Annotated in this window: 106 protein-coding genes and 1 tRNA gene (2 of these 107 cut by a window edge); 59 read left to right on the forward strand and 48 right to left on the reverse strand. The window is 64.3% G+C overall.

Features of this window, described 5'->3' with window-relative positions; translation table 11 throughout:
* On the forward strand, positions 1–31 hold the 3' end of the coding sequence (locus tag JF290_RS01625; protein ID WP_199022979.1) for an HP1242/YdcH family protein. 209 nt of this gene lie to the left of the window's left edge; the window shows 31 of its 240 coding nt (coding positions 210–240); the start codon falls outside the window, past its left edge; it ends in the stop codon at positions 29–31.
* Between the two features lie 37 nt (positions 32–68).
* Here JF290_RS01625 and JF290_RS01630 read toward each other — a convergent pair whose 3' ends face one another.
* Positions 69–1,469 (reverse strand): helix-turn-helix domain-containing protein, encoded by a 1,401-nt coding sequence (locus JF290_RS01630; RefSeq protein ID WP_199022980.1) that lies wholly within the window; start codon positions 1,467–1,469, stop codon positions 69–71.
* Positions 1,470–1,532: 63 nt separating this feature from the next.
* Positions 1,533–2,747: a multidrug effflux MFS transporter gene (locus tag JF290_RS01635; protein ID WP_199022981.1), complete on the reverse strand. Its 1,215-nt coding sequence runs from the start codon at positions 2,745–2,747 to the stop codon at positions 1,533–1,535.
* 175 nt (positions 2,748–2,922) lie between these two features.
* Here JF290_RS01635 and JF290_RS01640 point away from each other — a divergent pair, with 175 nt between their 5' ends.
* From JF290_RS01640 to JF290_RS01670, 7 genes are all read left to right on the forward strand, one after another.
* Positions 2,923–4,455 carry an acyl-CoA carboxylase subunit beta gene (locus JF290_RS01640; RefSeq protein ID WP_199022982.1) on the forward strand — a complete coding sequence of 511 codons (1,533 nt, stop codon included), beginning with the start codon at positions 2,923–2,925 and terminating at the stop codon, positions 4,453–4,455.
* Between the two features lie 53 nt (positions 4,456–4,508).
* Complete coding sequence (locus tag JF290_RS01645; RefSeq protein ID WP_199022983.1) at positions 4,509–4,769, forward strand: DUF7218 family protein; 261 nt, start codon at positions 4,509–4,511, stop codon at positions 4,767–4,769.
* 19 nt (positions 4,770–4,788) lie between these two features.
* The gene (locus tag JF290_RS01650) at positions 4,789–5,187 is read left to right on the forward strand and encodes a cupin domain-containing protein (RefSeq protein ID WP_199022984.1); all 399 of its coding nucleotides are present in this window, start codon (positions 4,789–4,791) and stop codon (positions 5,185–5,187) included.
* Complete coding sequence (locus JF290_RS01655) at positions 5,184–5,603, forward strand: DUF6497 family protein (protein ID WP_227362753.1); 420 nt, start codon at positions 5,184–5,186, stop codon at positions 5,601–5,603. The genes JF290_RS01650 and JF290_RS01655 overlap by 4 nt, the downstream gene beginning before the upstream one ends.
* A gap of 412 nt (positions 5,604–6,015) precedes the next feature.
* Positions 6,016–6,363 (forward strand): hypothetical protein, encoded by a 348-nt coding sequence (locus tag JF290_RS01660; RefSeq protein ID WP_199022985.1) that lies wholly within the window; start codon positions 6,016–6,018, stop codon positions 6,361–6,363.
* A gap of 328 nt (positions 6,364–6,691) precedes the next feature.
* Positions 6,692–6,901 carry a hypothetical protein gene (locus tag JF290_RS01665; protein ID WP_199022986.1) on the forward strand — a complete coding sequence of 70 codons (210 nt, stop codon included), beginning with the start codon at positions 6,692–6,694 and terminating at the stop codon, positions 6,899–6,901.
* 168 nt (positions 6,902–7,069) lie between these two features.
* Entirely contained in the window at positions 7,070–9,070 is a 2,001-nt protein-coding gene (locus tag JF290_RS01670) for an acetyl-CoA carboxylase biotin carboxylase subunit (RefSeq protein WP_199022987.1), read from the forward strand.
* A 51-nt stretch (positions 9,071–9,121) separates the two neighbouring features.
* Here JF290_RS01670 and JF290_RS01675 read toward each other — a convergent pair whose 3' ends face one another.
* Positions 9,122–9,565, reverse strand: a complete 444-nt coding sequence (locus tag JF290_RS01675) for a DUF4174 domain-containing protein (protein WP_199022988.1) — start codon at positions 9,563–9,565, stop codon at positions 9,122–9,124.
* Between the two features lie 177 nt (positions 9,566–9,742).
* On the opposite strand from JF290_RS01675, the gene JF290_RS01680 reads away from it, so the two are divergent.
* The 3 genes from JF290_RS01680 to JF290_RS01690 are packed head-to-tail and all read left to right on the forward strand — an operon-like array spanning position 9,743 to position 13,252.
* On the forward strand, positions 9,743–10,675 hold the full coding sequence (locus JF290_RS01680) for a hypothetical protein (protein ID WP_199022989.1): 933 nt from the start codon (positions 9,743–9,745) through the stop codon (positions 10,673–10,675).
* Positions 10,638–12,767: a methylmalonyl-CoA mutase gene (gene scpA / locus JF290_RS01685; protein ID WP_199022990.1), complete on the forward strand. Its 2,130-nt coding sequence runs from the start codon at positions 10,638–10,640 to the stop codon at positions 12,765–12,767. The genes JF290_RS01680 and scpA overlap by 38 nt, the downstream gene beginning before the upstream one ends.
* Positions 12,767–13,252 (forward strand): MAPEG family protein, encoded by a 486-nt coding sequence (locus JF290_RS01690; RefSeq protein WP_233155080.1) that lies wholly within the window; start codon positions 12,767–12,769, stop codon positions 13,250–13,252. The genes scpA and JF290_RS01690 overlap by 1 nt, the downstream gene beginning before the upstream one ends.
* Positions 13,253–13,296: 44 nt before the next feature.
* Here the strand turns inward: JF290_RS01690 and nhaA are convergent, their stop codons facing one another.
* Complete coding sequence (gene nhaA, locus JF290_RS01695) at positions 13,297–14,481, reverse strand: Na+/H+ antiporter NhaA (RefSeq protein ID WP_199022991.1); 1,185 nt, start codon at positions 14,479–14,481, stop codon at positions 13,297–13,299.
* A 138-nt stretch (positions 14,482–14,619) separates the two neighbouring features.
* Here nhaA and JF290_RS01700 point away from each other — a divergent pair, with 138 nt between their 5' ends.
* The 5 genes from JF290_RS01700 to JF290_RS01720 are packed head-to-tail and all read left to right on the forward strand — an operon-like array spanning position 14,620 to position 17,853.
* Positions 14,620–15,231 carry a VOC family protein gene (locus JF290_RS01700; protein ID WP_199022992.1) on the forward strand — a complete coding sequence of 204 codons (612 nt, stop codon included), beginning with the start codon at positions 14,620–14,622 and terminating at the stop codon, positions 15,229–15,231.
* Positions 15,228–15,752, forward strand: coding sequence for a GNAT family N-acetyltransferase (locus JF290_RS01705; protein WP_199022993.1), 525 nt, complete (start codon positions 15,228–15,230; stop codon positions 15,750–15,752). The genes JF290_RS01700 and JF290_RS01705 overlap by 4 nt, the downstream gene beginning before the upstream one ends.
* A gap of 9 nt (positions 15,753–15,761) precedes the next feature.
* Positions 15,762–16,442: a TerB family tellurite resistance protein gene (locus JF290_RS01710; protein WP_199022994.1), complete on the forward strand. Its 681-nt coding sequence runs from the start codon at positions 15,762–15,764 to the stop codon at positions 16,440–16,442.
* Entirely contained in the window at positions 16,442–17,443 is a 1,002-nt protein-coding gene (locus JF290_RS01715; protein ID WP_199022995.1) for an endonuclease/exonuclease/phosphatase family protein, read from the forward strand. Before JF290_RS01710 ends, JF290_RS01715 begins: the two co-directional genes overlap by 1 nt.
* Before the next feature lie 38 nt (positions 17,444–17,481).
* Positions 17,482–17,853 (forward strand): hypothetical protein, encoded by a 372-nt coding sequence (locus tag JF290_RS01720; RefSeq protein ID WP_199022996.1) that lies wholly within the window; start codon positions 17,482–17,484, stop codon positions 17,851–17,853.
* A gap of 26 nt (positions 17,854–17,879) precedes the next feature.
* On the opposite strand, the gene JF290_RS01725 is transcribed toward JF290_RS01720, so the two are convergent.
* From JF290_RS01725 to JF290_RS01740, 4 genes are read right to left on the reverse strand one after another with little or no spacing between them, the layout of a single operon-like run.
* A complete protein-coding gene (locus tag JF290_RS01725; protein ID WP_199022997.1) occupies positions 17,880–19,424 on the reverse strand; it encodes a Ppx/GppA family phosphatase in 1,545 nt (514 codons plus the stop codon).
* A gap of 49 nt (positions 19,425–19,473) precedes the next feature.
* A complete protein-coding gene (locus JF290_RS01730; RefSeq protein WP_199022998.1) occupies positions 19,474–21,660 on the reverse strand; it encodes an RNA degradosome polyphosphate kinase in 2,187 nt (728 codons plus the stop codon).
* Between the two features lie 43 nt (positions 21,661–21,703).
* Positions 21,704–22,384, reverse strand: coding sequence for a P-loop NTPase family protein (locus tag JF290_RS01735; RefSeq protein WP_199022999.1), 681 nt, complete (start codon positions 22,382–22,384; stop codon positions 21,704–21,706).
* A 1-nt stretch (position 22,385) separates the two neighbouring features.
* On the reverse strand, positions 22,386–23,459 hold the full coding sequence (locus tag JF290_RS01740; RefSeq protein WP_199023000.1) for an AI-2E family transporter: 1,074 nt from the start codon (positions 23,457–23,459) through the stop codon (positions 22,386–22,388).
* A 167-nt stretch (positions 23,460–23,626) separates the two neighbouring features.
* Here JF290_RS01740 and proS point away from each other — a divergent pair, with 167 nt between their 5' ends.
* From proS to JF290_RS01780, 8 genes are all read left to right on the forward strand, one after another.
* Positions 23,627–24,967, forward strand: a complete 1,341-nt coding sequence (gene proS / locus JF290_RS01745; RefSeq protein WP_199023001.1) for a proline--tRNA ligase — start codon at positions 23,627–23,629, stop codon at positions 24,965–24,967.
* Positions 24,968–24,971: 4 nt separating this feature from the next.
* Positions 24,972–25,847, forward strand: coding sequence for a glycosyltransferase family 2 protein (locus tag JF290_RS01750; protein ID WP_199023002.1), 876 nt, complete (start codon positions 24,972–24,974; stop codon positions 25,845–25,847).
* Positions 25,848–25,857: 10 nt separating this feature from the next.
* Complete coding sequence (locus JF290_RS01755; protein ID WP_199023003.1) at positions 25,858–26,703, forward strand: glycosyltransferase family 25 protein; 846 nt, start codon at positions 25,858–25,860, stop codon at positions 26,701–26,703.
* Complete coding sequence (locus tag JF290_RS01760; RefSeq protein WP_199023004.1) at positions 26,700–27,716, forward strand: DUF6492 family protein; 1,017 nt, start codon at positions 26,700–26,702, stop codon at positions 27,714–27,716. The genes JF290_RS01755 and JF290_RS01760 overlap by 4 nt, the downstream gene beginning before the upstream one ends.
* 38 nt (positions 27,717–27,754) lie before the next feature.
* Complete coding sequence (locus tag JF290_RS01765; protein ID WP_199023005.1) at positions 27,755–29,041, forward strand: lipoprotein-releasing ABC transporter permease subunit; 1,287 nt, start codon at positions 27,755–27,757, stop codon at positions 29,039–29,041.
* Positions 29,034–29,738 (forward strand): ABC transporter ATP-binding protein, encoded by a 705-nt coding sequence (locus JF290_RS01770; RefSeq protein ID WP_199023006.1) that lies wholly within the window; start codon positions 29,034–29,036, stop codon positions 29,736–29,738. Before JF290_RS01765 ends, JF290_RS01770 begins: the two co-directional genes overlap by 8 nt.
* A gap of 135 nt (positions 29,739–29,873) precedes the next feature.
* Positions 29,874–30,278, forward strand: a complete 405-nt coding sequence (locus JF290_RS01775) for a c-type cytochrome (protein WP_199023007.1) — start codon at positions 29,874–29,876, stop codon at positions 30,276–30,278.
* Positions 30,279–30,292: 14 nt separating this feature from the next.
* Positions 30,293–30,694: a c-type cytochrome gene (locus JF290_RS01780; protein ID WP_199023008.1), complete on the forward strand. Its 402-nt coding sequence runs from the start codon at positions 30,293–30,295 to the stop codon at positions 30,692–30,694.
* 9 nt (positions 30,695–30,703) lie between these two features.
* On the opposite strand, the gene JF290_RS01785 is transcribed toward JF290_RS01780, so the two are convergent.
* From JF290_RS01785 to katG, 3 genes are all read right to left on the reverse strand, one after another.
* Positions 30,704–31,387: a hypothetical protein gene (locus JF290_RS01785; RefSeq protein WP_199023009.1), complete on the reverse strand. Its 684-nt coding sequence runs from the start codon at positions 31,385–31,387 to the stop codon at positions 30,704–30,706.
* Positions 31,388–31,479: 92 nt separating this feature from the next.
* Positions 31,480–31,908 carry a PaaI family thioesterase gene (locus tag JF290_RS01790; protein ID WP_199023010.1) on the reverse strand — a complete coding sequence of 143 codons (429 nt, stop codon included), beginning with the start codon at positions 31,906–31,908 and terminating at the stop codon, positions 31,480–31,482.
* Positions 31,909–32,027: 119 nt separating this feature from the next.
* Entirely contained in the window at positions 32,028–34,205 is a 2,178-nt protein-coding gene (katG, locus tag JF290_RS01795; RefSeq protein WP_199023011.1) for a catalase/peroxidase HPI, read from the reverse strand.
* 179 nt (positions 34,206–34,384) lie between these two features.
* Here katG and JF290_RS01800 point away from each other — a divergent pair, with 179 nt between their 5' ends.
* Both JF290_RS01800 and uvrA read left to right on the forward strand, forming a co-directional pair.
* Positions 34,385–35,329 carry a hydrogen peroxide-inducible genes activator gene (locus JF290_RS01800; RefSeq protein WP_199023012.1) on the forward strand — a complete coding sequence of 315 codons (945 nt, stop codon included), beginning with the start codon at positions 34,385–34,387 and terminating at the stop codon, positions 35,327–35,329.
* A gap of 113 nt (positions 35,330–35,442) precedes the next feature.
* Complete coding sequence (gene uvrA, locus JF290_RS01805) at positions 35,443–38,295, forward strand: excinuclease ABC subunit UvrA (RefSeq protein WP_199023013.1); 2,853 nt, start codon at positions 35,443–35,445, stop codon at positions 38,293–38,295.
* Positions 38,296–38,300: 5 nt separating this feature from the next.
* Here the strand turns inward: uvrA and JF290_RS01810 are convergent, their stop codons facing one another.
* The 6 genes from JF290_RS01810 to JF290_RS01835 form a co-directional block, all read right to left on the reverse strand.
* The gene (locus JF290_RS01810; protein ID WP_199023014.1) at positions 38,301–39,401 is read right to left on the reverse strand and encodes an AI-2E family transporter; all 1,101 of its coding nucleotides are present in this window, start codon (positions 39,399–39,401) and stop codon (positions 38,301–38,303) included.
* Positions 39,402–39,470: 69 nt separating this feature from the next.
* Positions 39,471–39,833, reverse strand: a complete 363-nt coding sequence (locus tag JF290_RS01815; RefSeq protein WP_199023015.1) for an excinuclease ABC subunit A — start codon at positions 39,831–39,833, stop codon at positions 39,471–39,473.
* 87 nt (positions 39,834–39,920) lie between these two features.
* Entirely contained in the window at positions 39,921–40,799 is an 879-nt protein-coding gene (mmsB, locus tag JF290_RS01820; RefSeq protein WP_199023016.1) for a 3-hydroxyisobutyrate dehydrogenase, read from the reverse strand.
* A gap of 10 nt (positions 40,800–40,809) precedes the next feature.
* Positions 40,810–41,853 (reverse strand): enoyl-CoA hydratase/isomerase family protein, encoded by a 1,044-nt coding sequence (locus JF290_RS01825; RefSeq protein ID WP_199023017.1) that lies wholly within the window; start codon positions 41,851–41,853, stop codon positions 40,810–40,812.
* Positions 41,854–42,996 carry an acyl-CoA dehydrogenase family protein gene (locus JF290_RS01830; protein WP_199023018.1) on the reverse strand — a complete coding sequence of 381 codons (1,143 nt, stop codon included), beginning with the start codon at positions 42,994–42,996 and terminating at the stop codon, positions 41,854–41,856. It abuts the gene before it with no gap.
* 92 nt (positions 42,997–43,088) lie between these two features.
* Complete coding sequence (locus tag JF290_RS01835; protein ID WP_199023019.1) at positions 43,089–44,204, reverse strand: carboxylate-amine ligase; 1,116 nt, start codon at positions 44,202–44,204, stop codon at positions 43,089–43,091.
* A gap of 229 nt (positions 44,205–44,433) precedes the next feature.
* Between JF290_RS01835 and JF290_RS01840 the strand changes: the two genes are divergently transcribed.
* Together JF290_RS01840 and JF290_RS01845 are read left to right on the forward strand one after the other, a co-directional pair.
* On the forward strand, positions 44,434–45,219 hold the full coding sequence (locus JF290_RS01840) for a class I SAM-dependent methyltransferase (protein ID WP_227362784.1): 786 nt from the start codon (positions 44,434–44,436) through the stop codon (positions 45,217–45,219).
* 104 nt (positions 45,220–45,323) lie between these two features.
* Positions 45,324–45,782 (forward strand): DsrE family protein, encoded by a 459-nt coding sequence (locus JF290_RS01845; RefSeq protein WP_227362785.1) that lies wholly within the window; start codon positions 45,324–45,326, stop codon positions 45,780–45,782.
* 58 nt (positions 45,783–45,840) lie between these two features.
* On the opposite strand, the gene JF290_RS01850 is transcribed toward JF290_RS01845, so the two are convergent.
* From JF290_RS01850 to JF290_RS01860, 3 genes are all read right to left on the reverse strand, one after another.
* Entirely contained in the window at positions 45,841–46,440 is a 600-nt protein-coding gene (locus JF290_RS01850; protein ID WP_199023021.1) for a L,D-transpeptidase, read from the reverse strand.
* Positions 46,441–46,588: 148 nt separating this feature from the next.
* Positions 46,589–47,017, reverse strand: a complete 429-nt coding sequence (locus tag JF290_RS01855) for a hypothetical protein (RefSeq protein WP_199023022.1) — start codon at positions 47,015–47,017, stop codon at positions 46,589–46,591.
* 167 nt (positions 47,018–47,184) lie between these two features.
* Positions 47,185–48,684, reverse strand: a complete 1,500-nt coding sequence (locus tag JF290_RS01860; RefSeq protein ID WP_199023023.1) for a CoA-acylating methylmalonate-semialdehyde dehydrogenase — start codon at positions 48,682–48,684, stop codon at positions 47,185–47,187.
* Between the two features lie 104 nt (positions 48,685–48,788).
* Between JF290_RS01860 and JF290_RS01865 the strand changes: the two genes are divergently transcribed.
* The 3 genes from JF290_RS01865 to coaD all read left to right on the forward strand — a co-directional run bounded on the left by JF290_RS01865 (position 48,789) and on the right by coaD (position 50,781).
* The gene (locus tag JF290_RS01865) at positions 48,789–49,685 is read left to right on the forward strand and encodes a LysR family transcriptional regulator (RefSeq protein ID WP_199023024.1); all 897 of its coding nucleotides are present in this window, start codon (positions 48,789–48,791) and stop codon (positions 49,683–49,685) included.
* 60 nt (positions 49,686–49,745) lie between these two features.
* Positions 49,746–50,183, forward strand: coding sequence for a CBS domain-containing protein (locus JF290_RS01870; RefSeq protein ID WP_199023025.1), 438 nt, complete (start codon positions 49,746–49,748; stop codon positions 50,181–50,183).
* 88 nt (positions 50,184–50,271) lie between these two features.
* Entirely contained in the window at positions 50,272–50,781 is a 510-nt protein-coding gene (gene coaD, locus JF290_RS01875) for a pantetheine-phosphate adenylyltransferase (protein ID WP_199023026.1), read from the forward strand.
* A gap of 78 nt (positions 50,782–50,859) precedes the next feature.
* Here the strand turns inward: coaD and JF290_RS01880 are convergent, their stop codons facing one another.
* Both JF290_RS01880 and gap read right to left on the reverse strand, forming a co-directional pair.
* A complete protein-coding gene (locus tag JF290_RS01880) occupies positions 50,860–51,003 on the reverse strand; it encodes a hypothetical protein (RefSeq protein ID WP_199023027.1) in 144 nt (47 codons plus the stop codon).
* Between the two features lie 73 nt (positions 51,004–51,076).
* The gene (gene gap, locus JF290_RS01885; protein ID WP_199023028.1) at positions 51,077–52,081 is read right to left on the reverse strand and encodes a type I glyceraldehyde-3-phosphate dehydrogenase; all 1,005 of its coding nucleotides are present in this window, start codon (positions 52,079–52,081) and stop codon (positions 51,077–51,079) included.
* Between the two features lie 193 nt (positions 52,082–52,274).
* On the opposite strand from gap, the gene JF290_RS01890 reads away from it, so the two are divergent.
* On the forward strand, positions 52,275–53,252 hold the full coding sequence (locus JF290_RS01890; RefSeq protein WP_199023029.1) for a DUF808 domain-containing protein: 978 nt from the start codon (positions 52,275–52,277) through the stop codon (positions 53,250–53,252).
* Between the two features lie 106 nt (positions 53,253–53,358).
* Here the strand turns inward: JF290_RS01890 and tkt are convergent, their stop codons facing one another.
* Positions 53,359–55,377, reverse strand: coding sequence for a transketolase (gene tkt, locus JF290_RS01895; RefSeq protein ID WP_199023030.1), 2,019 nt, complete (start codon positions 55,375–55,377; stop codon positions 53,359–53,361).
* A 271-nt stretch (positions 55,378–55,648) separates the two neighbouring features.
* On the opposite strand from tkt, the gene JF290_RS01900 reads away from it, so the two are divergent.
* The 3 genes from JF290_RS01900 to JF290_RS01910 all read left to right on the forward strand — a co-directional run bounded on the left by JF290_RS01900 (position 55,649) and on the right by JF290_RS01910 (position 58,025).
* On the forward strand, positions 55,649–56,182 hold the full coding sequence (locus tag JF290_RS01900) for a hypothetical protein (protein ID WP_199023031.1): 534 nt from the start codon (positions 55,649–55,651) through the stop codon (positions 56,180–56,182).
* The gene (locus JF290_RS01905) at positions 56,182–56,577 is read left to right on the forward strand and encodes a cell division protein ZapA (RefSeq protein ID WP_199023032.1); all 396 of its coding nucleotides are present in this window, start codon (positions 56,182–56,184) and stop codon (positions 56,575–56,577) included. Before JF290_RS01900 ends, JF290_RS01905 begins: the two co-directional genes overlap by 1 nt.
* 269 nt (positions 56,578–56,846) lie before the next feature.
* Positions 56,847–58,025: a hypothetical protein gene (locus JF290_RS01910; protein ID WP_199023033.1), complete on the forward strand. Its 1,179-nt coding sequence runs from the start codon at positions 56,847–56,849 to the stop codon at positions 58,023–58,025.
* 42 nt (positions 58,026–58,067) lie between these two features.
* On the opposite strand, the gene grxD is transcribed toward JF290_RS01910, so the two are convergent.
* The 3 genes from grxD to purL form a co-directional block, all read right to left on the reverse strand.
* Positions 58,068–58,430, reverse strand: coding sequence for a Grx4 family monothiol glutaredoxin (gene grxD / locus JF290_RS01915; RefSeq protein ID WP_199023034.1), 363 nt, complete (start codon positions 58,428–58,430; stop codon positions 58,068–58,070).
* A gap of 68 nt (positions 58,431–58,498) precedes the next feature.
* Positions 58,499–58,741 carry a BolA/IbaG family iron-sulfur metabolism protein gene (locus tag JF290_RS01920; protein ID WP_199023035.1) on the reverse strand — a complete coding sequence of 81 codons (243 nt, stop codon included), beginning with the start codon at positions 58,739–58,741 and terminating at the stop codon, positions 58,499–58,501.
* A gap of 170 nt (positions 58,742–58,911) precedes the next feature.
* Complete coding sequence (purL, locus tag JF290_RS01925; RefSeq protein ID WP_199023036.1) at positions 58,912–61,071, reverse strand: phosphoribosylformylglycinamidine synthase subunit PurL; 2,160 nt, start codon at positions 61,069–61,071, stop codon at positions 58,912–58,914.
* Positions 61,072–61,221: 150 nt separating this feature from the next.
* Between purL and JF290_RS01930 the strand changes: the two genes are divergently transcribed.
* On the forward strand, positions 61,222–62,397 hold the full coding sequence (locus JF290_RS01930) for a BamA/TamA family outer membrane protein (protein WP_199023037.1): 1,176 nt from the start codon (positions 61,222–61,224) through the stop codon (positions 62,395–62,397).
* Positions 62,398–62,521: 124 nt separating this feature from the next.
* Here JF290_RS01930 and JF290_RS01935 read toward each other — a convergent pair whose 3' ends face one another.
* The 3 genes from JF290_RS01935 to JF290_RS01945 form a co-directional block, all read right to left on the reverse strand.
* Positions 62,522–62,926 (reverse strand): hypothetical protein, encoded by a 405-nt coding sequence (locus tag JF290_RS01935; RefSeq protein ID WP_199023038.1) that lies wholly within the window; start codon positions 62,924–62,926, stop codon positions 62,522–62,524.
* 129 nt (positions 62,927–63,055) lie between these two features.
* Positions 63,056–65,350, reverse strand: a complete 2,295-nt coding sequence (locus JF290_RS01940) for a mechanosensitive ion channel family protein (protein ID WP_199023039.1) — start codon at positions 65,348–65,350, stop codon at positions 63,056–63,058.
* A gap of 318 nt (positions 65,351–65,668) precedes the next feature.
* Positions 65,669–66,574: a LysR family transcriptional regulator gene (locus JF290_RS01945; RefSeq protein WP_199023232.1), complete on the reverse strand. Its 906-nt coding sequence runs from the start codon at positions 66,572–66,574 to the stop codon at positions 65,669–65,671.
* A gap of 159 nt (positions 66,575–66,733) precedes the next feature.
* Here JF290_RS01945 and JF290_RS01950 point away from each other — a divergent pair, with 159 nt between their 5' ends.
* The 9 genes from JF290_RS01950 (at position 66,734) to JF290_RS01990 (ending at position 77,431) form a co-directional block, all read left to right on the forward strand.
* Complete coding sequence (locus JF290_RS01950) at positions 66,734–70,156, forward strand: indolepyruvate ferredoxin oxidoreductase family protein (RefSeq protein WP_199023040.1); 3,423 nt, start codon at positions 66,734–66,736, stop codon at positions 70,154–70,156.
* A gap of 232 nt (positions 70,157–70,388) precedes the next feature.
* Positions 70,389–71,198, forward strand: a complete 810-nt coding sequence (locus JF290_RS01955; RefSeq protein WP_199023041.1) for a glutamate racemase — start codon at positions 70,389–70,391, stop codon at positions 71,196–71,198.
* Between the two features lie 92 nt (positions 71,199–71,290).
* On the forward strand, positions 71,291–72,319 hold the full coding sequence (gene argC / locus JF290_RS01960; RefSeq protein WP_199023042.1) for an N-acetyl-gamma-glutamyl-phosphate reductase: 1,029 nt from the start codon (positions 71,291–71,293) through the stop codon (positions 72,317–72,319).
* An 8-nt stretch (positions 72,320–72,327) separates the two neighbouring features.
* Positions 72,328–72,774 (forward strand): cytochrome c maturation protein CcmE, encoded by a 447-nt coding sequence (gene ccmE / locus JF290_RS01965; protein ID WP_199023043.1) that lies wholly within the window; start codon positions 72,328–72,330, stop codon positions 72,772–72,774.
* 110 nt (positions 72,775–72,884) lie between these two features.
* Positions 72,885–73,496 carry a holin-associated N-acetylmuramidase gene (locus JF290_RS01970; RefSeq protein ID WP_199023044.1) on the forward strand — a complete coding sequence of 204 codons (612 nt, stop codon included), beginning with the start codon at positions 72,885–72,887 and terminating at the stop codon, positions 73,494–73,496.
* Positions 73,487–74,065 (forward strand): holin family protein, encoded by a 579-nt coding sequence (locus tag JF290_RS01975; RefSeq protein WP_199023045.1) that lies wholly within the window; start codon positions 73,487–73,489, stop codon positions 74,063–74,065. The genes JF290_RS01970 and JF290_RS01975 overlap by 10 nt, the downstream gene beginning before the upstream one ends.
* A gap of 76 nt (positions 74,066–74,141) precedes the next feature.
* On the forward strand, positions 74,142–76,112 hold the full coding sequence (locus tag JF290_RS01980) for a heme lyase CcmF/NrfE family subunit (RefSeq protein WP_199023046.1): 1,971 nt from the start codon (positions 74,142–74,144) through the stop codon (positions 76,110–76,112).
* Positions 76,109–76,585, forward strand: a complete 477-nt coding sequence (locus JF290_RS01985; RefSeq protein ID WP_199023047.1) for a cytochrome c-type biogenesis protein — start codon at positions 76,109–76,111, stop codon at positions 76,583–76,585. The genes JF290_RS01980 and JF290_RS01985 overlap by 4 nt, the downstream gene beginning before the upstream one ends.
* A gap of 69 nt (positions 76,586–76,654) precedes the next feature.
* Entirely contained in the window at positions 76,655–77,431 is a 777-nt protein-coding gene (locus JF290_RS01990) for an enoyl-CoA hydratase-related protein (RefSeq protein WP_199023048.1), read from the forward strand.
* Positions 77,432–77,515: 84 nt separating this feature from the next.
* Here the strand turns inward: JF290_RS01990 and gltA are convergent, their stop codons facing one another.
* Both gltA and gltX read right to left on the reverse strand, forming a co-directional pair.
* Positions 77,516–78,811 carry a citrate synthase gene (gene gltA, locus JF290_RS01995; RefSeq protein WP_199023049.1) on the reverse strand — a complete coding sequence of 432 codons (1,296 nt, stop codon included), beginning with the start codon at positions 78,809–78,811 and terminating at the stop codon, positions 77,516–77,518.
* A 120-nt stretch (positions 78,812–78,931) separates the two neighbouring features.
* Positions 78,932–80,332 carry a glutamate--tRNA ligase gene (gltX, locus tag JF290_RS02000; protein WP_199023050.1) on the reverse strand — a complete coding sequence of 467 codons (1,401 nt, stop codon included), beginning with the start codon at positions 80,330–80,332 and terminating at the stop codon, positions 78,932–78,934.
* Between the two features lie 80 nt (positions 80,333–80,412).
* Between gltX and JF290_RS02005 the strand changes: the two genes are divergently transcribed.
* On the forward strand, positions 80,413–82,479 hold the full coding sequence (locus JF290_RS02005; protein WP_199023051.1) for a ComEC/Rec2 family competence protein: 2,067 nt from the start codon (positions 80,413–80,415) through the stop codon (positions 82,477–82,479).
* Here the strand turns inward: JF290_RS02005 and lexA are convergent.
* From lexA to JF290_RS02035, 6 genes are all read right to left on the reverse strand, one after another.
* A complete protein-coding gene (lexA, locus tag JF290_RS02010) occupies positions 82,473–83,171 on the reverse strand; it encodes a transcriptional repressor LexA (RefSeq protein ID WP_199023052.1) in 699 nt (232 codons plus the stop codon). The two genes, JF290_RS02005 and lexA, sit on opposite strands and share 7 nt — an antisense overlap.
* A gap of 81 nt (positions 83,172–83,252) precedes the next feature.
* Positions 83,253–84,425, reverse strand: coding sequence for a molybdopterin molybdotransferase MoeA (locus tag JF290_RS02015; RefSeq protein ID WP_199023053.1), 1,173 nt, complete (start codon positions 84,423–84,425; stop codon positions 83,253–83,255).
* Entirely contained in the window at positions 84,422–84,895 is a 474-nt protein-coding gene (gene moaC / locus JF290_RS02020; RefSeq protein WP_199023054.1) for a cyclic pyranopterin monophosphate synthase MoaC, read from the reverse strand. Before moaC ends, JF290_RS02015 begins: the two co-directional genes overlap by 4 nt.
* Positions 84,895–85,707, reverse strand: coding sequence for an indole-3-glycerol phosphate synthase TrpC (gene trpC, locus JF290_RS02025; RefSeq protein ID WP_199023055.1), 813 nt, complete (start codon positions 85,705–85,707; stop codon positions 84,895–84,897). The genes moaC and trpC overlap by 1 nt, the downstream gene beginning before the upstream one ends.
* Positions 85,704–86,723, reverse strand: a complete 1,020-nt coding sequence (gene trpD / locus JF290_RS02030; protein ID WP_199023056.1) for an anthranilate phosphoribosyltransferase — start codon at positions 86,721–86,723, stop codon at positions 85,704–85,706. Before trpD ends, trpC begins: the two co-directional genes overlap by 4 nt.
* Positions 86,720–87,301: an anthranilate synthase component II gene (locus JF290_RS02035; RefSeq protein WP_199023057.1), complete on the reverse strand. Its 582-nt coding sequence runs from the start codon at positions 87,299–87,301 to the stop codon at positions 86,720–86,722. The genes trpD and JF290_RS02035 overlap by 4 nt, the downstream gene beginning before the upstream one ends.
* Positions 87,302–87,476: 175 nt before the next feature.
* On the opposite strand from JF290_RS02035, the gene JF290_RS02040 reads away from it, so the two are divergent.
* Both JF290_RS02040 and JF290_RS02045 read left to right on the forward strand, forming a co-directional pair.
* Positions 87,477–88,931: a divergent polysaccharide deacetylase family protein gene (locus JF290_RS02040; protein ID WP_199023058.1), complete on the forward strand. Its 1,455-nt coding sequence runs from the start codon at positions 87,477–87,479 to the stop codon at positions 88,929–88,931.
* A 179-nt stretch (positions 88,932–89,110) separates the two neighbouring features.
* Complete coding sequence (locus JF290_RS02045; RefSeq protein ID WP_199023059.1) at positions 89,111–89,815, forward strand: NYN domain-containing protein; 705 nt, start codon at positions 89,111–89,113, stop codon at positions 89,813–89,815.
* Here JF290_RS02045 and trpE read toward each other — a convergent pair whose 3' ends face one another.
* The 6 genes from trpE to fabI all read right to left on the reverse strand — a co-directional run bounded on the left by trpE (position 89,816) and on the right by fabI (position 96,429).
* Entirely contained in the window at positions 89,816–91,327 is a 1,512-nt protein-coding gene (gene trpE, locus JF290_RS02050) for an anthranilate synthase component I (protein ID WP_199023060.1), read from the reverse strand.
* 9 nt (positions 91,328–91,336) lie between these two features.
* Positions 91,337–93,181, reverse strand: a complete 1,845-nt coding sequence (locus JF290_RS02055) for a peptidyl-prolyl cis-trans isomerase (RefSeq protein ID WP_199023061.1) — start codon at positions 93,179–93,181, stop codon at positions 91,337–91,339.
* Positions 93,182–93,253: 72 nt separating this feature from the next.
* Positions 93,254–94,423, reverse strand: a complete 1,170-nt coding sequence (locus JF290_RS02060; RefSeq protein WP_199023062.1) for an aminotransferase — start codon at positions 94,421–94,423, stop codon at positions 93,254–93,256.
* Between the two features lie 65 nt (positions 94,424–94,488).
* Positions 94,489–94,992, reverse strand: coding sequence for a xanthine phosphoribosyltransferase (gpt, locus tag JF290_RS02065; protein WP_199023063.1), 504 nt, complete (start codon positions 94,990–94,992; stop codon positions 94,489–94,491).
* A gap of 17 nt (positions 94,993–95,009) precedes the next feature.
* Complete coding sequence (locus JF290_RS02070; RefSeq protein ID WP_199023064.1) at positions 95,010–95,615, reverse strand: LysE family translocator; 606 nt, start codon at positions 95,613–95,615, stop codon at positions 95,010–95,012.
* A 7-nt stretch (positions 95,616–95,622) separates the two neighbouring features.
* Positions 95,623–96,429, reverse strand: a complete 807-nt coding sequence (gene fabI / locus JF290_RS02075; protein WP_199023065.1) for an enoyl-ACP reductase FabI — start codon at positions 96,427–96,429, stop codon at positions 95,623–95,625.
* A gap of 136 nt (positions 96,430–96,565) precedes the next feature.
* Here fabI and pdxH point away from each other — a divergent pair, with 136 nt between their 5' ends.
* The 4 genes from pdxH to JF290_RS02095 all read left to right on the forward strand — a co-directional run bounded on the left by pdxH (position 96,566) and on the right by JF290_RS02095 (position 98,496).
* Entirely contained in the window at positions 96,566–97,171 is a 606-nt protein-coding gene (pdxH, locus tag JF290_RS02080) for a pyridoxamine 5'-phosphate oxidase (protein ID WP_199023066.1), read from the forward strand.
* 123 nt (positions 97,172–97,294) lie between these two features.
* A complete protein-coding gene (locus JF290_RS02085; RefSeq protein ID WP_199023067.1) occupies positions 97,295–97,834 on the forward strand; it encodes a cold-shock protein in 540 nt (179 codons plus the stop codon).
* Entirely contained in the window at positions 97,831–98,298 is a 468-nt protein-coding gene (locus JF290_RS02090; RefSeq protein ID WP_199023068.1) for a DUF192 domain-containing protein, read from the forward strand. The genes JF290_RS02085 and JF290_RS02090 overlap by 4 nt, the downstream gene beginning before the upstream one ends.
* A 121-nt stretch (positions 98,299–98,419) precedes the next feature.
* Positions 98,420–98,496: transfer RNA gene (locus JF290_RS02095), tRNA-Pro, on the forward strand.
* Between the two features lie 35 nt (positions 98,497–98,531).
* Here the strand turns inward: JF290_RS02095 and JF290_RS02100 are convergent.
* Positions 98,532–98,906 (reverse strand): hypothetical protein, encoded by a 375-nt coding sequence (locus tag JF290_RS02100; RefSeq protein ID WP_199023069.1) that lies wholly within the window; start codon positions 98,904–98,906, stop codon positions 98,532–98,534.
* 627 nt (positions 98,907–99,533) lie between these two features.
* On the opposite strand from JF290_RS02100, the gene JF290_RS02105 reads away from it, so the two are divergent.
* The 3 genes from JF290_RS02105 to JF290_RS02115 all read left to right on the forward strand — a co-directional run bounded on the left by JF290_RS02105 (position 99,534) and on the right by JF290_RS02115 (position 104,791).
* On the forward strand, positions 99,534–103,202 hold the full coding sequence (locus tag JF290_RS02105) for a vitamin B12-dependent ribonucleotide reductase (RefSeq protein ID WP_199023070.1): 3,669 nt from the start codon (positions 99,534–99,536) through the stop codon (positions 103,200–103,202).
* A gap of 12 nt (positions 103,203–103,214) precedes the next feature.
* The gene (locus tag JF290_RS02110; protein ID WP_199023071.1) at positions 103,215–103,478 is read left to right on the forward strand and encodes a hypothetical protein; all 264 of its coding nucleotides are present in this window, start codon (positions 103,215–103,217) and stop codon (positions 103,476–103,478) included.
* 404 nt (positions 103,479–103,882) lie between these two features.
* On the forward strand, positions 103,883–104,791 hold the full coding sequence (locus tag JF290_RS02115; RefSeq protein WP_199023072.1) for a calcium-binding protein: 909 nt from the start codon (positions 103,883–103,885) through the stop codon (positions 104,789–104,791).
* A gap of 9 nt (positions 104,792–104,800) precedes the next feature.
* Here the strand turns inward: JF290_RS02115 and JF290_RS02120 are convergent, their stop codons facing one another.
* Complete coding sequence (locus JF290_RS02120; RefSeq protein ID WP_199023073.1) at positions 104,801–105,298, reverse strand: RNA polymerase sigma factor; 498 nt, start codon at positions 105,296–105,298, stop codon at positions 104,801–104,803.
* Positions 105,299–105,549: 251 nt separating this feature from the next.
* On the opposite strand from JF290_RS02120, the gene JF290_RS02125 reads away from it, so the two are divergent.
* Entirely contained in the window at positions 105,550–105,783 is a 234-nt protein-coding gene (locus JF290_RS02125; protein WP_199023074.1) for an EF-hand domain-containing protein, read from the forward strand.
* A gap of 57 nt (positions 105,784–105,840) precedes the next feature.
* On the opposite strand, the gene JF290_RS02130 is transcribed toward JF290_RS02125, so the two are convergent.
* Positions 105,841–107,391, reverse strand: a complete 1,551-nt coding sequence (locus JF290_RS02130) for a trimethylamine methyltransferase family protein (RefSeq protein ID WP_199023075.1) — start codon at positions 107,389–107,391, stop codon at positions 105,841–105,843.
* Between the two features lie 367 nt (positions 107,392–107,758).
* On the opposite strand from JF290_RS02130, the gene JF290_RS02135 reads away from it, so the two are divergent.
* Positions 107,759–108,277 carry an outer membrane protein gene (locus JF290_RS02135; RefSeq protein WP_199023076.1) on the forward strand — a complete coding sequence of 173 codons (519 nt, stop codon included), beginning with the start codon at positions 107,759–107,761 and terminating at the stop codon, positions 108,275–108,277.
* 37 nt (positions 108,278–108,314) lie between these two features.
* Here JF290_RS02135 and JF290_RS02140 read toward each other — a convergent pair whose 3' ends face one another.
* The gene (locus tag JF290_RS02140) at positions 108,315–109,496 is read right to left on the reverse strand and encodes a pyridoxal phosphate-dependent aminotransferase (RefSeq protein WP_199023077.1); all 1,182 of its coding nucleotides are present in this window, start codon (positions 109,494–109,496) and stop codon (positions 108,315–108,317) included.
* A 57-nt stretch (positions 109,497–109,553) separates the two neighbouring features.
* Entirely contained in the window at positions 109,554–109,901 is a 348-nt protein-coding gene (locus tag JF290_RS02145; RefSeq protein ID WP_199023078.1) for an MmcQ/YjbR family DNA-binding protein, read from the reverse strand.
* Positions 109,902–110,096: 195 nt separating this feature from the next.
* Here JF290_RS02145 and cysS point away from each other — a divergent pair, with 195 nt between their 5' ends.
* Positions 110,097–111,497 (forward strand): cysteine--tRNA ligase, encoded by a 1,401-nt coding sequence (cysS, locus tag JF290_RS02150; protein WP_199023079.1) that lies wholly within the window; start codon positions 110,097–110,099, stop codon positions 111,495–111,497.
* Between the two features lie 148 nt (positions 111,498–111,645).
* Positions 111,646–112,994: the 5' portion of a citramalate synthase gene (cimA, locus tag JF290_RS02155; RefSeq protein WP_199023080.1), read on the forward strand. The gene runs 268 nt beyond the window's last position; the window shows 1,349 of its 1,617 coding nt (coding positions 1–1,349); its start codon is at positions 111,646–111,648; the stop codon falls past the right edge of the window.

Here is a 112,994-nt window from a genome sequence, read left to right on the forward strand (position 1 = left end):
CCAGATCTGGAACATCCTGTCGACCGCCTGATCTCCTGGCCCGGCGCGAGCGTTCCTCGGGCCGGGCTTCAGCCCACCTGGTAGGGCAGAACTCCCCTTTCGTTTTCGTCGATCGTCAAGCGCCGTTCGAGCGGTGGCACGGATCGTTGATGGCAGTTGGTGCGCTCGCAGATCCGGCAGGAAATCCCGATCGGCTCAAAGCCACCCGTCTTGGACACGTCCAGATCGTCCGCGTAGACGAGTGACCCCGCATGGGCGACCTCACACCCCAGCGCGATGGCATAGCGCCGAACCGGTGCGCCGAACGAGCCACCTGGTTTCGAGACATCCCGCGCCAGCGAGATGTAGCGTACCCCGTCCGGGGTTTCCGCCAGTTGCCGCAGGAAGCGGCCCGGCGTTTCGAACGCCCGGTGCACGTTCCAGAGCGGGCAGGCGCCACCGAAGCGGGCGAACTGGAGCCGTGTGGCACTGTGCCGTTTCGTGATCGTGCCGGCCTGATCGACGCGCACAAAGAAGAAGGGAATGCCTTTGGCGCCGGGACGCTGGAGCGTCGACAGGCGGTGCGCCACCTGTTCGATCGAAGCCCCGAAGCGCAGGCTCAGCTGTTCCAGATCGTGGCGGCACTCCTGCGCCGCCGCGAGAAACGCGCGGTAGGGCATCAGGGCCGCGCCCGCGAAATAGTTCGCCAGCCCGATCTTGGCGATACTGCGGGCCGCGTCGGAATGGAACCTCGCCAGGTCGAGTGTCGCTTCGATCAACTGTCCCTGCACGATCAGCGCCAATTGCAGCAGAAGCTGAAACACCTGCGTCTGGGGCGTCGCGCGCGAGGACAGACGCAGGATCTTGCGTTCGGCATCGAATTGGCGCAGCGAGTCCATGTCGACCAGCGCCACGACGATCCCGCGCGCCGACATCTGCGCCATGGCGACCGAGCGGATATCCTGCGACGGGCCGACCTGGCTGGCGAAATTCTCCGCTGCCCTGTCCACCGCGTCGATGTAGTTGTCGCAATAGTGGAAGAAATCGCGCACCTCGTCCCATGGGCTGGCCTGGGTGCGCGCATCCTCGCGCCCCAGCGCCTCATCGAGCGAGGCGAGGCGTTCATGGGTCTGGCGATAGCTGCGGTGCAGTTCGATGAAGGCCCGCGCCAACGCCGGCGCGTTGGACGCCGTAAGGCGCAGATCGGCCAGCGGTGGCATCGTGTCGGCAAAGACCGGATCGGCCAACGCCTCTCGCATATCGCTGACCAGCCGCTCGCTGTCGCCGGTGCTGAGTTCGGTAACGTCGAGACCGAATTCCTGTGCCAGCGCCAGCACGACGGTGGTGCTGACCGGGCGATTGTTGTTCTCCATCTGGTTCAGATAGGGAAGGGATACGCCCAGTTTTGCAGCGAATTCCTTTTGCGTCAGGCCAAGGCGGGTGCGCATTTCGCGCAGTTTGGCCCCGGCATAGAGTTTCTGGGTGGGCATGGAGTGCCTTTGCAAAGCGACGTCAAGGGCACGCTAACTTTGCAAAGCCGCGCGCACAAGCGGCTAGAGGCCCAGCTGCTTCTGACGCCGAATCACCAGCAGGATCGCAGCCAGGCCGAGACTCGACGTGATGAACATCATCGCCATCAGGGTGAGCGCGCCGGTTTCTTCGGTCAGCAGGAAGCCCGCGAGCGCGCTGAGCGCGGCTCCGCCCGCAAGCATGATCGCGCCGCCGAAGCCCGACGCCGTGCCGGCGAGATGTGGGCGCACCGAGAGCATCCCGGCGGTCGCGTTGGGAATGGACATCCCGTTGCCGAGGCCGACGAAGGTCATGAAGCCGAAGAATGTGAGCGGTGTCGCGGTGCCGGCGAGTATGAACGTCAATGACAGCAGGATGCCGAGGCAGTTCATCAGGCAGCCCCAGAGGATCATCGAGTTGATGCCGAAGCGCGTGGCGAAGCGCCCGGTGACGAAATTGCCGAGAAAATAGCCGATGGCCGGTGCGCCAAAGAACAGGCCCAGCACCGCCGGATCCATGCCGAAGATCACCGTACCCACGAAGGGCGCGCCGCCCAGATAGGAAAAGAATGCTCCCGACGACAGCGCCGAGGCCATCGAGTAGCCCCAGAAGCGCGGACTTCGCAGAAGCTCGGGGTACTCGGCGAACTGGGCGGTCAGGGTCAGCCCGCTTTTGCTGCCGGTCTCGCCCAGATCGGCCCAGATCAGCGCCAGCATGGCGCCGCCCAGGAGGAACAGCAGCCAGAAATTCGCCTGCCAGCCGAAGACCTGGTCCAGCGCTCCGCCGACCGCGGGGCCGACCATCGGCACCACCGCCATGCCCATGGTGACATAGCCGATCATGCTGGCCGCCTTGTCCTGCGGATACATGTCGCGCACGACGGCGCGGCCCAGAACCATGCAGACCGCGATGATGGCCTGGCACATCCGGAAGAACAGGAACATCGTGGCATTCGGAGCGAAGATGCAGCCGAGCGTTGCCAGCATGAACAGAACCGTTCCCCAAAGCGTGACGGGGCGTCGTCCGAACTTGTCCGCGATGGGGCCGATCAGCGTCTGCAGCACCGCGCTGGTGCCCAGATAGAGCGCGACCGACAGTTGCATCACCTGGTAGTCGGTCTGGAAATGCACCGCCATGTTGGGAAGGCTGGGCAGGAAGATGTTCATCGTCAGCGCCGATAATCCCGTCATCAGGATCAGCGTCGCGATATGGGGTGGCGTGCGGCGGTCCAGGAACCGCATTTGCTTGAAGTCGGCCATGGTAAATGTTCCCTACCGCCGGAAGCGGGAGCGGTCTATGGGTTGATCTGTTAATTAGCATTTTTGCAATTAGCAAAACACTGGTTCTCTAAAATATGCAAATATTCCGAAATCCACTTTGGTCCGCTCCGCAGGTTCTGTAGGGTCCGGCAAAATCTGCAAGGGAACCCGAACCATGAAAGATATCCTGACCGTGCTGAACGATCGCCGCGCCGCTGCCCGCCTCGGCGGAGGTCAGAAACGGATCGACGCCCAGCATGCGCGCGGCAAACTGACAGCGCGCGAGCGGATCGATCTGCTGCTGGACGAGGACAGCTTCGAGGAATTTGACATGTTCGTCGGCCACCGCTGCACCGATTTCGGGATGGAGCAACAGCGCCCCTATGGCGATGGTGTGGTGACCGGTTGGGGCACGATAAATGGTCGCATGGTCTATGTCTTCAGTCAGGATTTCACCGTTCTGGGCGGCTCGGTCAGCGAAACGCATGCGCGCAAGATCTGCAAGATCATGGACATGGCGGTCGAGAATGGCGCGCCAATCATCGGCATCAACGACTCGGGCGGTGCGCGGATCCAGGAAGGTGTGGACAGTCTCGCGGGCTATGGGGAAGTCTTCCAGCGCAACATCATGGCCTCGGGCGTGGTGCCGCAGATCAGCGTCATCATGGGGCCCTGCGCGGGCGGCGCGGTCTACTCGCCGGCGATGACCGACTTCATCTTCATGGTCAAGGACACTTCCTACATGTTCGTGACCGGCCCCGACGTGGTCAAGACCGTGACCAACGAGGTTGTGACCGCCGAGGAACTGGGCGGGGCCAGCACCCACACGCGCAAGTCCTCCGTCGCGGATGCGGCCTTCGAGAACGACGTCGAGGCCTTGGCAGAAGTGCGTCGCCTCGTCGACTTCCTGCCCCTGAACAACCAGGCGAAACCGCCCGTGCGCCCGTTCTTCGACGAGCCGGGCCGGGTCGAGACGTCGCTCGACACCTTGGTGCCGGAAAACGCCAACAGCCCCTATGATATGAAGGAACTGATCCTCAAGATCGCGGACGAGGCGGATTTCTACGAGATCCAGGAAGATTTTGCCAAGAACATCATCACCGGCTTCATTCGCCTCGAGGGCCGCACCGTGGGGGTTGTCGCGAACCAGCCGATGGTGCTGGCCGGGTGTCTGGACATCGACAGTTCGCGCAAGGCTGCGCGGTTCGTCCGGTTCTGCGATGCGTTCGAGATTCCGATCCTGACGCTGGTCGACGTGCCGGGCTTCCTGCCGGGGACGGGCCAGGAGTATGGCGGCGTCATCAAGCACGGGGCCAAGCTGCTCTATGCCTATGGCGAAGCGACAGTGCCGAAGGTCACGGTGATCACGCGCAAGGCCTATGGCGGAGCGTACGTGGTGATGGCGTCCAAGCATCTGCGCAGCGATTTCAACTACGCCTGGCCGACGTCCGAGATCGCGGTGATGGGCGCCAAGGGCGCGACCGAGATCATCCACCGCGCAGACCTCGGTGACCCGGAAAAGATCGCCAAGCACACGGCGGATTACGAGGCGCGCTTCGCCAACCCGTTCGTGGCCGCCGAGCGTGGCTTCATCGACGAGGTGATCCAGCCGCGCAGCACAAGGATGCGCGTCAGCCGCGCCTTTGCGTCGCTGCGCAACAAATCGGTCAAGATGCCCTGGAAGAAGCACGACAACATTCCGCTCTGAGGCGAAAGGAACCGTCATGGCCCGCCCTGCGTTCACTCCGAAAGGAGATTGTTATGCCAAACAAGGACATGTCCAGCATCAAGGACGAAGACACCTACGAAGCCCTGCGCGACAAGGGGTATTCCAAGGAAAAATCCGCTCGAATTGCGAATGCGCAGGCGTCATCCGACCAATCCCCTTCGGAAAAGGGGGGCAAGGCGCCGCCCTACGAGGACTGGACGAAGGACGAACTCTACGATCGAGCTCAAGAGGTCGGCATCGACGGCCGTTCGGACATGACCAAGGACGAGTTGATCGAAGCGTTGCGCGGCTGACCGAAGCGGGGTCGTCGTGATGTCTGGTTTGTGGAACAATCAGGCATTCGCGATCACCCATGCCGACGATGGCAAGTTCGTAGGCCAGGGTCTCAGAGCCTTTTTCGAGTACCGCGATCTCGGAATCCGTGATGCATCAGGCGGTAAATTCGGTGCGCATGTCATAAGAGCCGTCCCGGGAATGGAAAGCCCCGGCGCGTGGCACAGCCACGATCTGGATTTCCAGATGGTCTACGTCACCAAGGGCTGGGTGGTGTTCGAATACGAAGGGCAGGGCGAGCATATTCTCCGCGAGGGGTCGTGCGTGCTGCAGCCCCCCGGCATCAAGCACCGCGAATGCCGTCATTCCGACGATATGGAGCTGATCGAGATCGTTTCGCCTGCCGAGTTCGCCACGCGTGATGAGGATGCGCCGTGAAAATCGGACGTGGCACCAAGGCGGCGCGGGCGTTTCCGGTATTGCTTCTCCTCGGCTGGCCGTCATGGACTGCGGCTCAGCAGGTGGTGCCGGTGCCGTCCGGCCAGCACGTTGAACTGACCGAAGTGCTTCTGGATGACACGCCCGGAGAGACGTGGGCGCGGTTCCGATTCGTGGCGCCGCAGATCGCGCGCGACGGTGGCGACATCTCGTATGAGACCGCTATCGCGGACATGGATGCGCTGTGTCGAGGCCTGATTCTGCCTTATCTGGAAGAGTATGATCTTGACCCGCGCCGCATCGTGATCTCGCTATCCGATCGCGATGTGCCGTTCGGGGCAGCAGATCCCGATGCGACACAGTTCTTCGAGGCGTACCGGCCGAATGCGGCCGACTGCATTTGGGAGGAATTTTGATGTTTCCACAACATGTTGCGGTCGACGCTTCCCATCATCTTTCACCTGAGGTTTCGCTGCCACGCTGCCCCGGCGATCCGCAAAATTCGTATCAATCTGGCGTTGAATATCGTATGAATTTACCGAGCCGTGCAAACGCGGCCGGGGTCCGACAGAACGGGCCGGCCGGAGCGGGCGCTCCGGTTTCATTCGGCAGAGCAGTCAGGAGACATCGATGGGTCACTGCATCAGACTGTGCGCGGCAGCCTTCTTGGTTGCCACAACTGCTGCGTGCGAATTGCAGCCTCAGGAAGAGTTCGTCATCCGCGAGCCGGAGCCGATTTCCGTCGCCCGGACGGCCACCGGAAAGTACTAGCCGCAGACAGCATCCGAAGACACCGCGGCGGCTGACATTGGCTGGCGGGAGGCCACCATGCTGAAGCATCGCGGCTTTCCCGGGCGTTTGCCGGGTACGGATTTCCAGTTCACGATCAGGCGGCCCAATCCAAAGGGGGCGACGCCGCTTGTGCGGCGCGAGCGCTATGCCGATCGCAGGCCCGCCGACCGGCGCGCAGACGCCGCGTTCATGGCGGCGCTCTGGACGCAATTCGGCGATCAACCATTCGAGCGTGGCAACCTGGATGCCGGGCGTCTCAGTTGGTTGTTCGAGCGCGAAGTGGTGCCCGCCGAAGATCCGTTTGACCCCACCAGCTACGACGCGCTTCTGGTGATCGACGGCGCGGCGGCGCGCGCGGCCTTTCCCGAGGTGTTCACAGCGTGATCGGCAGGTTTCGGCATAACCCCTCGTCATTTCGGCAGAAAACGGCTCATTCGATGACAATCGAAAAAATGGGGTTGGATTCTTGCGCGAAATCTACAATCGTTATGGTTGTAGGCGGTGTTTCTATTCCCGCACCGTTTGCAGACTATCTATTCCGTACCCCTTCCCTGAGCGGGCAGGCATCCGTCGTTGACGAGTGCCTGCCCGTTTCACGTTTTGGGCGGGAAAGCGCCGAACCCAAGGGGTGTGACACAATCTTCTTGAGGAACTTTATGGATGAGGCATGGGTTTTCTCATCGAGCGTTAAGAATCCAAAAGGATGTGTCCCATGCAAACTCTTCTCAAGACAGCGACCCTTGTCGGTCTTCTCGGCGGCCTCGCGGCTTGCGGTGAAACCACGACAGAGCAGGCGCTCTACGGCGGCGGTGCCGGTTTCCTCGGCGCAGCGGCGCTTGACACCAACGTGGTCGCGGGCGCGGCTGCCGGCGCTGCGGCCAACGTGCTGTACTGCGACCAGAACCCGGGCAAGTGCAACTGACCGCTCCGGTCTCTCCGGTCAATCGTCGCGCACTGTACTGATCCGCGCCGTCCCGCCGCGGCGTGATGGCGACACGTTCCTAACCACCATTCCGCATTTCACCGCCCTGGCCGCCCGCGCCAGCGGCGGTGTTCTGCGTTCCGCAACAACACACGTGAAGGACCCCACATGTTCAACAAGATCCTGATTGCCAATCGGGGCGAAATTGCCTGCCGAGTCATCAAGTCTGCCCGCAAGATGGGAATTTCGACCGTCGCGATCTATTCGGATGCCGATCGTCAGGCGCTGCATGTGCAGATGGCAGACGAGGCGATCCATATCGGGCCTTCGCCCGCGAACCAGTCCTATATCGTGATCGACAAGGTGATGGATGCGATTCGCCAATCCGGTGCGCAGGCGGTGCATCCGGGGTATGGCTTCCTGTCGGAGAACAGCAAGTTCGCCGAGGCGTTGGAAGCCGAAGGCATCGCCTTTGTCGGCCCGCCCAAGGGCGCGATCGAGGCGATGGGCGACAAGATCACCTCCAAGAAGATCGCGCAGGAAGCCGGCGTGTCGACGGTGCCGGGCTACATGGGCCTGATCGCCGATGCGGACGAGGCGGTGAAGATTTCCGGAGAAATCGGCTATCCGGTGATGATCAAGGCCAGCGCCGGGGGCGGCGGCAAAGGCATGCGCATCGCCTGGACCGACGAGGAAGCGCGCGAAGGTTTCCAGAGTTCCAAGAACGAGGCGGCCAGCAGCTTTGGGGATGACCGCATCTTCATCGAGAAGTTCGTAACCCAGCCGCGCCATATCGAGATTCAGGTGCTCTGCGACAGCCATGGCAACGGTGTGTACCTGGGGGAGCGGGAATGCTCGATCCAGCGCCGCAACCAGAAAGTCGTGGAAGAGGCACCAAGCCCGTTCCTCGACGAAACCACCCGCCGCGCGATGGGGGAGCAGGCCGTCGCGCTGGCGCAGGCTGTCGGATATACCAGCGCGGGCACAGTCGAATTCATCGTCGATGGCGACAAGAATTTCTATTTCCTCGAAATGAACACCCGCCTGCAGGTGGAGCATCCCGTTACGGAACTGATCACCGGAATCGACCTTGTCGAACAGATGATCCGGGTCGCCAACGGCGAAAAGCTCCCTTTCAAGCAGGACGATATCAAGCTGAACGGCTGGGCCATCGAGAACCGGCTCTATGCCGAAGATCCTTACCGCGGGTTCCTGCCCTCGATCGGGCGCCTGACCCGTTATCGCCCGCCGGCCGAAGTGGCCGAGGACAGCCATGTGGTCCGCAACGACACCGGCGTCTACGAGGGCGGCGAGATCAGCATGTACTACGACCCGATGATCGCCAAGCTCTGCACTTGGGCGCCCACCCGCGCCGAGGCCATCGAACGGATGCGTGTGGCGCTCGACAGTTTCGAGGTCGAGGGAATTGGTCACAATCTGCCGTTCCTGTCGGCGGTCATGGATCATCCGATCTTCGTCGCCGGTGACATGACCACCGCCTTCATCGAGGAGCAGTATCCCGAGGGCTTCGACGGGGTTGAGCTGCCCGAGCCCGAACTCCGCCGGATCGCCGCGGCCTGTGCCGCGATGCACCGGGTGGCCGAAATCCGGCGGACCCGCGTGTCCGGCCGGATGGACAACCACGAACGCAAGGTCGGAATTGACTGGATCGTCAGCTTGCAGGGTCAACGCTACGAGACGGCGATCGCCGCAGATCATGACGGCTCGACCGTCACCTTTGGCGATGGGCACGAGATGCGCGTTTCCAGCGATTGGACGCCCGGTGACCAGTTGGCCACGCTGACCGTCGAGGGCAGCCCCCTGGTTCTGAAGGTCGGCAAGATCAGCGGCGGCTTCCGAATCCGGTCGCGCGGTGCCGACATCAAGGTGCATGTTCGAACGCCGCGGCAGGCCGAACTGGCCGATCTGATGCCCGAGAAGGTCGCCCCTGACACGTCCAAGATGCTGCTCTGCCCGATGCCGGGGCTGATCGTGAAGGTTGATGTGGCGGTCGGCGACGAGGTTCAGGAAGGGCAGGCGCTGTGCACTGTCGAGGCGATGAAGATGGAGAACATCCTGCGCGCCGAACGCAAGGGCATGGTTTCCAGGATCAATGCCGCCGCCGGAGACAGCCTGGCCGTCGACGACGTCATCATGGAGTTCGAGTGACCCCGTGAGCCAACGCCCGGCAAATAACGCGAGAGTGCAGCCAGACCGGGGTCAGAAGCCTCGGCGCTGGTTCACCTCGCGCTCGCGTTCGGGCATCTTGTCGATCGAGCGGGTGATCTCGCGCACGGTCCAGGGCAGGGGCTTGCGCAGCTTGACCCCGCCATCCTTGCCGATGATGACAAGCATGAAGCCCCGCGGGCGAAGCTTGGTGCGCAAGGGCGAGTTGGCGCTGGGATCGGTGTCGGTGAGCACCACCACGTCGCGCTCGAGCAGCATGTCCATGCCGTCGGTCAAACGCTCGACCTGTTCGGAAAAGCGCGGATCGGCAGGAGAGTCCGCGAAGACGACAACCGGGCGATTGACCCAGAGAAATTCGCTCAGGTCGCTTTCGCCCGCCGGCCGGATCAGCTCTTGCGGATCGGGGGGTGAACTGTCCTGTGCACCTGCCGGAACGGCGAATAGTGCAGCGAAAACAAGACTTAGTATTCGGTTCATTCTGACTCCTGTGGTTTTGAATATAATGGCGATGCGTGCGAATGCGACTGCTGATTTGACCGAGGGGGCCAAAAACATCGACGTTAATCGCATGGTGAGGGGTTCCGGAGAATGATGGCGGCAATTCCTGCAACCTGGCCGGGTGGGACGGCCCTGTCCCGAAGGATCGCCAAAGCGATGGATGTCATTCTGCATGTCGGCGCGCATCGCTGCGCCACGACCACATTTCAGCACTACCTGCGCCGCAACTCCGAGCGGCTGAACACGGACGGCATCGGCGTCTGGGAACCACGCCGAACCCGCAACGGGTTGTTTCACGGCATTCTTCCGGGTCCGCAGGCAGACGTTCGCGGCAGCCTTTATCGCCGAGGTGTCGGGCGGGTGCGTGTCAATCTCGCTCTGGCGGCCGAGCGGTTCCGCAACCTGATCGTTTCAGACGAGAACATGCTCGGTACGATGGGGCAGAACCAACGCAGCGCATCGCTCTATGGCGCGGCGGGGGATCGCATGGCGCGCTTCTTTCCGGCCTTCGAGGGCCATGTGAGCGACGTAATCCTGAACATCCGCTCGCAGGAAACCTATTGGGCCTCTGTCTTCGGATACGGTTTGATGCGCGGGCGCCCCATGCCCGAGCCCGAGATGCTGGAGCGGCTGTCGCACGACCAGCGAAGCTGGCGCGACGTGATCACCGACCTGGCCTGCGCCTTGCCCGGTGTGCGGCTTTGGGTCCTGCCTTTCGAGACGTTCGCCGGGCGCCCGGATGCGCAACTGGCGACACTGGTGCCGGGCAAGGCGCCAAGGCAGCATGCCCGCATCCGGGTCAACGCGACTGCGCGGCTGCAAGAGCTGCGTGCCGACATAGCGCCGCGCGAGGCGGCGCGATTGCCTGAGGGCGAGGGCCGCTTTCAGCCGTTCACACGAAGTCAGATCGTGCGGTTGCGCGAACGCTATGCCGACGACGTGATGTGGCTGATGTCCGGCGCGGACGGGCTGGCCTGGATGATGGACGATCCTGAAAAGAGATGGACGGGGCTCAACCCGTCTTCGACCGACATGACAAGAGGAAGATCACATGACGAGCGACAAGGACGAATGGAAGGCACTGGCTGAGGCGGAGCTGCGCGGCCGGTCCCTGGATGATCTCACCTGGACGACGCTGGAGGGGATCGAGGTGCAGCCGCTCTACACGGCTGACGATCTCGCCGGGGTCAACCATCTGGGGTCGATCCCCGGTGCCGCGCCCTTCACCCGCGGGGTCAAGGCGACGATGTATGCCGGGCGTCCCTGGACGATCCGGCAATATGCGGGCTTCTCGACCGCCGAGGAATCCAACGCCTTCTATCGCCGTGGCCTCGCCGCCGGGCAGCAGGGGGTCAGCGTCGCTTTCGATTTGGCCACGCATCGGGGCTATGACAGCGACCATCCGCGCGTTGTCGGCGATGTGGGCAAGGCGGGCGTTGCGATCGATTCCGTCGAGGACATGAAAATCCTGTTCGATGGCATTCCGCTCGACAAGGTCAGCGTCAGCATGACGATGAACGGCGCGGTGATCCCGATCCTCGCGAACTTCATCGTGACGGGCGAGGAGCAGGGCCATGACAGGTCAGTCCTGTCGGGCACCATCCAGAACGATATCCTCAAGGAGTTCATGGTCCGCAACACCTATGTCTATCCGCCGGAACCGAGCATGCGGATCGTGGCCGACATCATCGAATACACCGCGAACGAGATGCCCAGGTTCAACAGCATCTCGATCTCGGGCTACCATATGCAGGAAGCGGGCGCGAACCTCGTGCAGGAACTGGCCTATACGCTGGCGGATGGGCGAGAATACGTGCGCACGGCGATCGCGCGCGGCATGGATGTCGACCGCTTCGCCGGGCGCTTGTCGTTCTTCTTCGCCATCGGCATGAATTTCTTCATGGAGGCGGCCAAGCTGCGCGCCGCGCGGTTGCTCTGGCACCGCATCATGAGCGAGTTCGAACCCAAGAACCCCAAGTCGATGATGCTGCGCACCCATTGCCAGACCAGCGGTGTCAGCCTGCAGGAACAGGATCCCTACAACAACGTGGTGCGCACCGCCTACGAGGCGATGGCGGCAGCCTTGGGCGGCACCCAATCGCTGCACACCAACGCGCTGGACGAGGCGATTGCCCTGCCGACGGACTTCAGCGCCCGCATCGCGCGCAACACACAGCTGATCCTGCAGGAGGAAACCGGCATCACCAACGTGGTCGATCCGCTGGCCGGCTCCTACTACGTCGAGAAGCTGACCCATGACCTGGCCACCGAAGCGTGGAAGCTGATCGAGGAAGTGGAGGAGATGGGCGGGATGACCAAGGCGGTCGCCAGCGGCCTGCCGAAGCTGCGGATCGAGGAAAGTGCCGCGCGGCGCCAGGCGATGATCGACCGGGGCGAGGAAGTGATCGTCGGCGTGAACAAGTATCGCCTGCAGAAAGAGGACGAACTCGACATCCTCGACATCGACAACGCCAAGGTCCGCGAATCCCAGGTCGCGCGGCTCGAGCGGATCCGGTCCGAACGGGACCAGGCCGCCTGCGACGCGGCGCTCACCGAAATCACTCGCCGCGCAACCGAGGGCGGCAATCTTCTCGAAGCGGCCGTCGAGGCCGCGCGCGCTCGGGCCTCTGTCGGAGAAATCAGCATGGCAATGGAAAAGGCATTCGGACGTCACCGCGCGGAAGTAAAGACGCTCGCGGGCGTCTATGGCGCGGCCTACGAGGGCGACGAAGGCTTCGCCGCGATCCAGAAATCGGTCGAAGAGTTCGCCGAGGCGGAGGGCCGCCGGCCGCGGATGCTCGTGGTCAAGATGGGCCAGGACGGACATGACCGGGGCGCCAAGGTGATCGCGACGGCCTTCGCGGATATCGGGTTCGATGTCGACGTGGGCCCGCTGTTCCAGACCCCGCAGGAGGCGGCGCAGGATGCGGTCGACAACGACGTGCACGTGATCGGGATCTCCTCGCAGGCGGCCGGTCACAAGACGCTGGCCCCGCAGCTGGTGGCCGCGCTCAAGGAGGCCGGGGCCGAGGACATCATCGTGATCTGCGGCGGTGTCATCCCGCAGCAGGACTACAAGTTCCTGCGGGACAACGGGGTCAAGGCGATCTTCGGGCCGGGCACCAACATTCCCGAGGCGGCACAGGATATCCTCAGGCTGATCCGCGACGCGCGGGCCTGATGCGAAAGCGCGCCCGCATCCTTGCGGGCATGGCGGCGGGTGCCCTGTGGGCGCTCGCCGTTGTCGGCGGGCCGCAACTGGCGGGTCTGCCCTACTTGCCGGCGCCCCTGTCCGTGCCCGGAGCCCTCGTTCCGCCGGGGATCGTTATGGCGGCGATGATCGGTCGCCTGGCGCAGCGACGCTTTTGGGATGATGCGCTCATCGACGGGCAGGACTTTCCATCCGGCAGCCCCGGCTGGGTCGATCAGCGCGTGCTGCACAACACGATCGAACAGGTGGTCCTGGCGCTCGTCACCTGGCCCTTCGTGGCACTGACCCTTGGTGGCGGCGTCGTCCTCGTGATGGGCGTGGCGTTCGCCCTCTCACGGCTTGCCTTCTGGATCGGGTATCACGCGGCTCCGCCACTGCGCGCCTTCGGCTTCGCCGCGACCTTCTACACAACGGTGTTGGCGGCATTCTGGGCGGTATTTGCCTGGGCGATCTGATGGCGACCAAACCCGGGCAACCGTGATCGGTTACCCGGGTTGATTTACTGCGCCGGTGCCATGGCGTTCCGGGGCTCGAGGCGCGCGGCCAGCATGAGCGCGGAATAGCCCAGAAGCCCCGACACGATGGATCCCGACAGAACCCCGGCGCGGACCTGGTTCATCATGGCCGCGTCGGAGAAGCTCAGCCCGCCAATGAAAAGCGACATGGTGAAACCCACGCCGGCGAGACAGGCGATCCCGTAGATGTGAAGGTAGTTGGCCCCAGCGGGAAGCCGCGCGAGACCGGTCTTGACCATCAACACGGTCAGGCCGAACACACCCACCTGCTTGCCGATCAGCAGACCGAGCGCGATGCCCAGAGGCAGCGGCTGCATCAGCGAGTCGAGCGTCATTCCCTGCAGTACGACACCCGCGTTGGCGAAGGCGAAAATCGGAATGATCAGGTAGAGCACATAAGGCGCGAGGGCATGTTCCAGCGAATGCAGCGGTGACTTGCCCCACTTGTCCTTCAGCGGGATGCAGAACGCGGTGACCACACCGGCAAGCGTCGCGTGCACGCCGGATTTCAGCACGAAATACCACATGATCGTGCCCAGAAGGATGGCCGGGGCGATGCGGTGTGCGCCTTTGAGATTGAGCCAGATCAGGCCGGCAAGCGGCAGCAGCGCCAGCAGCAGGTAATCGACTTTCAGATTTGCGGTGTAGAACAGCGCGATGATGATGATCGCGCCGAGGTCGTCGAGAATCGCGAGGGTCAGAAGAAAGACCTTGAGCGAGACCGGTGCCCGGTTCCCGACCAGCGCCAGTATGCCGAGCGCAAAGGCGATATCCGTCGCTGCCGGAATCGCCCAGCCATCGATGCTGGGCAGGCCCCAGTTGAAATAGGCGAAGACCAGCGCCGGCAGGGCCATACCGCCGATGGCGGCGACGCCGGGCAGCACGACGTCACGCGGGTTCTTCAGCTTGCCTTCCATCAGCTCGCGTTTCAGTTCGAGTCCGATCAGAAAGAAGAAGATCGCCATCAACCCGTCGTTGATCCAGAGGATCAGCGGTTTTTCGAGCCCCTCGCCGTTCACCTGCACCGAAACGATGCTGCCGAGAACGTCCTGGTAGTAGACGGCAAGAGAGGAATTCGCGACGATCATCGCGGCCACGGCGGCGGCCATCAACAGGATGCCCCCGGAGGCTTCGTGGCTGAAAAACTTGTCAATCGCGCGAAGTAGCATCCTATCCCTCTGATTTTGTCAGGTATTCGGGCAAAGATGGGTCGGTCCGCCGTGAAAACAATAGTCTTGCGTGGGTTTCGGGTCGATTTGCGTGTTTTTTGCCTTTCGTCGGCGGCGCTCGCACGTCACTGTCCGGTCATGATCCGTCTTGACCATATCGCGGTGGCCGGCACCACTCTGGAGGACGCGGCCGCGGCCGTGGAGGTCGCGCTTGGCGTGCGGTTGCATCCGGGTGGCACGCACGATCTCTTCGGAACTCACAACCGCTTGCTCGGGCTCGCCGATGGGCTCTATGTCGAAGCCATCGCCCAAGACCCTGATGCGGCGGCGCCGGCGATCCCGCGCTGGTTCGATCTTGATCGGTTCTCGGGGCCAGCGCGTCTGTCCAACTGGATCTGCGCCACCGACTGCTTGAGTGACGCGTTGGAACACCTTCCCGAGGCGGGACGCGCGGTGGCCCTGCGCCGCGGAGACCTGCGCTGGCAGATGGCGGTGCCCGATGACGGACGGCTGAGCTTTGACAACCTGCACCCGGCGCTGATCTGCTGGCAGAGTCCCGTCCACCCGAGCGCCCTGCTGCCCGCCTCGGGCTGCTCTCTGCGCCGTCTGGTCGTGTCTCACCCGGAGGCCAGGGCGTTGCAGGATCTCGTCGCGTCTGTTTTGCAGGATGAACGCGTCGTCTTCGATCCGGGCCCGGCGGGGTTGATCGCCGAAATCCAAACACCGCACGGGATGAGGACGCTGGCATGATCCTGCGCCCCGCGCGGCCGGAGGACGCCACCGCGATCTGTGCCATCCTCAATCCGATCATCCGCGATACGCTCGTGACCTTTGCACAGGAATCGCGCAGCGCCGCATCGGTCGCGGAGGATATCGCGCGTCGCGCGCCGGCCTATATCGTCGCAGAACGCGCTGACCGCATTGTGGGCTTTTCGACCTATGGCCCGTTCCGCTCTGGGGTGGGCTATGCGCGGACATGCGAGCACACCACCTATCTTGCGCCGGATGCGCGCGGGCAGGGGATCGGACGGAAACTCCTGCACCACCTTGAAACGGTTGCGCACGCGCAGTCGGTTCATGTTCTGGTCGCCGCGATCAGCGCCGCCAATCCCGGCGCGATCGCGTTCCATGAGCGGCTCGGCTTTGCCCATGTCGGGCGTATGCCCGAAGTCGGCTTCAAGCAGGGGCGGTGGCTGGATCTCGTCCTGATGCAGAAGGGTCTGGACCAGGGACAAGATGGCGCGCCTGACTCCGGCGCGGCGGCGCTATAGACTGCCCTCATGTCGCTCTGGACCCGCATATCGGACGCGCTCGCCGCGCTGGCGCAAGGTGAAAGCCTTGCCGAAGTGTTCGAGCGCCTGCGCACGCCGCCCGAACGCCGCGTCGCCTTTGCCATCGCAGTCATTGCGTTGGGGGCGAAGATGGCCAAGGCCGATGGCCACGTCACTCGCGACGAGGTCGCGGCCTTTCGCGAGGTGTTCCAGATCGCCCGTGCCGACGAGGCAGGCGCGGCGAAGGTCTTCAACCTGGCGCGCACCGACATCGCCGGATACCAGGAATATGCGCAGCGCATCCGCGCGATGTTCAGCGAAGACCCCAAGACGCTCTGCGATCTCATGGAAGGCCTGTTTCACATCGCCATGGCGGATGGGTTCTATCATCCGGGAGAAAACAGGTTTCTCGAGGATGTGGCCGAGATTTTCGGTGTACCCGAACCCGATTTCCGCGCCCTGCGTGCCCGGTTCGTGCCCGATGCAAAGCCTGATCCCTACACGGTCCTCGGAGTGACGCCGCAGACCCCGATGCCGGAGATCCGGAGAGCCTGGCGCAGGTTGGTTCAGGAAACCCATCCGGACAGCATGATGGCGCGGGGTGTGCCACCCGAGGCGATCAAGCTGGCGGAAAAACGGATGGTGGACATCAATCGCGCCTGGGAAGACATCAACGACGCGGCCGCCTGATGCGCCTTGCCACCTATAACGTCGAATGGTTCGCCAACCTCTTTGACGATCAGGACAAGCTGATACTCGATGACGGATGGTCCGGCCGTCGTGACGTGACCCGTGCCCAGCAGATCGAGGCGTTGGCGATGGTCTTCACGGCATTGGACGCCGACGCGGTGATGATCATCGAAGCGCCCAACACGGGGCGACGGCAGAACACCGTGCGCGCGCTCGAACATTTCGCCGAGGCGTTCGACCTCAGATCCAACCGCGCTGTGATCGGCTTCGCCAACGCCACCCATCAGGAAATCGCGTTGCTCTATGATCCGGCCGCTCTCGATGCGCGTCACGATCCGCGCGGGCAGAAGGAGGCGCAGCACGCCCCGCGGTTCGATACCGTTTTCCGCATCGATCTCGACATCGATGCCACCGAAGACAAGGTCGAGTTCTCCAAGCCGCCGCTGGAACTGGAGGTGACGACCCGCCGAGGCACGGTTCTGCGCCTGATCGGGGCGCATCTGAAGTCCAAGGCGCCGCACAGTGCGACCACCCGCGATGCCGTGATGCGCCTGTCGATCGCCAACCGGCGCAAACAGCTGGCGCAGGCGGTCTGGCTGAGGCGGCGGATCGACCGACATCTCAAAGAGGGCACCCCGGTGATCCTGATGGGCGATCTGAACGACGGCCCCGGGCTCGACGAATTCGAGCACCTGTTCGGGCGGTCCTCGGTCGAGATCCTGTTGGGAGAGGACCTGCACGATCCGAACGCCCGCGAGGCATTGTCGCCGAGGCACGGCCTCGCCCCGACCAGCGCGCGCTTCCACCTGCCGGATCAGGGCCGCTATCTGAGCGCGCTGCTGGACTATGTGATGATCTCGAGCGACCTGATGAGCCGCACGCCGGTTTGGCGCATCTGGCATCCGCTGGAGGATGCGAAATGCTGGGCCAACGTGGACCTGCGCGAGGCGTTGTTGACCGCGTCCGATCATTTTCCGGTATCGCTGGACCTCGCAATCTGAGCTTTGAAAATTCGTGTCGCGGGACATATGATGAGTTCATGAAACGCTCTCTCATCCTCGCCGTCATCCTGTCCGTCCACCTCACGCCGGTCGCGGCGCAGGAGAAGAGTGAGGGTGAAACCCTGATGGAACGTGGCCTCGAGCTGTTCTTCGAAGGGCTGCGCGACCAGATGTCCCCGGCGCTCGAGAGCATGCGCGAGCTGGCCGAGGAATACGGTCCGGCACTGTCGAGCTTCTTGGAAGAAATGGGACCGGCCTTCGGTCGGATGCTCGACCAGGTGCAGGATTGGTCGGCCTACGAACCGCCGGAAATCCTGCCCAACGGCGACATCATCATTCGCAAGAAACCGCAACCCGAGACGCCTGTCGAGCCTGAAGACCCTCCGCCTGCCGGGCAGACCGATATCTGACAAGAGCCTGTCAAGGTCCGAGGCGCTCAGCGCGCTTGTGTGACGGTGAGTTCAGCCTGAAGCGCGGATGCGAGAGACTGCAATCGTGCCTCTGCGACTTCGCCGAAAAGTGGTTCGGCCTCTGGTGACAGGCGGAACTGCAAATGGCGTTTCTTGGGCTGCCAGACCAACGTGCTGCGGTTCGTGTCCTTGCGCATCAGGAGCATCGCGCCGAAGCGCATTGCCTTGCCCAGAACCTCCGCCTCCTGCTGCCGTTTTTCGTCGAGGAGGGTGAACATGTCATCGAACCGCGTGCCTTCGCGTTTGTTGCGGTATCGGTGCATCAGGGCGAGGCCCAGAAATACCCGCTCGGAATGCTTCAGCCCGCCGAGATTGGCGCGGGTCGCGTTGTCGAAACAGATTTCAGCACGATAGTCCGGATGGGCACGCCAACTGACGTCGTGCAAAAGGCAGGCCGCCTTGACCAGCCGCTTCTGGGCGGCGGGGGCCGATTTGAACAACGGCATCACGAAATCGAACAGGGTTTTGCCGAAGCCCGGAAACCGCGCGTCCTTGGACTCGGCAAAGCGGCAAGCCTCGATCAGAGGATCGCGATCGCGCAAGCGTTGGGGCATCTGTTCATACAGCAGGCCCTCGCGGATGCCATAGCTCGACACCGCGATATCCTTGGGTTTGAAGGTGCGCACGAGGCGGGCGAGCACGTCGCAGGCCATCGGCACCAGCGCCATCCGCGCGGCGGATACGCCGGCATCGTTTCGGATCTGCTCGAAATCACTCTTCTCGATGAACTTGATGGTCGCACGCACGTCGCTCGGCGTCATGCGATATTCATGCAGCACGTGCAGCGGATAGGCGCGTCGCAGCATGTCGATCCGGGCGATCGCCCGCCAACTGCCGCCGACAAGGAACAGGCGGTCACGTTGCGCGCCCATCGTTTCGCTCAGGCGTGCCATCGTGTCTTGGATATGCGCCTTGCGCGCCTTGCGCCCGCCCGTGATCCCCGCCAGCTTGAGCGGACCGAGAGCCGATGTCACGCGCTTGCCGACCCGTCCGTCCTTGATTTCCGCCAGTTCCATGCTGGAGCCGCCGATGTCGCAGACCAGGCCGTACGAGCCCGGCCAGCCCAGCAGAACCCCTTGAGCCGACAGGCGGGCCTCTTCCTCGCCGTCGATCACCCAGAGCCTGAGACCGGTTTCGCGCAGCACCTCCTCGCGGAAGGCCGGTCCGTCCTTGGCGTCGCGCACGGCGGCGGTGGCGACCACCGACAGCGGTGGAAGCTCCATCCCCTCGGCGAGGTGCTGGAAGCGGCGCAACGCCGCCAGCGCGCGCACGCGGCCCTCGGGGTTCAGCTGTCCCGTTTCGGACAGACCAGCGCCCAAGCCGCACATGATCTTTTCGTTGTAGAAATAGGCCGGGCTGCGCGCCGCACCGTCAAACACCACCAGACGGACGGAGTTCGATCCAACGTCCACGACGCCGACGCGCGACAGGGCGCGGGCACTCGGGCTGTCAAACAGGGCGCGGCCGAACGGGCCCCAGTCCGGATTGGCAGAGTCAGTTTGCAGGTTCATGTCGCCCCCGGATCGTTCCGGCCCAAAATGCGCCAAGCGGCGGCACGGGTCAATTGCTGCCCAAGTCATCCGTATGGGTCAGTTTCGGCACATCCGACGCCCCGGCAGAGCCGCGCCCGGACAGCGACGGGTTCTCCATGAAGAACCGGTGGCAGTTGAAGGCGAACTCGCCCTCGGGCAGGGGCGCGCGGATGAAGGCTCCGTCCGGGCCCATCACCCAGCTTTGCGCGACATCGGCGAGGTTGGCGGCCATGACCTGGCTGACGATCTGGGCTTTCACGGTGGCGTTGTTGATCTCGACCAGGGTTTCCACGCGCCGGTTCAGGTTGCGCCCCATCCAGTCGGCCGAGGAGATGAAGACCCGCGCCTTCTTGCCCGGCAGTCCGACGCCATTGCCGAAACAGACGATGCGGGAGTGCTCAAGGAACCGTCCGACGATCGACTTGACGCGGATGTTCTCGCTCAGCCCCTTGATACCGGGGCGTAGGCCGCAGATGCCACGGATCACCAGGCTGATCTTCACGCCGCCCTGGCTTGCCGCATAGAGCGCGTCGATCACCTCGCTGTCGATCAGCGAGTTCATCTTGGCCCAGATCTCGGCAGGTCGCCCGGCCTTGGCATGGTCGATCTCGGCCTCGATCATCTCGAGCAGGCGTTGTTTCAGGCTGATCGGCGAGATCGCGAGGTTTTCGAGCGCATCGGGCTGCGCGTAGCCCGACAGGAAATTGAACACCTTGGTCGCGTCGCGCCCCAGTGCGGTGTCACAGGTGAACAGCGACAGGTCGGTGTAGATGCGCGCCGTGATCGGGTGATAGTTGCCGGTCCCGTAGTGCGTATAGGTCACGAGGTTGTCGCCTTCGCGGCGCACCACGGTGCTGATCTTGGCGTGCGTCTTGAGGTCGAGAAAGCCATAGACCACATGCGCGCCCGCCCGTTCCAGCCGCCGCGACTGGCGGATATTGGCAGCCTCGTCGAACCGCGCCTTCAGTTCGACCAATGCCGTGACCGACTTGCCGTCCTCCGCCGCTTCGCAGAGTGCTTCGACAATGGGCGAGTTCTTGGACGTGCGATACAGCGTCTGCTTGATCGCAACCACGTCCGGATCACGCGCCGCCTGAGTCAGGAAGCGCACCACCATGTCGAAGGTCTCGTAGGGGTGGTGCAGCAGCATGTCCTTTTGCCGGATCGCGGCGAACATGTCGCCTTCGTGGTCGGTGACCCGTTCCGGTATCCGCGGCGTGAAGGACGGCCAGAGCAGGTCGGGTCGGGTGTCGAGCACCAGTTCGCTGACATCGGCCACACCGATCATGCCATCGATTTCCACCACCTCGGCGGTTTCGACGTTCAATTCCTGCATGATCGTCGCCATCAGCTTGGCGGGCGCTCCGGCCGAATGGGTCAGGCGGACGACCTCGCCTCGGCGGCGGCGTTTCAGCGCGACTTCGAATTCGCGCACCAGGTCTTCGGCTTCTTCTTCGACTTCCAGATCGCTGTCGCGCAGCACGCGGAACTCGAAATGCGCCTTGAGCTTGTAGCCGGGGAACAGGCTGCCGATCTGCTCGAGCAGCAGTTCCTCGAGCGGCAGGAACCGATGCGTTCCCGGTTCGGATGGCAGCGCGGCGAAGCGGTCGATCTGGTGCGGGATCGGCAGCAGCGCCTGCAGGGTGCTCTTGTCGCGGCTACGCTCGAGCTGAAGTGCGAGAGAGAAGCCGGTATTGGGGATGAACGGAAAGGGATGCGCCGGGTCGATCGCCAGGGGCGAGAGGACCGGAAACACCTTGTTCAGGAACACGTCGTCCAGGTGCTTCTTGTCGTCGGCCGTCAATTCGTCCCGCGTCAGGACCGATATCCCGGCCTCTTCCATCTCGTCCTGCAAGGAGGTCAGAACTTCCTGTTGGGACTGCATCAGCCTGCGGGCATTCTCGTTGATCAGCACGAGTTGCTCCGCCGGTGTCAGCCCGTCGTCTGCGGGTGTCACGTTGCCCGCATGGGCCAGTTCGCGCAGCCCTGCAACGCGCACAGTGTAGAACTCGTCCAGATTGGCCGCCGAGATGGACAGGAACCGCAGCCGCTCCAACAGTGGAACGCGGGGATTCTCGGCCTCTTCCAGCACCCGCCAGTTGAACCCCAGCCAGCTCAGTTCTCGGTTGTAGAACCGTCCCGGCCCGGTGATGTCGAGCTCGGGCATGTCGACCGGGGCGGCGAAGGGCGAGGCGAGGAAATCTGCGTGTGTCATCTTGCTGCCCATAATGTGGATATGTAACGCGTTAGTGTCGAGTCTAGGGGGTCTTGTCCCGCCCGCCAAGCAGATCGACCGCAAGCCGTCGCGACAGTTTGCGCCCCTGGTCCAGCGCGGCGCGGTCCAGTTGATCGACCACGCGGGCCGCGGCCTGGAAGGAACGGTCGATATGCGTCACGAGAAACGGGATCACGTCGGGCTTCGGCGTAATCTGTCGATCCGCGAACAGCTTGGCCAGAACCGCCGACAACAGCGCATCGTCCGGTGGTTGCAAGGCGACGTGGGTGGCCCCCTGCACGCGGCTCTGCAGATCGGGAAGCGACAGGTTCCAGAGATTGGGAGATGCCTCGCCGGTCAGGAGCAGACGGTGGCCTTGTGCCAGCGCAAGGTTGTGCAGGTGAAACAGAGCTTTCTGGGCGTCGGCATTCTCGGCGATGTCAGGCACGTCTTCCACAGCCACGCAGCCGCCGGCATGGTCGGGGATGGCGATTTCGGTCAGGTCGCGTGCGGACACGATGCGCGCGCCGGTCCGATCGGCCCAGACATGGGTCAGGTGGGTCTTGCCCGATCCGCGCGGCCCTGTAAGCACCAGCTTGCCACCGGGCCAGGTGTCGGGATGGTCGATCATCGCCACGGCCAGTGCATTGCCGGGCGAGACGAAGAAATCCTCGCGGCCCAGGACCGGCCGGGCGGGCAGGTCGAAACTCAACTGACGCGCCATGTCAGGAGGCGTCCTGATCCCGGTTTTCCGTGCCACGATAGAGCCGACTGTCCAGGTACTGGTTGACTGCAAAGCGCGCGATCACTCCGAGTGCGGCGGCCACCGGCACGGCCACCAGCATCCCGACGAAACCGAACAACGCCCCAAAAACGGACAGCGCCAGAAGCAGCCAGACCGGGTGCAGTCCGACCGAGTCGCCGACGAGCTTCGGGGTCAGAAAGTTGCCTTCGACGATCTGGCCGATCACGAATATCAGGGCCACCAGACCGATCGATGCCCATTCTCCCCAGAATTGGAACAGGGCCAGCCCGATGGCGAGCGATCCCCCGATCATCGCGCCCAGATAGGGAATGAAGGTCACAAGCCCGGCGATGAAGCCGACGACCAGGCCGAACTGCAGACCCACCAGCATCAGCGCGACGGCGTAATATGTCCCCAGGATCAGGCTGACGGTGCCCATTCCACGAATGAAGCTGGCCAGCGTCTTGTCGATGTCACCGGCGAGGCGACGGATCACCGGCGCATGTTCGCGCGGCAGAAGCTCGTCGATGCGGGCGACCATGCGGTCCCAATCAAGCAGCATGTAGACCGAGACGACCGGCACGATCACCAGCAGGACCACGATGTTCACGAATGATCCCAGAGACCCCAGCACGCCTTCGATGACCTGCGGGCCGCGCTCCTTGATCGCGGCGCCGATGGTGCTCAGCGTTTCTCGGGCGGTCGATCCTTCGACCAGGATCGAGGGGAACTGCTTGGTGATGAAGGCCTGCAGGTCGCGCATCAGTTGCGGCGCGATGTTCACGAGGTCGATCAACTGCGAAATCAGGGTCGGAATGACCAGCAGCAGCATGATGACCGAGGCCAGAATCGCGATGATCGTGATCACGGCTGTGGCCGCGACGCGCGACAGGCCGGCCTGCTCCAGCCGATCCGCGACCGGATCGATGAAATAGGCGATCGCGCTTCCCAGCACGAACGGCAGCAGCACGTCGCCGAGGAACCATAGAACCACGGCAAAGGCGATCGCGGCGACGCCCCAGTATCTGAGCTGATCCTTGACGGGAAGTGACATGTCGGGTCCGGTCCGGTTTGCCTGTCCGACATCGCCCATAGGGCCCCGAGTTTCAAGGGCGATCGACAAGCCATGCTCTTCGCACCCGCGGGGACCATTGCCCGATTGCCTGCGGCTTCGGTTTCGCATAGACCGCGACGGACCACCTTTCACCAAAGAGTCCCGCCATGCGCCTGTCCCGCTATTTCCTGCCTGTTCTGAAAGAAAATCCCGCAGAGGCACAGATCGTCAGCCATCGGCTGATGCTGCGCGCCGGGATGATCAAGCAGGCGCAGGCCGGTATCTATTCCTGGCTGCCGCTGGGCTACAAGGTGCTCAGGAATATCGAGACCATCGTTCACGAGGAGCAGGTCAGGGCAGGGCATATCCCGATGCTGATGCCGACGCTGCAATCGGCGGACCTGTGGCGCGAAAGCGGGCGCTATGACGATTACGGCGAAGAAATGCTGCGGATCACCGACCGGCACGGCCGCGACATGCTCTATGGTCCCACGAACGAGGAACTGATCACCGACATTTTCCGCAGCCATGTCAGCAGCTACCGGGACCTGCCGCTGACTCTCTATCATATCCAGTGGAAATTCCGCGACGAGATCCGCCCCCGGTTCGGCGTGATGCGCGGTCGCGAGTTCCTGATGAAGGACGGCTACAACTTCGACGTCGACAAGGACTCGGCGCTGCACGCCTACAACCGTCACATGGTCAGTTACTTGCGCACCTACGAGCGGATGGGTCTGCAGGCGATCCCGATGCGCGCGGATTCAGGCCCGATCGGCGGCGACAACACGCACGAGTTCCTCGTGCTCGCCGAGACCGGCGAAAGCGAAGTGTTCTATGACAGCGCCATTCTCGATCTGAAATTCGGCGACCGGGTCGTCGCCTACGACAGCCGAGAGGAATGCGCCGAAATCGTGCGGGAATGGACCACACCCTATGCCCGCACCGACGAGACCCACGACCCGGCGCTGTTTGACGCGATCCCCGAGGAGCGGCGCAAGACCAGCCGCGGCATCGAGGTGGGGCAGATCTTCTACTTCGGCACCAAGTATTCCGAGCCCCTTGGCGCGACCGTGCAGAATGCCGAGGGCAAGGCCGTGCCGGTCCACATGGGCAGCCACGGTATCGGTGTCTCGCGTCTACTTGGTGCGATCATCGAGGCCAGCCATGACGACAAGGGGATCATCTGGCCCGAAGGCGTGACACCGTTCCATTGCGGCATCGTCAACCTGAAACAGGGCGACGCCGAGGCCGACACCGCCTGCGAAACGCTCTATGCGGCGCTGACCGCCATCGGGCTCGAACCGCTCTATGACGACCGGAATGAACGCGCCGGCGGCAAGTTCGCGACGATGGACCTGATCGGCCTGCCTTGGCGCATCACCGTCGGGCCGCGCGGACTGAAGAACGGTGTCGTCGAACTTACCAGCCGCCGCACCGGCGAGAGTGAGGAACTGACGTCCGAACTCGCGGTTCGCAAGGTGGCCGAGATCTACGGCAAGACCGGGTGAACAAATGCAGTCCCCGCCGGCGATCTCTGTCATCACCGTCACGTACAACCTGATTGATGCGGGCCGGCGCGATAGTTTCGAGCGTGTGGTGGATTGTGTTCGAAAACAGACCTGTCCCAACCTCGAACATGTGATCCAGGACGGCGGATCGACGGACGGAACACAGGCTTTCATCGAAGAGGTCGTCACGGGCGATCCAGCGATCCGGTTTGAAAGCGAGCCCGATTCAGGCCTCTATGATGGGATGAACAGGGCGGTCGAGCGGGCCACCGGCGATTACGTCCTGTTTCTCAATTCCGATGATTCCCTGGCGTCAGACGACATCCTGTCCCACGTTCAGGCGCAGCTTGAAAAGCACAGGCCCGATTTCGCTTATGGCGCCACGGCCTCGCAGGATGCCGATGGGCGTGCACAGGTCTCGCGGCGCATGTCGCTCAAGGCGGTGCTGCAACGGATGCCGTTCTGTCACAACTCGGTCCTGATCCGGCGCGATGTGTTTCGCGCACTCGGCGGGCACGACACTTCTTATCGTGTTGCGGCCGACTACGATCTTGTGCTGCGCATGGTGGCGGCAGGATATCGTGGTCTGCGCATAGAGCAGCCGATCTCGTTGTTCTGGACACGTGGCGTATCGGCGGATGACGACAAGGTCGCGACGGATTATGCCCGCGTCTGGCAACACTTCTTTCGCGATCATGCTGCGGCGCAAACGCTTGTGCTGGAGGATTTCAAGCAATTCTATCACCAGGGACATATGCCGCTTGGGCTGCTGCTCGAAACCTTGCGCCGCCGCGACGTGCCTGCGCCGATCCGAAGGGCCGCGCGACATGGGGCTGCGAAATCGTTCCGACGCAAACTGCAACCCTGGCGCAGGTATTGAGGATCAACACATGGTCCCGATCCATGTCATAAACCTCGACCGCGTGCCAAGGCGCTGGACATTCGTGCACGACCAGTTCGTGGCGGCAGGGCTCGGCCAGGCGGTGCATCGGTTCTCGGCGGTCGACGCGCGCGCGCCGGACTTCGTCGCACCTGGTTATGCCCCGCACAGCTGGGGCGACCGGTGGGAGCTGGAACTGGGTGAACAGGCGATCTTCGAAAGCCACAGGGCCGCCTGGCACCTCGTGCGTGACCAAGCCCCGCACGGTGCCGTGATCTGCGAGGATGATATCCTCGTGTCGGGCGAGTTCGCCAAGGTGCTGGAGGCGTTGCCGGATGCAGACCTTGGCCTTGTCAAGCTCGATGGATTCAACTCGGTGCGCCGCTATGGTCCTCTGGAGAAAATTGGATCGCTCTGCGTCCGTCAAATCCTCGAACCGGTGCCAAGCGCTGCCTGTTATTTCGTCAACCGCAGCTCCGCCGACAGGCTGATCGAGGAGTCCCGCGCCTATTGCGCGACTCTCGACGACTATCTTTTTGCGCCGCGCGCAGGGCTGCCTCCGGTGCAGCTGTTTCCCGCCGTTGCGGTGCAGGGTATGTGCTGTGCCTCGCTTGAGGGCGCTGGCCTGCCCGACTGGATCGGGCAGAGCGAGCGTGCCGATGCGCACAGCGCGCGTCGTGCGGGGAAGGGGCCAACTGCCTATCGCGCCGGCAAGGAACTGTCTCGACTTGCCCGTCGCATGGGCCGCGCGGCGGGGGCTGACCGCCGCTTGCTGGATCGCGGAGGACTGATCGATTGCCCTCATCTTGCGCCCGATCTGCCGCCTTACCGCGTCGGCGAGGGCGCGCCTGAATGAACGCGCCTGATCGCTATCCTGATACCAAGGACGAGCCGGTCACCTTTGTCACGATCGCATTTTCAGGTGACCTGGCGCTGATCCGGTTGCAAGCGCGGTCCATGGCGCGGTTTCTCAGGCCTGAGGAGGTCGGGGAGATTCTTCTGGTCATGAACGAGGCGGACGAAACCGCATTGCGCCGTGCTCTCACGTCGCTTGCGGCCGACTACGGTCCGCATCGCGAAAAGCTGCGCATCTTGACCGGCGACGAGGTTCTGATGGGTCGGGAGCGCACGCGCCAACCCACTTTGTTCGAGCGGGTTTATGTCGAAAACCGGTTCCGCCTTCCTTTCCTGCGACGCGGCGGGTGGCGGGGGGGCAACGGATACCGGATGCAGCAGGCGCTGAAGCTTGCGTCGGCCCGGGCCGCACGTTTTCGGCGCATGGTGATACTCGATGGCAAGAACATCTTCCTGCGTGCGCCCCGTCCGAATGAATGGTTCGCCGCGGACGGTCGGGCGCGTCTCGCCTATGAAACGGTCGGCCCCGCCTTTCATCGAAACTGGCTGCGCGAGAGCCTTGATATGTTGGACGTGCGCGTTCCGCCCGAGAAGGTGCAAGAAACCTCTGGATATACCACGCCCTATCCGGTCAGCCGTAGGCTTGTTCTGGACGTTTTGGACGCTCTTGAGTCGCGCCACGGTTCGGTTCAGTCGGTATTCGCAGGAAAACGCCGACCGTCCGAGTTCATGCTGATATTTGCGTTTTGCCTCAAGCATTTCGGCGGACCGCACGCGGTCTTCGAGAATGTGGAGAAGGAGCAGGTCGGCCTGTGGGACAGCTTCGATGCGCAGGCGCGGGACAAGGCTCTGACCGCGGCTGAAACCGACACTCCGCTCACCTTCGGTTTGCATCGCAACACGGTTTCGCAGCTTGACGCGGTGGGCCGCCGCCGTATCGTCACGCTCTTCGCGGAGCGGGGAATCGACATTTCCACAGTGGTGCCGGATGCTTCGCCCGCGCAGGACGACTGACACACACCCGCGCGCAATCACAGAACCCAGGAGACCGCATGGTCAGGAGCCCAGCCCCCTTCGCCGCCTTCGAATGGACCATCGCATGGCGTTACTTGCGGGCCCGCCGGGCCGAAGGCGGTGTCAGCGTGATGACCTGGATCAGCCTGATCGGGATTACGCTGGCTGTCTTCGCCTTGATCGCGACCCTCGCGGTGCGCTCGGGGTTCCGGACCGAATTCGTCGGCACCATCCTCGGGGCGAACGCCCATGTGACCGTGTACAACGCGGCGGAGGTCGATGCACAAGGCCGCCTGAGTCGCACCATTGCGGACTACGAGGCCATGGCCGAGCGAGTCGCGCAAGTGCCCGGCGTCATTCGGGTGGCACCGCTGGTCAAGGGACAGGTGATGGCCAGCCTGCAAGGCAGCAATGCCGGGGTCGAGGTCTTTGGGATCGCGCCGGTCGATCTGCAGGGTCTGCCTGGTATCGCCGAGGCCGAGCAGGCGTTCGGGGATCTGTCGCGCTTTCCTGAAGGCGTCGCCATCGGCGCGGGCGTCGCGCGGGCTTTGGGCGCGGGCGTCGGCGACCGAATCAAGCTGATTTCTCCCGACGGGGTGCGCACTGCCTTCGGCACCAGCCCGCGCGTGAATGCCTATGAGATCGTCTATGTCTTTTCGGCCGGGCGCTACGACATCGACCGCACCCGGCTCTATATGCCGTTCGCCGAGGCACAGAGCTATTTCAACCGCGAGGGGGTGGCGGACGAGCTCGAGGTGATGGTGAGCGACCCGGAAGACGTCAATCCGATCGCCTTGAACATCCTGCGCGCGGCGGGCGAGCGGGCGCAGGTCTGGACCTGGCGCGACGCGTCGGGTGGGTTCCTGCGGGCGCTTGAAGTCGAGGACAACGTCATGTTCATCATCCTGTCTATCCTCGTGCTGATTGCCACGATGAACATCGTCTCGGGCCTGATCATGCTGGTCAAGAACAAGGGGCGTGATATCGGCATCCTGCGCACCATCGGATTGAGCGAAGGCTCGGTCATGCGCATCTTCTTCATCTGCGGCGCGTTTACGGGAGTGCTTGGGACCATGTTCGGGGTTATCCTTGGATGTCTCTTCGCGCTCTACATCGATCCGATCTTCTCGTTGGTGAATTACGTGATGGGCGGTGGAGTCTGGGATCCGTCGATCCGGGGGATCTATGCCCTGCCGGCGGAGTTGCGTCTGACCGATGTGCTGTCGGCGGTCTCCTTGTCGCTCGGCCTCTCGTTTCTGGTCACTCTGTTCCCGGCCCGGCGCGCGGCGCGGATGAACCCGGTGGAGGCGTTGCGCTATGAATGAACCGGTCTTGTCGCTGTCCGGAATCTCGAAATCCTACAATCGCGGAACGCCCGGCGAGGTCGAGGTGCTGCGCGGGCTCGATCTGGACCTGCACGCCGGCGAAATCGTGGCGCTGGTCGCGCCCTCGGGCGCCGGCAAGTCGACCCTTCTGCATATCGCCGGGCTACTCGATACGCCGGACACGGGACAGGTCAGGATCTGCGGTGAGGATGCCGGCACGCGCAGCGACCGGGGTCGCACCGCCGTGCGCCGGCGCGACGTGGGCTTCGTCTACCAGTTCCACCACCTTCTGCCGGAATTCTCTGCGCGCGAGAACATCATGCTGCCGCAACGGGCCAACGGCACCTCTGCCGATGCGGCCCGGGCCCGGGCTGATCTCCTGCTCGACCGTGTCGGCATCGCCGCGCGCGCGGATCATCGCCCGGCGGCCCTGTCCGGCGGTGAACAGCAGCGCGTGGCGTTCTGCCGGGCGTTGGCGAATGAACCCCGTTTGCTACTGGCGGACGAACCGACAGGCAATCTCGACCCGGCGACATCGGGCCAGGTTTTCGATGTGCTGATGGAGCTTGTCGCGCAGACCGGTCTTGCGGCCCTGATCGCGACCCACAACATCGAACTGGCCGCGCGCATGGATCGGGTTCTGCGCTTGGACAACGGACGGCTGGTCGACGTTGCCGGGCCTGTGCACTTGGCCTGAGCCGAAGGCCCGCCCGCAGGCGTCACTTGTCCTGTTGATCTGAATCATGGCCGCGCTGGCCGCGATGACCCACCGTGAGACCGACGCGGATCGTAGCGTGCACGACCCGCGCAGAACAATCGAGGAGACCGAGAGATGCGTATCCCTTGCATGTCATTTGTCGCCATCCTGACCCTGTCGGCGCTGCCGGTGGCGGCGCAGGACGCCGAGGCGGGCCAGGATCACTACCGCACCCATTGCGCCACATGCCACGGGATCGAGGCGCGCGGGCAGGGGCCGATGGCGGGTGTGCTGCTGATCAAGCCCAGCGACCTGACCGCCCTTGCGCGTGACAATGGCGGCGTGTTTCCGACCGAGCGCGTGGTGATGCGGATCGACGGGCGCGACCCGCTGGTCAGTCATGGCAGCCCGATGCCGGTTTACGGGGACTTCTTCGAAGGCGAGGACACGGCGGTCAAGGCGCCGAACGGGCAGCCGATCCTGACCAGCAAACCGATTGTGGACCTCCTGGGATATTTGCAGTCTATTCAGAACGAATGACAAAGGACCACGACATGACCCGATTGCAGCTCTCCGCACTGACACTCCTGATCGGCCTTGCGGGCTGCACCCAGTCCGAAATGCCCGGCCCCGGCGAGGGTGAGACCTTGTTCGTGGAGAATTGCGCCGCCTGTCACGGGCTGCGGGGCGAGGGCGGCGACAGCCTCGTCGGGGGGCAGGTTGCGCCCGACCTGACGATGATCGCCGCGCGCAATGGAGGGACCTTCCCGCGCGCCGAGGTCCTGTCGCAGATCGATGGCTACGCGCGCGGCAGCCTGCCTGCGGACGTCATGCCGGAATTCGGTGATCTGCTGAAGGGCGAAACGGTCCCTGTCGAAATCGATGGCACCATGACGCCCACGCCACGCCCGCTGGCGGCGCTCCTGGCCTATCTGGAAAGCATCCAGGCGCCCTGACCGGAAAACCTAGTTGCAGATCCCGTCGAGTTCCGCGCCGCGCCACGGCAGGTAAACATCGCTTTCCCGCCTGGCTCCGGGCAGGTCGGTGACCGGGAAGGCATCCTTGAGCATCCTGTGCAGGCGCTTCGTGCGGGCAGCATCGGGCGCGAGTGCGCGGCAGCAGACATATTCCTCGACGATCGCGCCCTGTTGCTCGAAGCCGTAGTTCAGGAAATCGGGCGAACTGTCGAGGTCAAACAGGTAGGGATCGTCGATCCGCCCGTGCTCCGCCGCCGCGCGCCATGGGCTGTATCCGGTCCGTGCACGGTTCTGCCACTGCCAGACATGGGTCAGCTCATGCGCCAGCAGCATCGATTGCACGAGGTTCAGTCGTTCGGGATAGTCCTGCAGATAGTCGTCCAGATACCATTTGCGCGCGAAATAGACCCGGTTGAACAGGGTCACGGCGGCGGGGGTGCTGGTGACGATCTCTTCCTTGACCGGCGGCAGGATGCGTTCGCGGCAGGCCAGGCGCGGCCGGGCCTTGCGCTGAAACGTCACTGCGGAAACGGGTGCGCCTTCGACCAGCCGCACTCTTGAAGTGTTCAGCTGCTCACCCTTCAGCGTGCGGGCGAACGTCGCCTCCGACTCGGTCAAAGGCCGGCCGCAACCGGACAGCAGGACGAGGATGAGGAACAGCCGCAACATCATGGGCGGGAAACTAGCCCGACGGGACACGTGCGGATAGGTTGAAATCCGCTTCTGAGAGGTTTTTCAGAAAGCTGGCGCGTGAGCTTGACAGATCAGGGCGCGAAGAAGGTGGCGGTGGCTGTCGCGACGATCTTGCCACTGTCCTCCTCGGTCATTTCGGCACGGGCAAAGACAAGCGCGCGCCCGGCGCGCACGACGTGGGCCCGGCACAGGATCGCCGTTCCGACACCAGGGCGCAGGAATTGCGTGTGCAGGTCCGTGGTGGCGAAGGGGACGAACGCGCCCTTGTGGGCGATGGCGGCAAGGACCATCGACGTGTCGGCCAGCGCGGCCAGCGCCTGGCCCGAGACGATTCCGCCGACCCGTGCCAGATGCGAACCCAAGGGCATCCGGATCAGAGCATGGTCGCGATCGATATGAGACACTTCTAGGTCGAGCGCCTGAACCCAGCTGGCGAAATTGTCCCGCAGGATCTCTTGCGCCAAGTCGGGCGTGACGGGTATCGCAGTGCCTGTTTCCATGCACCCAGCCTATGAGCGCAGCGCGAGCGTGTCGAGCGTCGCATGACCATGAAAAAGGGCGCGGTGGCTATTGCCGCCGCGCCCCGTGGCAATGGGCCTCAAGGCCCGCAGCGCGCTGTTCAGGCCGCCAGGTCGAACCGGTCGGCGTTCATCACCTTGGTCCACGCAGCGACGAAGTCATGCACGAATTTCTCGGCATTGTCGTCCTGGGCATAGACCTCGGCATAGGAGCGCAGGATCGAATTCGACCCGAACACCAGGTCGACCCGGGTCGCGGTCCACTTGGTCGCGCCGGACTTGCGGTCGCGGATCTCGTAGAGACCGTCATCGACCGGCGCCCATTGATAGCCCATGTCGGTCAGGTTGACGAAGAAGTCAGTGGTGAGCGCACCGGTGCGGTCGGTGAAGACGCCATGCGCCGTGCCGCCATGGTTGGTGCCGATGGCCCGCATCCCGCCGACCAGAGCGGTCATCTCGTTGGCGGTCAGACCCATCAGTTGCGCACGGTCGAGCATCATCTCTTCCGGGCTGACGATATAGTCTTCCTTCTGCCAGTTGCGGAACGCATCGGCGAGCGGTTCGAGCACGTCGAAGCTTTCGGCATCGGTCATCTCGTCCGTGGCGTCGCCCCGGCCGGGGGAGAACGGCACGCTCACCTCGACGCCCGCCGCCTTGGCGGCCTTCTCGACGCCGACATTGCCAGCGAGAACGATCACATCCGCGATCGAGGCCCCGGTTTCGGCGGCGATCGGTTCCAGGACGGACAGCACGCGCGCCAGACGCTCCGGCTCGTTGCCTTGCCAGTCCTTTTGCGGGGCCAGGCGGATTCGCGCGCCATTGGCGCCGCCGCGCATGTCCGAACCGCGATAGGTGCGGGCGCTGTCCCATGCGGTCGAGACCATGTCCGAGACCGACAGGTCGGTTGCCGCGATGCGTGCCTTGACGGCCTCGACGTCATAGCCGGTCGGCCCGGCGGGAATCGGATCCATCCAGACCGGCTCTTCCTGCGGTACGTCCGGGCCGAGGTAGCGCACCTTGGGGCCCATGTCGCGGTGGGTCAGCTTGAACCAGGCGCGGGCAAAGGTGTCCTTGAAGTACTCGGGATCGGCCATGAACTTCTCGCAGATCGCGCGATAGGCTGGATCCATCTTCATCGCCATGTCGGCATCGGTCATCATCGGCATGCGGCGCTTGCTCGGGTCGGAGGCGTCGACCGGCATGTCCTCTTCCTTGATGTCGACCGGCTTCCACTGCTTGGCGCCTGCCGGGCTCTGGGTGAGTTCCCATTCGTGGCCGAACAGCATCTCGAAATAGCCCATGTCGAAAGTCGTCGGATTGGTCGTCCATGCGCCTTCCGGCCCGCCGGTGATCGCGTTTGCGGCCTGACCTTTCAGTTCCGGGTTGAACCAGCCCAGACCCTGCTGCTCGATCTCGGCGGCTTCGGGTTCACGGCCCAGAAGCTCAGCGTTGCCGTTGCCGTGGCATTTGCCGACCGTGTGGCCACCTGCGGTGAGAGCCGCGGTCTCTTCATCGTTCATCGCCATGCGCTTGAAGGTCTCGCGCACCTGCTCGGCGGTCTTCAGCGGGTCGGGGTTGCCGTTCACGCCCTCGGGGTTGACGTAGATCAGGCCCATCTGCACGGCGGCGAGGGGGTTTTCCATGGTGGCAGGGTTGTCGACATCGTCATAGCGGTTGTCGCTGGGGGCCAGCCATTCCTTTTCGGCACCCCAGTAGGTGTCGATCTCCGGGTGCCAGATATCCTCGCGCCCGAAGCCAAAGCCAAAGGTCTTGAGGCCGAAGGACTCATAGGCGACGTTTCCGGCCAGGATGATCAGGTCGGCCCAGCTGATCTTGTTGCCGTATTTCTTCTTCAGCGGCCACAGCAGGCGGCGCGCCTTGTCCAGGCTGGCGTTGTCCGGCCAGGAGTTCAGCGGTGCAAAACGGATGTTGCCGGTCCCGGCACCACCACGGCCATCGGCCAGACGATAGGTGCCCGCAGCGTGCCAGGCCAGGCGGATCATCAGGCCACCATAATGCCCGTAGTCGGCCGGCCACCATTCCTGGCTCTCGGTCATCAGCGCGTGCAGGTCTTTCTTGAGCGCCTCGACGTCCAGCGACTTGACCGCTTCGCGATAGTCGAAGTCAGCGCCCATCGGGTTGGTCTTGGTGTCGTGCTGGTGCAGGATGTCGAAGTTCAGCCCGTTGGGCCACCAACGCGTGACGGTCGATCCCTGCTCGGTATTCGCGCCATGCATCACCGGGCATTTGCCGCTGCGGTCGATATCGTTTCCATCCATGAGAAGTCTCCCTTTGTGTCTCGGTTCGTCTGCGGGCCGGACCTGCCGCTGCGTCAGTCTGAATAGGACAGGAACGCGCTGTCGGCCAGACGAATCCATCATTCGGATACGGGCCGGTTGTAACACATTCCAAAATTATTGAAATTTAGATTTTGCGATGATAGCGATAAGCTCAGATTATGATAAACCTCACCATGAAACATCTGCGCTACTTCGAAGCGCTTGCCCGGCACGGTCACTTCGGGCGAGCGGCGGCGGCCTGTTCGATCTCCCAACCGGCGCTGTCGGTGCAGATGAAGGAACTCGAGGCGCTGCTGGGGGCGCCGCTGATCGAGCGCAACGCACGTCAGATCCGGCTCAGTGCGTTGGGAGAAGAGCTGGCCGAGCGCGCCCGCGACATCCTGCGCGCTGTGGACGAGATCGAGGACCTGGCCCGCACCAGCCATGGTCCGCTGGCCGGACGGCTGCGGATCGGCGTGATTCCGACCGTCGCACCCTACATGCTGCCCGGCGTCATCAAGCACCTCACCCGGTGCTATCCCGACCTGGACCTTCGCCCGCGTGAAGCGATCACTCAGACCTTGTTGCGCGACATGCTGGATGGTCGGCTCGACGTCGCCATCGTCGCGCTGCCCCTGTCCGAACCGACCCTGCACGAAGAGCCGCTGTTTCAGGAGGATTTCGTACTGGTGCGGTCGCTGGAAGACGCGGGAAAGCCCGCGCCGAATCCGGAGGCGCTGCGCGAGATGCGCCTGCTGTTGCTGGAAGAAGGTCATTGCTTCCGCGACCAGGCATTGTCCTTCTGCAAGGCGGCGACGATGCAGCCGCGCGAACTGATGGAGGGCAGTTCGCTGTCCACGCTCGTGCAAATGGTCGGTGCGGGCATCGGCGTGACCCTGATCCCCGATATGGCGGTCGCCATCGAAACGCGCTCGGCACCGGTTTCGGTCGTGCCACTGCCGGCGCCGCGCCCGTCGCGCACCATCGGTATGGTCTGGCGCAAGTCGACGCCCCTGGCGGAGCAGCTGAGCGGCATCGCGGCACAGCTGCGGGACGCGACGTCCGAGGGCATCACCCCGATTGCGCAGAACAGCATGACGGCAGGTGCCGGATTGGGGATTTGAGAGCATAAACAAGACGCCGGCGTGCGCACGGGATTGTGTTCATGTAATGTTCACAATTTCCTGTTGGAGACTCGCACGGGCTCCACTATGTCTAGCGCGATAGCGGGGGCACCATGGCAGAGCTCAAAACCATCGAAGTGCGCGGGGCGCGCGAACACAATCTGAAGAGCATCGACGTGGACATCCCGCGCGACCAGCTGGTGGTGATCACCGGCCTGTCCGGGTCTGGGAAGTCTAGTCTCGCCTTCGACACGATCTATGCGGAAGGTCAGCGCCGCTATGTCGAGAGTCTGTCTGCCTATGCACGGCAGTTCCTCGACATGATGGAAAAGCCCGACGTGGACCATATCAGCGGGCTGAGCCCGGCGATATCCATCGAGCAGAAGACCACCAGCAAGAACCCGCGTTCGACCGTCGGCACGGTGACCGAGATCTATGACTATCTGCGGCTGTTGTTCGCCCGCGCCGGCACGCCCTTCAGCCCCGCGACTGGCAAGCCGATCGAGGCGCAGCAGGTGCAGGACATGGTCGACCGGGTGATGGCGATGGAAGAGGGCACGCGCGCCTACTTGTTGGCGCCGATCGTCCGCGACCGGAAAGGCGAATACCGCAAGGAGATGCTGGAGCTGCGCAAGCAGGGCTTTCAACGGGTCAAGGTGGACGGGCAGTTTCACGAGTTGGACGATCCGCCGGTGCTGGACAAGAAGTTCCGTCATGACATCGACGTGGTGGTGGACCGCATCGTCGTGCGCGAGGGGCTGGAAACCCGGCTGGCGGATTCCCTGCGCACCGCGCTCGACCTGGCCGACGGGATCGCGATCCTCGAAACTGCGACGGATGAGCCCGAGCGCACCGTGTTCAGCGAAAAATTCGCCTGTCCCGTCAGTGGCTTCACCATCCCGGAAATCGAACCCCGCCTGTTTTCCTTCAACGCGCCCTTCGGCGCCTGCCCGGACTGCGACGGGCTGGGGATGGAGCTGTTCTTTGACGAACGGCTCGTGGTGCCGGATCAGAACCTCAAGATCTATGACGGCGCGCTGGCCCCGTGGCGCAAGGGCAAGAGCCCTTATTTCCTGCAGACCATCGAGGCAATCGCCAAGCACTACGAGTTCGACAAGAACACCAAGTGGAAGGATCTGCCCGCCCATGTGAAGCAGGTGTTTCTACATGGCTCGGGCGAGGAGGAAATTCCCTTCCGCTATGATGAGGGGGGGCGTGTCTACCAGGTGACGCGCGTCTTTGAAGGCGTCATTCCCAACATGGAACGGCGCTATCGCGAAACCGATAGCAACTGGATCCGCGAGGAATTCGAGCGCTACCAGAACAATCGGCCTTGCGGCACCTGTGATGGCTATCGTCTGCGGGAAGAGGCGCTGGCGGTGAAGATCGCCGGGCTGCACGTGGGCCAGGTCGTTCAGATGTCGATCAAGGAAGCCTTCCACTGGTGCGAGAGCGTGCCCCAACATCTGACGGCCCAGAAGAATGAAATCGCGCGCGCGATCCTCAAGGAAATCCGCGAGCGGCTCGGCTTTCTGAACAATGTCGGACTGGAATACCTGACCCTGTCGCGCAGTTCAGGCACGTTGTCGGGCGGCGAAAGCCAGCGCATCCGGCTTGCGAGCCAGATCGGCTCGGGCCTGACGGGCGTGCTCTACGTGTTGGACGAACCCAGCATCGGTTTACACCAGCGCGACAACGACCGGCTGCTCGGCACGCTCAAGAACCTGCGCGACCAGGGCAACACGGTCATCGTGGTCGAACATGACGAAGAGGCGATCCGCGAGGCGGATTACGTTTTTGACATCGGTCCCGGCGCGGGTGTCCATGGTGGGCGTGTCGTTGCGCATGGGACGCCGGCGCAGGTGGCCGCTGATCCGGCCAGCATCACCGGCCAATACCTGACCGGCACGCGTGAAATCGCCATTCCGTCCCAGAGGCGCAAGGGCAAGGGCAAGTCGGTCAAGGTGGTCAAGGCGACGGGAAACAACCTCAAGGACGTGACCGCCGACTTCCCGCTGGGAAAATTCGTCTGCGTCACCGGCGTATCCGGGGGCGGCAAGTCGACTCTGACCATCGAAACCCTGTTCAAGACGGCGAGCATGCGGCTCAATGGTGCGCGCCAGACGCCTGCTCCCTGCGAAACCATCAAGGGGCTCGAACATCTGGACAAGGTGATCGACATCGACCAGCGCCCGATCGGGCGCACGCCACGCTCCAACCCGGCCACCTATACCGGCGCGTTCACCCCGATCCGGGACTGGTTTGCCGGTCTGCCGGAATCCAAGGCGCGCGGCTACAAGCCGGGACGTTTCAGCTTCAACGTCAAGGGCGGGCGCTGCGAAGCCTGCCAGGGCGACGGCTTGATCAAGATCGAGATGCATTTCCTGCCCGATGTCTACGTCACCTGCGAAACCTGCAAAGGCGCGCGCTACAATCGGGAAACCCTGGAAATTCAATTCAAAGGCAAGAGCATAGCAGACGTTCTTGATATGACGGTCGAAGATGCGCAGGAGTTCTTCAAGGCGGTTCCCAGCATTCGCGAAAAGATGGATGCGCTTGTGAGAGTCGGGTTGGGCTACATCAAGGTCGGCCAGCAGGCGACGACACTTTCGGGCGGCGAGGCGCAGCGGGTCAAGCTGTCAAAGGAGCTGTCCAAACGGTCGACCGGGCGCACGCTCTATATTCTCGACGAACCCACGACCGGGCTGCATTTCGAGGATGTGCGCAAGCTGCTCGAAGTGCTGCACGAATTGGTCGAACAGGGCAATTCGGTGGTCGTGATCGAGCATAACCTCGACGTCATCAAGACGGCCGACCACATCATCGACATCGGTCCCGAAGGTGGCGATGGCGGCGGCGAGATCGTCGCGACCGGCACCCCCGAACAGGTGGCTGGAGAACCGCGCAGCCATACCGGACGCTACCTCAAGCAGATGCTGGCCGGGCGCAAGGTCGCCGCCGAATAGAGGCGTCAGGGCGCAACATCTCTCTCTTCCGGCGTCGGCCGGGGATGGCGATCCTGGTCATCGCCCAGGAAATGGCCGAGCCACCTGAGACCTTCGATCTCGTCGCAGACGATCTTGGCCACGATCAGGATCGGAACTGCGACGACCATGCCGACGGCGGACCAGATATAGGCGAAGAAGGCCACCACCAGAAACAGGATCGGCGTGTTCAGGCGCATCCGGCGTGAAATCATGATCGGGGTCACGAACTGTCCCTCGATCGAGGTCAGGGCCATATAGGTGGCGAAGACGCCGAGCGCCGGCCAGAGGTCGTCGAACTGGATGAAGGCGAGCAGCCCCGCGATTGCCGCACCGAGCACCGCCCCGAGGAAGGGGATGTAGTTCAGCGCGAAGCCCAACAGACCGATCGAGATCGCGCCCGTCAGTCCCCAGATCGACATGGCGATGCCGATGCAGATCCCAAGCATCGCGTTGATCAGCGTGATGCCCCCAAGATAGCTTCCCAGACGGGTCTCGATCCGTTCGATGATTTCGACAACGCGGCGCTTGTCGCGGTTCCTGCTGAAGCTTTCCACCATGCGATTGACGAAGAAATCGCCCGAGGAAATCAGGAAGAAGGTCAGAACGATCGCGAAGACGACTTGGCCCAGTACCTGCGGCGCCATTGTCATTATGGTCAGGCTCGACGCACTGTCCGAGACGACTTCGACCTCCATCGCGGTTTTCTCTGTTCCCGATTTCACCGCTTCGTCCAGGGCTGCGGCGGCCTCGTTGACCGCCTTGAGCGTACCGCTTTCGGCCATCAACTTCTGCTCCATCTCGCGCAGCAGGTTGGGCAGGTCGCGGATCAGGGCCGAAACCGGTTCCTGGAACCACAGCACCGCCACGGCAACGAGCACCAGCAGGAAGCCGGTGAAAAGGCCCGCGATCAGCGAATCCGGGAAGCCGAGTTTGGACAGCAACCGGCGCGGTCTGTTGAAGACCAGGTAGGACAGTACGGCGGCGGTAACGGGGATCAGGAAATTCGCCGCCCACAACATCAGGTGGATCAGCAGGATCACGAAAATGCCGGTGACCGGGATCGCCACGCGTTCGTTCTGGTTCATCGCGGCCATCCTGTGTTGCGGGTGTCTGGGTCCGTTGCATGCGGTCGGGCAGGGTGCCCGTCGGTCGGGTCAGTCGAGAACGTCGATCACGGCGCCGATGAGGTTCAGCACCTCGCGGGTCTCGCGATTGACGCGATAGACGTAGTCGCCAGCCCGAACATAGGAGCCTTTGCGCAGTCCGTATCGGCCTGGCGACTCGATCCAGAAATAGTCGTCATCGATACGATCGCCGATACGGTACTTTCGGTGCTCGGGTGTGCCGATGTATTTCTTGGCTTGGCCGGGTGGAACACACGGCGGGTTCTTCTTGGCCAAGCCCGGTGGGCAACTTGCCGCGGCGGCATGTTTGGCGTTTTTCGCGTGGCTGACGGTCGCTGTTGCCGCTACGCCCACGCTCAGGGCGACGAGCATGAATTTCAGGGACGACGTCATCGCACTCTCCTTGTCAGCTGCACACTTTAACGCGGAGATGACCGACTTGTTCCCTGTCGTGACGTCAAACCCCTGTCATTGGCGGGTTCACGCCGCGCCGCGTTTGCGCTTTTCAAAGCGGGGCAGCATCGCGCTGAAATCGCGGCCCTTGCCATCCTCTGTCTCGACGAACTGCGCGTAGAGCGCCTGTGCCAGCTGTCCCATGGGCGTATCCGCGTCGGCGCTTTCGGCGGCTTGCTGCGACAGGCGCAGATCCTTCAGCATCAGATCGGCGGCGAACCCGGGCTTGTAGTCGTTGTCGGCCGGGCTTGTCGGGCCGACGCCCGGGGCCGGGCAATAGGCGTTCATGGTCCAGCTGTAGCCGGACGAGGTCGAAACCACGTCGAACATCTTCTGCCGGTCAAGCCCCAGCTTGTCAGCCAGGGCAAAGGCCTCGCAGGTCGCGATCATGGTGACGCCAAGGATCATGTTGTTGCAGATCTTGGCCGCCTGGCCCGCGCCTGCGTCGCCGCAATGCACAGCCTTCTGGCCCATGATTTCAAACAGCGGCGCGGCCTTGGCAAAGGCTGCCTCCGAGCCGCCCGCCATGAAAGTGAGCGTGCCGCCCGCTGCTCCGCCGACGCCGCCCGAAACCGGGGCATCCACCGCCAGCAAGCCGGCGGCCTCGGCCTCGGCCGCCACCGCACGGGCGCTGTCCACGTCGACGGTGGAGCAATCGACCAGCGCTGCGCCCTTGGTCATGGCCGGGATCACTTCGCCTGCGACCGCGCGCAAAATCTCGCCATTGGGAAGCATGGTGATGACGACCTCCGCCCCTGTGGCCGCCGCGGCGGCGCTGTCGGCCATGCGCACGCCGTCGATCTTGACCTCGGCCATGTCGAACCCGACGACGTCGTGCCCCGCCTTCACAAGGTTGGCGGCCATCGGCGCGCCCATGTTGCCCAGTCCGATAAATCCGATCTTCATGTCGCTCTCCTCAGTCGTCGAAATTCAGCGTATCTGTGCCTAGCGGGGCCAACATGCGCGCTACCGCGTCCGCAGGCACGTCCATGTCGGCGTATTGCCAGCGCGGGTTGCGGTCCTTGTCGATGATCGCAGCACGGATTCCTTCCAGGAAATCGCCATGTTCCATGGCGCGCGAGGTAAAGCGGTATTCAAGGTCCAGCGCGTCCCGTATCGTCGTTTCGCCCGCTTGCAACCGGTGGATTGTCTCGATGGCGCAGGCCATGGACAGCGGTGAATTGCGTGCCATCACTCTGAGGGTGTCTTCGGCGAAGTCCGAGTCATCCGCGCGCAGACGTTCGAGAACCCCGTGCAGCGAGGGTGTGGCAAACAGGCGGTCTATGGCGTCCCGATGCGGTGACAAAGCACCGCGTGGCGGTGTTTCTGCCAGCCGCAGCAGATGCGAAATATCGCCACTGGCCTCCAACAGTTCGACAAATTCGCTCCATCTTTCGCGCGGAACGTAGTGATCTGCAAATCCGGCATGGATCGCATCGCCCGCATCCATCCGCGCCGCGGTGGTGCCCAGATAGGCCCCCAGGTTTCCCGGCGCCCGGGCGAGCAGAAGGCTGCCCCCGACATCGGGCACCAGACCGATGCCGCATTCCGGCATGGCGATCCGGCTGCTGTCGTCGACCACCCTGTGACTGCCATGACAGCCGATGCCGACGCCCCCGCCCATGGTGAAACCCTGCATCAGGCTGACCACCGGCTTCGGATAGTCCGCCAGCATCGCGTTCATGCGGTACTCGTCGCGCCAGAACGTGCGGCCGTAGGAGAAGTCGCCTTTGGTGCCGGTCGCGTACAGTTCGGCAATATCGCCGCCCGCGCAGAATGCCTTGTCGCCCTCGGCGTCGATCACGACCAACGCCACATGTTCTTCCTCGCGCCACAGGCGCAGGATCGTGTCGATGGCCATGCACATGTCATAGGTCATCGCGTTCAGGGCCTTGGGCCGGGTCAGGGTGATCCGACCGGCGCGGCCTTCGACGCGAACGTTCAGATCGTTCGACAGCATCTAGCGGTCCGCCAGCATGTGCCGCGCGACGATCACCCGCATGATCTCGTTGGTGCCTTCGAGGATCTGGTGCACCCGCAGATCGCGCACCAGTTTCTCGATGCCGTAGTCCGCAAGATATCCGTAGCCGCCATGCAGTTGCAGGCACTGATCAACCACATTGCTACCGGCTTCGGTCACGAATTTCTTGGCCATGGCGCAGAACTTGGTCGCATCCGGCGCCCCGGTGTCCAGCTTCCAGGCCGCCTGGCGCAGAAAGGTGCGCGCCGCCTGCAATTCGATTTCCATGTCGGCCAGGCGGAATTGCAGCCCCTGGAATTGGTCTATGGAGGTGCCGAACGCCTTGCGTTCTCGCATGTAGGCCAGCGTCAGGTTCAGCGCCGTCTGCGCGGCACCCAGCGAACAGGCCGAGATGTTCAGCCGCCCGCCGTCCAGCCCCATCATCGCGTATTTGAAGCCCTTGCCCTCTTCGCCGACAAGGTTTTCGGCGGGGATGTGGCAATCGTCGAACTGCACCTGTGCGGTGGGTTGGGAGCGCCATCCCATCTTGTCCTCAAGCCCGCCGAAGGACAGGCCCGGTGTGCCATCCTCGACATAGACCGTCGAAACACCCTTGGGGCCGTCTTCGCCGGTGCGGACCATGCAGACATAGGCATCGGAATAGCCGCCGCCGGAGATGAACGCCTTGGTGCCGTTCAACGTATAGCCCTCGTTGGTTCGGGTGGCGCGGGTTTTGAGCGCGGCCGCGTCGCTGCCCGATCCGGGTTCGGTCAGGCAGTAGGACAGAACCGTTTCGAGGCTCAGCACGTCGGGCATGATCCGCGCCTTCATCGCGTCATCGGCGAAGGTGTCGATCATCTTGGCGCACATGTTGTGGATCGACAGGAAGGCCGCGACGGAGGGGCAGGCCATGCTGAGCGCCTCGAAGACGAGTGTCGCATCGAGACGGCTCAGCCCCGCGCCGCCGCCTTCTTCGCTGACATAGAGACCGCCAAAGCCCAGCTCGCCGATCTGCGGCCAGAGTGTCTTGGGGATCGAACCCTCGGATTCCCATTGGCGCGCGAAGGGGGCGATATGCTCCTGTCCGAACGCGTGTGCCATGTCGAAGATGGCGGTCTGTTCGTCACTCAGTGCAAAATCCATGCGGCATTCCCCCTCTGGCGCGTCGAATTGAACGGCTGTTTAATTCGCAATCCTTACAGGAATTTTGCAGGTCGGGGCAATCCGGCCAAGACCTAAAGTTCGGACTGGAATTCCTCGATCAGATGCTGAACGACCGCGGGCCCGGCGGGCTTGTCCGCCGCCACGGCTTCGGCATGGACCTGCCGTTGGCGGGCGGCGCTGGTCCCGTCGCGCACGATGTTGCGCAGCGCGGCCAGTTCCTGTGTGGTGCCGAGCGCTTCGGCGTCTTCGGACAGCAGCCCGATCAACTCGTCCAGCAGGGTGGCGAAGGGCTTGATCGACCGGTCGCCGAAATCGATCAGCCCTTCGGTGGTGCCATAGCGCTGCGCGCGCCAGCGGTTCTCGGCGATCAGGAAGCGGTCATAGGTGCGCCAGCGCTGGTTGCGTTCGCGCAACCGGCAGAGCATCCGCACGATGGCCTGTGTCAGCGCGGCGAGCGCCAGCGTGTCTTCGAGCCGGGGGGACACATCCATGATCCGGGTTTCCAGCGTCGGGAAACTGGCCGACGGGCGCAGATCCCACCAGATCTTGCTGGTGTCCTCGATCACGCCCAGTTCGATCAGCGTTCCGGTCGCGCGTTCATAGTCGGCCCAACTGTCGAAATGCGGCGGCAGACCGGTGCGGGGCAGGTTGTCGAACACCGTCAGCCGATAAGAGGCGAGCCCCGTGTCATCGCCCTGCCAGTAGGGTGAGGACGCCGAGAGCGCGAGCAGGTGCGGCAGGAAATAGCTGAGCTGCGGCATCAGGTCGGCGCGCAGGGTCTGGTCCTCGATTCCCACATGGACATGCATCCCACAGATCAGCATCCGCCGCGCCACGCCACCAAGCGCCTGTTGCAGCGCCGTATAGCGCTCCTTGTGGGTATGCTGCTGGTCCTTCCAGTCCGCGAACGGATGGCAACTGACCGCGATCGGGGCGAGGTTGTGGTCGGCCGCGTGACGCACGACGCAGGCGCGCAGGCGCTTCAGGTCTTCGCGTGCCTCACCGATGCTCGCGCAGACCCGGGTGCCGACCTCGATCTGGCATTGCAGGAACTCCGGGCTGACCTGGCCTTCGAGGTCGGACTGGCAGGCGGTCATCAGTGCTTCGGGGGCTTCGGACAATTGGAGGCTGTCGCGGTCCACCAACAGGTATTCCTCTTCGATGCCGAGGGTGAAATCCTGTTGCATGGCCAGTCTCCGCTTTGGGCTTTGGGCCAGTCAAATGGCTCGGGCCGGGCTTGCCAAGCAAAAAAGCGGTCGTCGTGACACGGCTGGGGGCTTGCAGCGGCGCGCCGAACCGGGCAATTCGGCTGGAAACGCCTGTTTCGGCGTGCGGATCAGGGCGGGATGGATCATGGGGAACGGTCGGAAAATTCGTGATATCAATGTCTTGCTTAAGGATGTGAATGTCCGTCTCGTGGATGGCAGTGAACACGAGGCCGAACAGCAGCGGTTGCGCGACTTCGAAGCCGGCGGCGGTCTCGACCGGCCGGCCTATGCCCTGTCTCCTGGGATGGAGGGCTTTGACATCGCGCCGCTCGTCGATCTGGCGGCGCGTCATGCCGCCGATCTTGCCCGACTGATGGACCCTGCGGAGAATTCAACAGGCTATCGTCCGGGCAACGGGTACTATGACGGTCCCGACGCCGAAGCGCTCTATCTGATGGTGCGCCAAGCCGCGCCGCGCCGGGTGATCGAGGTCGGCTGCGGCAACTCGACCCGCGTGACACGGCAGGCACTTCGCGACAGTGGGACGGAATGCACGCTGACGGCAATCGATCCCTATCCGCGCGCCGATATCGCCGACGTGGTGGACCGCTTCGAACAGGCACGGCTCGAAACCGTCGACCCGGCGCTTTTCGCCGATCTCGCGGCCGGCGACATCCTCTTCATCGACTCCAGTCACCAGGTCAGGATGAGCAACGACGTGGCGCATCTGTTCTGCCGCATCATCCCGGCGCTCGCACCGGGCGTGGTGATCCACGTCCACGACGTCTTCTTGCCGTACGAATACCCCAACCGGTTCTTCAGCGACTGCCCGTCCTGGGCCGAGCAATACGTGCTGCACGCGCTGTTGCAGGGCGGGGGATACGACATTCTCTGGCCGGGCTACTACCTTCAGAAGGAACGGCCCGACGCGGTTGCTGCATTGCCTTTCCTGTCACACGGGCGGGCGCAGAGCTTCTGGATTCGCAAGCGCTGACGGCCCGCTGCCGCAACCTTCCCATGCGGGAAGGTTTGACATGGATCAAGATAAAATTCCATTTGCAGAATATGAAGGAGGCTCAACACACGTGGAGCCTTCTCATGAAAACCAGACTGATCGCCCTTTTACTTGCCCTGTTGACCGCGTTGCCGATGGTCGGAACCGGCGGCATGGCCATGGCCGACGACGACAAGCGGGGCCTATTCGTCAACCTGACGACAGACGACACGTGGGCTGCCGCCAAGGCGATCATGTTCGCCCATGAGAAATCCTTGAAGAACGGACATGACACGGCGATCTGGCTGAACGTGCGGGCGGTGTATCTGGCCGATGCCAAACGGCCGAGCCACGTGCATGGCCTGATGGCCGAGCAGGGCACATCGATCCAGGACATGCTGCGCGCCTTCATGGCCGATGGCGGGACCGTCATCATGTGCGGAGCCTGCTCGAAGGCGGCCGGTCTGACCAAGGCCGACTATATCGATGGCGTCGTCATGGGCGAATGGCCGTTGGTGGAAAGCTGGTTGTTCCGCGACGGGATGCAAACCCTGTCGTGGTAACGAAAAAGCCCCCGACGCGCGATGCGTCGGGGGCTGAACGTTCGATTCGCCCGAGGGATTACAGCAGACGGACCTGGGTGCCGATCTGCACCAGCGGGTAAAGTTGCTCGACATGCTGGTTGTAGAGTCCGATGCAGCCGGACGAACTCTGCCGACCGATCTTGCGCGTGTCATGGGTGCCGTGCACCAGATAGGCGGGCCAACTCAGATACATCGCGCGCGTGCCAAGCGGGTTTCCGGGGCCACCCGGCATGAACTCGGGCAAGCTCGGGTCGCGCTCGCGCATGTTGGCGGTGGGCGTCCAGCGCGGATTTTCGGCCTTGCGCACGACTTCGGTATAGCCACGGCGTGTCAGTTCCTCGGACATCGGCACCGAGGAGGGATACAGCCGGTAGGTCACGCCGTCCGGTCCCCAATAATGTACGGCGCGGCTGGTGATGTCGGCCAGAAGGCAGCCCTTGCCCAAAGTGTCGAAGTGATCCTGCCAGTTCTGACGCTGGAAGGAGGACACGTTGCGGCGCACCGGCTCCTGATCTCGGATCGGCGCTTCTTCCTGCGGAAACGCATCCTGGGATTGCGCGCGCAGCAGGGACGGTGTGGCCAGAGTGGCGGCGGCGCCGAGCAACGCGCCGCGACGGGTGATGCGGATGCGGTTCATGTTCTTGCCTCGTCATATTCGCTTCTGACCATCAGATATTGTCCGCTGGCGCGGCAGGCCAGAGGAAAACCCGCGCGATCAGCCATTTCACGCCGAAGTGACGCCGGGTGAGGGCCGTTTGGGCGTTCTCTCGCGCGGCGATCCTACTTCAGTCCACAGTATGCGCTGCGGTAAGCAAGGCGTCGAAGCTGGTTTCGGGAATGTCGAGCCTGGCGAGCGCCTCGGCTTCCGTGCTGACGATCTCGACCACAAGATCATCGTTGATTTCGGCCAGTTGCTGATACATCCGCGCCATGCCGAACCCGGTGTCCTCGGGGGCATGGATGACGCAGAGAACGGGGTTATCGAGAGACTCGTAGTAGCTTTTCTCACGCAGCCGGATCGTCCGCATTTCCTGATAGCTGAGATCGAGATTGGTCAGGTTGGAAAAATCGATCAGCTCCCGACAGCCGTGATCCCACGTTCTGTCATTCTCGAGCTTGGAGAAATAGCGGAAAATATCCCTTTGGGTAATGTGCCCTTCCAGTCGAAGGAACAACAGTTGGCGATCCGGAAAGTAAGTGTAGGGAATTCCCATGATGAAAAATCGGTCGCACCTCTTAAAGGGATTTCGCTTTTAGGATAGGCGAACTTTTGCCGAATGACAATCTGGGGTTGTTTTCCGAATGGGTTTTCACTCGTGTGTGTCCCCATTGCCTCGGTGGCAACGGGGACACAATTCGTCGGATCAATCCGGCAGGTCCTTCAGTCCATCGGCTTGAAGTGGAACTCGCCGCCTTCCTTCAGGCCGGAGGGCCAGCGCGAGGTCACGGTCTTGGTGCGTGTGTAGAACTTGAACGCGTCCGGTCCGTGCTGGTTAAGGTCACCAAAAACCGATTTCTTCCAACCACCAAAGGTATGATAGGCCAACGGCACCGGGATCGGTACGTTGATGCCGACCATGCCCACGTTGACTCGACTGGCGAAATCGCGCGCGGCATCGCCGTCGCGGGTGAAGATCGCGGTGCCGTTGCCATATTCGTGGTCCATCGCCAGTTTCAGCGCCTCTTCATAAGACTGAGCGCGCACCGTGGTCAGGACCGGGCCGAAGATCTCGGTCTTGTAGATGTCCATGTCCGGTGTCGCGTGGTCGAAAAGGTGCGGGCCGACGAAAAAGCCTTCCTCATAGCCTTGCAGCTTGAAGCCGCGCCCGTCGACCAGGAGCTTGGCGCCCTGGTCGAGCCCGCTCTGCACCAGCCGTTCGATATTCGCCTTGGCCGCTGCGGTCACCACGGGGCCGTAGTCCACCTCGTCGCCGCCTGTATAGGGGCCGACCTTCAGCGCCTCGACACGCGGCACCAGCTTTTCCATCAGCCGGTCTGCGGTCTCGTCGCCCACCGGAACCGCGACCGAAATCGCCATGCACCGTTCGCCGGCGGCGCCGTAGCCGGCACCGACCAGCGCATCGGCGGCCTGATCCATATCGGCGTCGGGCATGATGATCATGTGGTTCTTCGCGCCGCCGAAACACTGGACGCGCTTGCCCTGCGAACACCCGGTGCCATAGATGTATTCGGCGATCGGGGTCGAGCCGACGAACCCGATCGACTGGATCACCGGATGATACAGGATCGCGTCGACCGCCTCCTTGTCGCCATTCACGACCTGCAGGATGCCCTTGGGAAGGCCGGCTTCCTCCATCAGTTCGGCCAGCATCAGCGGCACCGAGGGGTCACGTTCGCTGGGTTTCAGGATGAAGGCGTTGCCGCAGGCGATGGCGGGGGCGAACATCCACATCGGGATCATGGCGGGGAAGTTGAAAGGTGTGATTCCCGCTGTGACGCCAAGGGGTTGGCGCATGGAGTACATGTCGATGCCCGGTCCCGCGGCGTCGGTGAACTCGCCCTTCAGCATCTGGGGCGCGCCGATGCAGTATTCCACAACTTCCAGCCCGCGCTGCACGTCGCCTGCCGCGTCAGGCAGGGTCTTGCCGTGTTCCCGGCTCAGCGCTTCGGCCAGCTTGTCCATGTCGCGGTTGAGCAGGTCGACGAATTTCATCAACACGCGGGCACGGCGCTGCGGGTTGGTGGCGGCCCAGGCCGGTTGCGCTTTTGCGGCAACCTCGACTGCGTGGGCCAGTTCCTCGCCATTCGCGAGCGGAACGCGGGCTTGAACCTCGCCGGTGGCTGGGTTCATCACGTCGGCGAAACGGCCGGACTGGCCTTTGACGTGACTGCCATTGATGTAGTGGGTCAACTCTTGCATGGAATCCTCCTGTCTTTGAACTTGCGCGCAGGATAGGCTTGCAAAAATAGCCTGAAAAGAGGCAAGGTTTCAAAAACGTTTTGCAGTTTTGCAAAGGTCTGACCATGGAACCGCATTGGGACGATTTGAGAGTGTTCCTCGCCGTGGCCCGCAACGAAAGCCTGTCGGCCGCGGGGCGGGTGCTCAAGATCGACCCGGCCACAGTTGGCCGGCGCATCGCGCGGCTCGAGGCGGCGCTGGAAACGCCACTCTTCGTCAAGTCGCCGCAGGGCTACGCGCTGTCGGCGGCGGGCGAACGGTTGATGGCGCATGGCGACGCGGCCGAACAGGCCATGCGCGCAGCGACCGAAGCGCTTGCCGGGCCCAGCGAAGGATTGGCCGGACAAATCAGGATCGGTGCGCCAGACGGCTGCGCCAACTACCTGCTGCCGCAGGTCTGCGCCGCAATCGCGCAGGACAACCCCGATCTCGACATCCAGATCGTCGCGTTGCCCCGGGTCGTGAACCTGTCCCGTCGCGAGGCGGACATGGCCATCGCGGTCAGCCCGCCCTCGGCCGGGCAATTGCTGGTGCAGAAGATCACCGACTACCGGCTGCACCTGGTCGCGAGCCGCCGCTACCTGCGCGACATCCCGCCCTTGCGCAACCTGACCGACCTGACGGGCAGACGGGTGATCGGCTATATCCCCGACATGATCTTCGATGCCGAGCTCGACTATCTCGACAATCTCGGGATCACGCGGGTGCCGCTGGCGTCGAACTCGGTCCCGGTGCAGCTGAAACTTCTGGCCCAACATGCCGGGATCGGCGTAGCGCATGATTTCGCGCTCCCCAGTCACCGCAACCTCCGCAAGGTCCTGACCGAGCAGGTCAGCCTGACGCGCAGCTTTTATCTGGTGCGGCACCAGGGTGATCAGCGCAGTGATCGATTGAACCGCTTTTCGGCCGCGTTGTCGCACGGAATCCGCGACGAGGTGGCCCGGCTGGAAGCGCTGACTTGACTTGATGGCATATTGCGGCAACGCTATTGATATTGAAAGATTATTGCGGAGGCTCCCAGAATGCGCGTTCACCAGATTCTCAAGTCCAAGGCAACCTCGGGCGTTCTGACGGTCGCGTCGACGGCCAAGGTGTCCGATGCGGCCAAGGTGCTGGCCGACAACAGGATTGGCTCGGTCGTGGTGTCCGACGATGATGGGCAGACGGCGATCGGCATCCTCTCGGAGCGTGACATCGTGCGCGAACTGGCCCGCGTCGGCCGCGCCTGCCTGGATGAGTCGGTCGGCGCCTACATGACCTCCAAGCTCGTGACCTGCACCAGCCAGGACGATGCGCAGGACATCCTTGGCAAGATGACCGAGGGCCGGTTCCGCCACATGCCCGTGGTCGAGGACGGGAAGATGATCGGCCTGATCACTCTCGGTGACGTGGTCAAGGCACAGCTCGCTGTGCTGGCGATGGAGAAGGAAGCGCTGCAGGGCATGATCATGGGGCACTGATCGGCTCCTTTCGGGAACGGACGGTGCTTGCAAATGCGGGATGGTCGTGTTTGCTTGCGCCGCAACTGAATACTGGCAGGAGTCCGCCATGCGCGTCGCCTTGTATCCCGGCACGTTTGATCCGATCACCCTGGGTCATGCCGATATCATCCGCCGCGCCTCGGCTCTCGTCGACAAGCTGGTCATCGGGGTCGCGATCAACCGCGACAAGGGCCCGCTCTTTTCGCTGGAGGAGCGCGTGTCGATGATCGAGGCGGATTGCGCGGCGCTGTCGCGCGAGACAGGCACCGAGATCATCGTGCATCCGTTCGAGAACCTGCTGATCGACTGCGCCAACGATGTCGGCGCCCAGATCATCGTGCGCGGCCTGCGCGCGGTGGCGGATTTCGAATACGAGTACCAGATGGTCGGCATGAACCGCGCGCTCGACGACAGCGTCGAGACCGTGTTCCTGATGGCGGATGCGAAACACCAGGCAATCGCAAGCAAGCTGGTGAAGGAGATCGCACGCCTCGATGGCGACATCTCGAAATTCGTCACGCCCCAGGTGCGCAACGCGCTGCTGCAGCGGCTCGGAAAATCGGTACATAGCCCGTAATCCAGCGGAGCGCGCCTGCCGCGCGCAAGACATTTTTGGTTTGGCGCCTGTGACCCCGATCGCGCCCTCGTGGCGGGGTTATCGCCAGAATGCGACCCAGTCGATCAAGTCGAACAGCTTTTTCCCCAGAAAAACCAGGTGTTCCGTTCCGTGAAGGAGCAGATCCATGCCCAGAGCCGCGAGGATCAGGAGGCCCAGGACAAGTGCGATCGAATTCGTCATGCCACCCTGCAGGCGTGAAAAAGCCCGGTCAGATATGCCTGACCGGACCATTGCCCGCAAGGGGAGCCTGCGATCAGCCGTTCAGCCGGCCCATCGCGACGGCCACGTCCGCCATCCGCACCGAGAAGCCCCATTCGTTGTCGTACCAGGCCAGCACCCGCACCATGCGCCCGTCCACGACCCGGGTCTGGTCGGGGGCGAAGATGCTGCTCTCTTCGGTGTGGTTGAAGTCGATCGAGACCTTCTGCTCGGGGTCATAGGCCATCACGTGCCCCATCGGGCCCTTCACGGCCGCCGCAACCGCCTCGTTGATCTCCTCGGCCGTGACATCGCGCCCGGCGCGGAAGGTCAGGTCGACCGCCGATACGTTCGGCGTCGGCACCCGCATGGCAGATCCGTCGAGCTTGCCCTTGAGATTGGGCAGCACCTCGCCCAGGGCTTTTGCGGCGCCGGTCGAGGTGGGGATCATCGCCATCGCCGCGGCGCGCGCGCGATACAGATCCTTGTGCCGCCGGTCCAGCGTCGGCTGATCGCCGGTATAGGAATGGATCGTGGTCATGATGCCATGCTCGATGCCGACCGCCTCGTCCAGCACCTTGGCCAGCGGGGCCAGGCAGTTCGTGGTGCACGAGCCGTTGCTCACCATCGTGTCGCCCCTGGTCAGCATCTCGTCATTGACGCCGAAAACGATGGTTTTCTGCACGTTCTTGGCGGGCGCCGAGATCAGCACGGACTTTGCGCCACGCTCCAAGTGCACGCCGGCCTTCTTGCCGTCGTTGAACTTGCCCGTGCATTCCAGCACCACGTCGCAGCCCGACCAGTCCAGTTCCTGCGGATCATAAGTCGAGAACATCTCGATTTCGCCCCGGCCCAGATCCAGCGTGCGTTCGCCAACGCGGATATCGTTTCCGAATCGTCCATGCACGCTGTCGTAGCGCAACAGGTGCGCCGCCGTTTCCAGCGGGCCGGTCGCGTTGGCCTTGACCACCTTGATGTCATTGCGCCCGCTGGCCGCGATATGGGACAGGGTGCAGCGGCCGATACGGCCAAATCCGTTGATTCCGACGGTGACGGTCATGCTTCATCGCTCCTGAAAGTTGCGCTTGGGCGGCATATAGACCCGCGCCCCCCGCTAAAAAAGGGAAAAAGCGTCGCAATCACTTGGTGTTAGCGCAAACCCATTCCGGTAACGCTAACTCTTGTCCTGCCGGACGGGCACGCTAAGCTGACCGGACACCCGATAGGACACGCACAGGACGAGGGGCAGAAGAATGAGCGGGCTACTGGCGCTGCTGGACGACGTAGCGGGAATCGCCAAGGTGGCCGCGGCCTCGGTTGACGACATCGCGGGGCAGGCGGCGAAGGCGGGCGCCAAAGCTGCCGGGGCCGTGATCGACGATGCAGCTGTCACGCCGAAATACGTGCACGGCTTTCATGCCAGCCGCGAGTTGCCCATCATCTGGCGCATCGCCAAGGGGTCGTTCAAGAACAAGCTGCTCTACCTGCTGCCGATTGGGCTGCTGCTGGCCAATTTCGCGCCCTGGCTGATCGCGCCACTGCTGATGCTGGGCGGGTCCTATCTCTGTTTCGAGGGAGCGGAAAAGATCTATCACGCGTTGGTGCCACATGATCCCACCCCCGTTTTTCGCGAGGATATCAAGGGCGACCCGGCCCATCTCGAAGAGGAGAAGGCCGCGGGGGCGATCAAGACCGATTTCATCCTGTCGGCGGAAATCATGACCATCGCACTGGCCGCGATCCCGGAGTCGAACATCTGGATGGAGGCCGCGACGCTCGCGCTGGTCGGTATCGGCATTACCGTGGTGGTCTATGGCAGCGTCGCGCTGATCGTGAAGGCCGACGATGTCGGGCTCTTCCTCGCCGAAAACGGCCGACTCGGTACGACCCGGGCGCTCGGGCGCGGCGTCGTGCGCGCCATGCCATGGCTGATGAAGGCCCTGACGATCATCGGCACGGCGGCCATGCTCTGGGTCGGCGGCTCTATCGTCATTCACGGACTCGAGGAACTGGGTTACGGCTGGCTCGGGCATCACATCCACGATGCGGCCTATGCCGTCGCCCATCAGGTACCGGCGGACTACCAGGCGGCGACGGAGTGGATCGCCAAGGCGACGATGGACGGCATTTTCGGCCTCGCGTTCGGTATGGTCCTGATCCCGATCGCAAAGAAGGTACTGGTTCCGCTTTGGAGCGCCGTCACCGGGAAACCCGCGACCCCGCCGCATTAGCAAGCGGGCTGGCCCGGTCGGTCAATCCGGTGGAAAACGTCCATGTTGTCACTGCGTGCAACCCAGCGCCCATCCGGTCTTGCCGGGGGCGCGGGATAGGGCCGTGTCAGGCCAGCAGCGATTTCACCTTTGCTACAGTCGCCTCGGCTGTGATGCCGAATTGCTCGAACAGTTCTTCTGCCGGGGCAGAAGCACCGAAATCATGCATGCCGATGAAGCCGGCTTTCTCGCGTCGACCGCGTTCGCCGAACAACCATCGATCCCAGCCGAAGCGAATTCCGGCCTCGATCGCCACGCGCACCGGGCCTGCGGGCAGCACGCGCTTGCGATAGGCCTCGTCCTGCTCTTCGAACAATTCCCAGCAGGGCATCGAAACAACCCGAGTGCCGATTCCCTCGTCTTCCAGAATCCGCCGCGCTTCGAGTGCCACGGACACCTCCGAGCCGGTGGCCAGCAGGATCGCCTGCCGTTTCGCTTCGGAGTCTGCCAGCACATAGGCACCCTGCGCGGTCAGGTTGCGCTGTTTGTGTTCGGTGCGCACGGTCGGCACGTTCTGCCGCGTCAGGGACAGCACCGAAGGCGTCTCCTTGCTGGTCAGCGCCAGCTCCCAGGCTTCGGCGGTCTCGACCGTGTCGGCGGGCCGAAACACGTTCGTATTGGGCGTCGCGCGCGAAATGGCCAGGTGCTCGACCGGCTGGTGCGTCGGTCCATCCTCGCCAAGGCCAATGCTGTCATGCGTCATCACGAAGACGGTCGGGATCTTCATCAGAGCCGCCAACCGCATGGCAGGGCGGGCGTAGTCGGTGAAGCACATGAAAGTGCCGCCATAGGGGCGGATGCCGCCATGCAGGACCATGCCGTTCATCGCGGCGGCCATGCCGTGCTCGCGGATGCCCCAGTAGACATAGCGACCCTTGCGGTTCTCGGGGCTGAAGACGCCCAGATCCCCGGTCTTGGTATTGTTCGACCCCGTCAGGTCGGCCGAGCCGCCCACGGTCTCGGGCATCACCGGATTGACCACTTCCAGCACCATCTCGCTCGACTTGCGGGTCGCGACGCTGTGTCCGGCTTCGGACGCCTGCTTCTTCAACGCCCGGATGGTCGCGCCAAGACGCTTGGGCACGTCCCGCGCGTAGGCGCGGTTGAACGTGTCGCGGCGGCGTTCGGACAGTTCGGACAGCCGCGCCTCCCAGTCGGCGCGCTGGCTCGCGCCGCGGGTCCCGATCGCCTCCCACTGCGACTTGATCTCATCTGGCACGACGAAAGGCCCGGTGTCCCATCCATAGGCATGCTTGGCCGCGCGCAGCTGGTCCGGATCGGTCAGCGCCCCGTGGCCCTTGCTGGTGTCCTGCGCCGCGTGACCCAGCGCGATATGCGTCTTGCAAGCGATCATGCTGGGCTTGCGGCTCTTCTTGGCTTCGGTCAGCGCCTCGTCGATGGCCTGAGGATCATGCCCGTCGATCTCGATTACCTGCCAGCCAGAGGCGCGGAACCGCGCCACCTGGTTGGTGCTGTCGGACAGGTCGACCGCGCCATCGATTGTGATATTGTTGTTGTCCCAGAGCACGATCAGTTTGCCGAGCTTGTGGTGCCCGGCAAGACCGATGGCCTCCTGGCTCACGCCTTCCATCAGGCAGCCGTCGCCGGCGATGACATATGTGTAATGATCGACGACCTTCTTGCCATAGCGGGCGCGCTGGATTTCCTCGGCCATGGCAAAGCCGACCGCGTTGGAAATGCCCTGGCCCAGCGGGCCGGTCGTGGTCTCGATCCCGCCGGCATGGCCGTATTCCGGATGCCCGGCAGTGCGCGCACCCCATTGGCGGAAATTCTTGATCTGCTCCAGCGTCATGTCCTCGTATCCGGTGAGGTAGAGCAGCGAGTAGAGCAGCATCGAGCCGTGCCCCGCAGACAGGATGAACCGGTCACGGTCGGGCCAGTTGGGTGCCGAAGCGTCGAATTTCAGGTGCTTTTCGAACAGCACGGTCGCCACGTCCGCCATGCCCATCGGCATCCCGGAATGGCCGGACTTGGCGGCGGCGACGGCATCCAGCGTCAGCGCGCGGATGGCTGTGGCCTTGGCCCAGTGATCGGGATTGGCGGTGCGCAGGGCATTGAGATCCACGGGACGGTTCCTCTTGGCAGGTGACGGCGATTGGCCTGCTCAATACCAGCCGCGCCCCAAAGATCAAGCGCAACGGGCGCGCATGGCGCACGCCATGTCAGCACCGCGCTCCAAGCCGTTGAAACCAAAGGCTAGGAAAATTGCGCAGGTCGTGGCTAGACTGTTAACACCTGCGAAGAGAAATGATTCGAGCCGGCACAGGATTGACCTGACGGATCAAGGTATTAGGGTGCACGCGGTCGGCCGTGACCGACGCGGAAAGGGATAGGGGATGAGTCAGATCGACGACTTGCAGAGCCGCATCGCGGCAGCGATGGACAGGATCGGCGCCGGGGTAACAGCGCTGGCCGAGCGGGAAGTCGCCACAGCGCCCGATCCCGAGCTGCTGCAGGCGCTGGAAGACGAGAAACTCGCCAATGCCCAATTGCAGGAGCGGCTGCGCGCGCTGCACGCCAAGCATGAACAGGATCTCGCAGAGCTCAGGGCCGAACTGGACAATTCGACCGAGTTGCAGACCTTGCGGGCCGAACTGGCCGCCCAGACCGACGCGTTCGGCCGGCTTGATATGGATGTGCAACGCCTGCGCTTCGCCAACGATCAGCTGCGCGAAATCAATGCCGCGCTGCGGGCGGCCAATGAAAGCGGTGTCGGCGAGCCGCACCTGATCAACAAGGCGATGCTTGCGGAACTGGAAGGCCTGCGCGCCGCGCGCGCCACGGATGCGGCCGAGGTCGGGGCCGTGCTGGCCCGGCTCGAACCGTTGCTGGCCAACGCCGGCAACCTGCCGGAAGGGGAGGACGCCTGATGCCGGAAGTGACGATCATGATCGGGGGACGCGGGTTCGAGGTGTCCTGCCAGGAAGGCGAGGAAAGCTATCTGCGTTCCGCCGCGCGGATGCTGGACGAAGAGGCCCAGGTGCTGGCCGATCAGATCGGCCGGATGCCCGAGGCGCGGATGCTGCTGATGGCCGGCCTGATGCTGGCGGACAAGACCGCTGCGGTCGAGGATCGCATTCGCGAGGTCGAGGCCACTCTCGCGGAACGCGAGGCCGAACTTGCGCGGTTGCGCGCCGCGCCCCGGCCCGAACCCGAGCGCGTCGAGGTACCGGTGGTGCCGACCACTGTGACCGACACGCTCGCGGAACTGGCCGCGCGCGCTGAAGCCCTTGCCGCGGAGGTCGAGGAAAAGGCTGCGGGGTGATCCGACGCACCTTCGGGTTTCGCGTTAACCTCCTGTAAACAGAAATGAATTTGTTTCGCGCGCGAAACAAATCTCTGGAAGCCGTTGATTTTGCATGACCGGCCGTGGCGCAAGGGTGCGAAAAACGGGCTGTTTCCTGCTTTTTTGACAGGTTTCCCGCGCCAAGCGTTAACGCGCCCGGGCTACGGTTCGGCGAGATTGAGTTCTCGCGCCTGCTCGCATAGCATGAGTGCATTCCGCACACGAATTTCAAGCACGGAGCGATTTCCATGGCGCATTCAGGTGATCCCCCGGCTGCCCACAGCTATACTGCCGACAAGACGGACTGGATGTACGCCATCGCCATCGCCATCGGCGCGGGCGTCGCGGTCGTTGCAATCCTCGGTGTCACCAATGCCGCCTTCGGTCGGATCGAGGCGGTCATGTCCGGGTTGATGCTGGCCGGGGCCTCGGGCTTGGTGGGTGCGTTCCTGGGCTTCCTTTTCGGCATCCCCCGTTCCAAGCAGGCGCAGGCGCAACTGGCGCTCGAGGAGGGGCGCAGCGCGCGGGAATACCTGGAAAACACCAATCTCGAACAGATCTCGGACTGGCTGACCAAGATCATCGTCGGGCTCACGCTAGTCCAGTTCGAGCAGATCAAGGCCTTCGTGGTCGGGGTCGGCGCCGTCTTCGGCAAGGTTTTCGTGGCGACACCGGCCACAACAACGGCTGACACGGCTGGCGCGATTGCCGTGGCGGTGATCCTCTACTTCGTCATCGCGGGGTTCCTGTTCGCCTTCCTGTGGACCCGCATCCACATGGAAAACGTGCTGCGTCAGCAAAGTGCCGAGGGCGACATCGCGATCGAGCGCCTGCTCGAGCGCCGGCAGGAGCAGGAAAACATCGCCAACGCCAAGGCGTTCGAACTGACCGACGCCTATCTCGACCCTGCGGCCGATCCGAATGCAAAGATGTTCGACAATCTCGAGGAGAAGGTGAAAGAGTCCTCGTTGATCGCCCGCACGATGATCTTCGACCGCGCCCGCACTGTGCGGCAAAAGAACTGGCGCGATGGCGGCAACAAGAAGCTGATCGACCGGACGATCCCGATCTTCCGAGGCCTGATCGCCGCAGCCCCCGACCGGCAGCACCGGAACTACGGGCAGTTGGGGTATGCCCTTGTGAAAGCCTCGCAGCCCAACTGGTCCGAGGCGCAGGCGGCGTTGGAAAAGGCGATCCGGCTGCGCGGCGACGACGATTCAGGGCAAGGCTACTACGAGTTGAACTTGGCCGTCGCGCTGATCAACCAGGACCCCGACTTCCTCGCCGGCAAGGCCTCGACCGCCGCCACGCGCGAGCGCGTCGCCGGACTGCTGGACCGTGCCGGCGAAGTGGTTGATCTGAACGGCGAGCCTGCCATCAAGTCATGGGCGGCGTTGAACGACTACCGGATCAAGCCGCCACGATAGTGCGGTGGGCATTTGGTGGCCGGCGCGCCGGGCAGGCCTTGTTCAGCCATTGGCTTCGCGGATCTTCTCGGCGGCATCCTTGTCATAGGCCACGCCCTTGCTGTCGAACAGCGTGTCCAGTTCGCCCGAGAGCGTCATCTCGGTGATGATGTCGCAACCGCCGACGAACTCGCCCTTGACGTAGAGCTGCGGCACGGTGGGCCAATCGGAGAAATCCTTGATCCCCTGGCGGATCGCCTCGTCTGCAAGCACGTTCACATCGGCGAAATCGACACCCATGTAGTTCAGCACCCCGGCCACTCGGCTGGAAAAGCCGCATTGGGGCATTTCCTTGGTGCCTTTCATGTAGAGCACCACGTCGTTCTTGCTGATCGTGTCCTGGATCTGGGTGGCAGTGTCAGTCATGTCGCGTTTCCTTCGGTTCGTTTCTGGCGGCGCGGTTCAATGGCCGCACCAAGCGGAGAGCGGTGGCGTCAGTCCGGCGCCTTGGTCGTCAGCGCCAGCGCGTGCAATTCACCCGCGGAGCCGTCCATCTTGCCCTTGAGTGCGGCATAGACCGCCCGTTGCTGTTGCACCCGGTTCTGACCGCGAAAGCTCTCGTCGATCACTTCGGCGGCATAGTGGTTTCCGTCCCCGGCGAGATCGGTGATCGTGATTTTGGCGTCCGGAAATCCGGCGCGGATCAAGTCTTCGATTTCATGGGCTTGCATGGCCATGTCGGGCGGTTCTCCTGTTGTCCTTGCAGCAGATGTAGGGCGATGCGGCGAGCGGCGCAAGGGAGCGTGCGCCACTTGACCGGCGTGACTCAAAGGCGCGGGCTGCGCCCGCATTCCCCGGGCTGGTCTGGCGCCGGTCGCGCCGTCGCATTCCAGCCTAAAGCTTCGGGTCAGGCGACGGCGTCCTGAAATGCGCTGCGATAGAGGGTTGCGAGGTCGGCGAGCGGTGCGGCGCTTGCGCCGATCTGCACTGTGTCGCCGGCAAAACGGCCCACCGACGCAATGGGAACGCCTGCCTGGCCTGCGGCGATCATCAGCGCCTCGGCCTGGTCGAAATTGCACGCGACCAGGTAGCGGCCCTGGTCCTCGCCGAACAGCATCGCGGTCGTGGCGTCATCCAGAAGGACGCCGACGCCCGCGCGTTCGGCCATCTCGAACGCGGCCAGCGCAAGACCGCCGTCAGAGAGATCGGTACAGGCCTTGATCAATGTGCGGTTGGCGCGGATGAAATCGCCGTTGCGCTTTTCAGCGTCCAGGTCGACGGCCGGTGCGTCGCCGTCTTCGCGGTTGAACACCTCGGCCAGCAGTGCGGATTGGCCGAGGTGACCGGTGGTTTCGCCGATCACCAGCGCGACGTGGCCATCGCGCACGTCACACCCGATGATGTCATCGGTGTGGGCCAGAAGGCCGACCGCGCCGATGGTCGGAGTGGGGAGGATACCGGTGCCGTCGGTCTCGTTGTAGAGCGAGACGTTGCCAGACACGATCGGCATGTTCAGCGCCTTGCAGGCCGCGCCGATGCCCTTGATCGCCCCCACGAACTGACCCATGATTTCGGGCTTTTCAGGGTTGCCGAAATTCAGGTTGTCGGTGCTGGCCAGCGGAAGAGCGCCGACGGCGGTCAGGTTTCTATAGGCCTCGGCCACCGCTTGCTTGCCGCCTTCTTCCGGGTTGGCGCGGACGTAGCGCGGGGTCACGTCGCTGGTGAAGGCCAGAGCCTTGTCGGTTCCGTGCACGCGCACGATGCCTGCGCCGAAGCCCGGAATGCGCGCCGTGTCGGCCATGACCATCGAGTCGTATTGCTGGTAGACCCATTGCTTTGCGGCGTAGTTCGGAGACGCCACGAGGCTGCGCAAACCGTCGATCGGATCGATCTGGGGAACGTCGGCGAGCGGTTCCGCCGGGGCCGTCGCCTCCCAGGGGCGGTCGTATTCGGGCGCTTCGGAGGACAGCTTGGACAGGGGAACGTCGGCCATGACCCTGCCGCCGTGTTCGACGATGAAGCGATCCTCGGGGATGGTCTCGCCGACGATGGCAAAGTCCAGATCCCATTTCTCGAATACCGCGCGGGCCTCGGCTTCGAGTTCGGGCTTGAGCACCATCAGCATCCGTTCCTGGGATTCCGAGAGCATCATCTCGTAGGCAGTCATGTCGGTTTCGCGCTGCGGCACCGCGTCGAGGTTGAGCCGTACGCCCAAGCCCCCCTTGTCGCCCATTTCGACGGCGGAGCAGGTGAGACCTGCCGCCCCCATGTCCTGGATCGAGATCACCGCGCCGGTGGCCATCAGTTCGAGCGTCGCTTCCATCAGGCGCTTTTCGGTGAAGGGGTCGCCGACCTGAACGGTGGGGCGTTTCTCCTCGATGGTGTCGTCGAATTCAGCCGAGGCCATCGTGGCCCCGCCGACACCGTCGCGCCCGGTCTTGGCGCCGAGATAGACCACCGGCATCCCGACGCCCGAGGCGGCGGAATAGAAGATGCCGTCGGTGTCGGCCAGCCCGGCGGCAAAGGCGTTGACCAGGCAGTTTCCGTTATAGGCCGAATGAAAGCGCACCTCGCCGCCCACGGTCGGCACGCCGAAGCAGTTGCCATAGCCGCCGATGCCTTCGACCACGCCGTTGACCAATTGCCGCGTCTTGGGATGGTCCGGTTCGCCGAAGGAGAGTGCGTTCATCGCCGCGATGGGGCGCGCGCCCATTGTGAAGACATCGCGCAGGATGCCGCCGACGCCGGTCGCGGCCCCCTGGTAGGGTTCGATATAGGAGGGGTGGTTGTGGCTCTCCATCTTGAAAACCACGCATTGCCCGTCGCCGATATCGACGATCCCGGCGTTTTCACCGGGACCGCAGATCACCTGAGGGCCATCCGTGGGCAGGGTGCGCAGCCATTTCTTCGAGGATTTGTAGGAGCAGTGCTCGTTCCACATCGCCGAGAAGATGCCCAGTTCGGTGAAGGTCGGCTCGCGCCCGAGGATCTCGAGAAGGCGGTCGTATTCGTCGGGTTTCAGACCGTGGCTTGCGATCAGGTCGGGCGTGATTGCGGGCTCTTGCATGATGGTGCTGACTCTCCGGCGATGGCGGTGATTTCGGCCCTTTTAGGGCATGGTCCGGGCCGGGGAAAGGGGGAAGACCCGTGTTGATATTTGCTGTCCTGGCTTTAAGACGTGCAGGGGTGTGGCAGTACAAAAAAAGGGGCGTGCAACATGCGGATCTTCGGACTGATCCTCGCTGCGACGTTGTCCTTGCCACTTGCAACGCGAGCACAGGACAGGGTCCCGGATCCGGTTCAGGCCCCGCCAGTTTCGCCCGAGGGCGCGGATCAGCGCGCGTTTCTTGATCTGTTCTTCGATGAGAGCGACGGCAAGTTCGACATTTCCGACTACCTGTCGCGCGGCGGGTTCATCCCGGTTCCGATCATCATAACGGAACCCGCGGTCGAAGGCGGATTGGGTCTCGTCCTTCAATTCATCTCCTGGCCCGATGGCCGGCGCGAGTCGCTGACCCGCCGGATGCTGGGGGCCGCCCGGACCGGCAACGGCTCCTATGGCTACGGGTATTTTCAATCCGGCACGGTGCTCGATGGACGTCTGAGCTATCGTTTCGGGGTGGGTAAGGGCGAATTGACGATCGCAGCCTATCCGGGCGGCGGGACGTTTCCACTGGAGTACACGACCGAGTTCACCTACGGCGTTCTCGGCTCGGCCCGATGGGCGTTGAACGATCCGCGGTTCTCGGTCGGGGTGAACTGGGATTTCCGCGAGATCCGGACGACGCTTGCGCTGCCCGGCCTGCCCCCCGCGATCCGGCCTGATATCGACCGCACCATCAGGACCGGCGCATTGGGCCTCGGGTTTCATTTCGACAGCCGCGACAATCCTTTGACGCCGACCGAAGGCGTGAACGTCTATCTCGACACCAAGTTCAACACTGACGCTTTCGGCAGCGACCGGGCGTTCGACGTGTATGACCTTGCGAGCTTCGGCTTTGGCAGGCTGGGATCGGACTGGCGATACGGCATGATGACGTCGGCCAGCCTCGTAACGGGAGATGTGCCGTTCAATTTCGTGCCGAGCATCGAGAATCGGGGCGTCCCGGCCAACCGCTACCAAGGCAAGCTGGTGCTGAATGCCGAGGCGGAACTGACCCGGCAATTGAATGACCGATGGAGCGTGCTCGGCTTTGCCGGGGTCGGCTATGCGGATGCGCGCGACTCGCGCCTGTTCGCGGATTCCGGCGCGATCTACAGCGGCGGTGTCGGGGCGCGTTACCGCATCGCGCGCAAGCTTGGGGTGGATGCCGGGATCGACCTGGCCTTCGGGCCGGAAGAGCCGGTGATCTATTTCCAGTTCGGCCATGCCTGGATGCGGTGGATGGACTGAAAAAAGGCCGGGCGCGTGGCCCGGCCAGTGTTGGCCATCCGGGGAAGTGAGGCACGGACAGAGACACCCGTGTCGGGACGGCCTGATTCGGCAAGACAATCCAGCCGAACACCTGGGATGGAAGTTACTTGTCGAGGATTCCCTCTGGGTCCAGCAGGGCGTCGGGGTTCTTGGCTGCGTAGCTGTCGAGCTTCATCTGCAGTTCTTCGCGGGTTTCGAACAACTCGATCGAGCTACCGGATTCCCACTTTTCGTCAAGATCGAATATCCAGCCGCTGAAGGTGTTCATGGCGCCGTCGTCAAAGGCGACAACGAGCTGTCGCTTGAAGCCTGGTTCGGTTCTTGCATCGATCACCGTTCCGACCTTGACGCCGTTCACGTCCAGAACAGGGTTGCCGATGAATTCCTGGTTCTCTTCGACGAAGGTTTCGTCGCTGTCATTCGGGGTGGCGCTTTCGGTCAGGACCAGTGCGCTGGCAGAGCCTGCAAAGGCAAGCGCTGCAAAGGTGAGTGCGGCTTTGCGGAACATGACGTTCTCCTTTCCTGCGGCCGTGTGCCGTGTTGTGCGGAAAGAACGTCATGGTGCGCGAAACGGTTCCGCCGCCACCGGGGTAGATCGCGGCGGAAATTTGCCGATACGGTTCGCGCTATCGCGGGCTCAGCGGTCGTCCTGCTTCTGCCCGCCGCCTTTCTGGTCGTTCTCGATCTGGGCCTGGACAACACCGCTGGCGGCGGCACCGATAGCTTCCTTGTCGGCCTCGCTCAGGTCTTCGGCATGTTCGAGCCCTGGGATGGCCACGCGGACCTCGCGGCGCGCGAATTCGATGCCGTTCGCTTCGAAAGCCTCCTGCACGCGATTGTAGATTTCCTTGCGGATCATGAACTGGGTGCCGGGCTTGGCCATGAACTTGCCGCGAATGGTGATACCCACATCGTCGATGGCCGACACGCCCTGGCTTTTGAACGGTTCGAGGAAGTCGTCCTTGAACCGCTCGTCTTCCAACATCTGCTGACCGATCTTCTTGAAGATCTTGCGCACCTTCTCGGGATCGACATCGAAGGGAACGGTGAACTTGAGCTTCATGATCACCCAGTCGCGACTGAAGTTGGTGATCTTGGGAATCTCGCCATAGGGCAGGGTGTGCACGAGCCCGAGATGGTGACGCAACTGCATCGAGCGGATCGAAATCTTTTCGACCGTGCCCATCGTGCCATCGACCTCGACGTATTCACCGACGCGAAAGGCATCGTCGATCAGGAAGAAGATGCCTGACACGACGTCGGCCACGAGCTTTTGGGCACCGAAGCCGATCGCCAGGCCGAGGATGCCGGCCCCGGCGAGCAGGGGGGTGATGTCGATGCCGAGGGTGCCGATGGCCAGCAGGGAAAAGATCACCACGATTGCGATCTGCGCCGTGACCCGCAGGAGCGGCAGCACCGTGGCAAGACGCGAGCCACCCGCGCCGCCGCCATCGCTGGCGCTTTCCTCGTCCAGCGGCGCGGCGCTGGTCTGCTCCTTGGCGAGTTGACGGTTGATCCAGAGCGAGACCACCTCGTAGACGATGTAGCCGACAGCGAGCGTCATCAGGAATTCGATCAGGTCGGTGCCGAAGCCTTGCCGCGCCGCGCTGAAATCGGCGATGGAGATGTCCCAGCTGCGTGCGATCAGGATCAGCACGATACCCGACATGATCACGCGGCCGATGCGGATATAGCTGCGCTTGGTGCTGACATAGGCGCGCTCGGCGACGGGGCCTTCGCCGATCATCGGCGGCACCAGGTGACGCACCAGCCCGCGGATCACGGTGTCCAGCGCCGGCGCGGCCAGCAGCCAGAACATGGTGACGTAGTGCGCGCCCAGCAGGATCTGGGCGGTCTTGCCCAGTCCGGTCATGGTGGTGACGATCACCCACATCGCGGCGGCGACACCGACGGCGAAATAGGGATAGCCGCGGGCGACCCATTCGTCGAACTCGGTGCGATCGGGATCGGTGCCGCGCATCATGTCCGAAAGCCCATCACGCGCTTTCCAGGCGATAAAGATGACGTAGAGATAGACCGCCGAGTCGAGCCAGAAGCCGAGCCGGATCTCGGACAGCGAGCCGCGTTGCGTGAGGTTGAAATCGACCATGAAGATCGTCAGCCCGGCGAGGATGACCAGCCCGACCTGGTGGCGCATCAGGAAGCGCGCGGTTTGGTCATTCACATTGACGAGGCGCATGCTCGACTGTTTCGGCGCGAGGATGAAGCGCGACACGGCCGCCGCGAGGCGCGGCCACCAGATCAGGTAGGTCATCAGGGGTGCTGCGAAAACCAGCTGCTCGGGCGTCATGATCAGGCGACCGACGATGCGCGCGGCGAAGTAGAAGATGATGAGGCCGAAGATTTCGCGCATGAAGCGGCGGAACAGGAAGGTGACGGACTCGCGCAGGGTCGCGGTTTCGGTCGGGTCAGCGTTCTTGCGCCAGGCCTTGGTCAGGCGTTCGGCGACCTGTTCGACCACGTAGGCGATACCGACCGTAAGCGCGATGAGACCGAGCAGGGTCATCACGCCCGCGGCTCCACCGAAGGACGCGACGAAGCCGGCGATCACCTTGCCTTCTTCGCTGACAAGGTGGGGCAGTTTCACGACTGCATCCAGCACGTTTGTGTAGAACGCCGTCCACCAGCTGTGGAGCGTCGCGAAGAGGGTCTGACCAGTTGCGGCGGGGGTGTCTTGCGATTCCTCTTGGGCCACCGCGTCGAGCCGGTCGAGCAGCATTCCGCGCACCTGATCATCGGACATGCGCGCAACCATCTCGCGCACCGCTTCGGGGGTCAGCGGGTCGGGCAGTGTGGTTTCCTGTGCCGCAGCGTCCGGCGACGTGCTGGCTTGTCCCTGCGCGGAAACCGGTCCGAGGACGATGAGCAAGAGGAGCGTCGCGGTGAGCGCAGCGCGGATGAGGTGGATCATTGGAACGCTCCGGGCTTGGTATGAGGCTGTTCGGCCTGAAAAGAGGCAGTTCAGACTTGCGTAAGCCCAATTTCGCGAGAAATCCATGCGACGCGAGGATTTTTCCCGCCGCGTTGCTGCGCCGCTCCAGTCGGGGCATGGGCCGGGCGAAAAAAAAGGCCGAGCACTAAGCTCGGCCAAAGTCCAACAGGGAGGTATGAAGATGATGAGCGTTTGAGCATCATCGCCTTCATGCGTCCAATTAGGCAGCAGTCTGTGAACGATCAAGGAAAATCACGCTGCGCGTGTGGCAAGCCCGTTATGCGATTTTTGCATGGCTCAGGTTTTTTCCTGTGTCCTGAGCGACTTGCGATACGCGATGATCTCTTCCTGGACGAAATCGCGGAATGCGGCGATACGCTGGGATTGGCGCAGTTCCTCGGGATAGGCGAGGAAGACCGGCACCTCGGCCGAGCCGATCTCGGGCAGGATGCGCACGAGGTCCGGGAAGTCCTGGGTCACGTAGTCGGGCAGCACTCCGATGCCGAGATTGTTCAGGACGCCCTGCAAGACGCCGAAATAGTTATTGACCGTCAGGGTCGAGTGCGGATTGCAGGTCATGAGGAGCTGGACCAGTGTTGCGCCTGCGCTGACTTGAGCCGAGTCTGTATTCTGGCAGATCAGGCGATGATCGGCGATGTCGTCCAGTGTTTGCGGGGCGCCGTTCTTTTCGAGATAGTCACGCGATGCATAGAGCAGCATCTGAACTGACATCAGGCGTTTGCGGATCAGGTCTGCCTGGCTTGGCTCCTTCATCCGGATGGCCACGTCGGCCTCTCGCATCGGCAGATCGAGCACGCGTTCCTCAAGCATCAAATCGACCTTGAGATCGGGATACTTGTCGTAGAGTTTTGGCAGCCGCGGGGCGAGCCACAGCAGGCCGAATCCGAAGGTGGTGGTGACGCGCAACTCGCCGAACACCTCTTCTTCGCTGTCCTTGATCCGGGCCGAGGCGGTTTCGAGCCGCTTGGACATGGCGCTGGTCGCGTCATGCAGCAATTCGCCCTGTTCGGTGAGAATCAGGCCGCGCGCATGCCGGTGGAACAGGGTCGCGCCGAGGCTTTCCTCGAGCGCGCGGATCTGGCGGCTGACTGCGGATTGCGACAGGTTGAGGCGGTCCCCGGCGTGGGTCAGGCTGCCCACATCGGCCACCGCGTGAAAGATTCTGAGCTTGTCCCAATCCATCAGGGTCACTTTCGGTATGTCTTCGGTGCACTATATGAAAGGGCAAGGGCTTCGGCTTGCAACAGCCGTGACGCCGGGAAAAGCGATTATTTCCGCTATACAGGTCACTAGTTATGACCTATTATCACCATTGAACAGTCTGACGTTGGGAGGCGTAGCATGTCCACACAGAAGATTTCCCTGACCGACCGCTTCGATCTGAGCAAGAGCCCGGTTCTGCTGAACGGAACCCAGGCGCTGGTGCGGCTGATGCTGATGCAGAAGGCGCGCGACCGCGCCGAGGGCCACAATACCGCCGGCCTTGTCACCGGGTATCGGGGGTCGCCGCTGGGCGCGGTCGACATCCAGATGCAGCGTGCCGCCAAACCGCTGGCCGAACACGACATCACCTTTCAACTGGGTCTCAACGAGGATTTGGCGGCGACCGCGCTCTGGGGATCTCAGCAGGCCGGTCTGCACGGGGACGGCAAGTTCGACGGGGTTTTCGGACTCTGGTACGGCAAGGGGCCGGGCGTCGATCGGTCGGGTGACGTGATCCGGCACGCCAACATGGCGGGGACCAGTGCCTTGGGCGGCGTCATCATGGCGATGGGGGACGATCACACCGGCGAAAGCAGTACGACTCTGCACCAGAGCGAATGGGCGCTGATGGATGCCTATATGCCGATCGTCAGCCCGGCGGGAGTGCAGGAAATCCTCGACTACGGTGTCTATGCCTTTGCGTTGTCGCGATTTTCCGGTCTGTGGGCGGGGCTGAAGGTGATGAAGGACACGATCGAGGTGACATCGGTCGTGGACGGCGATCCGCAACGGATGCAACTGGTCAGGCCCGAGTTCGAGATGCCTGAAGGTGGTCTGAACATCCGTCTGGGGGACACGCCGCACGCGCAGGAGCCGCGCGTCATCGACTACAAACGCTTTGCCGCCGAAGCCTTCAGCCACGCCAACCGCATGGACAAGCGGATGTGGGGCAAACCCGGCGCCAAGATCGGGTTCGTAGCGGCGGGCAAGAACTGGCTCGACCTCGTTCACGCGATGAGCCTTTTGAACATTGACGAGGCCGAAGCCGAGCGGCTGGGCATCACCACCTACAAGATCGGGCAGGTGTTTCCTCTCGACATGAAGGGCTTCCACGACTGGGCCGAAGGGCTGGATCTGATCGTTGTGGTCGAAGAGAAGCGCAAGCTGATCGAGGTGCAGATCAAGGAAGCGATCTTCGATGACCGTCGGGGCCGCCGCGTCTGGGGGTGGCACAAGGGCGGCGGGGCCGGTTCGATGCACGGGCCGGAGCTGTTTCCGACGCAAGGCGCGCTCGACCCGATCATGATCGCCGAACGACTGGGCAAGATCCTGATCGAGGAAGGGCGCGAGACCGACGGCATCCGCGCCGGCATGGCCGCGCTGGACGACGCGCGACGCAACGACAATGCCGAGGATATCGCCGCGCGTCTGCCCTATTTCTGCTCGGGCTGTCCGCACAACACCTCGACCCGCGTGCCGGACGGAAGCCGTGCCTATGCCGGGATCGGTTGTCACTACATGGCGCAATGGATGGATCGCGCCACGCAGGGATATACCCACATGGGGGGCGAGGGCGCCAACTGGATCGGCGAGGCGCCGTTTTCCAATACGCCGCACGTGTTCCAGAATCTTGGCGATGGCACCTATAACCATTCGGGCATCCAGGCGATCCGCGCGGCGGTCGCTGCAAAGACAAACATCACCTACAAGATCCTCTACAACGACGCGGTCGCCATGACGGGCGGGCAGCACAACGAGGGCGACCTTGATGCACCGCGCATCGCGGCCGAGTTGAAGGCGATGGGCATCAAGCAAATCGCCGTCGTCTATGACGAGAAGGAAGAACCCGCGCGCGATCCTTTCCCGACGGGTCTGGAATGGCACGAACGCGCCGAGATGGAAGCGGTACAGAAGAAGTTTCGCGAGATCGAGGGCGTCTCGGCGATCATCTACATCCAGACTTGCGCCGCTGAAAAACGCCGCCGGCGCAAGCGCGGCACCTTTCCCGACCCGGACAAGCGGGTGTTCATCAATACCGACATCTGTGAAGGCTGCGGCGATTGCGGCGTGCAATCCAACTGCGTGTCGATCGTGCCCGAAGAAACAGAACTGGGACGCAAGCGGGCCATTGACCAGTCCTCCTGCAACAAGGATTTCTCCTGTCTCAAGGGGTTCTGTCCGTCGTTCGTGACGCTCGAGGGTGCGAAAGTGAAGAAGGAGGCAACGACCGATCTTGATCTGCCGGACCTGCCGACTCCCGACCTGCCGGCCATCGACGGCACCTACAACATCGTGATTACCGGCGTCGGCGGCACCGGGGTCGTGACCATCGGTGCATTGCTCGCGCAAGCCGCGCAGCTTGACGGCAAGGGCGCGGGCATGATGGAGATGGCTGGCCTGGCTCAGAAGGGCGGCGCCGTGCATATCCATTGCCGGCTGGCCAACGCGCCCGCGGATATCAGCGCGATCCGGGTCGCGACCGGCGAAGCGCATGCGCTGATCGGCGGTGACCTCGTCGTGTCAGCGGCGGCCAAGACACTGGGACTGACCCGCACCGGGCAGACCGGCGCCGTGGTCAACAGTCACGAGATCATCACCGGTGATTTCACCCGCAACACCGAGTTCGCCCTGCCGGCGGACCGGCTGGAACTGGCGTTGCAGGCCCGCATCAAGGAGCGGCTGGACTTGTTTGATGCCTCCGATCTCGCCAAGGCGACGCTGGGGGATTCGATCTATTCCAACATGATGGTGTTCGGTGGAGCCTGGCAGCGCGGGTTGATCCCCCTCAGCCTGGAAAGTATCCATCAGGCCATCGACCTGAACGGTGCGGCGGTCGAACGCAACAAGCGCGCCTTCGACATCGGCCGTTGGGCGGTTCTGCACCCGGCCGAGGCGGCAGCGATCCTGAAGCCCAACGTGGTCGACATGCCCAAGTCGCTCGAAGAGAAGATCGCCTATCGCGCCGATCACCTTGTTGCCTATCAGGGCAAGCGGCTGGCGAAACGTTATCGCCAGCTGGTCGATGGGATCGACGACGCTCGCCTGAAAGAAGCGGTAGCCAAGGGGTATCACAAGCTGTTGTCCTACAAGGACGAATACGAGGTCGCTCGGTTGCTTCTGACAAGTCAGGAGAAGGCCGCTGCCGAGTTCGACGGCGATTTCAGGATGACCTTTCACCTGGCGCCGCCGATCCTTGGTGGCACGGGCCCGGACGGGCGCCCGAAGAAGCGCGCCTTCGGGCCGTGGCTCAGGACCCCGTTGAGGGTGCTCAAGGCGTTCAAGATGCTGCGCGGGACACCGCTGGACCTGTTCGGCTACAGCGCCGAGCGCAGGATGGAGCGCGCCTTGATCCGGCAATATGAAGCGGACATGAAAGAAGTGCTTCCCAAGGTCACGGCCGCGACGCTGGATATCGCCGTGGCGCTAGCGGTATTGCCGCTGGACATTCGTGGCTTCGGTCCCGTCAAGGCGTCGAACGAGGCCAAGGCGGCGAAGCGGCGCGAGGAGCTTCTGGCTGCGTTCCGTCAGGGTGGGCCGGACATGGCGCAAGCTGCCGAGTGATTGTTGTCTGGCTGCCACCGGGCGTTCACTGAGGCCGTGCAAGATCTGGGCCCACGAAGCAACCCGACGTGGACTTGGCATTGGACGCGACATTCTGGCTCCTGTGGCGGCAGGCTATAAACAGACGATGGATTTCCTCTGGAAAGCCACCTATGACTTGTTCTCGACGCCGCTCGTCGTTCTGGACTGCGGCTTGGAGTTCGAGGACCGGCACCGCGCCTGAGATACTGACATGGCAGTTGGCATTTTCGATTCCGGCCTTGGCGGGCTGACCGTTCTGGCCGCGGCGCAGGCACGGTTGCCCGACGTGGAGTTCCTGTATCTCGGCGACAGTGCCCATGCGCCCTATGGTGTGCGCGATGCCGATGACGTCTATGATCTGACGGTGAAATCCGTGCATCGGCTCTGGGACGGTGGTTGCGACTTGGTGATCCTGGCTTGCAACACGGCAAGTGCCGCGGCGCTGCGTCGGATCCAGGAGGCTGGCTTGCCCAAGGGCAAGCGCGTGCTGGGTGTATTCGTCCCGCTGATCGAAGCGCTGACCGAGCGGCAATGGGGTGATAACAGCCCGCCAAGAGAAGTTGCTGTCAAGCATGTTGCGCTGTTCGCGACCCCGGCGACGGTTGCCAGTCGGGCTTTCCAGCGGGAACTTGCCTTCCGGGCCATCGGCGTTGATGTCGAAGCACAAGCCTGCGGCGGCGTGGTCGACGCGATCGAGGAAGGCGACATGATCCTGGCCGAGGCGCTGGTGCGCAGCCATGTCGATGCGCTGAAACGCAAGATGCCGCACCCGCAGGCGGCAATTCTTGGCTGCACGCATTACCCGCTGATGGCGGATGCTTTCCAAGAGGCGCTGGGGCCGGACGTGACCGTGTTCAGCCAGGCAAACCTGGTGGCGGAAAGCCTCGCGGATTACCTTCAACGCCATCCCGACATGTTGGGAAACGGGGCGGCCGGATACCTGACGACGGGCGATGCCAGGCGTGTCAGCGACCGGGCGACGCAGTTCCTCCGACGACAGATCTCCTTTTCCCCGGCCTGATTTTTATCAAGGCCCGCGCGAGTCGTTTCGCGCTATTCCGGTGTCGACCCGTGCGGCATCATCATCGAGACATCAATGACTGAAGGTCCGACATGACCCACAAGATCGCAATCCTTGGCGCCAGCGGATACACCGGCGCCGAACTGATCCGGCTGATCGCCGGCCATCCGAACATGGAAATCGTCGCCCTGTCGGGGGAGCGCAAGGCGGGGATGACCCTGGCCGAGGTGTTTCCGCATCTGCGCCACCTGGACCTGCCGGCCTTGTGTCGGATCGACGAGATCGACTTTTCCAATGTCGACCTGTGTTTCTGCGCCTTGCCGCACAAAACCAGCCAGGAGGTCATCCGCGACCTGCCGGCTGACCTCAAGATCGTCGACCTGAGCGCCGATTTCCGGCTGCGCGACCCGGCGGCCTACGAGAAATGGTATGGCAACGCCCATGCGGCGCTCGCACAGCAGGAAGAGGCGGTCTATGGGCTGACCGAGTTCTATCGCGACGAGATCAGCGCTGCGCGGCTGGTGGCAGGAACCGGGTGCAACGCGGCGACGGGACAATTTGCGCTGCGGCCGCTGATTTCAGCCGGTGTGATCGACTTGGACGAGATCATCCTCGACTTGAAATGTGCGGTTTCGGGTGCCGGGCGCAGCCTCAAGGAAAACCTGCTGCATGCCGAGTTGAGCGAAGGCTACAACGCCTATGCCATCGGTGGTACGCATCGCCACCTCGGCGAGTTCGACCAGGAGTTCAGCGCGTTGGCAGGGCGACCGGTGCGGGTGCAGTTCACGCCACATCTGATCCCGGCCAACCGGGGCATACTCGCGACTGTTTATGTCCGGGGCGAGGCGGAGGAGATCCACGCGACGTTCCAGCGCGCCTATGAAGGGGAACCCTTCATCGAGGTTTTGCCCTTTGGCGAAGCGCCGAGCACGCATCACGTGCGTGGGTCGAACTTCGTGCATCTGGGCGTCACGTCGGACCGGATCAACGGCCGCGCGATCGTGATCGCGGCGCTGGATAACCTGACAAAAGGTAGCAGTGGCCAAGCGTTGCAAAATGCCAACCTGATGTTACGTGAAAAAGAGACCGAGGGTCTGATGATGGCCCCGCTGTTTCCATGAGGTAGCCGATGAAGAGCCTTAAGAAGAAACGCCGTGTTCAGGTCATCGTGGTCGCCGCTGTCGCGTTGACGGTGGCGACCGGAATGATCGGGTATGCGATGCGCGATGGAATCAATTTCTTCCGCGCGCCGAGTCAGATCATGGCTGAACCCCCGGCGCCGGGCGAGGTCTTCCGCATCGGTGGCCTGGTCGAAGAAGGCAGTATTGTGCGCGGCGAGGGCGAGACGATCCGCTTTGTCGTGACCGACGGCGGCGCTTCGGTTCCCGTGACGTTCTCGGGCGTACTGCCCGATCTCTTTGCGGAGAACCAGGGAATGGTGGGTACCGGGAGCTACGTGAACGGCACCTTTGAGGCCACTGAAATACTTGCGAAACATGACGAGACCTACATGCCCGCGGAAGTCGTTGATGCGCTCAAGGAACAGGGCGTCTACAAGGAGCCTAGCGGCAGCTGACGCGCTGTCGCATTGTCTTTCGAAGCAGATTGAATTCGTAGCGCACGGTCGGGTTCCCGGTCGTTAACCCATTTGCAGCAGTCTTCCCGACGTATTCTTGGGAGACTGTCATGCAGACTGTGCGTGAAATTGCAGAAGAGATTGTGGCCCGCGAGGGCGGCTATGTGAACGATCCCGACGACCCTGGCGGCGCCACGAATTTCGGCGTCACGATTCACACAATGCGCCGGCTTGGACTGGACCTGACCGGCGATGGTGAGGTCGGCGTGGCCGATGTTCGAGCCCTGAGCCGGGCGCAGGCGGTCGATATCTTCATAACCCACTACTTCGTGCGGCCACGGATCGCGGATATGCCGGCGGCTCTGCAGGCGAGCCTGTTCGACATGTACGTCAATGCTGGGGCGAATGCGGTGAAGATCCTGCAGCGAATGCTGCGAGACATGGGATATGCGGTGGCGGTCGATGGTGCGATCGGACCGCAGACGCTGAAGGCGGCCGAGGATGCGGCGCATCCCGATCCGTTGGTGCTGCGGGACGCCTATGGGGTGGCACGGCGCAACTACTATTTCCGTATCGGCGATGGACGCGTGGCGAGCCGGAAATACGCCCGAACGCGCGCCGGCGGAAAAGGCGGCTGGATCAGGCGCGCCGAGGAATTCCTGTCGCCGAAGTACCATATGACGCAGGCGCAATTTCAACAGAGGGTGGCAGCATGGGGCTGATCCAGGGATTTCTGAGCATGATGTTCGGCAACGGACGCAACATCATTCGCGAGACTGCCGAGGTCTTTACCGAGAACGCGGAGGCCGGGGCGCAGCGCGCCCGCCAGGTGCAAAGCCAGGCGATGCAGCAGTTCGGCGCCGAATTCGTGGTGCCTCGGCAGGGGCGGTTCGATCAGGTCATGGACGGTGTGAATCGCTTGCCGCGACCCGCGCTGGCACTGGGAACGCTGGGCCTGTTCGTGGCGGCGATGATCGATCCCTTGTGGTTTGCTGCAAGGATGCAAGGCATCGCCCTCGTGCCGGAACCGCTGTGGTGGCTTCTTGGGGTGATCGTCTCGTTCTATTTCGGCGCGCGACACCAGCTGAAAGCGCAGAGCTTTCAGCGCGAGGTCGCCGCGACCATGGCGCGCGTGCCGCAGGTGGTCGAGAACATTAACACGCTGGAGCGGATGCGCGCGGACAGTCCGGGCGCTGCCGATCCGGGGCCGGATGCCCAATTGAACGTGGCGGTGCTGCGAAGCGAGGAGAATCCGGCCTTGCAGGACTGGAAGACCGCCCGCAGCGCCTGAGGCTTGCGACAATGTGAACCGCCGTCCGTGCCGAATACCGTTGGCCGCAGGGCGGCGGGGGTCTATACCTTTGAGCATGATTACAGAGCTCGGACATTTCTGCCTCATCCTCGCATTCATGGTGGCCATCGTGCAGATGGTCGTGCCACTTGTCGGGGCGCATAAACGATGGACCGGCTGGATGGCGGTCGCGGAACCTGCTGCGACAGTGCAGTTCCTGCTGACGGCCTTTGCCTTCGGCGCTCTGACCTGGGCTTTCGTCACCTCGGATTTCTCGTTGCAACTGGTGGTCTTGAACAGTCATTCGGCCAAGCCGATGATCTACAAGATCAGTGGAACCTGGGGCAACCACGAAGGTTCCATGCTACTCTGGGTTTTGATCGTGACCCTGTTCGGCGCGATGGCGGCCTGGTTCGGGGGCGGATTGCCACCCAGCCTGAAGGCGCGTGTTCTGGCGGTTCAATCTGCTATCGCGGTCGCCTTCTTCGCCTTCATCCTGTTTACCAGCAACCCGTTCATTCGACTGGCTGTGCCGCCGTTTGACGGGCAGGATCTGAACCCGCTGTTGCAGGACCCGGGTCTCGCGTTTCACCCGCCGTTTCTCTATCTCGGCTATGTCGGCTTGAGCATGGCGTTTTCATTCGCTGTCGCGGCGCTGATCGAGGGGCGGGTCGATGCCGCTTGGGGGCGCTGGGTGCGGCCCTGGACGTTGGCCGCTTGGGTCTTCCTGACCATCGGTATCGCGCTTGGATCGTGGTGGGCCTATTATGAGCTGGGTTGGGGCGGCTTCTGGTTCTGGGACCCGGTCGAAAACGCCTCTTTCATGCCTTGGCTTCTGGCGGCGGCGCTGCTTCATTCGGCGATCGTGGTTGAAAAACGCGAGGCGCTGAAGAGTTGGACCATCCTGCTTGCAATCCTCGCCTTTGGCTTTTCGCTGATCGGCACGTTCATCGTGCGCTCGGGTTTGCTGACAAGTGTCCATGCTTTCGCCAACGACCCGGAGCGGGGCGTATTCATCCTGATCATCCTGGCAGTGTTCACCGGCGGCGCGCTGACGCTTTACGCCATGCGTGCCGGAGCGATGGAAGCCAAAGGTGTGTTCGGTGTCGTGAGCCGGGAAAGCGCTCTGCTGACAAACAACATCATCCTCGCAGTGTCGTGCTTTGTGGTCTTCGTCGGCACGATGTGGCCGGTGATCGCCGAGATGTTCTTTGACCGCAAGCTGAGCGTCGGACCGCCGTTCTTCAACATGGCTTTCACGCCCTTCATGGTGCTGCTGGGGATAATCCTGCCGGTTGGCGCGATGCTGCCGTGGAAGCGCGGCAAGCTGGGGCGCGCCATGTGGCCCCTGCGCTATGCTTTCATGCTGGCTGTGGCCTTGGGGCTGTTGGCGTGGGCCATGCAGACCGGGCGCAGTGCCTTGGGGCCTGTCGGGCTGTTCCTTGGCTCGTGGGTTGTGTTCGGCGCGCTGGTCGACCTTTGGTCACGCACGGGGCGAGGCTCGAACCGTCTTGCACGTCTGACCCGCTTGCCGCGCGCCGATTGGGGCAAGGCGACGGCACATGCCGGTCTGGGGATCACCATGTTCGCCATCGCCGGCCTGACCGCATGGGAGCAGGAGGATATCCGGGTCGCACAACTGGGGGAACCATTTGAGGTCGGCGCGTTTACTCTGACGCTTGACGACGTGATCGACCTGGAAGGACCCAACTACCTGTCCACGACGGGACTCGTGACCCTCGCAAAGGACGGTCGGACCTTGGCGCAGTTGCGCCCGGAAAAGCGGCAGTATCCGGTGGCGCGGATGCCCACGACCGAGGCGGCGATCGACTACCGGTTCCTGCGCGATGTCTACGTCGTGATCGGTGATCAACAGACCAATGGTGGCTGGACAGTGCGGACATATATTAAGCCGCTGACCAACTGGATATGGGCCGGCTGCATCCTGATGTCGTTGGGCGGAGCGCTGAGCCTGTCCGACCGCCGTTTCCGGGTCGCGGCCGGCGCGCGCCGCCGTGCCGGAACGCAGGGACTGCCCGCCGAATGAAACGCACACTTCTCAATCTGGCGCTGGTCTGTGCGCTCGGGATTGCATACCTTGCGACACCCGCGCAAGCGGTTCTGCCTGACGAGGTGCTGGACGATCCGGTTCTCGAAGAGCGAGCGCGTGAGCTGAGCCGGGAGTTGCGCTGCCTTGTCTGCCGCAACGAGAGCATCGACGAGAGCAACGCCGACCTTGCGCGCGATCTGCGCCTTCTGGTCCGCGAACGCCTGGTCGAGGGAGACAGCAACGAGCAGGCGCTCGAATTCATCGTGGATCGCTATGGCGAATACGTTCTGCTGCGCCCCACGACCGGGGGATCGAACTGGATCCTCTGGGCGGCGGGTCCGCTGATGCTGTTGTTGGCCGGCGGCGTCGGTTATGGCTATCTGCGCGGCCGCGAGGCCGCGCCCAAGACACAGGAAGCCGCGCTCTCGGAGGCCGAACAGGAGCGGTTGCGCCAGATTCTCGAGGATTGACGCCCGGTTCCGCTTTTCCTGCAGGCCGGTTTCGGGCAGGTTCCGCGCAACCAACAGCACGAGGGCGTCATGGAATATCAGACAATCACCGTGGACATTACCGACGGGCTGGGCATCGTGACCCTTAACCGGCCGGACAAGATGAACGCTCTCACCACGCAGATGCGGGCTGAGATCGCCTATGCAATGCGCGAGACCGCCAAAGAGGCCCGTGCCATCGTCCTGACCGGGGCCGGGCGCGCCTTTTGCACCGGGCAGGACCTGGGCGATCGGAGCGATGCGACCCAGATCGACCTCGAACGCACCCTGCGCGATGAATATGCACCGATGCTTGCGTCGATCTATGACTGCCCGGTGCCAACCATCGCGGCGGTCAACGGACCGGCGGCCGGGGCAGGGGCGAACCTCGCGCTGAGCGCCGACGTGGTGATCGCGACCGAGAGCGCCTATTTCCTGCAGGCCTTCACCCGCATCGGGCTGATCCCCGATGCTGGCGGCACCTGGTTCATGCCGCGCCAGATGGGGCTGGCCAAGGCGATGGGCGCGGCTTTGTTCGCGGACAAGATCAGCGCCCGACAGGCCGATGAATGGGGACTGATCTGGGAAGCGGTCGAGGATGGCGAGTTCGACGCACACTGGCGCGCGCGTGCCGCGCACCTTGCCGCCGGACCGACCGCAGCCTATGCGGCGGTCAAGAAAGCCATTCGCGGCTCCTTCGGCAAGGAACTGGAGGATCAGCTGGAAACCGAGGCGCACCTGCAGGGCGAATGCGGCAAGTCGCGGGATTTCCGCGAAGGTGTGTTGGCCTTCCTGCAGAAACGCCCGGCGAGCTTCGAAGGCCGCTGAGCCAGAGGGAACACAACACCGGTCAGAATGAAAAACGGCCCGCCCTCTTTGCGAAGGCGGGCCGTTCTGCTTGGATCCTGGAGATCAGCGCTTTTCGATGTCCACGTAGTCGCGCTGGGTCTCGCCCAGATACAGCTGGCGCGGGCGACCGATCTTGTTCTGCGGGTCCGCGATCATCTCTTTCCACTGGCTGACCCAGCCCACGGTGCGGGAGACGGCAAAGATCGGCGTGAACATCGAAGTCGGGAAGCCCATCGCCTCGAGGATGATGCCCGAGTAGAAATCGACGTTGGGGAACAGTTTCTTGTCCGCGAAATAGGGGTCCTCCAACGCCTGGCGCTCGAGCTCCTTTGCGACCTGGAGGATCGGGTTGTCCTCGATTCCCAGCAGGTCGAGCACCTCGTCGGCGGATTGCTTCATGACCGTCGCGCGCGGGTCGAAGTTCTTGTAGACCCTGTGGCCGAAGCCCATCAGGCGGAACGGGTCGTTCTTGTCCTTGGCGCGGCCGATGAACTCGGGGATCCGGTCGGGCGTGCCGATTTCCTTCAGCATCTCGAGGCAGGCCTGGTTGGCGCCGCCATGTGCCGGCCCCCAGAGACAGGCGATGCCGGCGGCGATGCAGGCGAACGGGTTGGCGCCGGACGACGATGCCAGCCGCACCGTCGAGGTCGAGGCGTTCTGCTCGTGGTCGGCGTGAAGCGTGAAGATACGGTCCATCGCGCGGGAGAGGATCGGGTCGACATGGTATTCCTCGGCGGGCACCGAGAAGCACATGTGCAGGAAGTTGGATGCATAATCCAGATCGTTGCGCGGATAGACGAAGGGCTGTCCGATGGAATACTTGTAAGCCATCGCGGCGATCGTCGGCACCTTGGCGATCAGGCGCATGGCCGCGACTTCTCGCTGCCATTCGTCGTTGATGTCGGTGCTGTCGTGATAGAATGCAGACATCGCGCCGACCACGCCGACCATGGTCGCCATGGGGTGCGCGTCCCGGCGGAACCCGCGGAAGAAGTTGTGCATCTGCTCATGCACCATGGTGTGGCGCGTGATGCGGGTTTCGAAATCTTCCAGAGCCGCGGCATCCGGCAATTCGCCGTTCATCAGCAGATAGCAGACTTCGAGATAGTGCGATTTCTCGGCCAGTTGATCGATCGGATACCCGCGGTGCAGCAGAATACCCTTGTCGCCGTCGATGAATGTGATCGTGCTGTCGCAGCTTGCCGTCGAGGTGAAGCCCGGATCGTAGGTGAAGACGCCGGCGGTGCCATAGAGCTTGCGGATGTCGACGACATCGGGACCGGCGGTTGGCGAGTAGATCGGCAGCTCGTATGTCTTGTCCCCGATCGTCAGGGTCGCGGATTTGGTCGTGTCAGTCATGATGTCTCTTCCTCTTACATCCACGGGCGGCGCCAAGCGCGCCTCGTGCGGGCGGGGTCGGCGCGCCGGTGCGCAGACCCGGTGGTATCGGCATCCGTCCGTCCCGGTCCAGGCCGGAGGTCAGTCAGACGCATCCTTGAGCCTGTCCAGGGTCTCTTGGCGCCCCAGAACCAGCATCATGTCAAACACCGAAGGTGTCACGGTCCGGCCCGCGAGCGCTGCGCGAAGCGGACCCGCCAACTTGCCGAACTTGGTTTCCCGAGATTCGGCAAACCCGTTCAAAACCTCCTCCAGGTTGTCTCGCGACCAGCTAGCATTTTGCAGATGCGGCGTCAATTCTGACAGTATACCATTGGATACCGTCGCAAGAGCCTTAGCGGCCTTCTCGTCCGGCACGACGGGTCGAGAGGTTAGCACAAAGTGCGCCTTTTCAAGCAGTTCCGGGAATGTCCGCGCCCGGTCCTTGAGGCAATACATCGCACGCTCCAGATCGTCCTCCTGCCGCTCGCTCAGGGGCGGAAGGCCGGCCGCGGCGAGGTATGCTACAATTTCATGCCGCAAAGCAGCATCCTCCATCACCGCGATGTGCTGGCCCGACAGATTCTCGAGTTTCTTGAGGTCGAACCGTGCCGGGCTCTTGCCGATTCCGTCCAGATCGAACCATTCGAGTGCCTGCGCGTCGCTGAAGAACTCGTCATCGCCATGGCTCCAGCCGAGCCGGGCAAGGTAATTGCGCATGCCCGCGGCCGGATAGCCCATCGCCTGATACTCCTGCGCCCCAAGCGCGCCGTGCCGCTTTGAGAGCTTCTTGCCGTCGGGACCGTGGATCAGCGGAATATGCGCCCAGACCGGAACCTGCCAGCCCATCGCGTCATAGATCATCATCTGTCGCGCGGCGTTGTTGAGGTGATCGTCGCCGCGGATGACGTGGGTCACGCCCATGTCGTGATCGTCGACCACGACGGCCAGCATATAGACGGGGGTCCCGTCGCCGCGCAGCAACACCATGTCGTCGAGCTGGTCGTTGCGGATGGTCACGTCGCCCTGCACCTCGTCACGGATCACGGTGACCCCGTCCAGTGGCGCCTTGATGCGGATGACGAAGGGCGCATCCGGGTGCGTTTCTGGATCGGCGTCGCGCCATGGACTGCGAAACAGCGTGCTCTTTCCCTCGGCGCGCGCGGCCTCGCGGAAGGCCGCGATTTCCTCCTGCGTCGAGAAACACTTGTAGGCCTTCCCGCGCGCGAGCAACTCCTGCGCCACGGCGGCATGGCGCGCCGCGCCGTCGTACTGGCTGATGACGTCGCCATCGTGATCGAGGCCCAGCCAGTCGAGCCCTTGCAGGATCGCCGCCGTCGCCTCGGGTGTCGAGCGGGCGCGGTCCGTGTCCTCGATGCGGAGCAGGAACTTGCCGCCCCGCCCGCGGGCATAGAGCCAGTTGAACAGCGCCGTGCGCGCGCCGCCGATGTGCAGGAACCCGGTGGGCGACGGGGCGAAACGGGTGACGACGGGCTGACTCATGGGCGGGGATTTACCTTTTGATAACCAAGACAAGGCTAGGGTTTGCGCCTGTCTAGCGAGCCTCACGGCGGGGAGCAAGCATGCGCGGTCTGAGGCGGACCCTTGCCCGGTGCGACCTGGTTCTGTTGAACCAGCGCGGACATCTCTTTCCCTGGATACCGGTCTTCCTTGCGATCGGGATCGGGCTGTACTTCCTCTGTCCCGTCGAGCCCGCGCCCTGGGTGCACGCTGCATTGCTTGCCACGGGGGCGCTTGGCGCTGCCGTGGCCCTGCGCTGGCCCGGCGGGCTGACGAGCCTCGGCTGGGTATTGGCGCTGTCGGCGGCGGGCTTCTGCCTCGCCGGCCTGCGAGCCCACCAGGTGGTCGGGCCGGTGCTCGACTGGCGCTACTACGGTCCGGTCGAGGGCCGCGTCGTGGGGTTGGATCGCTCCGCCTCGGACGCGGTGCGCGTGACGCTCGACCGGGTTCGGCTCGAAAGGGTGGGCCCCGACAAGCGCCCGGACAAGGTGCGCATTTCTCTGCATGGCCCTCCGGCCGAACTGGTGCCGGGGCAGCGGATCATGACAACCGGGCATCTGTCTCCACCACAAGGGCCGGTGGAACCCGGCGGGTTCGATTTCCGCCGGCACGCCTGGTTCCAGGGGTTGGGCGCGGTCGGTTACACGCGCAACCCGGTGCTGACGGTCGCGCCGCCCGGTGAAGGGCGCACGGGTCTCTTCATCTTCGCGCTGCGCATGGCGGTGTCCGATCATATCCGACGGGTTCTGCCGGGGGATGTGGGTGGGTTTGCCGCCGCCGTCACCGCGGGGGATCGCAGCGGTGTCAGTCAGGTCGCGCTCGACGCCCTGCGTGCCAGCAACCTCGCCCACCTTCTCGCGATCTCGGGGTTGCACATGGGGTTGCTGTCGGGGTTCGTCTTCGCGGCGTTGCGCATGGGATTGTCCCTTGTTCCAGCCTTGGCCCTGCGCTTTCCGGTCAAGAAGATCGCAGCCGTCGGGGCGCTTGGCGCAGCGGCGGTCTACCTAGCGCTGTCCGGTGGCAATGTGGCGACCGAGCGGGCGTTCATCATGGTGGCGGTCGTGTTGCTGGCGGTGCTGGTCGATCGGCGCGCCTTTTCGCTTCGCGCGGTGGCGATGGCCGCGCTGATCGTTCTGGTTCTGCGGCCCGAGGCGTTGCTGGGGCCTGGGTTCCAGATGTCCTTTGCCGCCACGACGGCGTTAGTCGCGTTCTTTGGCTGGTTGCGGGATGCCGACCTGCCGCGCGCGCCCGGCTGGGCTAAACCGGTGCTGGGCGTTGTCCTGTCCTCGGCCATCGCGGGCCTGGCGACCGCGCCGATCGGAGCAGCACATTTCAACACGATGTCGCATTACGGGCTGTTCGCCAACTTGCTGTCGGTGCCGTTGATGGGAGTTTTGGTGATCCCCGCGGCCGTTCTGGCACTGTTTCTCGCCCCGCTGGGGCTCGAGATCGTGGGGCTATACCCGATGGGGCTGGGTCTGCGCTGGATCCTCGGCGTGGCGCATGTCGTGACGGGGCTCGATGGCGCGCAAAGCCATGTGCCCGGGCCGGGGCCTTGGGTTCTGCCTATGATGGCGCTGGGGATGCTCTGGCTGATGCTGTGGCAGGGGCGGTCCCGACTGATCGGCCTCGCGCCCGCAGCGGTCGCTTTCGCACTCTGGACGCAGGCTGATCGACCGATGGTGCTGGTCGCCGATACCGGAGGGCTTGTTGGCGTCATGACCGAGCAGGGCCGCGCCCTCAGCAAGCCACGTGGGGCGGGGTTCGTCGCGCGCAACTGGCTCGAGAATGATGGCGACGGGATCGATCAGACCGGTGCCGCCGCGCGCTGGCCGGGGCCGGAGGGCAAGCTGCGGCGCGTGGCGCTCGCCGCGACCGAGGTGGTTCACGTGATCGGCAAGACCGGCGCGGCTGAGATCGAAAGCTGCGTCGCAGGGGAAGTGGTGATTTCGTCGGTGCCGTTGCGCCTCGACGGGCCGTGCGAGGTATTCGACCCGAAACGCCTGTTGCGCACCGGCAGCCTCGCCATTTCCGACAAGGGCATCGTCACGGCACAGGAGAAGGCCGGCGCCCGGATCTGGAACACGCCGCCGGCCCCCAAGGCAAGGCGCTTGGCGTTGCGTCAGTAGGTGCGGATCAGCCCGACGAGGACGCCCTGCACCTTGACCTTGTCATCGGGAAACACGCGGGTTTCATAGGCCGGGTTGGCGGCCTCGAGCGCGATGGCGTTGCCGCGGCGCATGAAGCGTTTGAGCGTCGCCTCGTGATCTTCGACCAGCGCCACGACGATGTCGCCGTTGTTGGCGGTCGAGGTTTCGCGGATCACCACCACGTCGCCGTTGTTGATGCCTGCCTCGATCATCGAGTCGCCCTTGACCTCGAGCGCGTAATGCTCGCCCGTGGTCGAGATCATCTGCTGAGGGACCGCGACCTGGTGCGCGCTGTCGCTGATCGCCTCGATCGGGACACCGGCCGCGATGCGACCGACCAGCGGAAGTTCGATCGCCGCGACGCTGACGGGGTCGGCGTTGGCGGGCCGCGGTGTGTCGGGCCTGTCACCATCGATCACGCGCGGGCTGAAGCCTGCCGTCGATGCACCGCCGAGGCTTTCGGGCAGGCGGACGATCTCGATTGCGCGGGCGCGGTGGGCAAGGCGACGGATGAACCCGCGTTCCTCGAGCGCCGTGATCAGGCGGTGAATGCCGGACTTGCTGCGCAGGTCCAGCGCGATCTTCATTTCGTCGAAACTGGGCGGAACACCGTCGCGCTGCACCCGCTTGTGAATAAATTCCAGCAAGTCCAGCTGCTTCTTGGTCAACATTGCCTGTACCTCCGGTTGGCCCGTTTGGCTTTGTTCTAGGCATGTTCCCGTTTTGTGTCAACGGGTTTGCGCAGCCCGTGGCTAGAGCGGAAGGTAGTTGACCATCGCGCCGGCCTTGAGTGGCGGGTCGTTGGGCGGGCGCACCAGCAGCGCGTTGGCCTGTGAAAGCACCGTGAGCAGGGAGCTGTCCTGGTTGTCGAACGCGCGCAGACTGCCGCCTTCGATCACTGCGCGCATGTAGTGTTCCCGAGGGCCGTTCCGGTCGAGGTCGGCGCTCAGCGCGATCTGGCGCAGCGGGGGCAGGTCTGTACCCAGCCCCAGCATGGCGCGGATCATCGGCGCAAGGAAGATATGGCCGCAGACCATGGCGGATACCGGGTTGCCGGGCAGACCGACCATCGCCGCGCCGTTGAGCTTGCCCGCCATCAGCGGTTTGCCGGGCCGCATCGCGACCTTGTAAAACGACCGGGCCATACCCATGTCCGCCGCCGCCTGTCCGACAAGGTCGTGATCGCCCACCGAGGCGCCGCCGATGCTGACGATCAGGTCGGCACCCTCGGCAAGCTCGAAGGCCGTGCGCAGCGAGGACAGCGTATCCCGTGCGATCGGCAGAAGCCGTGCTGTGGCGCCCAGCCCCTCGAGCATCGCCTTCAGACCGAAGCTGTTGGAGGCGATGATCTGGTCCGGTCCCGGCGTTTCCCCCGGCATCACCAGTTCGTCTCCGGTGGCGAGGATCGCCACAACGGGTTTGCGTGTCACCGGCACCACGGGGATGTTCATCGACGCCAGCAGCGCGATGTCCTGCGGAGCGAGGATGCGGGGCGCGGACATGGTCGTGCCGACGGTGAAATCGCCGCCCGCCGGACGGATATTGGTCTTGTTGCCAGGGTCCGCGACGATGGTGATGAGATCGCCGGCGCGGCCCACGTCCTCCTGGATGACCACGAAATCGGTACCTTCGGGGATCGGTGCGCCTGTAAAGATGCGCACCGCCTGACCCGGGCCGACCCTCCCAACAAAGGCGTGGCCGGCGGCGGCCTCGCCGATCACCTTGAACATGGCGTCGCGCTCGACCTCAGCCGCCTTCATCGCGTAGCCGTCCATCGAAGAGGCCGCGAAAGGCGGCTGGTCGCGCCGGGCGCTGACGGGTCGCGCCAACACCCGCCCGGCGGCCTCAATCAGCGGCACCTCTTCGGCCGGCAGCGGCGCCACGAGGTCGAACAGCGCGGCGCGGGCTTCGGCGACCGGGATCATTCGGCCTCGTAACGGCCGGATTTGCCGCCATCCTTCAGGACCACGCGGATCCCGCCGATCTCCATCGCCTTGTCCACCGCCTTGGTCATGTCATAGACCGTGAGCGCGGCTGTGCTGACGGCGGTCAGTGCCTCCATCTCGACCCCGGTCTGACCGGTTGTCTTGACCGTTGCCTCGATCTGCACGCCGGGCAGGTCGGTATCGAGCGTCAGGTCGACCGCGACCTTGGTCACCGGCAGCGGGTGACAGAGCGGGATCAGGTCGGGTGTCTTCTTGGCCCCCATGATCCCGGCCAGCCTTGCGACCCCCAGAACATCACCCTTCTTCGCGCGACCGTCCGCGATCAGATCAAAGGTGGCGCGGGCCATGCGGACATGACCGCGCGCCGTGGCGATGCGGGTGGTCGTCGCCTTGTCCGAGACATCGACCATATGCGCATCGCCCTTGGCGTCGAAATGCGTGAGCGCCATCACATGCCACCGGCGGTCAGCGGGTTCTCGAGCAGGGTGCGCGTGGCCGCGGCGACGTCGTCCTGGCGCATCAGGCTTTCGCCGATCAGGAAATCGCGCACGCCGTAGCGCGCCATTTCGGCCAGGTCCTCGGCCGTGTTCAGCCCGCTTTCGCAAACGATCACACGATCAACGGGCACCAGTTTGCTGAGCCGGCGGGTCACGTCGAGCGAGGTTTCGAAGGTGCGCAGGTCGCGGTTGTTGATGCCGATCAGCGGGCTCTTGAGGTTGGCGGCGCGGCTCAGTTCGTTCTCGTCATGGACTTCGATGAGCACGTCCATGCCCCATTCGATCGCCGTCGCTTCCAGCTCGGCGGCCTGGGTGTCCTCGACTGTGGCCATGATGATGAGGATGCAATCCGCCCCCAGCGCCCGCGCCTCGACGACCTGGTAGGGGTCGTACATGAAGTCCTTGCGCAGGACCGGCAGGCTGCAGGCGTCCCGTGCGGCACCCAGATAGTCCTTGGCGCCCTGGAAGCTGGGCGTGTCGGTCAGCACGGACAGGCAGGTCGCGCCGCCCGTCTCATAGGCCTCGGCCAGTGCGGACGGGTCGAAATCGGCACGGATCAAGCCCTTGGACGGGCTTGCCTTCTTGATTTCGGCGATCAGCCCGTAACCCTCGCGGCTGGCCATGTTCAGGGCTTCGAAGAAGGGACGGACCGGCCCAGCGGCGCTGGCGGAGGCTTCGATCTCCTCCAGCGGATGCGCGGCCTTGTCGGCGGCAATTTCTTCGAGCTTGTAGGCCTTGATCCGGTCGAGAACGGTCTCTGTCATGCGGGCTCCTGGGTGATGCGGGCCAATGTGGTGATCTTGTCGCGGGCGGACCCGCTGTCGATGCTCTCGGCGGCGCGGCCCACGCCCTCGCGCAGGTCGTCCACGGTACCCGCGACGACCAGGGCCGCGGCGGCGTTCAACAGCACCGCGTCGCGATAGGCCGAGCGCTCGCCGTCGAGCAGGGCGCGCAGGGCGGCGGCGTTGGCCTCGGGCGTGCCGCCGAGGATGTCTTCGAAGGGATGAACCGGCAGGCCGGCATCCTCTGGATGTAGTTCGACCTCCTTGACGACGCCGTCCTCCAACGCAGCGATCCAGCTGACGCCGGCAATGGTCAACTCGTCGGTGCCGTCGCTGCCGTGGACCAGCCAGGCGCGGTCCGATCCCAGGGCAGCCAGCGTTTCCGCCATCGGTCGGATCAGGTCGCGCGAGAAGGCACCGGTCAACTGGCGCTTGACGCCGGCCGGGTTGGTCAGCGGGCCGAGGATGTTGAAGATCGTGCGGGTGCCCAGCTCGGCCCTGCTGGGACCGACATGGGCCATCGCGGGGTGATGCATGGGGGCCATCATGAAGGCGATGCCGACCTCGCTGAGCGCGCGCTCGACGACCTTGGGGCCGACCATGACATTGAGGCCCAGCTGTGTCAGCGCATCCGCCGCGCCGGATTTCGACGAGAGGTTGCGGTTGCCGTGCTTGGCGACCGGTACGCCTGCGCCCGCCACCACGAAAGCGGTGGCGGTCGAGATGTTCAGCGTGCCCTTGCCGTCGCCGCCGGTTCCGACGATGTCGATCGCGCCATCGGGTGCCTGCACACGGTGGCACTTGCCGCGCATCACCGCGGCGGCCGCGGCGAACTCGTCGACGGTCTCGCCGCGGGTGCGCAGCGCCATCAGCAAGCCGCCGATCTGGCTGGGGGTCGCTTCGCCCTCGAACAGGATCGTGAAGGCGGTTTCGGCCTCGTCACGGGTCAGGGGGCGTTCGGCGGCGGCGCCGATCAGCGGTTTCAGCGCATCACTCATGCCGGAACCTTCAGATCTGTAAGGAAGTTGCGCAACAAGGCGTGGCCATGCTCGGAAGCGATGGATTCCGGGTGGAACTGGACGCCGTGGATCGGCAGATCGCGGTGCTGCAGCCCCATGATGGTGCCATCTTCCAGTTCCGCCGTGACGGTCAGGCAATCGGGCAGGCTGGGGCGGTCCACCACCAGCGAATGATAACGCGTGGCGTCGAAGGGCGATGGCAGCCCATCGAACACGCCGGTACCGGTGTGATGCACGCGGCCCATCTTGCCATGCACGATCTCGTGGCAGCGCACCACCTTGCCGCCGAACGCCTGTCCGATGGTCTGATGCCCGAGGCACACGCCCATCAGCGGCGTGCCCGTTTCGGCTGCCGCCTCGGTCAATGCGAGGCAGATGCCCGCCTGATCGGGATCGCAAGGACCGGGGGACAGCAGGATGCCCGCGGGGTTCATTGCCATGGCCTGTTGAACGTCCAGCGCGTCGTTGCGCCGGATCACAACGTCCGCGCCAAGCTCGCCCAGATAGTGCACGAGGTTGTAGGTGAAGGAGTCATAGTTGTCGATCAGCAGCAGCATCGGGCATTCGTTCGATATGGGGTAGAGGCCGGAGCCTCAGGGGCGGTATAAGGATCGCACCATACATGTTCAGGCTTGCCGGTCAGCGTCAAGGGCGCAAAACCGGTCCCGCGGCGCGAAAAACCTTTTGAAAACGGTGCGCGACGGTTCGGGAAACAGGAGAGGCAGAGGCGAGATGCGCGGATTTCTCAGCGGCTTGGTCTGGGGTGGCCTGCTGTCGGCGGCGGGGCTGGTCAGCCTGTCGCTGCTGATGCGGCCACCGCCACCGCCCGAGGTGGTTCAGAGCCCGCCGGACCTGACGGGAACGGCAGGTGCGACCGTGCCGGCGCTGTCCACAGGATTGCCAGCGACGGACCCGGAGGTGACGCTGGCGGCCCCCCCCGAACCGGCTGTTCCGGAGCCCGACACTCCGGCGGACCCGTCCGAGGAGGCCGTCCGGGCGCGGGCGCCTGTGGTCGAAGGGACGGAGCCGGACCGGCCCGCGCCGCCGGCGGGTCCGGTCCCGCGCGCCGATCTCGCCGCGCCGGACCGCGAGAGCCTGCGGGATGCGCCGCGGACCGCGATCCGTCCGTTTCCGCCGCCGTCCGGAGAACCGGGTGCGGAGGCCGATCTTTCGGTGAACGAACGGCCGCGTGTCGGCAGCCGGGTCGATGAATTGGCGCCGGTGTCCGATGAGCCTGCGCCGGAGATCGTGGCGGATCCTGCACCGGCGTTGCCGCGCGGCCCGGTGCGGATCGATCCGCCGGACGCGGGCCGCGGGCCGTCCTCGGCCCCTGCCGCCCGCGCCGGCGGCGCGGCGCCGGAAGCAGTCACCGAGCCGCCGGCGGAGCGCGCCCGGATCGCCGCCCTGCCGCAGGCCGGCATCGACAGCACGGCCAGCCCTTCGATCGGAACACCGGTTGCGCCCTTGACCGAGCGCAGCGACCAGATGGAAGAAGAGGTCGAGAAAACCGTTCCCTTGCAGGCGTTTGCGGCGGATTTCCAAAGTGATGGGGAGCAGCCCCTGATGGCCATCGTGCTGATCGACGATGCCGCGACGAGCGTCGGCGCTGCGCTGGGCGCGTTCCCGTATCCGGTCACCCTTGCGGTCGATCCCACCGCGCCGGGAGCGGCGGATCGTGCCGCGCGGCACCGTGCGGCGGGGCACGAGGTCGTCGCGCTGATCGACTTGCCGCAGGCCGCGACAGCACAGGATACCGAGGTGCTGCTGACCGCAGGTCTCGCGCGTCTGCCCGAGACCGTGGCGCTGATCGAGGGGACGCGCAGCGGTATCCAGGGCAACCGGGACATGTCGCGGCAGGTCACCGAGGTGGCACGCGCGTCGGGGCGGGGGCTCATCACCCAGCCCTCGGGGCTGAACACGGTGCAGAAGCTGGCACTGCGCGACGGGGTGCCGTCGGCGGTGGTGTTCCGCGATCTGGACGGTGCGGGGCAGACGGCCGAGCAGATCCGGCAGGTGCTGGACCGCGCGGCGTTCCGAGCCGGTCAAGAAGGCGGAGTCGTCGTGCTGGGGCGGCTGCGGCCCGAGACGATCTCGGCGCTGGTTCTGTGGGGATTGCAGGACCGGACGGGCCGGGTGGCGGTGGCGCCGGTCTCGGCGGTGCTGCGGCGCGCGGCCGGGGCGGAGTAGGGCGATGTGCCCCGTCCGGCCCGAATCCGGGCGTATGGCTTGCGTGCAGATTGTGTGCATACCGCGTGCATACGCCGTCTGCCCGGTCCGGGCGGGTCGGGGTGGCGGTTCAGGAAGTGTTAACACCGGTCTGATCTGATCGCGCGCGGTTTCACGGTTTGCGGCGCGTCGGGGGTGCCATGGTCTTTGCTGTCTTCCTGATCCTGCTCTCCGGGCTCGGAATTCTGGCGGCGGTCGTCGTGCCGGGCTGGGCGGACCTGGGTCTGCTGGCGGCGGCGATCGGGCTGGCGGCGCTGGTGCTGCTGGGGCGGGCGCTGCTGGACCGGGCCGAGCTGCGCCGCCCGCCCGCGCGGCGGGCTGTGCCGGATGAGAGCGCACACCTGAAATCGGCACCGTCCCGTCCCGTTTCCAGACACCGGAAGGCGAAGCCGGAGTCGAGGGCGCCAAAGGCCGGCAAGACGGTGATCCTGGATGGCTCGAACGTGATGTATTGGCGCGACGAGCAGCCGCGGATCGAAACCGTGCAGGAGGTCGTCAGGAGCCTGACCGGGCGCGGGCTGTCGGTCGGGGTGATGTTCGACGCCAATGCGGGCTACAAGCTGTTTGACGAATATTCCGACGATCACGACCTGGCCAAGCTGCTGGGCCTGCCGGCGCAGGATGTGCTGGTGGTGCCGAGCGGGGTGCAGGCCGACGCCTACATCCTGCAAGCGGCGCGCGATCTGGGCGCGCGGATCGTCAGCAACGACCGGTTCCGCGACTGGGCGGTGGAGTTTCCCGAGGTCGCGACGCCGGGCCACGTGGTGCACGGCCATTTCCGCGGGGGCAAGCTGCGGCTCGACCTTTCGACCGGGTCGAAACGGGCCGAGGCCGTACCGGCGTGATCAGCGGTTGCCGTTGCCGGTGAAGCGCGCGGCGTCGGCGGCGGCGCGGCGGATGGCGTTGGATTTGTGCACCGTCTCCTGGTATTCGGCCTCGGGGTCGCTGTCATAGACGACGCCGCCCCCGGCCTGGATGTAGAGCGTCTGGTCCTTCACCACGGCGGTGCGCAGGGCGATGCACATGTCCATGTCGCCGCCGGCACTGAAATAACCGACGCCGCCGCCATAGACGCCGCGTTTCTCGGGTTCGAGTTCGTCGATGATCTCCATCGCGCGCACCTTGGGGGCGCCGGACACGGTGCCCGCGGGCATCCCCGCGAAAAAGGCGTCGAGCGCGTCCTTGTCCTCGGCCAGTTCGCCCACGACGTTGGAGACGATGTGCATGACGTGGCTGTAGCGTTCGATGATGAATTGTTCGGTCGGGCGAACGGTGCCGATCTTGCTGACGCGCCCGGTGTCGTTGCGCCCCAGATCGAGCAGCATCAGGTGTTCGGCCAGTTCCTTCTTGTCGGCCAGCAGGTCGGCCTCGAGCGCGCGATCCTCCTCGGGCGTCGCGCCGCGGGGGCGGGTGCCAGCGATCGGGCGGATCGTGACCTCGCGGCCGAAGACCCGCACCAGGATCTCGGGGCTGGCGCCGATGACCTGGAAGCCGCCGAAGTTGAAATAGAACATGAAGGGCGAGGGGTTGGTGCGCCGCAGGCTGCGGTAGAGCGCGAAGGGCGGCAGCGGGAAATCCTGCGCCCAGCGTTGGCTGGGCACCACCTGGAAGATGTCGCCGGCGCGGATGTAGTCCTTGGCTGTCTCGACGGCGGCCTTGTAGCCGTCCTGCGTGAAGTTGCTGACCGGCGGGGCGATGTCGGCGGCATCGCCCATCTCGCGCGTGTCGGCGGGCATCGCGCGGTCCAGATCGCGCACCGCGTCCATCACCCGCTCGGCGGCCTGCGCATAGGCGGCGCGGGCGGTCTGCCCGTCGCTGACCCAGGCGGGCGAGACCACGGTCACGTCGCCCTTGACGCCGTCGAGCACGGCGACGACCGAGGGGCGCAGCATCACCGCGTCGGGCAGGCCGAGCGGGTCGGGGTTCACGTCGGGCAGGTGTTCGACCAGCCGCACCATGTCATAGCCGAGATAGCCGAACAGCCCCGCCGCCGCCTGCGGCAGGTCGGCGGGCAGATCGACACGGCTTTCGGCGATCAGCGCGCGCAGCGCGTCCATCGGGTTGCCGTCGAGCGGCCGGAAGGCGTCGGGGTCAAAGCGCGCCGAGCGGTTCAGTTCGGATCGGTCGCCGTGGCAGCGCCAGACCAGGTCGGGTTTCATGCCGATGATCGAGTAGCGCCCGCGCACCTCGCCGCCGGTCACGGATTCCAGCATGAAGGCGTCTTTCTGCGCGCCGGTCAGCTTGAGCATCAGCGACACGGGCGTGTCCAGATCGGCGGCGAGCCGTGTATAGACCACCTGGTTCTGCCCCGCCTCGTAGGCGCGGGCGAAACTGTCGAAATCCGGGGTCAGGGCCATGGCGCGCCTTTACTGGAAGCTGGTCAGGACGGCGTTGACCGCGCGCTGGTCGACCTGCGGATTGGCGCGGATGCGCGCATCGCGGCCGAAGGCCTGGAACAGCGCTTCGGAGAGCGACTGGTCGAGCTGGGCGCCCAGCGAGTCCTTCATGGCGGCGAGATCGGCGGTTTCGGCGGGGGGCAGGGTTTCGTTCAGCTGCACGATCAGCACCGTGCCGCCGCCCGAAACGATGCGCAGCTCGCCCGGCTCCATCTCGAACACTTCGGCCATGAAGTTGGGCGGGGTGCCGTCGACGAAGGCGGTGCGGGTCAGGCCGTTCTCGACCCGGAAGGACAGGCCGGTTTCGGTGAAATCGCCGGTTTCGGCGAGCGCGGCGACGATGGTTTCGGCCTCTGCGCGCAGGGCGGCTTCGGTCTGTTCGGTGGTCCAGGCCTCGGCGACCGCGTCGCGGGCCTGCTCGAACGGTTCGGGACGCGGCGGCAGGGTCTCGTCGAGCCGGAGGGCGTAGATCGCGCCGTCCTCGGTGAAGTGGATCTCGGGGAAATCCTCGGTGGTGAGGGCGGCGGCTTCGGCGCGGACCTCCTCGTAGGCGGCGATGCCGTCGGTCGCGTCGGCGGTCCAGTCGATCTGGCCCAGTTCCATGTCGGTTTCGGCGGCCAGTTCCTCGAGCGTGGCGCCGCCGGCGAGCAGGTCGTCGAGATTCTCGGCGCGGGTTTCGATCAGGCGGCGGGCGCGGTCGGCGGCGAGTTCGACGCGCAGGTCGTCGACCGCCTCTTCGAACGGCGTGGTGCGGGCTTCGAGTCGACCGTTGACGCGGAAGAGCGCGGGGCCGAGCGTGGAGGGCAGCGGGCCGACAACGCTGCCGATCTCGGCGGCGAAGACGTCCTCGGCCGCGTCGCGCAGGTCGTCGCGGGTGACGTCGCCGAGGTCGATATCGACGAGCGACAGGCCGCGCTGGTCGACCAGCGCCTCGAAGGTGGTGCCGCCGACGTCGAGCTGCGCCTTGGCGCTGGAGGCGGCGGCGAGGTCGTTGAAGACCAGCCGTTCGACCAGCCGGCGTTCGGGCAGGTTGAACTCGGCGCTGCGCTCGGCATAGCGGTCGCGCAGGGCGCTTTCCTCGACCTCGACCTGGTCGAGCACCATTTCGGGCGTCAGCAGGACGGTGGTCAGGCGCTTGGTCTCGGGCAGCATGAAGGCGTCGGGATTGGCGTCGTAATAGGCGCGCAGCTGCTCCTCGGTCGGGGCGGGGACCGGTTCGGGCAGGGCGTCGGCGGTGAGGCTGGCCCAGGTGAAGCTGCGCCGCGCGGCGATGTAGTCGGTCAGCGTGTCGGCCAGCACGTCGGGCATCCGGACGCCGGCATAGATCGCGCCCTGCACCAGGGTGCGCGCGGTTTCGGCCCGCAGCCGGACTTCGAAGTCGGTTTCGTTCAGGCCGGCCTGGCTGAGGGCGAAGCGGTAGGATTCGCGGTCGAAACTGCCGTCGAGCCCGCGAAAGGCGGGGATCTCGAGGATCTCGCGCTGCAGGTTCTCGTCACCGATCGAGATGCCCATCTGCGCCACCTCGTTGTCGATCGAGGCCATCGCCACGAGGCGCGACAGCACCGCCTGGTCGAGCCCGAGGGTCTGCACCTGCGACATCGGCATCGCCTGTCCGGTCTGCGCCTCGATGGCGCGGATCTCGCGCTGCAGCTCGCGGGCGTAATCGTCGACGGTGATGACCTCGTCGCCGGCATGGCCGACGGTGCGGACCGTGCCGCTGAGATTGGTGGCCCCGAAGCCCGCCAGCCCGACGATGAGAAGCGCCAGGATGATCCAGACGAAGGACTTGGACAAACTCTTGAAGCCTAAGGCCATGATGCCCCCTTTCGAGCGATGCGCGACAGTCCGCCTTGTCTATGCTGCATGGTCAGGGGGGGCAAGACGGGTTCAGGGGGTCACGGCGGCCAATCGGTCGAAAAGCGTGGCGATGCCGGGGCGGTCGAGATTGGCGAAGGCGATGCGCAGGTGGCGCGCGCCCTCGGCGTCGCCCGCCGGGGTGAACATGGTGGCGGGCAGGGCGAGCAGGCTTGCCTCGCGCACGAGGCGGCGGGCGAGCCTGTCGGAGGGCTCGTCCAGCGGGTGCTGCACATAGGCGAAATAGGCGCCCAGCCCCTTGAGCGCCCAGCCCCTGTCGGCCAGGACCGGGAAGCCGTCGGCGATGGCGGCGCGGCGGGCGAGGATCTCGTCGCGTTCGCCGGCGAGCCAGTCGCCGAGATTCTGCAAGCCCCAGAGCGCGGCGTGCTGGCCGACCTGCGAGGCGCAGATGGTGACGGTGTCGAGGAACTTCTCGACCTCCTGCAGCAGCGCGGGGGCGGCGATCAGGGCGCCGACGCGGTGGCCGGTCAGGCGGAAGGCCTTGGAGAAGGAATAGAGATGCACCAGCGTGTCGTCCCAGCCTGCGTCGGCGAACAGGTCGTGCGGTGCGCCGGGGCGGCTGTGGAAGTCGCGATAGGTCTCATCCACGATCAGCTTGAGTCCGCGGGCGCGGGCGAGATCGCGGAAGGCGCCCATGAGCGCGGGCGGGTATTCCGCGCCGGTCGGGTTGTTGGGCGTGACCAGCACGATGGCGCGGGTGCGCGGGGTGATCAGGCCGGCGGCGGCGTCGGGATCGGGCAGCATGTCGCCGCCCACGGGCAGCGGCACGGCGGTGACGCCGGTCATGTCGAGCCACATCTTGTGGTTGAAATACCAGGGCGTCGGCAGGATCACCTCGTCACCCTGGTCGGTCAGGGCGGCGAGCGCGGCGGCGAAGGCCTGGTTGCAGCCCGAGGTGATGCAGACGTTTTCCGCCTCGACAGTGCCGCCGTAGTGCAGCGTCGCGTTGCGGGCGAGTTCGGCGCGCAGGGCGGGCAGGCCCAGCACCGGGCCGTAGAAATGCGCCGTGTCATTGGTGAGGACGAGCTCGGCCAGCGCCTCGCGCAGGGCGGGCGGGGGCGGGGCCACCGGCGCGGCCTGCGAGACCAGGATCATCGGCCGGTCGGCCGGGTGCTCGACCCCGTCGAGCCAGCCGAATGTTTCGGTGATCGGTGATTGGAAGGTGGAGCGGGTGCGCGTCATTGCGGGCCTTCGGGCAGGAGGAGGGGGCGTTCGGACCGGACCGGTGCCGCGGACCGCGCGGGCGGTCAATCGGTGCCGCGATAGGGTTCCACGTATTGCAGGGCCATGTCCCAGGGGAAGAAGATCCAGGTGTCCTGGCTGACCTCGGTGATGAAGGTGTCGACCTGGGGGCGGCCCTTGGGCTTGGCATAGACGGTGGCGAAATGCGCCTTGGGGAACATGGCGCGCACCACTTCGAGCGTCTTGCCGCTGTCCACGAGGTCGTCGACGATCAGGATGCCGGTGCCGTCGCCCATCAGCTGGGCATCGGGGGATTTCAGCACCTTGGCTTCGGACTGGGCCTGGTGATCGTAGGACTTGATGCTGATCGTGTCGACGGTGCGGATGTCGAGTTCGCGGCTGACGATCATCGCGGGCGCCATGCCGCCGCGGGTGATCGCCACGACGGCGCGCCAGGCACCGTTGTCGGGGCCGTGCCCGTCGAGCCGCCAGGCGAGTGCGCGGCTGTCGCGGTGGATCTGGTCCCAGCTGATGTGGAAGCCTTTTTCGTGGGGCAGGCGGTCGGTCATGGGCTGTCCTTTTCGGATCATCGTTGCAGCAGCAGGCGCAGGCCGAGCGCGCCGAGAACGGCGGCGGCCACGCGGTCGAGCACGGGTTTGGCGGCGAGGTAGCGCGCGCGGACCGGGGCGGTCGAGAGCAGCACCGCGAGCAGAGGTTGCACGGTCAGCTCCACCGCCAGGTGGTTGAGGAAGATCAGCGCCTTGTCGCCGGCCGCGAGATCGGCGGGGAAGATCACCACCAGCACGGCGGCGGCGAAGAGCACCGATTTAGGGTTGCCCAGGTTGATCAGCATGCCCTGCAGGAAGAGGCGGCGCCCGGTCGGCGCGGCGCTGGCGGTGATCGGCTGGCGGGCGTCGCGCCACATCGTGTAGGCGATCCAGAGCAGGTAGGCCGCGCCCACCGACTTGAGCAGCAGGTAGGCCCACGGGAAGAGCGCGAAGATCGCATCGAGCCCGAGCAGCGCCGCCAGCGTCCAGAGCGCGGCCACGACCGCGAGCCCGGCGGCGGCGGCGACACCGGCGCGCCGGCCCTGGGCCATCGAGGTCCGGGTCAGGAAGAGCAGCGAGGGGCCGGGGCTGGCGATCGCGGCCAGCAGCGCGAGGTTGAAGGCGATGAGATGGCCCAGCTCCATCGCCGGGTCAGCCCTTGCTCATGTCCGGCGCGTCGACCGCCTTCATGCCGACCACGTGATAGCCGGCATCGACATGCAGCACCTCTCCGGTGGTGCCGGAGCCGAGATCGGAGAGCAGGTACAGCGCGGCGCCGCCGACATCCTGGATGGTCACGTTGCGGCGCAGGGGCGAGTTGTATTGGTTCCACTTCATGATGTAGCGGAAATCGCCGATGCCGCTGGCGGCCAGCGTCTTGATCGGGCCGGCGGAGATGGCGTTGACCCGGATGCCGTCCTTGCCGAGGTCCTCGGCGAGATAGCGCACCGAGGCTTCGAGCGCGGCCTTGGCGACGCCCATGACGTTGTAGTGCGGCATGACCCGTTCGGCGCCGTAATAGGTGAGCGTCAGGCAGGAGCCGCCCGGGCGCATCATCTTTTCGGCCCGCTGCACCACGGCGGTGAAGGAATAGACCGAGATGTCCATCGAGAGCGCGAAATTCGCCCGGCTGGTGTCGACGTAGCGGCCGCGCAGCTCGGACTTGTCGGAGAAGCCGATGGCGTGGACCACGAAATCGAGGCTGTCCCAGTGCTCGCGCAGACCTTCGAAGAGCGCGTCGATCGAGGCTTCGTCGGCCACGTCGCAGGGCAGCACGATCGGGCTGCCCAGCTGATCCGCCAGCGGTTCGACGCGTTTCTTGAGCGCCTCGCCCTGGTAGGAGAAGGCGAGTTCGGCCCCCGCATCCGCGAGCGCAGTGGCGATGCCCCAGGCGATGGACTTGTCGTTGGCGAGTCCCATGATAAGACCGCGCTTGCCGGCCATCAGCTGATTAGACATGGTTGCTGTCACTCTTCATCTTGCTTTTGGAGTGACCTTTAGGCGATAGGTCTGGTCGCATCAAGAGCGGCCCGCGTGGCGACTTGATGGCTGCACGACGCGAGCTACTCTTCATTTTACAACTTCAGGAGGCATCATGGGCGATCGGGACGGTGTGTTTGCGGGCGACGACCCCTTCGAGATCGCGCGGCGCTGGCTGGGCGAGGCCGAGGCGGCCGAGGTCAACGATCCCAACGCCATCGCGCTGAGCACGGTCGATGCGGACGGGTTGCCCAACGTGCGCATGGTGCTGCTGAAGGAGATCGAGGCGGAGGCCTTCGTGTTTTACACGAACTACGGCAGCGCCAAAGCGCAGGAGCTTGACGGGGCGGGCAAGGCGGCGTTCGTCATGCACTGGAAGTCGTTGCGCCGGCAGCTGCGGGTGCGCGGCACGGTCACGCGGGAAGAGGGGCCGGCGGCGGATGCCTACTACGCCTCGCGCTCGCTGAAGAGCCGTCTGGGGGCCTGGGCGTCGCACCAGTCGCAGCCGCTGTCGAGCCGCGCGGCGCTGATGGCCGAGGTCGCCAAGGTGACCGCGCAGCACGGCCCGAACCCCAAGCGTCCGCCCTTCTGGGGCGGCTACCGGATCGTGCCGTCGCAGATCGAATTCTGGGCCGACGGGGCCTTCCGCTTGCACGACCGGTTCGTCTGGATGCGCGACAATCCGCTGGCGGAATGGCGAATCCAGCGACTCAGCCCGTGATTTTCGCGTCGCGCGAATTGCAATCGACTGAATCAGAAGGGTTTTAATCCCATGAATTTGATGCTTAAAGTTAACGACGACATCGTGTAACATGAGCGTAACGTTTGGCGTGATGGGTTCTCCGTGGCAGAAGATTTGAACAGTATGTATCATGTGCGCGGGCAGGTTAAGTGGTTCGATCCCGTCAAGGGTTTCGGATTTGTCGTGTCCGACGAGGGCGGTCCCGATATACTCCTGCACGTCAATGTCCTCCGCAATTTCGGGCAGAGCTCGGTCGCCGACGGCGCCGGGATCGAGGTGGTCACCCATCGCACGGAACGCGGTGTGCAGGCGGTCGAGATCGTCAGCATCACGCCGCCGGCGCGGGACGATTCCCCGGTTCTCACCGATTTCGCGCATCTGGACCCCGAAGACATCCAGAGCCGGCCGCTGGAACCCGCGCGGGTCAAGTGGTTTGACAAGGGCAAGGGGTTCGGCTTTGCCAACGTGTTCGGACGGTCCGAAGACGTGTTCCTGCACATCGAGGTTCTGCGCCAGTCGGGTCTGGCCGACCTGCAGCCGGGCGAGGCGCTCGCGATGCGGGTGATCGACGGCAAGCGCGGGCGCATGGCGGCCGAGGTGATGGCGTGGGAACTGGCCTTGGGGGCCAATCGCGAGACATGATCCGCAGGCTTGCCTGTATCGCCGCCGGGCTGCTGTTTCTGGCGGCGCAGGCCTGGGCGGACTGCGCGCCCGGCCAGGTGCATCTGCGCGGCGACTGGGGCGAGACGCGTTTCACGATCGAGTTGGCCGACACGCCCGAGGAGCGGGCGCAGGGGCTGATGTTCCGCGAAAGCCTGCCGCGCGGGGCGGGAATGCTCTTCGTCTACGAGCGTCCGCAGCGGGCGCGGTTCTGGATGAAGAACACGCTGATTCCCCTCGACATGATCTTTGCCGACCCGGCCGGGGTCGTCACGGCGGTGCACCACCGCGCCGTGCCGGGTGACCTGACCGGGATCGACGGCGGCGACGGGGTGCTGGCGGTGCTGGAGATCAATGGCGGGCTGGCCGAGACCTATGGCATCGAGCCCGGCACCGTGCTGCGCCACCCGGCCTTTTCCGGTGGCCCGCCGGCCTGGCCCTGCTGAGCGGGGCCGTGTCGCGCGGCACGGGCGTGGGGGTGTCGCGCGGCACGGGCGCGCGTTTTTCACGCACCGCCGCGATTTGGCTTTTCAAACCCGGCGGGGGCGGATAGAGAAACCCACGGTCCGGGGCGTGGCGCAGTCTGGTAGCGCACCTGTTTTGGGTACAGGGGGTCGTGAGTTCGAATCTCGCCGCCCCGACCATTTTCCACACAGCATCGATCTGTCGGCGGGTCCGTTCACTCGGGCACGCCGCCGGCGCGGGTGTAGAGCGCGGCGAGCATCCGGTTCAGCCCGGCATCCGTCTGCGCCACCTTGAGCGTGGCGCCGTGCTTCTGCGGCACGCGCAGGAACACCTCGTTTTCGACGAGATATCCGGGGGTGTCGGCGCGGGTTTCGAAGCGGATCACCAGCTGGGGCAGATCTTCGGGCGTTCCGTCATAGGTCAGGATGATCGCCGCGGTCGCCTCGGGCGGCAGGTATTCCCGGCATTCGACCGTGTTGCGTTCGGGCCGCGAGAAGGTCTGCGCCGGTCGGGCACAGGCGGCTTCGAGCGCGCCGATCAGCGACTCGGGGTAGTCGGCGAAGCGCGCCTTGCCGGTGTAGTCCGCCATATCCAGGGGGGTGCAGGCGGCGACAACAACCATTGGTAGAATCACTTTTCGGGCGGCTCGCCGCATCATTGTGGCCTCTCGGGGCAAAAAAGTGACACCTGGTGGCTCCTGTGGACAACTTCGTCGCTGTGTGCCCCGCGCGGGGGGCGGGCGATGCTGCGCCGCAGCGTCAACTTGGCCCTTTTTCTGAGCATCGCATGCCAAACCCGCTTGTTACAGGCACAATTCGGCAGGTTACCAAATCGTTAATCCGCAGCCCCGTGTTGTTAACATTCTGTGGATGAATCAGCAGGGCGCTGCAAGCCGTTGTCGCGGGGTCAATCGTCAACAGAAAAGACTCCCCAATTCGAGAAATTTTGCGTTGACGATCTTGGTGTGGATACGCCAGATTGTGTGAGCCGGTCGGACAGCCACTAAATCTGGTAGATAGAGCCAGGGGCGGCGACAGGTTGGGACAAGGTCAGAAGAGTTCGGAATGTTTCGGAGCGCACGCCGGAACGGACCCTGCCGAGGCAGGGGCGAGGACGGTTTTGGCCCGCCCGATCACGGTGGGAACGGAGCGCCGGGAGACCGGTGCAGGGCCAAAAAGGCCGATGGGAATAGCTGGAACACAGAGGCAGCGCAAAAATGAAAATTGATCGCAAATTCACCAAGGCAGGGCAGGACGCTTACGCAGAGCTGGACTTCCGTTCGGCCACCTCCGAGATCCGCAACCCGGATGGGACCATCGTGTTCCGGCTGGACGACATCGAAATCCCCGCGACCTGGAGCCAGGTGGCGAGCGACGTGATCGCGCAGAAATATTTCCGCAAGGCCGGCGTGCCCAGCAAGCTGAAGCGCGTCAAGGAAAAGGACGTGCCCGAATTCCTGTGGCGCTCGGTGCCCGACACCGGCGCCGAGATGGGCGGCGAAACCTCCTCCAAGCAGGTGTTCGACCGGCTGGCCGGCGCCTGGGCCTATTGGGGCTGGAAGGGTGGCTATTTCACCACCGAAGAGGATGCACGCGCCTATTACGACGAGATGCGGTACATGCTGGCGACCCAGCGCGCCGCACCGAACAGCCCGCAGTGGTTCAACACCGGCCTGCATTGGGCCTATGGCATCGATGGCCCGGCGCAGGGGCATCACTATGTCGATCACAAGACCGGTAAGCTGACCAAGTCGACCAGCAGCTATGAGCATCCGCAGCCGCATGCCTGCTTCATCCAGGGCGTGCAGGACGATCTGGTGAACGAAGGCGGCATCATGGACCTGTGGGTCCGCGAGGCGCGGCTGTTCAAGTATGGCAGCGGCACCGGCACCAACTTCAGCCATCTTCGGGGCGAGGGCGAAAAGCTGTCGGGCGGCGGCAAGTCCAGCGGCCTCATGGGCTTTCTGAAAATCGGCGACCGCGCGGCGGGCGCCATCAAGTCGGGCGGCACGACCCGTCGAGCAGCGAAGATGGTGATCGTGGACGCCGATCACCCGGATATCGAGGACTTCATCAACTGGAAGGTGCTGGAGGAGCAGAAGGTCGCGAGCATCGTCGCCGGCTCCAAGATGCACGAGAAGAAGTTGAACGGTCTCTTTGAGGCGATCCGCACCTGGGACGGTGCGGAAGAGGACGCCTATGATCCGGCGGTGAACGAGGCGCTGAAGGCGGCGGTTCGGGATGCCAAGCGCAACATGATCCCCGAGACCTATATCAAGCGCGTGCTCGACTATGCGCGGCAAGGTCATACCAGCATCGAGTTCCCGACCTACGACACGGATTGGGACAGCGAGGCCTATAACAGTGTTTCGGGGCAGAACTCGAACAACTCGATCCGGGTGACCAACGCGTTCCTGACCGCGGTCGAGAAGGACGCCGACTGGGAGCTGATCAACCGCACCGACGGCTCGGTCTCCAAGGTGGTGAAGGCGCGCGACCTGTGGGAGCAGGTGGGCCACGCGGCCTGGGCCTGCGCCGATCCGGGCATCCAGTATCACGACACGGTCAACGAGTGGCACACCTGCCCGGAAGACGGCGAGATCCGCGGCAGCAACCCGTGCAGCGAGTACATGTTCCTGGACGACACCGCCTGCAACCTGGCGTCGATGAACCTGCTGACGTTCTACGAGGACGGCAAGTTCCAGGCCGAGGATTACATGCACGCGGCGCGGCTCTGGACCGTGACGCTGGAGATCAGCGTGATGATGGCGCAGTTCCCCTCCAAGGAGATCGCGCAGCTGTCCTATGACTTCCGCACGCTGGGCCTGGGCTATGCCAATATCGGCGGCCTGCTGATGAACATGGGCTATGGCTATGACAGCGACGAGGGCCGCGCGCTTTGCGGGGCGCTGACCGCGATCATGACCGGCGTCGCTTATGCGACCAGCGCCGAGATGGCGGGCGAGCTGGGCGCGTTCTCGGGCTATGAGCGCAACAGCGATCACATGCTGCGGGTGATCCGCAACCACCGCAACGCCGCCTATGGCGCCACAGACGGCTATGAACAGCTGGCGGTGAAGCCGGTGCCGCTGGACCACGCCAACTGCCCCGATGCGCAACTGGTCGATCTGGCCATGTCGGCCTGGGACGAGGCGCTGACGCTGGGCGAGAAGCACGGCTATCGCAATGCGCAATCCACCGTGATCGCGCCGACCGGCACGATCGGGCTGGTGATGGACTGCGACACCACCGGGATCGAGCCGGATTTCGCGCTGGTCAAGTTCAAGAAGCTCGCCGGCGGCGGATACTTCAAGATCATCAACCAGTCGGTTCCGGCGGCGCTTGAGAAGCTGGGCTATGGCAGCGCGCAGATCGAGGAGATCGTCTCGTATGCGGTGGGTCATGGCAGCATCGGCAACGCGCCGGCGATCAACCACACGACGCTGGCGGGCCACGGCTTCGGGCCGAACGAGCTGGCCAAGATCGACGCCGCGCTGCAGAGCGCCTTTGACATCCGGTTCGTCTTCAACCAGTGGACGCTGGGCGAGGAGTTCTGCACCAACGTGCTGGGCATTCCGGCGGAAAAGCTGAACGATCCGACCTTCGACCTGCTGAAATCGCTGGGCTTCTCGCGCAAGGATATCGAAGCGGCCAACGATCACGTCTGCGGGACCATGACGCTGGAAGGCGCGCCGTTCCTGAAGACCGAACACTACCCGATCTTCGATTGTGCCAATCCCTGCGGCAAGAAGGGCAAGCGCTACCTGTCCGTCAAGAGCCACATCCACATGATGGCGGCGGCGCAGAGCTTCATCTCGGGTGCGATCAGCAAGACGATCAACATGCCCAACGACGCCACGATCGAGGATTGCCAGAAGGCGTATGAGCTGTCCTGGTCGCTGGGGGTGAAGGCCAACGCGCTCTATCGCGACGGTTCCAAGCTGAGCCAGCCCCTGGCGGCGGCGCTGGTCGAGGATGACGACGAGGCGGCCGAGATCCTGGAAAGCGGCAGCGCGCAGGAGAAGGCGACCGTCCTGGCCGAGAAGATCGTCGAGAAGATCGTGGTCAAGGAGATCGTCAAGAGCCACCGCGAGAAGATGCCCCAGCGGCGCAAGGGCTATACGCAAAAGGCCATCGTCGGCGGTCACAAGGTCTATCTGCGCACCGGCGAATACGAGGACGGAAACCTGGGCGAAATCTTCATCGACATGCACAAGGAAGGCGCGGGCTTCCGGGCGATGATGAACAACTTCGCCATCGCCGTCAGCGTCGGGCTGCAATACGGTGTGCCGCTGGAGGAATTCGTCGATGCCTTCACTTTCACCAAGTTCGAACCCGCCGGCATGGTGCAGGGCAACGACAGCATCAAGAACGCGACGTCGATCCTCGACTATGTGTTCCGCGAACTGGCGGTCAGCTACCTGGATCGCACCGACCTGGCGCATGTGAAGCCGGAAGGCGCGAGTTTCGACGACCTGGGCCGCGGCGAAGAGGAAGGCGTGAGCAACATCAGCGAGATGTCCGAGACCGCCGCAAGCCGGTCGCTGGAGGTGCTCAAGCAGATCAGCTCGACCGGCTATCTGCGCAAGCGCCTGCCGCAGGAGCTGGTGGTGCTGCAGGGCGGGCAGACGATGGGGGCGACCGCGCTTGCGGGCTTTGACAACCCCTCGGCGGCCTTGCAGACCCTGGTGCCGGAAGCGGCGGCGGTCAGCACGACGACCACCACGGCGATGGCGTCGGGCACCGTGTCGCTGGATGCGCGCACCAAGGCCAAGATGCAGGGCTACGAGGGCGAGGCCTGCGGCGAATGCGGCAACTACACCCTGGTGCGCAACGGCACCTGCATGAAGTGCAACACCTGCGGCGGCACCAGCGGCTGCAGCTGAGGAGGAGCGATCTTGCTTGGGAACAACGAGGAATGGAGAAGCGGAAAGCTGGTCTGGCCGAACGGCACCGAGATGGAGCTGGAGGTCGAACTGAACACCAAGCTGAATGAACCCAGGGAATTGCGGCGTGCCTGGTTGATCGCGCCGCGCCCCCGCAAGGGCGCCACCAAGCCGAGGTTCTGCCCCACGGACGGGCAGGAGAAGCTGAAGGTCGAAGTGGTCGAGAACCCGCTGGGACATACGGACAAGGTGGCGCTCAAGCTGTCTTATACCTGAGATCGCGTCCGGAACCGGGCGCGTAGGGGTCACGGAGCCGCGAAGCGGCGACCGGACCCCGACGAAACACAAGGGAGGGGCCGGGGTGGCCCTTCCAGAAGACAAGACGGGTGAGACACCGCAGAAACCTTTCGTTTCCGCTCTGTCTCATTCGGTGAAACCCAAGCGTTTCACCGGGAACAAGGGGCGGGTGCGCTCGCTCTGGACGACGTTCAGGCCGCAGGCAAAAAACACCGGGCGGTAAACTAGATGAGCCTGGACGGCGAAACTCAACGGAGGGCTTCGGCTCTCCGTTTTTCATTGCGCCGCGGCTGGTGGCGCGGTCACGCCGTTTTAAGTTGCGGCGACTCGGGGGATCGCCGAGACTTTCCGGCATTGATTTGCAAAATGGAATTCACCGACCGATGGCCATCACCATTTCCCTTCCCCCGAGCAGCCCCTATTCCATCGTGGATGTCGCGAGCATCATCGATTTCATCTCGACCGAGGCGACCGTGAACCTGGATTCGCCGACGCAATTCACCGGCACCGGCGTCTATGGCGGGCAGCTTGCCAGCTATGTCGCGACCGGCAGCGGCTTCACCACCTCGACCCTGTCGGGCGCGGACTATGTCTCGGGCGGCACGGTGGACGAGATCGTGTTTTCCACCGCGCTCGGCGATATCACCTTCGAGACCATCGATATCGACATGGCGGTATTCTCGCCGGTGATCCTGCAGGACCTGTTCGGCATCGCGCCCTTCGCGATCGAACTGTTCCTGATGGAGCGCGACTGGACGATCACGCTGGGCAACCAGAATGACTTTGCCCCGCGCGGCACGCTGGTCGGGGATGGCGTGGCGCTGAACACCGAGGGCGACGACGTCATCCGCGGCATGGGCGGACGCGACACCCTGTTTTCCGGCGATGGCGACGACAGGCTGTTCGGCAACAGGGGCCGCGACGTCCTGAACGGTGGCAAGGGCGCCGACATCCTGAAGGGCGGCAAGGGCGCCGACAAGATCTTTGGCGGGACAGGTCGCGACACGCTGGACGGGGGCGAGCAGAACGACATCCTGATCGGCGGCGGGGGCTTTGACAGGTTCGTGTTCCGGGATGGTTCCGGCGTGGACCGGATCAGGGATTTCAACCGCGACAACCGTGAGGATATCGACCTGTCCGCGGTCACCGAGATCAGGACATACAGGGACCTTGTGAACAACCACATGCAGGAGGTGGGCGGCGACGTGGTCATCGATGACGGGGCGGGCACGCGGATCATCATCGAGGGCTTCCAGATCGCCGATCTCGGCAAGGGTGATTTCCTGTTCTGACCGGCGGTCTCAGTCCAGCAGCGACGCGCCGGGGGCGGATTTCGCCAGCCCCAGACGCCGGCGCAGCGCGGCGCGGGCGCGGGCGAGGCGCGACATCACGGTGCCAGGAGGCACGCCGGTCAGGCGGGCCAGTTCCGCCGGGCTGGTCTCTCCCGCCGCCACCAGCGCCATCAGCGCCGCCTGTTCGGGTGGCAGCCGCGCCATCGCCCGCCTGAGCTCGGCGACCGCGAGACGGGCCGGCGCTTCGGGCGCGGTCATCGCCATGTCCTCCCGGAACTCCTCGCTCGGTCTGTTGGCGCGCCACCGGCTGCGGGCGAGGTTGGCGAGTGCCGTCATCGCGTAGGCCTCGGGATTGTCGATCCGCTGACCCGTGACCTGGCGCTGCCACAGGCGCAGGGCGGCATCCTGGGCGAGGTCGGCGGCCTCCTCGGGGCAGGACCGCAGGCGCCGGGCGCGCGCGTGCAGCCGGGCGATCAGGGTCGCGGGGTCTCGGGTCTGTCGTGTCATCCGGGGGGCCTCGTGCGGTGTCGGGGACCCACAGCAGACGCGCTTGGGGACCGCTTGAACAGACGGGGATTTTCCGCCGATCCGCCGCGCGGGGCCTTTTTCGGCGGCGGCTCGCGCAGGCCGCGGCGGCCGACCGGCGGGTTTCGGCACGCCCCGGAGAGGCAGGGAACGCGATGGCGCTCGGGCGCGTCTGACATGTCGAGGGCGCAGCGATGCGGTCTCGATCAAACCAAGAAAACAGGAGTAGTCACATGAAACCGATTTTTCTGAGCGCAGTGATGGCAGGCGGTCTGGCAACCTGGGCGGTCGCGGCGACCGAACTGGACACCAACGGCGACGGGATGCTGACGCTGGACGAGGTGCAGACGGTCTATCCGGAGATCACGGCCGAGACCTTCTCGGCGATGGATGCCAATGCCGACGGGGCGCTGGACGAGACCGAGATCGCGGCGGCACAGGATGCGGGGATGATGCCCAAGGGCTGATCGCGCACCGCACAGTGGCACCCGGCCGGACCGGCCGGGTGCTTTTTCGTCAATGGCTTAGACGGGCAAGTGAATGTTGAACCGGGCGCGGATCGCCGCGTCTGTCACCGGGTCGAACCGGGCGCTGGCCCGGTCGGCGAGGATCTGCTCCTTGCGGGCGGTGGCGCGCTGCAGCAGGTCGGGTTTGCCGCGTTCATCCCATTCCTTGGGCGAGGTCCGGTCGGCGAGCGCCGGGTAGATGTAGTCGGTCTGCATCCGCGTCAGCGTCTGCGCGGAGCCGAGATAGTGACCCGGGCCGCCGATGCAGGTGGCGCGGATCGTTTCGAGCGAGACGGAGTCCTCGTCGACCTCGATCCCGCGCACGCAGCGCATGGCCTGACCGATCAGGTCGTCTCCGAGGATCAGGGATTCAAGGCAGAACCCCAGCAGCGAAGCGTGCATCCCCGCGGCCTCGTAGACCATGTTCAGCCCCGAGAGCCCGGCCATGACGTTGGACATGGCCTGTTCCCAGCCGGCCTGCATGTCGGGCAGCTTGGCATCGGCGATGCCGGCGGCGGCGCCTCCGGGCAGGTCGTAGTAGCGGTGCATCTGCGCGCAGCCCGCGGTCAGCAGCGCCTGTTCGCCCGAGCCACCCGACATCGCGCCGGTGCGCAGGTCGCTGACGAAGGGCCAGGTGCCGAAGACCGCCGGGTGACCCGGCCTGACCGCGTTCACATAGACCAGCCCGGCGAGGCATTCGGCCACCGCCTGCACGATGGCGCCGGCGATTGGGGCCGGGGCGGTGGCGCCGGCCTGGCCTGCGGAGAGCAGCAGGATCGGCATTCCGCCCTCGATCAGCGCCTCCATCACCTGGCAGCTTTCGGTGGCGAATTTCATCGGCGGCACGACGAAGCAGTTCGAGTTTGACACGAAGGGCCGCGCGCGCCACTTGTCCTCGCCGCCCGCGATCAGGTGCAGCAGCTCCAGCGCCTTGGGCACGAAGGCGGGTTCGGTGATCGAGGTGCCCACGTGTTTGCGGGTGCCGGCGCAGCAGGCGTAGATCGTGTTCAGGTCCATCTCGAGGTTGTCCGGAATGTCCCGGCACACCATCGGGCGCTGCACGAAATGGATGTTGTCGAGCCGGTCGGCGATGCGCGCGGCGTCGTGCAGGTCCTGCACCGTGCATTCGCGGTAGCTGCGGCCGTCCACATCCACGAGGTGCACCGCCGCGCCGGCAGTGCCGAAATGCACGCGGGTGCCGCTGAGGTCGAGATCATGCGCCGGGTCGCGTCCCATCAGGGTGATCGCGCGGTTGGCACGGGCGATGGTGTCCTCGACCAGCGCGCGGGGAAAGCGGATACGCCCGTCGGGCCCCTGGATCGCGCCGGCGCCGGTCAGGTGGCGCACGCCGCTCTCGGGGGCGTCGGCGAGTCCGATCTGTTCCAGCGCGTCGAGCGCGGCCTGGTGGATGCGGTCCATGCCGGCGGTGGTGAGCGGGCCGTAGCTGCCGCCCGACAGGCCCGGGCGCACCGGGCGCAGGTGATCGGCCAGGGGGGCTGCGCGGGCGGCACGGCGGGCGGCACGGCCGCCGCTGCGGCCGGGAGAAAGGGGCTTTGTCTGTTCGTTCATGGAGAAAGGTCCGTCTGGAGGGCAGGGAATGGGCGGATCATCGCCGACCCGGTCGGCCCCGTGCCGCGCGGCCGCGCGCGGCGCCGATGGTGCGCGATACAAGACCGATCTTGCTGCGTTCAGCCTGCATCCAAGCCCTCCTGATGGATCCAGCCTGTCGGCGAACCGGGATGGCGTCTGTCCAGTTCGCGACCTGTGTCGCTTTTGAGCCACTTTCGGCGCCGACTAGACCGGTGCGTGTGAAATGCCCTTGAAGAACAACCGTTTTGACCCAAGTGGAAGCACAGGATAAGATGCCATGGTGGGGCACTGGATCCTTACGACCGGACCGGGGGGTCCGGGGAACAGAACACATGGAGTGGGACCAATGAAAAAAGCACTTTTGGCCGGCGCGTTCGTCTTGGCCGCAGGTGCCGCGCATGCGGGCGACTGGACCGGCGGATATGTCGGTGCCGGTCTTGGATACGGGGTTGTCGACGTGTCCAACAACGTGCCCGGCGGTGAAGATTACATGTTCGGCCTGCATGGCGGGTATCGCTATGACTTCGGCGACTGGGTCGTCGGCGGCGAACTGGAATACGACTGGTCGGATATCGATGTCGCCAACAACACCGTGACGCTGGACAACGTGTCCCGTCTGAAGCTGAACCTCGGCTATGATTTCGGCCCGGGGATGAGCTATCTGATCGTCGGCGCGGCGGAAGCCTATACCAGCGGTCTGGGCGATGATTCCGGATATCTCTACGGGATCGGCGCGGCCTACCAGGTAACGGAGCAGTGGATCGTCAGCGGCGAAGTGCTGCAGCACGATTTCGACGATTTCAACGCCAGCGGCCTCGATGTCGAGGCGACCACCGTGAATTTCCGGGCGTCGTTCCGCTTCTGATTCCGATCCGGTCCGGCACTGGCCGGACCGATCGATGTCATCCCGCTTTACGGCAACGCTCGGCGGCGAAATCGCAGAGCGTTGCCAGCGCCGCCGCGAACGCGTCGTCCTCGATCGTCATCGCGACCCGGACATGGCCCGCGGCGGCCGCCCCGAAGCTTTCCCCCGGCATGACGGCGATATGATGGGTGTCGAGCAGCGCCTCGGCGAAACCTTCGCCGCTCATCCCGGTGGCCCGCACATCCAGCATCAGATACATCGCGCCCTGCGCCGGAACCAGGCGGACCGTGTTCTGCCCGGCCAGGATGCGTTGCGCCAGCGCGCGGCGGCGGCGGAACGGTTCGGCCACGCGGTCTTCGAGTGGCGCGCCCTCGTTCAGCGCGAACAGTGCCGCGTCCTGGATGTATCCCGGCACGCCGTAGGTCGTGTTCGTGGCCAGGTCGACCAGGTGCGCGATGGCCTCGCGCGGGCCGACGATCCAGCCGATGCGCGATCCGGTCATGGCGTGGGATTTCGACATGGAGCCGATGACCAGCGTGCGGTCGGCCATGCCGGGCAGGGCGCGCGGCGACACATGGGTGCCCTCCCAGACCTGCGTTTCGTAGACCTCGTCCGAGATCAGCCACAGATCGTGCGCCTGGCAGACCCCCGCGATGCCGTTCAGCGTGTCCTCGCCATAGACCACGCCCGTGGGGTTGTTGGGCGAATTCACCAGCAGGGAGGCCGCGCCGGTGGCGGCGGCGTCGACGTCGGCGGCCAGCGGCTGGAAGGCGTTTTCGGCCCGCGCCTGCACCGCACGCGGCACTGCGCCCACGGCGCGCAGCGTGCCGGGATAGGTCGCGTAATAGGGATCGATGAACAGCGCCGCATCGCCCTCGTCGCAGACCGCCGCATGCGCGGCGAAGAGGCCAGCCTGTCCGCCGGGGGTGATGATCACGTTGTCCACCCCGGTTTGCACGCCGGTGCGCGCCTGCACGCGGGCGGCCACGGTCTCGCGCAGCTGCCGCACGCCGGGGACCGAGGCATAGCCGGTGTGACCGCCCATCGCCGAGCGGTGCATCGCCTCGAGGATCGAGGGATCGGTGCGGATGTCGTGCTCGCCGATTGTCAGTTCGGTCACGTCGATGCCGCGCGCCAGCATCGCGCGCGCCTTGTTGAACAGGTCCCAGCCGTCGGAACCGCCTCCGTTCAGGTGTGTGATGCGATGGGACAGGGGCATGTTCGGTCTCCGCGGTTTGGTCGTGTCGCGGGACAGGGTCAGACATGGCGCGATTTGTCAATCCGGCCGCGGCGGCAGGACGGCCTGCGCCGTTTTCGTCAGGCTGGCGCGGACGATGTCATAGGAGGCATGGATGCGATGGCGCAGCGCGTCCGGGGCGGCATCCAGCGGGACATGCACCCAGGAACGATGGAAGTAGGGCGCGCGGGTTGCAGACCCGGCCTCGATCAGCATCCGCGCGGTTTCGATGTCCCGCGTCTTGGTCGAAACGCCGGTGTCGTCGCTGCCCATGCAGGCAAAGATCTTGCCGCCGACCTTCCAGACATCGGTGCCCGGCCCGAAAGGGGCGCTGCGCTCGGCGCCGGGCAGCGCGGCGCAGATCCGGTTGACGGTGTCGCGGCTCATGGAGCGAGGCTGACCCAACGGTCGCGCGCAAGCAAGCTTTGCAGCGCGCGCGGGACGTGGTATCAGGCCGGAATGAACCGCAACGGCCTCATTATCCGCTGTATCGCCCGCTGAACATCGCTGCGGGCCGGTTTCTGTCGTTTTCATCCCTGGAACAAGTTGCTAAGCCCGCGCTGCCTGCGTGAGGAATTCGACATGACGACGATCAAGCTGCACAACACCCTGACCCGCAAGAAAGAGGTGTTCACGCCGATCGACCCCGGCAACGTGCGGATGTATGTCTGCGGCCCGACGGTCTATGACCGCGCCCATCTGGGCAACGCGCGCCCCGTGGTGGTGTTCGACGTGCTGTTCCGGCTGTTGCGCCACGTGTACGGCGCGGATCACGTGACCTATGTGCGCAACTTCACCGACGTGGACGACAAGATCAACGCGCGCGCTGCCGAGAGCGGGCGCGAGATCGGCGAGATCACGGCGGAGACGACGCAGTGGTTCCTGGATGACATGGGTGCGCTTGGCGCTCTGGAGCCGACGCATATGCCGCGCGCGACGCAATACATCCCGCAGATGGTTTCGATGATCGAGGATCTGATCGCGAAGGGCCATGCCTATGCGGCCGAGGGCCATGTGCTATTCGCGGTGGATAGCTGGCGCGAGCACTATGGCGCACTGTCGGGCCGGTCGGTCGATGACATGATCGCCGGCGCCCGCGTCGAGGTCGCGCCTTACAAGAAGAACCCGATGGATTTCGTGCTGTGGAAACCGTCGACGCCGGATCTGCCCGGGTGGGACTCGCCCTGGGGCCGGGGGCGGCCCGGCTGGCATATCGAGTGTTCGGCCATGGCGCAGGAATTGCTGGGCGAGAGCTTCGACATCCACGGCGGCGGCAACGACCTGATGTTCCCCCACCACGAGAACGAGATCGCGCAGAGCTGCTGCGCCCATGGTGACGGCACTTTCGCGCGCACCTGGATGCACAACGAGATGCTGCAGGTCGAAGGGAAGAAGATGTCCAAGAGCCTGGGCAATTTCTTCACCGTGCGCGATTTGCTGGACCAAGGAATTCCGGGCGCAGAGATTCGTTATGTTTTCCTGTCCACGCATTACCGCAAGCCGATGGACTGGACAGCGGAGAGGGCATCTGCAGCACGATTCAAACTCATGGATTTTTGCCGCTACGTGGAAATCTATGGGGATCTGCAGCGCGCGCGTGAGATTGGACCGTCTTCGAAATTAGTCGCGTTCCTCAGTGATGATTTGAACACACACGGCGCTCTGAGTGTCTTGGACGAGTTGATGAATATTTCCGACGGAACGCAGTTGGCGGCAGACTTGGTATTTCTCGGATTTTTTAGCTTTGGAGAGCTAGAAAGAATCGTAGACGATTTGCGCATGGCGCAATCGCAACTTGTGCCTCTGGCTGAGAGTTTGCAGTCCGAACGCGAAAAAGCAATCGCCAGCAAAGACTTCAGCGTAGTTGATTCCATCAAACAGAAACTGGGCGATGCCGGTGTGATCGTTTCAATGACCAAGGATGGCGTCAAACTCGAAGCTGGTCCCAACTTCGATCCTGCTTCTTTGGAGTTGTTGCGATGACAGAGTTTCCTTGTTCTATTTTTACCTTCTCCAAACCAAGCACCACCGCCCGTGGGAACCACGGGCAGCCCCCGACCGCCCCCCCGGGCGGGGGCTTCACCCCCACCCGCGGTCGGGGACTGCCCTTATCGCGCGAGGCGACCGCCCGATGACCCGCGAGCGCCTCTATCTCTACGACACCACCTTGCGGGATGGGCAGCAGACGCAGGGGGTGCAGTTCTCGACCGCCGAGAAGGTGCAGATCGCGACGGCTCTGGATGCGCTCGGCGTCGACTATATCGAAGGCGGCTGGCCGGGGGCGAATCCGACCGACAGCGCTTTTTTCGACGCAGCTCCGCAAACGCGCGCGCGGTTGACGGCCTTCGGCATGACCAAGCGGGCGGGGCGGTCGGCCGGGAACGACGAGGTTCTGGCCGCGGTCATGAACGCGGGTACACAGACGGTCTGCCTTGTCGGCAAGGCGCATGATTACCACGTGACCGAGGCGCTCGGCATCACGCTGGAGGAGAACCTCGCCAATATCGGGGCCTCCATCGCCCATGTCGTGGCGCAGGGGCGCGAGGCGCTGTTCGATGCGGAACATTTCTTTGACGGCTATCGCGACAACCCGGACTATGCCCTTGCGGCCTGCCGGGCGGCGATGGAGGCCGGGGCGCGCTGGGTCGTGCTTTGCGACACCAATGGCGGCGCTTTGCCCGCCGATGTGGGCCGCATCGTGGCCGAGGTGATCGCGGCGGGCATTCCGGGCGACCGGCTGGGCATCCACACGCACAACGATACCGAGAACGCTGTCGCTTGCACGCTGGCCGCCGTGGATGCGGGCGCGCGGCAGGTGCAGGGCACGCTGAACGGGCTGGGCGAGCGCTGCGGCAACGCCAACCTGACCTCGCTGATCCCGACGCTGCTGTTGAAAGAGCCCTACGCGAGCCGGTTTGCTACCGGCGTGACGTTCGAGGCCCTGGCCGGGCTGACCCGCACCAGCCGGATGCTGGACGACATCCTGAACCGGGTGCCGACGCGGCAGGCGCCCTATGTCGGGGCGTCCGCCTTCGCCCACAAGGCGGGACTGCATGCCAGCGCCATCGTCAAGAACCCGGCGACCTACGAACATATCGACCCCGCGCAGGTCGGCAACGCGCGCATCATCCCGATGTCGAACCAGGCCGGGCAGTCGAACCTGCGCAAGCGCCTGGCCGATGCCGGGCTGACGGTGGCGCCGAAGGATCCGGCGCTGGGGCGTATTCTCGACCGGATCAAGGCGCGCGAGGACGAGGGCTACAGCTACGACACGGCGCAGGCCAGTTTCGAACTGCTGGCGCGCGAGGAACTGGGCCAGCTGCCCGCCTTCTTCGAGGTCAAGCGCTACAAGGTGACGGTCGAGCGGCGCAAGAACAAGTACGACCGGATGGTCAGCCTCTCGGAAGCCGTGGTGGTGGTGAAGGTCGATGGCGAAAAGCGCCTGTCGGTCAGTGAATCGCTGGACGAGAGCGGCAGTGA

Source organism: Sedimentitalea arenosa, assembly GCF_016428585.1.
GTDB lineage: Bacteria > Pseudomonadota > Alphaproteobacteria > Rhodobacterales > Rhodobacteraceae > Sedimentitalea > Sedimentitalea arenosa.

Coding starts and splice junctions, on each gene's coding strand:
- JF290_RS01630 (WP_199022980.1), bottom strand. CDS start 1,469: ATGCCCACCCAGAAACTCTATGCCGGGGCCAAACTGCGCGAAATGCGC.
- JF290_RS01635 (WP_199022981.1), bottom strand. CDS start 2,747: ATGGCCGACTTCAAGCAAATGCGGTTCCTGGACCGCCGCACGCCACCC.
- JF290_RS01640 (WP_199022982.1), top strand. CDS start 2,923: ATGAAAGATATCCTGACCGTGCTGAACGATCGCCGCGCCGCTGCCCGC.
- JF290_RS01645 (WP_199022983.1), top strand. CDS start 4,509: ATGCCAAACAAGGACATGTCCAGCATCAAGGACGAAGACACCTACGAA.
- JF290_RS01650 (WP_199022984.1), top strand. CDS start 4,789: ATGTCTGGTTTGTGGAACAATCAGGCATTCGCGATCACCCATGCCGAC.
- JF290_RS01660 (WP_199022985.1), top strand. CDS start 6,016: ATGCTGAAGCATCGCGGCTTTCCCGGGCGTTTGCCGGGTACGGATTTC.
- JF290_RS01665 (WP_199022986.1), top strand. CDS start 6,692: ATGCAAACTCTTCTCAAGACAGCGACCCTTGTCGGTCTTCTCGGCGGC.
- JF290_RS01670 (WP_199022987.1), top strand. CDS start 7,070: ATGTTCAACAAGATCCTGATTGCCAATCGGGGCGAAATTGCCTGCCGA.
- JF290_RS01675 (WP_199022988.1), bottom strand. CDS start 9,565: ATGAACCGAATACTAAGTCTTGTTTTCGCTGCACTATTCGCCGTTCCG.
- JF290_RS01680 (WP_199022989.1), top strand. CDS start 9,743: ATGGATGTCATTCTGCATGTCGGCGCGCATCGCTGCGCCACGACCACA.
- scpA (WP_199022990.1), top strand. CDS start 10,638: ATGACGAGCGACAAGGACGAATGGAAGGCACTGGCTGAGGCGGAGCTG.
- JF290_RS01690 (WP_233155080.1), top strand. CDS start 12,767: ATGCGAAAGCGCGCCCGCATCCTTGCGGGCATGGCGGCGGGTGCCCTG.
- nhaA (WP_199022991.1), bottom strand. CDS start 14,481: ATGCTACTTCGCGCGATTGACAAGTTTTTCAGCCACGAAGCCTCCGGG.
- JF290_RS01700 (WP_199022992.1), top strand. CDS start 14,620: ATGATCCGTCTTGACCATATCGCGGTGGCCGGCACCACTCTGGAGGAC.
- JF290_RS01705 (WP_199022993.1), top strand. CDS start 15,228: ATGATCCTGCGCCCCGCGCGGCCGGAGGACGCCACCGCGATCTGTGCC.
- JF290_RS01710 (WP_199022994.1), top strand. CDS start 15,762: ATGTCGCTCTGGACCCGCATATCGGACGCGCTCGCCGCGCTGGCGCAA.
- JF290_RS01715 (WP_199022995.1), top strand. CDS start 16,442: ATGCGCCTTGCCACCTATAACGTCGAATGGTTCGCCAACCTCTTTGAC.
- JF290_RS01720 (WP_199022996.1), top strand. CDS start 17,482: ATGAAACGCTCTCTCATCCTCGCCGTCATCCTGTCCGTCCACCTCACG.
- JF290_RS01725 (WP_199022997.1), bottom strand. CDS start 19,424: ATGAACCTGCAAACTGACTCTGCCAATCCGGACTGGGGCCCGTTCGGC.
- JF290_RS01730 (WP_199022998.1), bottom strand. CDS start 21,660: ATGACACACGCAGATTTCCTCGCCTCGCCCTTCGCCGCCCCGGTCGAC.
- JF290_RS01735 (WP_199022999.1), bottom strand. CDS start 22,384: ATGGCGCGTCAGTTGAGTTTCGACCTGCCCGCCCGGCCGGTCCTGGGC.
- JF290_RS01740 (WP_199023000.1), bottom strand. CDS start 23,459: ATGTCACTTCCCGTCAAGGATCAGCTCAGATACTGGGGCGTCGCCGCG.
- proS (WP_199023001.1), top strand. CDS start 23,627: ATGCGCCTGTCCCGCTATTTCCTGCCTGTTCTGAAAGAAAATCCCGCA.
- JF290_RS01750 (WP_199023002.1), top strand. CDS start 24,972: ATGCAGTCCCCGCCGGCGATCTCTGTCATCACCGTCACGTACAACCTG.
- JF290_RS01755 (WP_199023003.1), top strand. CDS start 25,858: ATGGTCCCGATCCATGTCATAAACCTCGACCGCGTGCCAAGGCGCTGG.
- JF290_RS01760 (WP_199023004.1), top strand. CDS start 26,700: ATGAACGCGCCTGATCGCTATCCTGATACCAAGGACGAGCCGGTCACC.
- JF290_RS01765 (WP_199023005.1), top strand. CDS start 27,755: ATGGTCAGGAGCCCAGCCCCCTTCGCCGCCTTCGAATGGACCATCGCA.
- JF290_RS01770 (WP_199023006.1), top strand. CDS start 29,034: ATGAATGAACCGGTCTTGTCGCTGTCCGGAATCTCGAAATCCTACAAT.
- JF290_RS01775 (WP_199023007.1), top strand. CDS start 29,874: ATGCGTATCCCTTGCATGTCATTTGTCGCCATCCTGACCCTGTCGGCG.
- JF290_RS01780 (WP_199023008.1), top strand. CDS start 30,293: ATGACCCGATTGCAGCTCTCCGCACTGACACTCCTGATCGGCCTTGCG.
- JF290_RS01785 (WP_199023009.1), bottom strand. CDS start 31,387: ATGATGTTGCGGCTGTTCCTCATCCTCGTCCTGCTGTCCGGTTGCGGC.
- JF290_RS01790 (WP_199023010.1), bottom strand. CDS start 31,908: ATGGAAACAGGCACTGCGATACCCGTCACGCCCGACTTGGCGCAAGAG.
- katG (WP_199023011.1), bottom strand. CDS start 34,205: ATGGATGGAAACGATATCGACCGCAGCGGCAAATGCCCGGTGATGCAT.
- JF290_RS01800 (WP_199023012.1), top strand. CDS start 34,385: ATGATAAACCTCACCATGAAACATCTGCGCTACTTCGAAGCGCTTGCC.
- uvrA (WP_199023013.1), top strand. CDS start 35,443: ATGGCAGAGCTCAAAACCATCGAAGTGCGCGGGGCGCGCGAACACAAT.
- JF290_RS01810 (WP_199023014.1), bottom strand. CDS start 39,401: ATGAACCAGAACGAACGCGTGGCGATCCCGGTCACCGGCATTTTCGTG.
- JF290_RS01815 (WP_199023015.1), bottom strand. CDS start 39,833: ATGACGTCGTCCCTGAAATTCATGCTCGTCGCCCTGAGCGTGGGCGTA.
- mmsB (WP_199023016.1), bottom strand. CDS start 40,799: ATGAAGATCGGATTTATCGGACTGGGCAACATGGGCGCGCCGATGGCC.
- JF290_RS01825 (WP_199023017.1), bottom strand. CDS start 41,853: ATGCTGTCGAACGATCTGAACGTTCGCGTCGAAGGCCGCGCCGGTCGG.
- JF290_RS01830 (WP_199023018.1), bottom strand. CDS start 42,996: ATGGATTTTGCACTGAGTGACGAACAGACCGCCATCTTCGACATGGCA.
- JF290_RS01835 (WP_199023019.1), bottom strand. CDS start 44,204: ATGCAACAGGATTTCACCCTCGGCATCGAAGAGGAATACCTGTTGGTG.
- JF290_RS01845 (WP_227362785.1), top strand. CDS start 45,324: ATGAAAACCAGACTGATCGCCCTTTTACTTGCCCTGTTGACCGCGTTG.
- JF290_RS01850 (WP_199023021.1), bottom strand. CDS start 46,440: ATGAACCGCATCCGCATCACCCGTCGCGGCGCGTTGCTCGGCGCCGCC.
- JF290_RS01855 (WP_199023022.1), bottom strand. CDS start 47,017: ATGGGAATTCCCTACACTTACTTTCCGGATCGCCAACTGTTGTTCCTT.
- JF290_RS01860 (WP_199023023.1), bottom strand. CDS start 48,684: ATGCAAGAGTTGACCCACTACATCAATGGCAGTCACGTCAAAGGCCAG.
- JF290_RS01865 (WP_199023024.1), top strand. CDS start 48,789: ATGGAACCGCATTGGGACGATTTGAGAGTGTTCCTCGCCGTGGCCCGC.
- JF290_RS01870 (WP_199023025.1), top strand. CDS start 49,746: ATGCGCGTTCACCAGATTCTCAAGTCCAAGGCAACCTCGGGCGTTCTG.
- coaD (WP_199023026.1), top strand. CDS start 50,272: ATGCGCGTCGCCTTGTATCCCGGCACGTTTGATCCGATCACCCTGGGT.
- JF290_RS01880 (WP_199023027.1), bottom strand. CDS start 51,003: ATGACGAATTCGATCGCACTTGTCCTGGGCCTCCTGATCCTCGCGGCT.
- gap (WP_199023028.1), bottom strand. CDS start 52,081: ATGACCGTCACCGTCGGAATCAACGGATTTGGCCGTATCGGCCGCTGC.
- JF290_RS01890 (WP_199023029.1), top strand. CDS start 52,275: ATGAGCGGGCTACTGGCGCTGCTGGACGACGTAGCGGGAATCGCCAAG.
- JF290_RS01900 (WP_199023031.1), top strand. CDS start 55,649: ATGAGTCAGATCGACGACTTGCAGAGCCGCATCGCGGCAGCGATGGAC.
- JF290_RS01905 (WP_199023032.1), top strand. CDS start 56,182: ATGCCGGAAGTGACGATCATGATCGGGGGACGCGGGTTCGAGGTGTCC.
- JF290_RS01910 (WP_199023033.1), top strand. CDS start 56,847: ATGGCGCATTCAGGTGATCCCCCGGCTGCCCACAGCTATACTGCCGAC.
- grxD (WP_199023034.1), bottom strand. CDS start 58,430: ATGACTGACACTGCCACCCAGATCCAGGACACGATCAGCAAGAACGAC.
- JF290_RS01920 (WP_199023035.1), bottom strand. CDS start 58,741: ATGGCCATGCAAGCCCATGAAATCGAAGACTTGATCCGCGCCGGATTT.
- purL (WP_199023036.1), bottom strand. CDS start 61,071: ATGCAAGAGCCCGCAATCACGCCCGACCTGATCGCAAGCCACGGTCTG.
- JF290_RS01930 (WP_199023037.1), top strand. CDS start 61,222: ATGCGGATCTTCGGACTGATCCTCGCTGCGACGTTGTCCTTGCCACTT.
- JF290_RS01935 (WP_199023038.1), bottom strand. CDS start 62,926: ATGTTCCGCAAAGCCGCACTCACCTTTGCAGCGCTTGCCTTTGCAGGC.
- JF290_RS01940 (WP_199023039.1), bottom strand. CDS start 65,350: ATGATCCACCTCATCCGCGCTGCGCTCACCGCGACGCTCCTCTTGCTC.
- JF290_RS01945 (WP_199023232.1), bottom strand. CDS start 66,574: ATGGATTGGGACAAGCTCAGAATCTTTCACGCGGTGGCCGATGTGGGC.
- JF290_RS01950 (WP_199023040.1), top strand. CDS start 66,734: ATGTCCACACAGAAGATTTCCCTGACCGACCGCTTCGATCTGAGCAAG.
- JF290_RS01955 (WP_199023041.1), top strand. CDS start 70,389: ATGGCAGTTGGCATTTTCGATTCCGGCCTTGGCGGGCTGACCGTTCTG.
- argC (WP_199023042.1), top strand. CDS start 71,291: ATGACCCACAAGATCGCAATCCTTGGCGCCAGCGGATACACCGGCGCC.
- ccmE (WP_199023043.1), top strand. CDS start 72,328: ATGAAGAGCCTTAAGAAGAAACGCCGTGTTCAGGTCATCGTGGTCGCC.
- JF290_RS01970 (WP_199023044.1), top strand. CDS start 72,885: ATGCAGACTGTGCGTGAAATTGCAGAAGAGATTGTGGCCCGCGAGGGC.
- JF290_RS01975 (WP_199023045.1), top strand. CDS start 73,487: ATGGGGCTGATCCAGGGATTTCTGAGCATGATGTTCGGCAACGGACGC.
- JF290_RS01980 (WP_199023046.1), top strand. CDS start 74,142: ATGATTACAGAGCTCGGACATTTCTGCCTCATCCTCGCATTCATGGTG.
- JF290_RS01985 (WP_199023047.1), top strand. CDS start 76,109: ATGAAACGCACACTTCTCAATCTGGCGCTGGTCTGTGCGCTCGGGATT.
- JF290_RS01990 (WP_199023048.1), top strand. CDS start 76,655: ATGGAATATCAGACAATCACCGTGGACATTACCGACGGGCTGGGCATC.
- gltA (WP_199023049.1), bottom strand. CDS start 78,811: ATGACTGACACGACCAAATCCGCGACCCTGACGATCGGGGACAAGACA.
- gltX (WP_199023050.1), bottom strand. CDS start 80,332: ATGAGTCAGCCCGTCGTCACCCGTTTCGCCCCGTCGCCCACCGGGTTC.
- JF290_RS02005 (WP_199023051.1), top strand. CDS start 80,413: ATGCGCGGTCTGAGGCGGACCCTTGCCCGGTGCGACCTGGTTCTGTTG.
- lexA (WP_199023052.1), bottom strand. CDS start 83,171: ATGTTGACCAAGAAGCAGCTGGACTTGCTGGAATTTATTCACAAGCGG.
- JF290_RS02015 (WP_199023053.1), bottom strand. CDS start 84,425: ATGATCCCGGTCGCCGAAGCCCGCGCCGCGCTGTTCGACCTCGTGGCG.
- moaC (WP_199023054.1), bottom strand. CDS start 84,895: ATGGCGCTCACGCATTTCGACGCCAAGGGCGATGCGCATATGGTCGAT.
- trpC (WP_199023055.1), bottom strand. CDS start 85,707: ATGACAGAGACCGTTCTCGACCGGATCAAGGCCTACAAGCTCGAAGAA.
- trpD (WP_199023056.1), bottom strand. CDS start 86,723: ATGAGTGATGCGCTGAAACCGCTGATCGGCGCCGCCGCCGAACGCCCC.
- JF290_RS02035 (WP_199023057.1), bottom strand. CDS start 87,301: ATGCTGCTGCTGATCGACAACTATGACTCCTTCACCTACAACCTCGTG.
- JF290_RS02040 (WP_199023058.1), top strand. CDS start 87,477: ATGCGCGGATTTCTCAGCGGCTTGGTCTGGGGTGGCCTGCTGTCGGCG.
- JF290_RS02045 (WP_199023059.1), top strand. CDS start 89,111: ATGGTCTTTGCTGTCTTCCTGATCCTGCTCTCCGGGCTCGGAATTCTG.
- trpE (WP_199023060.1), bottom strand. CDS start 91,327: ATGGCCCTGACCCCGGATTTCGACAGTTTCGCCCGCGCCTACGAGGCG.
- JF290_RS02055 (WP_199023061.1), bottom strand. CDS start 93,181: ATGGCCTTAGGCTTCAAGAGTTTGTCCAAGTCCTTCGTCTGGATCATC.
- JF290_RS02060 (WP_199023062.1), bottom strand. CDS start 94,423: ATGACGCGCACCCGCTCCACCTTCCAATCACCGATCACCGAAACATTC.
- gpt (WP_199023063.1), bottom strand. CDS start 94,992: ATGACCGACCGCCTGCCCCACGAAAAAGGCTTCCACATCAGCTGGGAC.
- JF290_RS02070 (WP_199023064.1), bottom strand. CDS start 95,615: ATGGAGCTGGGCCATCTCATCGCCTTCAACCTCGCGCTGCTGGCCGCG.
- fabI (WP_199023065.1), bottom strand. CDS start 96,429: ATGTCTAATCAGCTGATGGCCGGCAAGCGCGGTCTTATCATGGGACTC.
- pdxH (WP_199023066.1), top strand. CDS start 96,566: ATGGGCGATCGGGACGGTGTGTTTGCGGGCGACGACCCCTTCGAGATC.
- JF290_RS02090 (WP_199023068.1), top strand. CDS start 97,831: ATGATCCGCAGGCTTGCCTGTATCGCCGCCGGGCTGCTGTTTCTGGCG.
- JF290_RS02100 (WP_199023069.1), bottom strand. CDS start 98,906: ATGGCGGACTACACCGGCAAGGCGCGCTTCGCCGACTACCCCGAGTCG.
- JF290_RS02105 (WP_199023070.1), top strand. CDS start 99,534: ATGAAAATTGATCGCAAATTCACCAAGGCAGGGCAGGACGCTTACGCA.
- JF290_RS02115 (WP_199023072.1), top strand. CDS start 103,883: ATGGCCATCACCATTTCCCTTCCCCCGAGCAGCCCCTATTCCATCGTG.
- JF290_RS02120 (WP_199023073.1), bottom strand. CDS start 105,298: ATGACACGACAGACCCGAGACCCCGCGACCCTGATCGCCCGGCTGCAC.
- JF290_RS02125 (WP_199023074.1), top strand. CDS start 105,550: ATGAAACCGATTTTTCTGAGCGCAGTGATGGCAGGCGGTCTGGCAACC.
- JF290_RS02130 (WP_199023075.1), bottom strand. CDS start 107,391: ATGAACGAACAGACAAAGCCCCTTTCTCCCGGCCGCAGCGGCGGCCGT.
- JF290_RS02135 (WP_199023076.1), top strand. CDS start 107,759: ATGAAAAAAGCACTTTTGGCCGGCGCGTTCGTCTTGGCCGCAGGTGCC.
- JF290_RS02140 (WP_199023077.1), bottom strand. CDS start 109,496: ATGCCCCTGTCCCATCGCATCACACACCTGAACGGAGGCGGTTCCGAC.
- JF290_RS02145 (WP_199023078.1), bottom strand. CDS start 109,901: ATGAGCCGCGACACCGTCAACCGGATCTGCGCCGCGCTGCCCGGCGCC.
- cysS (WP_199023079.1), top strand. CDS start 110,097: ATGACGACGATCAAGCTGCACAACACCCTGACCCGCAAGAAAGAGGTG.